This is a genomic window from Prosthecobacter sp. GW821-HT29F12 (genome assembly GCF_058803405.1).
Genome location: NZ_CM179517.1, coordinates 3,213,929 through 3,329,271, shown reverse-complemented (window position 1 = coordinate 3,329,271; position 115,343 = coordinate 3,213,929). Strand labels below are relative to the sequence as shown.

General features: G+C 60.0%; 72 protein-coding genes (2 of these 72 running past the window's edge). 27 read left to right on the top strand and 45 right to left on the bottom strand.

Annotated features, from left to right (window positions below; all coding sequences use genetic code 11):
• The 5 genes from AC3RLQ_RS13725 to AC3RLQ_RS13705 form a co-directional block, all read right to left on the bottom strand.
• Positions 1–602, bottom strand: the 5' portion of a protein-coding gene (locus AC3RLQ_RS13725) for a DNA-methyltransferase (protein WP_493037957.1). 205 nt of this gene lie to the left of the window's left edge; the window shows 602 of its 807 coding nt (coding positions 1–602); the start codon lies at positions 600–602; its stop codon lies beyond the left edge, outside the window.
• 38 nt (positions 603–640) lie between these two features.
• Complete coding sequence (gene ilvB, locus AC3RLQ_RS13720; protein ID WP_493037955.1) at positions 641–2,368, bottom strand: biosynthetic-type acetolactate synthase large subunit; 1,728 nt, start codon at positions 2,366–2,368, stop codon at positions 641–643.
• A 200-nt stretch (positions 2,369–2,568) separates the two neighbouring features.
• Entirely contained in the window at positions 2,569–4,047 is a 1,479-nt protein-coding gene (locus tag AC3RLQ_RS13715) for a SulP family inorganic anion transporter (protein WP_493037953.1), read from the bottom strand.
• Positions 4,048–4,763: 716 nt separating this feature from the next.
• Positions 4,764–5,009 (bottom strand): hypothetical protein, encoded by a 246-nt coding sequence (locus AC3RLQ_RS13710; RefSeq protein WP_493037951.1) that lies wholly within the window; start codon positions 5,007–5,009, stop codon positions 4,764–4,766.
• Positions 5,010–5,096: 87 nt separating this feature from the next.
• The gene (locus AC3RLQ_RS13705; RefSeq protein WP_493037950.1) at positions 5,097–6,374 is read right to left on the bottom strand and encodes a PQQ-binding-like beta-propeller repeat protein; all 1,278 of its coding nucleotides are present in this window, start codon (positions 6,372–6,374) and stop codon (positions 5,097–5,099) included.
• A gap of 105 nt (positions 6,375–6,479) precedes the next feature.
• Here AC3RLQ_RS13705 and AC3RLQ_RS13700 point away from each other — a divergent pair, with 105 nt between their 5' ends.
• Together AC3RLQ_RS13700 and AC3RLQ_RS13695 are read left to right on the top strand one after the other, a co-directional pair.
• Positions 6,480–6,701, top strand: coding sequence for a hypothetical protein (locus tag AC3RLQ_RS13700; RefSeq protein ID WP_493037948.1), 222 nt, complete (start codon positions 6,480–6,482; stop codon positions 6,699–6,701).
• Between the two features lie 220 nt (positions 6,702–6,921).
• A complete protein-coding gene (locus AC3RLQ_RS13695; protein WP_493037946.1) occupies positions 6,922–7,401 on the top strand; it encodes a hypothetical protein in 480 nt (159 codons plus the stop codon).
• A 155-nt stretch (positions 7,402–7,556) separates the two neighbouring features.
• Here AC3RLQ_RS13695 and AC3RLQ_RS13690 read toward each other — a convergent pair whose 3' ends face one another.
• Together AC3RLQ_RS13690 and AC3RLQ_RS13685 are read right to left on the bottom strand one after the other, a co-directional pair.
• Positions 7,557–9,599: a carbon starvation CstA family protein gene (locus tag AC3RLQ_RS13690; RefSeq protein WP_493037944.1), complete on the bottom strand. Its 2,043-nt coding sequence runs from the start codon at positions 9,597–9,599 to the stop codon at positions 7,557–7,559.
• Between the two features lie 111 nt (positions 9,600–9,710).
• The gene (locus tag AC3RLQ_RS13685; RefSeq protein WP_493037942.1) at positions 9,711–10,637 is read right to left on the bottom strand and encodes a ThuA domain-containing protein; all 927 of its coding nucleotides are present in this window, start codon (positions 10,635–10,637) and stop codon (positions 9,711–9,713) included.
• 131 nt (positions 10,638–10,768) lie between these two features.
• Between AC3RLQ_RS13685 and AC3RLQ_RS13680 the strand changes: the two genes are divergently transcribed.
• Together AC3RLQ_RS13680 and AC3RLQ_RS13675 are read left to right on the top strand one after the other, a co-directional pair.
• Entirely contained in the window at positions 10,769–11,242 is a 474-nt protein-coding gene (locus tag AC3RLQ_RS13680; protein WP_493037940.1) for a peptidoglycan endopeptidase, read from the top strand.
• Positions 11,239–11,709 (top strand): RNA pyrophosphohydrolase, encoded by a 471-nt coding sequence (locus AC3RLQ_RS13675; protein ID WP_493037938.1) that lies wholly within the window; start codon positions 11,239–11,241, stop codon positions 11,707–11,709. The genes AC3RLQ_RS13680 and AC3RLQ_RS13675 overlap by 4 nt, the downstream gene beginning before the upstream one ends.
• Positions 11,710–11,714: 5 nt before the next feature.
• On the opposite strand, the gene AC3RLQ_RS13670 is transcribed toward AC3RLQ_RS13675, so the two are convergent.
• The 3 genes from AC3RLQ_RS13670 to AC3RLQ_RS13660 form a co-directional block, all read right to left on the bottom strand.
• Positions 11,715–12,122 (bottom strand): hypothetical protein, encoded by a 408-nt coding sequence (locus tag AC3RLQ_RS13670; RefSeq protein WP_493037936.1) that lies wholly within the window; start codon positions 12,120–12,122, stop codon positions 11,715–11,717.
• A 440-nt stretch (positions 12,123–12,562) separates the two neighbouring features.
• On the bottom strand, positions 12,563–13,669 hold the full coding sequence (gene recA / locus AC3RLQ_RS13665) for a recombinase RecA (protein WP_493037934.1): 1,107 nt from the start codon (positions 13,667–13,669) through the stop codon (positions 12,563–12,565).
• A 134-nt stretch (positions 13,670–13,803) separates the two neighbouring features.
• Complete coding sequence (locus tag AC3RLQ_RS13660) at positions 13,804–14,799, bottom strand: type II secretion system F family protein (protein ID WP_493037932.1); 996 nt, start codon at positions 14,797–14,799, stop codon at positions 13,804–13,806.
• 135 nt (positions 14,800–14,934) lie between these two features.
• Here AC3RLQ_RS13660 and ribD point away from each other — a divergent pair, with 135 nt between their 5' ends.
• Positions 14,935–15,999, top strand: coding sequence for a bifunctional diaminohydroxyphosphoribosylaminopyrimidine deaminase/5-amino-6-(5-phosphoribosylamino)uracil reductase RibD (gene ribD / locus AC3RLQ_RS13655; protein WP_493037930.1), 1,065 nt, complete (start codon positions 14,935–14,937; stop codon positions 15,997–15,999).
• Positions 16,000–16,092: 93 nt separating this feature from the next.
• Entirely contained in the window at positions 16,093–16,644 is a 552-nt protein-coding gene (locus tag AC3RLQ_RS13650; protein WP_493037928.1) for a D-glycero-alpha-D-manno-heptose-1,7-bisphosphate 7-phosphatase, read from the top strand.
• A 17-nt stretch (positions 16,645–16,661) separates the two neighbouring features.
• Here the strand turns inward: AC3RLQ_RS13650 and AC3RLQ_RS13645 are convergent, their stop codons facing one another.
• Positions 16,662–18,083, bottom strand: a complete 1,422-nt coding sequence (locus tag AC3RLQ_RS13645; RefSeq protein ID WP_493037926.1) for an N-acetylmuramoyl-L-alanine amidase family protein — start codon at positions 18,081–18,083, stop codon at positions 16,662–16,664.
• A gap of 213 nt (positions 18,084–18,296) precedes the next feature.
• Here AC3RLQ_RS13645 and gpmI point away from each other — a divergent pair, with 213 nt between their 5' ends.
• Both gpmI and AC3RLQ_RS13635 read left to right on the top strand, forming a co-directional pair.
• Entirely contained in the window at positions 18,297–19,847 is a 1,551-nt protein-coding gene (gpmI, locus tag AC3RLQ_RS13640) for a 2,3-bisphosphoglycerate-independent phosphoglycerate mutase (RefSeq protein WP_493037924.1), read from the top strand.
• A gap of 10 nt (positions 19,848–19,857) precedes the next feature.
• Positions 19,858–20,196 carry a low molecular weight protein tyrosine phosphatase family protein gene (locus tag AC3RLQ_RS13635; RefSeq protein ID WP_493037922.1) on the top strand — a complete coding sequence of 113 codons (339 nt, stop codon included), beginning with the start codon at positions 19,858–19,860 and terminating at the stop codon, positions 20,194–20,196.
• Between the two features lie 98 nt (positions 20,197–20,294).
• Here the strand turns inward: AC3RLQ_RS13635 and AC3RLQ_RS13630 are convergent, their stop codons facing one another.
• From AC3RLQ_RS13630 to AC3RLQ_RS13605, 6 genes are all read right to left on the bottom strand, one after another.
• The gene (locus AC3RLQ_RS13630; protein WP_493037920.1) at positions 20,295–22,886 is read right to left on the bottom strand and encodes a VWA domain-containing protein; all 2,592 of its coding nucleotides are present in this window, start codon (positions 22,884–22,886) and stop codon (positions 20,295–20,297) included.
• 88 nt (positions 22,887–22,974) lie between these two features.
• Entirely contained in the window at positions 22,975–24,111 is a 1,137-nt protein-coding gene (locus tag AC3RLQ_RS13625) for an aminotransferase class V-fold PLP-dependent enzyme (RefSeq protein WP_493037918.1), read from the bottom strand.
• Positions 24,112–24,566: 455 nt separating this feature from the next.
• Positions 24,567–25,487, bottom strand: coding sequence for an alpha/beta hydrolase (locus AC3RLQ_RS13620; protein ID WP_493037916.1), 921 nt, complete (start codon positions 25,485–25,487; stop codon positions 24,567–24,569).
• Positions 25,488–25,547: 60 nt separating this feature from the next.
• On the bottom strand, positions 25,548–25,760 hold the full coding sequence (locus AC3RLQ_RS13615; RefSeq protein ID WP_493037914.1) for a hypothetical protein: 213 nt from the start codon (positions 25,758–25,760) through the stop codon (positions 25,548–25,550).
• 46 nt (positions 25,761–25,806) lie between these two features.
• Positions 25,807–29,322 carry a PVC-type heme-binding CxxCH protein gene (locus AC3RLQ_RS13610; protein WP_493037912.1) on the bottom strand — a complete coding sequence of 1,172 codons (3,516 nt, stop codon included), beginning with the start codon at positions 29,320–29,322 and terminating at the stop codon, positions 25,807–25,809.
• 69 nt (positions 29,323–29,391) lie between these two features.
• The gene (locus AC3RLQ_RS13605) at positions 29,392–30,066 is read right to left on the bottom strand and encodes an RNA polymerase sigma factor (protein ID WP_493037910.1); all 675 of its coding nucleotides are present in this window, start codon (positions 30,064–30,066) and stop codon (positions 29,392–29,394) included.
• A gap of 98 nt (positions 30,067–30,164) precedes the next feature.
• Between AC3RLQ_RS13605 and AC3RLQ_RS13600 the strand changes: the two genes are divergently transcribed.
• Positions 30,165–30,692 carry a DUF5069 domain-containing protein gene (locus tag AC3RLQ_RS13600; RefSeq protein ID WP_493037908.1) on the top strand — a complete coding sequence of 176 codons (528 nt, stop codon included), beginning with the start codon at positions 30,165–30,167 and terminating at the stop codon, positions 30,690–30,692.
• A 407-nt stretch (positions 30,693–31,099) separates the two neighbouring features.
• Here AC3RLQ_RS13600 and msrB read toward each other — a convergent pair whose 3' ends face one another.
• The 3 genes from msrB to AC3RLQ_RS13585 all read right to left on the bottom strand — a co-directional run bounded on the left by msrB (position 31,100) and on the right by AC3RLQ_RS13585 (position 34,990).
• On the bottom strand, positions 31,100–31,693 hold the full coding sequence (msrB, locus tag AC3RLQ_RS13595; protein WP_487680703.1) for a peptide-methionine (R)-S-oxide reductase MsrB: 594 nt from the start codon (positions 31,691–31,693) through the stop codon (positions 31,100–31,102).
• A gap of 63 nt (positions 31,694–31,756) precedes the next feature.
• Positions 31,757–34,276 (bottom strand): SUMF1/EgtB/PvdO family nonheme iron enzyme, encoded by a 2,520-nt coding sequence (locus AC3RLQ_RS13590; RefSeq protein WP_493037905.1) that lies wholly within the window; start codon positions 34,274–34,276, stop codon positions 31,757–31,759.
• Between the two features lie 33 nt (positions 34,277–34,309).
• Positions 34,310–34,990: an RNA polymerase sigma factor gene (locus AC3RLQ_RS13585; protein ID WP_422316843.1), complete on the bottom strand. Its 681-nt coding sequence runs from the start codon at positions 34,988–34,990 to the stop codon at positions 34,310–34,312.
• 256 nt (positions 34,991–35,246) lie between these two features.
• Here AC3RLQ_RS13585 and zwf point away from each other — a divergent pair, with 256 nt between their 5' ends.
• The 5 genes from zwf to AC3RLQ_RS13560 all read left to right on the top strand — a co-directional run bounded on the left by zwf (position 35,247) and on the right by AC3RLQ_RS13560 (position 39,906).
• Positions 35,247–36,788 (top strand): glucose-6-phosphate dehydrogenase, encoded by a 1,542-nt coding sequence (gene zwf / locus AC3RLQ_RS13580; protein WP_493037903.1) that lies wholly within the window; start codon positions 35,247–35,249, stop codon positions 36,786–36,788.
• 39 nt (positions 36,789–36,827) lie between these two features.
• Positions 36,828–37,043, top strand: coding sequence for an addiction module protein (locus AC3RLQ_RS13575; RefSeq protein ID WP_461525688.1), 216 nt, complete (start codon positions 36,828–36,830; stop codon positions 37,041–37,043).
• Positions 37,043–37,345, top strand: coding sequence for a type II toxin-antitoxin system RelE/ParE family toxin (locus AC3RLQ_RS13570; RefSeq protein WP_461525689.1), 303 nt, complete (start codon positions 37,043–37,045; stop codon positions 37,343–37,345). Before AC3RLQ_RS13575 ends, AC3RLQ_RS13570 begins: the two co-directional genes overlap by 1 nt.
• A 12-nt stretch (positions 37,346–37,357) precedes the next feature.
• The gene (locus AC3RLQ_RS13565; protein ID WP_493037900.1) at positions 37,358–38,368 is read left to right on the top strand and encodes a glucose-6-phosphate dehydrogenase assembly protein OpcA; all 1,011 of its coding nucleotides are present in this window, start codon (positions 37,358–37,360) and stop codon (positions 38,366–38,368) included.
• 608 nt (positions 38,369–38,976) lie between these two features.
• Positions 38,977–39,906: a UbiA family prenyltransferase gene (locus tag AC3RLQ_RS13560; RefSeq protein ID WP_493037899.1), complete on the top strand. Its 930-nt coding sequence runs from the start codon at positions 38,977–38,979 to the stop codon at positions 39,904–39,906.
• Positions 39,907–40,194: 288 nt separating this feature from the next.
• On the opposite strand, the gene AC3RLQ_RS13555 is transcribed toward AC3RLQ_RS13560, so the two are convergent.
• The 5 genes from AC3RLQ_RS13555 to AC3RLQ_RS13535 form a co-directional block, all read right to left on the bottom strand.
• On the bottom strand, positions 40,195–40,953 hold the full coding sequence (locus AC3RLQ_RS13555) for a tetratricopeptide repeat protein (RefSeq protein ID WP_493037897.1): 759 nt from the start codon (positions 40,951–40,953) through the stop codon (positions 40,195–40,197).
• A gap of 15 nt (positions 40,954–40,968) precedes the next feature.
• A complete protein-coding gene (locus AC3RLQ_RS13550) occupies positions 40,969–42,960 on the bottom strand; it encodes an ABC transporter ATP-binding protein (protein WP_493037895.1) in 1,992 nt (663 codons plus the stop codon).
• A gap of 94 nt (positions 42,961–43,054) precedes the next feature.
• Entirely contained in the window at positions 43,055–43,519 is a 465-nt protein-coding gene (locus tag AC3RLQ_RS13545; protein WP_493037893.1) for a response regulator, read from the bottom strand.
• A 925-nt stretch (positions 43,520–44,444) separates the two neighbouring features.
• A complete protein-coding gene (locus AC3RLQ_RS13540; RefSeq protein WP_493037891.1) occupies positions 44,445–45,131 on the bottom strand; it encodes a response regulator in 687 nt (228 codons plus the stop codon).
• Positions 45,128–46,555 (bottom strand): sensor histidine kinase, encoded by a 1,428-nt coding sequence (locus tag AC3RLQ_RS13535; protein ID WP_493037889.1) that lies wholly within the window; start codon positions 46,553–46,555, stop codon positions 45,128–45,130. The genes AC3RLQ_RS13540 and AC3RLQ_RS13535 overlap by 4 nt, the downstream gene beginning before the upstream one ends.
• Before the next feature lie 323 nt (positions 46,556–46,878).
• Here AC3RLQ_RS13535 and AC3RLQ_RS13530 point away from each other — a divergent pair, with 323 nt between their 5' ends.
• Together AC3RLQ_RS13530 and AC3RLQ_RS13525 are read left to right on the top strand one after the other, a co-directional pair.
• Positions 46,879–48,033 (top strand): 3-dehydroquinate synthase, encoded by a 1,155-nt coding sequence (locus AC3RLQ_RS13530; RefSeq protein WP_487680720.1) that lies wholly within the window; start codon positions 46,879–46,881, stop codon positions 48,031–48,033.
• A gap of 515 nt (positions 48,034–48,548) precedes the next feature.
• Positions 48,549–48,815 carry a hypothetical protein gene (locus AC3RLQ_RS13525; RefSeq protein WP_493037887.1) on the top strand — a complete coding sequence of 89 codons (267 nt, stop codon included), beginning with the start codon at positions 48,549–48,551 and terminating at the stop codon, positions 48,813–48,815.
• A 94-nt stretch (positions 48,816–48,909) separates the two neighbouring features.
• On the opposite strand, the gene AC3RLQ_RS13520 is transcribed toward AC3RLQ_RS13525, so the two are convergent.
• The 4 genes from AC3RLQ_RS13520 to AC3RLQ_RS13505 form a co-directional block, all read right to left on the bottom strand.
• Positions 48,910–51,177, bottom strand: coding sequence for a hypothetical protein (locus AC3RLQ_RS13520; protein WP_493037885.1), 2,268 nt, complete (start codon positions 51,175–51,177; stop codon positions 48,910–48,912).
• A 178-nt stretch (positions 51,178–51,355) separates the two neighbouring features.
• Positions 51,356–53,347 carry a YfjI family protein gene (locus tag AC3RLQ_RS13515; RefSeq protein WP_493037883.1) on the bottom strand — a complete coding sequence of 664 codons (1,992 nt, stop codon included), beginning with the start codon at positions 53,345–53,347 and terminating at the stop codon, positions 51,356–51,358.
• A 6-nt stretch (positions 53,348–53,353) separates the two neighbouring features.
• Positions 53,354–53,620: a helix-turn-helix domain-containing protein gene (locus AC3RLQ_RS13510; RefSeq protein WP_493037881.1), complete on the bottom strand. Its 267-nt coding sequence runs from the start codon at positions 53,618–53,620 to the stop codon at positions 53,354–53,356.
• Positions 53,621–54,062: 442 nt separating this feature from the next.
• A complete protein-coding gene (locus AC3RLQ_RS13505; RefSeq protein ID WP_493037879.1) occupies positions 54,063–55,817 on the bottom strand; it encodes an SMP-30/gluconolactonase/LRE family protein in 1,755 nt (584 codons plus the stop codon).
• A 259-nt stretch (positions 55,818–56,076) separates the two neighbouring features.
• On the opposite strand from AC3RLQ_RS13505, the gene AC3RLQ_RS13500 reads away from it, so the two are divergent.
• Together AC3RLQ_RS13500 and AC3RLQ_RS13495 are read left to right on the top strand one after the other, a co-directional pair.
• On the top strand, positions 56,077–56,763 hold the full coding sequence (locus AC3RLQ_RS13500) for a lipoate--protein ligase family protein (RefSeq protein WP_493037877.1): 687 nt from the start codon (positions 56,077–56,079) through the stop codon (positions 56,761–56,763).
• Positions 56,760–57,110 carry a gamma-glutamylcyclotransferase family protein gene (locus AC3RLQ_RS13495; RefSeq protein ID WP_493037875.1) on the top strand — a complete coding sequence of 117 codons (351 nt, stop codon included), beginning with the start codon at positions 56,760–56,762 and terminating at the stop codon, positions 57,108–57,110. Before AC3RLQ_RS13500 ends, AC3RLQ_RS13495 begins: the two co-directional genes overlap by 4 nt.
• Positions 57,111–58,107: 997 nt before the next feature.
• On the opposite strand, the gene rpoD is transcribed toward AC3RLQ_RS13495, so the two are convergent.
• On the bottom strand, positions 58,108–59,967 hold the full coding sequence (gene rpoD / locus AC3RLQ_RS13490; RefSeq protein WP_493037873.1) for an RNA polymerase sigma factor RpoD: 1,860 nt from the start codon (positions 59,965–59,967) through the stop codon (positions 58,108–58,110).
• Positions 59,968–60,002: 35 nt separating this feature from the next.
• On the bottom strand, positions 60,003–61,844 hold the full coding sequence (dnaG, locus tag AC3RLQ_RS13485; protein WP_493037871.1) for a DNA primase: 1,842 nt from the start codon (positions 61,842–61,844) through the stop codon (positions 60,003–60,005).
• Between the two features lie 319 nt (positions 61,845–62,163).
• Here dnaG and AC3RLQ_RS13480 point away from each other — a divergent pair, with 319 nt between their 5' ends.
• The gene (locus AC3RLQ_RS13480; protein ID WP_493037869.1) at positions 62,164–92,076 is read left to right on the top strand and encodes an autotransporter-associated beta strand repeat-containing protein; all 29,913 of its coding nucleotides are present in this window, start codon (positions 62,164–62,166) and stop codon (positions 92,074–92,076) included.
• A 244-nt stretch (positions 92,077–92,320) separates the two neighbouring features.
• Here the strand turns inward: AC3RLQ_RS13480 and AC3RLQ_RS13475 are convergent, their stop codons facing one another.
• From AC3RLQ_RS13475 to AC3RLQ_RS13465, 3 genes are read right to left on the bottom strand one after another with little or no spacing between them, the layout of a single operon-like run.
• A complete protein-coding gene (locus AC3RLQ_RS13475) occupies positions 92,321–92,995 on the bottom strand; it encodes a response regulator transcription factor (protein ID WP_493037867.1) in 675 nt (224 codons plus the stop codon).
• A gap of 38 nt (positions 92,996–93,033) precedes the next feature.
• Entirely contained in the window at positions 93,034–94,416 is a 1,383-nt protein-coding gene (locus AC3RLQ_RS13470; protein WP_493037865.1) for a sensor histidine kinase, read from the bottom strand.
• Positions 94,413–95,372 carry an ABC transporter substrate-binding protein gene (locus AC3RLQ_RS13465; RefSeq protein ID WP_493037863.1) on the bottom strand — a complete coding sequence of 320 codons (960 nt, stop codon included), beginning with the start codon at positions 95,370–95,372 and terminating at the stop codon, positions 94,413–94,415. The genes AC3RLQ_RS13470 and AC3RLQ_RS13465 overlap by 4 nt, the downstream gene beginning before the upstream one ends.
• Before the next feature lie 115 nt (positions 95,373–95,487).
• On the opposite strand from AC3RLQ_RS13465, the gene AC3RLQ_RS13460 reads away from it, so the two are divergent.
• From AC3RLQ_RS13460 to AC3RLQ_RS13450, 3 genes are all read left to right on the top strand, one after another.
• Complete coding sequence (locus tag AC3RLQ_RS13460) at positions 95,488–96,912, top strand: Gfo/Idh/MocA family protein (RefSeq protein ID WP_493037861.1); 1,425 nt, start codon at positions 95,488–95,490, stop codon at positions 96,910–96,912.
• 24 nt (positions 96,913–96,936) lie between these two features.
• Complete coding sequence (locus tag AC3RLQ_RS13455) at positions 96,937–98,400, top strand: hypothetical protein (protein ID WP_493037859.1); 1,464 nt, start codon at positions 96,937–96,939, stop codon at positions 98,398–98,400.
• A gap of 69 nt (positions 98,401–98,469) precedes the next feature.
• Positions 98,470–101,313 (top strand): PVC-type heme-binding CxxCH protein, encoded by a 2,844-nt coding sequence (locus AC3RLQ_RS13450; protein WP_493037857.1) that lies wholly within the window; start codon positions 98,470–98,472, stop codon positions 101,311–101,313.
• Between the two features lie 5 nt (positions 101,314–101,318).
• Here the strand turns inward: AC3RLQ_RS13450 and AC3RLQ_RS13445 are convergent, their stop codons facing one another.
• From AC3RLQ_RS13445 to AC3RLQ_RS13430, 4 genes are all read right to left on the bottom strand, one after another.
• On the bottom strand, positions 101,319–102,203 hold the full coding sequence (locus AC3RLQ_RS13445; protein ID WP_493037855.1) for a polyphosphate kinase 2 family protein: 885 nt from the start codon (positions 102,201–102,203) through the stop codon (positions 101,319–101,321).
• A 214-nt stretch (positions 102,204–102,417) separates the two neighbouring features.
• A complete protein-coding gene (gene rpsU / locus AC3RLQ_RS13440) occupies positions 102,418–102,654 on the bottom strand; it encodes a 30S ribosomal protein S21 (protein ID WP_422319846.1) in 237 nt (78 codons plus the stop codon).
• A gap of 75 nt (positions 102,655–102,729) precedes the next feature.
• Positions 102,730–104,001, bottom strand: a complete 1,272-nt coding sequence (locus AC3RLQ_RS13435; protein WP_422319845.1) for an adenylosuccinate synthase — start codon at positions 103,999–104,001, stop codon at positions 102,730–102,732.
• Positions 104,002–104,146: 145 nt separating this feature from the next.
• Positions 104,147–104,644 carry an FHA domain-containing protein gene (locus AC3RLQ_RS13430; protein ID WP_493037852.1) on the bottom strand — a complete coding sequence of 166 codons (498 nt, stop codon included), beginning with the start codon at positions 104,642–104,644 and terminating at the stop codon, positions 104,147–104,149.
• 120 nt (positions 104,645–104,764) lie between these two features.
• Here AC3RLQ_RS13430 and AC3RLQ_RS13425 point away from each other — a divergent pair, with 120 nt between their 5' ends.
• Genes AC3RLQ_RS13425 through AC3RLQ_RS13415 form a run of 3 tightly spaced genes read left to right on the top strand, consistent with a single transcriptional unit; the run spans position 104,765 to position 106,954 of the window.
• The gene (locus AC3RLQ_RS13425) at positions 104,765–105,211 is read left to right on the top strand and encodes a hypothetical protein (protein ID WP_422319843.1); all 447 of its coding nucleotides are present in this window, start codon (positions 104,765–104,767) and stop codon (positions 105,209–105,211) included.
• Positions 105,212–105,269: 58 nt separating this feature from the next.
• Positions 105,270–106,484 (top strand): acyltransferase family protein, encoded by a 1,215-nt coding sequence (locus tag AC3RLQ_RS13420; RefSeq protein ID WP_493037850.1) that lies wholly within the window; start codon positions 105,270–105,272, stop codon positions 106,482–106,484.
• Positions 106,481–106,954 (top strand): hypothetical protein, encoded by a 474-nt coding sequence (locus tag AC3RLQ_RS13415; protein WP_493037848.1) that lies wholly within the window; start codon positions 106,481–106,483, stop codon positions 106,952–106,954. The genes AC3RLQ_RS13420 and AC3RLQ_RS13415 overlap by 4 nt, the downstream gene beginning before the upstream one ends.
• Here the strand turns inward: AC3RLQ_RS13415 and AC3RLQ_RS13410 are convergent.
• Positions 106,893–108,164 carry a protoporphyrinogen/coproporphyrinogen oxidase gene (locus AC3RLQ_RS13410; protein WP_493037846.1) on the bottom strand — a complete coding sequence of 424 codons (1,272 nt, stop codon included), beginning with the start codon at positions 108,162–108,164 and terminating at the stop codon, positions 106,893–106,895. The genes AC3RLQ_RS13415 and AC3RLQ_RS13410 overlap by 62 nt on opposite strands.
• Positions 108,165–108,243: 79 nt before the next feature.
• On the opposite strand from AC3RLQ_RS13410, the gene rfbD reads away from it, so the two are divergent.
• Both rfbD and AC3RLQ_RS13400 read left to right on the top strand, forming a co-directional pair.
• Positions 108,244–109,128: a dTDP-4-dehydrorhamnose reductase gene (gene rfbD, locus AC3RLQ_RS13405; protein WP_493037844.1), complete on the top strand. Its 885-nt coding sequence runs from the start codon at positions 108,244–108,246 to the stop codon at positions 109,126–109,128.
• The gene (locus tag AC3RLQ_RS13400) at positions 109,125–109,865 is read left to right on the top strand and encodes an RluA family pseudouridine synthase (protein ID WP_493037842.1); all 741 of its coding nucleotides are present in this window, start codon (positions 109,125–109,127) and stop codon (positions 109,863–109,865) included. Before rfbD ends, AC3RLQ_RS13400 begins: the two co-directional genes overlap by 4 nt.
• Here AC3RLQ_RS13400 and cimA read toward each other — a convergent pair.
• The 6 genes from cimA to AC3RLQ_RS13370 form a co-directional block, all read right to left on the bottom strand.
• Complete coding sequence (gene cimA / locus AC3RLQ_RS13395) at positions 109,862–111,424, bottom strand: citramalate synthase (protein WP_493037840.1); 1,563 nt, start codon at positions 111,422–111,424, stop codon at positions 109,862–109,864. The genes AC3RLQ_RS13400 and cimA overlap by 4 nt on opposite strands.
• A gap of 311 nt (positions 111,425–111,735) precedes the next feature.
• Positions 111,736–112,254, bottom strand: a complete 519-nt coding sequence (locus AC3RLQ_RS13390; protein ID WP_493037838.1) for a hypothetical protein — start codon at positions 112,252–112,254, stop codon at positions 111,736–111,738.
• 45 nt (positions 112,255–112,299) lie between these two features.
• The gene (locus AC3RLQ_RS13385; RefSeq protein ID WP_422319835.1) at positions 112,300–112,944 is read right to left on the bottom strand and encodes a sigma-70 family RNA polymerase sigma factor; all 645 of its coding nucleotides are present in this window, start codon (positions 112,942–112,944) and stop codon (positions 112,300–112,302) included.
• A gap of 64 nt (positions 112,945–113,008) precedes the next feature.
• On the bottom strand, positions 113,009–113,611 hold the full coding sequence (locus AC3RLQ_RS13380; protein WP_422319834.1) for a hypothetical protein: 603 nt from the start codon (positions 113,609–113,611) through the stop codon (positions 113,009–113,011).
• Positions 113,612–113,655: 44 nt separating this feature from the next.
• On the bottom strand, positions 113,656–114,843 hold the full coding sequence (locus AC3RLQ_RS13375; protein ID WP_493037835.1) for a molybdopterin molybdotransferase MoeA: 1,188 nt from the start codon (positions 114,841–114,843) through the stop codon (positions 113,656–113,658).
• A protein-coding gene (locus tag AC3RLQ_RS13370; RefSeq protein WP_493037833.1) for a hypothetical protein crosses the window boundary here: on the bottom strand, positions 114,840–115,343 show its 3' portion. It continues 102 nt past the right edge of the window; 504 of the gene's 606 nt are visible here — the last part of the coding sequence; its start codon lies beyond the right edge, outside the window; the stop codon is at positions 114,840–114,842. Before AC3RLQ_RS13370 ends, AC3RLQ_RS13375 begins: the two co-directional genes overlap by 4 nt.

The following is a 115,343-nucleotide window of genomic DNA, read 5'->3' as shown; positions in this document are numbered from 1 at the left end:
AGGTTGAGCGGCTTCTGCGAAGGGTGGCCGCACTTTTCTTTGGAGATGCCTTTGAGGCTGGGCACGCGGAGAATGTTCGTGGCGTACTTGCCGCTTTCGAGGTGGGCGCGGCGGGCGTCTTTGTCCTTGTAGCGCTTGTCGCGGAGGTAGAGCTCGATGGTGGCGGCATCATACGGGATGCGCACGGCGTCCTTGTTGAACTTCACGTCATCGCTTTTCCTTAGCACGAGGATCATCTCGTACTGCGGGGTGAAGCTGTCGCGGCGCTCGTCATAGCCCACCGCACGATCCCAGATGATGAGATCGTGAAACTGGTGCTGCTGACTGAGTCGGGACATGAGGTGGAGGAAGGTGTGCTCGCGTTTGCCTAGCTGGCCGAAGATGAAGGCGAGGCCGTCGTCGCGCAGGACGCGCATGGATTCCGCCACCCACTCATCGCACCAGGCGAGGTAGTCGGCGGCAGTTTTCCATTGCGTGTCCCAGGCTTCATTTTCGAGAACGTTGAAGTAAGGCGGATCAGCGATGATGGCTTGGGCGACGGACGCAGGGAGCTTTTTGAGTTCCGTGAGGGCGTCGCCGTGGATGATGCGGTTGGATTTCATCGAGCCTTCGCCGCACTCTGGCGAGTGCGCTTACGTGATTAGGTCGAACCGGTGGGCTTTTCCATGCGCTGTTTCGGCGCTTCGGTGATCATGTCTTCCAGTGCGGCACCGGCGGGGATCATCGGGAAGACGTTCTCCGTTTTGATGCACTCGGCTTCGATGATGCAGGGGCCGTCATTGTAGTCGAGGGCCTGCTGCAGGACGCGCTCCACATCAGCAGGGCGGCGGATGTGCCAGCCTTTGATGCCGTAGGCTTCGCCGAGTTTGACGAAGTCCGGGTTGCCGATGAGATCGACGCCGCTCTCGCGGTTCTCAAAGAAGAGCTCCTGCCACTGACGGACCATGCCGAGGTAGCTGTTGTTCAGGATGAGGATCTTGATGGGCAGCTTGTGGATGGCGGCGGTGGCCAGTTCAAACAGGGTCATCTGGAAGCCGCCGTCACCGGAGATGGAGACGACCAGCTTGTCCGGGCAGGCGAGCTGCGCACCGATGGCTGCAGGGAAGCCGAAGCCCATGGTGCCGGCACCGCCGGAGCTGAGCCAGTGGTAGCTTTCGTCGTTCTTGTAGAACTGCGCCGCCCACATCTGGTGCTGACCGACGTCCGTGGAGATGATGGCCTTGCCCTTGGTGAGGGTGTAGAGTTCATCAATGACCTGCTGCATGCGGAGGCCGCCCTGCTTCTTGTAAGAGAGGGGGAACTTCTTCTTGTAACCGTCCAGTGTGGCCAGCCAGTCTTCGGTGGGCAGTTTTTCGACCAAGGGAAGGAGATCGCTCAGCGCGGCCTTGGCATCGCCCTTGATGGCGACGTCCACCTTGATCATCTTGTGGAACTCCGCCGCATCGATGTCGATGTGGATGAGCTTGGCGTTGCGGCCAAACATGTTCGGCTTGCCGATGATGCGGTCATCGAAACGGGAGCCGACATTGAAGATGAGGTCGGCTTCGACGATGGCCTTGTTCGCATAAGCGGTGCCGTGCATGCCCAGCATGCCGAGGGACAGCGGGTGCGTTTCCGGGAAGACGCCTTTGCCCAGCAGGGTGGTGGTGACCGGGCAGCCGAGGGTTTCAGCCAGCATCAGCAGTTCCTTGTCGGCACGGGCGATCATGGCGCCCTGACCGGCGAGGATCACGGGGCGCTTGGCACCTGCGATCAGGCGGGCGGCTTCTTGAATTTTAGCCTGATCAATCTTGAAGTTGTCTTCGGGATGGTAACCGGGCAGGTCCATCGGCTCGTCAAACGTGCCGGTGAAGGGGCCCTGGCTGAAGTCCTTCGGGATGTCGATCAGAACCGGACCCGGGCGGCCCGTGGTGGCGATGTGGTAGGCCTCCTTGGCGATGCGGGGCAGCGAATTGGAGCTCTTGATCAGGTAGTTGTGCTTAACGACCGGGCACGTGATGTTGAAGATGTCGGCCTCCTGGAAGGCGTCCTTGCCCAGCATCCAGCTGACGGTCTGACCGCAGAGGACGATCATCGGAACGCTGTCCATCTGCGCGGTCATGAGGCCGGTGATGGTGTTGCCAGCGCCAGGGCCGGAGGTGACGAGAACGACGGCCGGCTTGCCGGTGGCGCGGGCGTAACCGTCAGCCATGTGAACGGCACCCTGTTCATGGCGGACGAGGACGAACTTCATGTCCGTCTTCACGGTCTGCAGCGCGTCAAAGATCGGGATGGCTGCGCCACCGGAGTAGCCGAAGACATACTCGATGCCGAGATCTGCGAGGGTTTTGATGAGCGCCTGCGCGCCGTCCATTTTTTGCTGGCTCATGATGGTTTGGGTGAAAATTGCGATTTAGAGGGTGAAAATGCGATTGAATTGGAAAAAGGCAATTCAAAGTTTGTGCTTTCGAAGCTAAAATGAGCTGTTTATTGCTCTGATTGTTTCAAAAACGTTCATTTTTAGCACAAAAGACCGATTGTTGAGTGCTTCGGGTTGTGAAAATCGCGCTTTTTGGCCGAAGGATCGAATCAATGGGAGAGCGATTCTTCCAGAGGGTCCGGCTTGTCATGGATGGCCAGACGCTCCACGAGGGTGGCGCTGGCTTCGTTGAGGCCGAGGACTTCCACCTCCTTGCCCTCGCGGCGGAATTTGAGCACCACTTTGTCCAGGGCGGAGACGGCGGTGAGGTCCCAGCAGTGGGCGTGGCTGACATCGATGATGATTCTGGTCAGGCCTTCCTCTTTGAAATCGAACTCGCGCACGAAGGCATCCGCCGAGGCAAAGAAGAGCTGCCCGGTGATGGTGTAGGTGCGGCAAGCGCCTTCTCGGGTGCTGCTCACGCGCAGGAGCTGCCCCACCTTCCGCGCAAAGAACAGGGCGCTGAGGAGCACGCCCACCCCCACGCCGAGGGCGAGATTGTGCGTGTACACCACGACAACGACGGTGGAAAGCATGACGATGCTGGAGCTGCGCGGGTGCCGCCGCATGTTCTTGAAGGAGGCCCAGGAGAAGGTGCCGATGGAGACCATGATCATCACCGCCACCAGCGCGGGCATGGGGATCTGCTTCACCCAGGGGCCCAGCACCACCAGCAGGATGAGGAGAAACACGCCGGCAACGAAGGTGGAGAGTCGCCCACGACCACCGGAACGAACATTGATGCCGGACTGGCCGATCATGGCGCAGCCTGCCATGCCGCCGAAGAGCCCGGCGGCGATGTTGGCCAGGCCCTGGCCTTTGCACTCGCGGTTTTTGTCGCTGGTCGTGTCGGTCAGTTCATCCACGATCTGCGCGGTTAGGAGGGACTCCAGCAGCCCCACGGCGGCCAGGCCCACGGAGTAGGGCAGGACGATCCACAGCGTCTCCAGCGTCCATGGCACCTGCGGCCAGAGGAAGACGGGCAGCGCATCTGGCAGAGAGCCGAGATCACCCACGCGGCGCACGTCGAGCTTCAGCAGGATGGCGAGGATCGTCATCACAATGATGGCCACCAGCGGTGAGGGCACCGCTTTGGTAAACCGTGGCAGCAGGTAGATGATGGCCAGCGAACCGGCGACCATGCCATACATCAGCAGGCCCGCCCCTTTGAATTCCGGGAGCTGGGCCATGAAGATGAGAATGGCCAGCGCATTGACGAAACCGGTCATCACGGACTTTGAGACAAAGCGCATCACATCTCCGACGCGCGCCAGGCCTGCGATGATCTGGATCACGCCCGTGAGCAGCGTGGCCACCAGAAGGTATTGCAGCCCGTGCTCTTTAACGAGGGTGATCATGAGCAAGGCCATGGCACCCGTGGCGGCGGAGATCATGGCGGGTCTGCCCCCAAAGATGGCCGTGACCACCGCGATGCAAAACGAGGCGTACAGCCCCACCTTGGGATCCACCCCCGCGATGATGGAGAACGCGATGGCTTCCGGGATGAGGGCGAGAGCGACGACAAGCCCGGCGAGCAGGTCGCCACGGACGTTGGAGAACCATTGATGAGAGAGGGATTTGGAAATCATGAGCGAAGACGAGAAGGGGAAAACCGACAGAGAATCACGGAAGAAGCGAGGCTCCCCACGGCCCGTGTGCCGAGGGACAAGCAGCGTGCAGCACCGCCCGTGGGGCTGATGCCAGAGAGAGTGAATGAAACGCGAAAGCGCTAATCCGCAGGGCACGCAAGCCCGCCGGAACGCAAGGTGCCGCATCAGCGCGCTCTACGGCGGCGTCAGTTTGCGGAGGGGTGGGGAAATGGATTGTACGAGCTTCAGGGTGCCGACACTCGGGAGATGAAACCGAGGCGCAAGCCGCGATTCGGGCTTCAGATCGTCTGCGAATGGATGGTGGCTAGAAAGTGTCTTCGTAAATAGAAGAATGTACCCTGGAGGAAAGATGCGGGGGGCTGTGGCAGGTCGTGAGGTGGGAGTTTTTGGAAAGGGGGAGAGTGAAGAGGAAAGCAGCCCGCGCTGGGACGAAGGAATCTACGGACGCGCACAACGCGTCCCTACCAGCCCTGAGGGGGCGGCTCACGCAAAGGGATGGTAGGGAACCGCTGCTGCGGGTCCGAGATTTCGGGTCTGTCGCGTCGCAGGCACTCAAAAAGGTTCGCCGTCCTTGGTGCGGTGAACATCAGGCTTTTTTTCCGATGGCATGGGACTTCGTTTGATTTGCAAAAGCACTGGCTAGTACAAGACACAAAGCCATGCCGGATGCAGCAGGCGAGACGCCTGTGATTCCCTCACCACCACTCCCAACTCACTCCGAGTGCTGCGGCGATTCCCAGAAGCAAAAGGCTGTGCCAGAACCAGCGGTTGAAGAGCCTGTCCCACCACCGGCGGGACTCGGCTTCCATCGGCGATTCTCCCACGCGTGAGTTTTCCGCCATTCTCTCCGAGCCCAGACGTAGCACCCCAAACAACCCCAATAAGCTGTCCACAACACGGACTGTAAAGACGATGACGTGGCCGATGAGTTCTTCGAGCATGCGGCAGGAAGATGGCCTGGGGCCGACGAGGCTCCAGTATAACACGCAGGCCTTTTTCCTCCCGCCAGGGGTATCCCCCCATCCGGCTTATTTCTTCACCCGGTACAGATTCCCCTCGGTGCGGATCAAGAGATCCGAACCGATCACGGCATACGAGGCGAGGCTGCGTTCGCCGAGGTCGTTTGTGGCGAGGATGCTGAAGGTCTTGCCGGGTTTGACGACGATGCCGAGGCCTTTTTCGTCCTGGAGGTAGAGCTTGCCGTCGGCGGCGAGGAGGGAGGCGGAGATGGGGCCGGTGCAGCGTTCGGAGTAGTGGATGGCGCCGGTCTTGGCGTCGGCGCAGGTGAGGATGCCGTTGTCGGCCACGAAATAGAGTTCATCGCCGATGACGGCCATGCTGGGATTGTGCGGGGCGGCTTTGTCGATGGTCCAGCCGAGGTGGGTGGCGGTGACGTCGCCCTTGGAGGAGGCATCTACTTTGATGGCGTAGAGCACGGGTTTGTCGTAGCCGCTGGAGAGGTAGATCATGCCATGCGCGTAAATCGGGCGCGGGACGACGGAGTACCCCTGATCGTAGTTGAAGTGCCAGATTTCGGTGCCGTCCTTGGGATTGAGCGCGTTGACCACGCCGCTGCCGGGTGTGATGAGCTGCTTCTGGCCGGCCACGTCGATGAGGAGCGGGGTGCAGAAGGAGAATTTCTTTTTGGCTTCGGACTGGCGGGCGAAGGTCCAGCGCATTTTGCCGGTGGTTTTGTCGAGCGCGATGACCTTGGGCTCTGTCTCGGCATCGGCATTGAAGATGAGGAGGTCTTCGAAGAGGACTGGGCTGCTGCCGTTGCCGTGCACGGGTGAGTAGGCGAACTCCTGCGTGCTCCAGAGCGTCTTGCCGGTGGCGGCGTCCAGGCAGGCGGTGCCGAGGTGGCCGAAGTGGATGTAGAGCTTGCCGTCTTCAAAGACCGGCGTCGGGCTGGCGTGGCTGTTTTTGCGATGGGCGCGTGGGGACTTGGCCTGGAAGAGCTCCACGTCCCACACGGGCTTGCCGTTGCTGGCGTCCAGCGAGATGACGCGCAGAGAGCGGTCGGCGGTGGCCTCTTCCTTGCCGCTGAGAGAGACTGCCGAAGTGAGGAAGATGCGGGTGCCCGCGACCACGGGCGAGGACCAGCCAATGCCTGCGACGGGTGCGATCCACGCGATATGCGAGGTGGGGCTCCAGGTGAGCGGCAGGTTCTTGGCGTCTGAGTGGCCCTGCGCGGCGGCTCCGCGGAACTCAGGCCAGCCGGGGGCGGTCGGTGCGGTTGGGGCGGCGGATGAAGTGACAGCCAGCGCAAGACCAGCGGCGGAGAGGAGGGCGTTTTTGGAAATCATGTGGCGCTTCATACGAAGGCTGGAGCGCGTGACGATCAAAAAAAGACGCGGTTTGAGGCTTCGGTGACGCTTGACCTAGATCTCCTGAGCCTAAACAATGACACCATGCAAGTCACGCTCACCGGGCCCATTGAAGCCTTCATTCAGCGCCAAGTGGCTCAGGGTTATAAGGACGTCGATGAAGTCGCGCGTCAGGCGTTTTTGCGCTGGATGAGTGAAGAGTCTGAGGCACCGCCCCACGTTCAAACGCGACTTGATGAAGCGGCGGCAGGGCGTTTCATACCTGGGGATCGATCCAATATCCAACGCATCATCGCCGCCGCCTGATGTCGTTGAGATACGATGAGAGCGAGTATGTGCCAGCCGCTGGAACGCACGCTGCCGAACGGCATCAGTGCCCAGCCGCAGGCTGCCCCGAAGGGGTGAGCTCTAGCGAATCAATGCCTGCGGTAAGCCTGGGCGCTACACCGCTTTCGCGGGCTCTTAATGCTTGCGTTGATGAGCTGAAGCATGATTTTGTGGTTAACAAACCGTCGAGCCCAACGCCATGAGTCGTGTCGCCGTAATCGTTGCCGCAGCATTGCTGGTCTTCGCATGCCAGACCATGGCGGAGCCACCGACAACCACGCAGATCACCGAGGTCACAAAGCTGCTGGATGGACTGTCATCACCGTCAGCGCTGCTTCGTGCGTTTGAGGCTGTCAGGAAGGGAGATCTGTCGGATGTCAGGCGGAAAGCTGCCATGAAACTCTTGGACACAGCAAGAGAGCGCATCCCGAAGCTGCTCCCTTTGATTGTTGAGGGGGCCAGCATCCTTGACTATCCCGGGCTATTGGGGGTGGGTGACACACACTACGCGGACAATCGTGGCAGGTATCCGGGCGCGGGAGACAAGGTTTACCGTCTTGTCATTGGTGTTGCAGTTCTGTCTGAAGAGTATAGCCCTTCGTACATGCTTTATGTGGACTTTGATCAGAAGGGCCAGATTTTGAAAGTGTTGCGGCCCAAGTCGATGGTGACGCTCTGACGAAGGGCGTTCGGCGGTTCGCGAAAGCGGTGGCTGCGGTCGTTCCTCCCTTCGCAACCGTACTTCAGGAGGGCTGACGCGCGGTGTGAAGACGGTGTGTGTGCGATGGCGCTGGGTGGACGGGCTGACAGCCCGTCTCACGTGGCGTGGTTTGATCACACCCCCTCCGGCAGCGCCACGTACGGCTCTTCGTTGAGCACGACTTTCTTGGAGCCGCTGAGGAGCTTGATCCATTCGGCGAGGCAGCCGAAGAAGATGATGGCGACGGCGAGGAGGAAGAAGGCGGTGACGGCGGTGTCGACGTTGAAATTGAACTGCTGGGCTGCCCAGGTTTTCATTTCGACGGGAGTGCCACCCTTGGCGAGTTTGTCGCCATACATTTTTGCACCGGCGATGAAGCCCATGCGCGGGTCTTTGTCGAAGAGCTTGATGTAGCCGGCGGCGAAGGTGGCGCTCATGAGGAAGACCAGGGGGATCACCGTGACGAGGAGGTAGCGGGCTTTGCCCATCTTGATGAGGATGGTGGTGCCGAGGCAGAAGGCGATGACGGCAAGGAGTTGATTCGCGATGCCGAAGAGAGGCCAGAGGGTGTTGATGCCGCCGAGGGGATCGACGACGCCCTGATAGAGGAAGTAACCCCAGGCTGCGACGAGCAGGGCGCTGGCGAAGACGTTGGCGGGGAGGCTACGGGTGTTGCCCAGCGGTTTCCAGATGCCGCCGAGGAAGTCTTGCAGGATGAAGCGGCCCACGCGCGTGCCGGCGTCGATGGTGGTCAGAATGAACAGCGCCTCAAACATGATGGCGAAGTGATACCAGAAGGACATCCACGCCGGGCCAAAGGCGCGGGCGAACATCTGCGCCATGCCAACGGCAAAGGTGGGGGCTCCACCGACGCGGCCAAACATGGTCTTTTCGCCAATGTCGGCGGCCAGTTTCTCCATGCCTGCGACGGTGACGGGGAATCCCGCATTGGAGATGACGCCAACGACTTCGGTGGGCGCCATGGTTTTGTTGATGCCGGCATTGATGGCGAAGTATTCGCCGGGTTGCAGCGCGCAGGCGGCCACGAGGGCCATGAGGGCGACGAGCATTTCGGTGATCATCGCGCCGTAAGCCACACTGCGGATGTCGGCTTCATTGTCGAGAAGCTTCGGAGTGGTGCCGGAGGAGATGAGGGCGTGGAAGCCGGAGATGGCGCCGCAGGCGATGGTGATGAAGACAAACGGGAACACGCTGCCGAGGAAGACGAGGCCGGTACCGTCCACGAACTTGGTGAGCTTGGGCATCTGCAAATCAGGAGCCACCCAGATGACCACCACGGCCAGCACGGCCACGGTGCCGATCTTCATGAAGGTGCTCAGGTAGTCGCGCGGGGCGAGGAGCATCCACACGGGGAGCACGGAGGCGGCGAAGCCGTAGATCATGATGGACCACGCGATGGTCTCGCCCTTGTAGTCGAAGAAGTGTTCGATGCCCCAGGCCTTGAGATTGCTGCCCGCCCACACGCTGACCAGCAGGCCGACGATGCCGAAGATGGTGATGTTGCGCACGCTGACGCCAAAGATGGTGTGACCAAAGCCCATGATGAAGGCCAGCGGGATGGTCATGACGATGGTGAACAGGCCCCAAGGGCTTTCTGCGAGTGCCTTTACGACCACGAGGCCGAGCACGGCGAGCAGGATGGTCATGATGGCGAGGACGGAGACCATGGCCACGAAACCGACCACGGGGTTGACTTCTTCCTTGAGCATCTGGCCCACGGATTTGCCGCCACGGCGGATGGAGGCAAACATGACGATGGCATCATGCACACCGCCGCCAAGGGTGGCACCGATCAAGATCCAGAGCATGCCGGGCAGGTAACCAAACTGGGCTGCGAGCACGGGGCCGACGAGAGGGCCCGGACCGGCGATGGCGGCGAAGTGGTGGCCGAAGACGACCCACTTGTTGGTCGGAACGAAGTCCTTGCCGTCCTTGTGCGTCACCGAGGGCGGGGCGCGGTGTTTGTCGAGCACGAGCACCTTGGTGATGAGCCACTTGCTGTAAAAGCGATAGGCGACCGCGAATGAACACAAGCCCGCCACGACGAGCCACAGGGCATTGATGGTTTCACCTTTGTGCAGCGCGGAGAATGCGACGGAGCCTGCTCCGAGAAGGGAGATGGCGATCCAGATGAGGACTTGGAGGGGCTTGGGCATGGTCTGTGAAAGTTGTCCAGTTGCGCTGCAACTGGATTTGGACAGGGAATTTAAGGGAGGAAAGACGGACTACAACGGTCTCAGAAAGGCTCCAGTTGCGGCGCAACTGGACTACTTTTTGGCAGGCTTTGGCGGCGGTGGGGCGACGTAGGGAGGATTGGTCATCGCGCCGGGAGCGGTTTCTTTGAGGTTTGGTGGGACGTCGGCCTGGACATCGCCCAGCGCCCACTTCACGCCGCCGATGAGGATTTCCTGGAAGGTGGGATTGGTCCAGACGTCTTCGCGGTGGCCCATGGCGGTGTACCAGACTCGGCCGGCACCTTCTTTGCGTGCCCAGGTGCTGGGGTAGGCGGGGCGCTCGTATTCTTTGCCTTCCATGGCAGGGGCGTCGATGACGCTGAGCACGTGGATGTCGGAATTGAAGTCCTTGAGCGAGTACCACTCCTCCATGAAGCCGTAGGTCGCGCCGACTTTTTCGAAGCCGGGGAACTTGGGGTCGGTGACGGTGTTCTTGGCATCCTGCTGCTTGCCGTGCTTGATGAACTCGGCGCCGAGGAAGTGAACGTAGGCGTCCGCTTTTTCGCCGTGGTTCAGGTAACGTTCAGGGCCTTTCTGCGATTCGTTGTCGGTGTGGAAGGTGTCGCTGGCGGAATGCGTGCCGATGAAGCCCTTGCCGCTTTTGACGTAGTCGAAGAGGGCTTGTTTGCCTTCTTTGGTCATGGGCGGCTGCTTGTCGGTGCCTTCGCTGCAGAGATCACCGGTGGTGTAGAAGAACACAGCATCAAACTGGGCCAGGTAGTCCTTGCTGAATTTGGAGCCGTCCTTGGAGAATTCGAACTCCCAGCCGTTCTTGGCACCGAGCTCCAGCAGCATCTTTTCGGCATAGCTGGGCTGGCCGTTTTTCCAGGAGATGACGCTGTGCTCAAAGCCGCTGGACTTGGAGAAGAAGAGAATCTTGTGCTTGGGGGCGGGCGCGGAAAAGGCCACGACGCAGGCGGCGGCGGCCAGCATCAAGGGAGCGGCGAGTTTTTTGATCATGAGGGGCGGATTCTGGCGGGTTTTTGAAAACAAGGCAAGGCAGTGTTGCACGCCTTGTCATTTCCACCGGGCCGAATACGATGGCACGACTGATGCGCTTTCTTTTACTTTTGCTACCTCTGCCACTTTGTGTGCTTCTCTGCCAGTGCGGCTCCAGCGCGGGATCGCGCTGGGAATACAAGTATGCCCCGGGAAAGACGGCCGTCATCATCGGCGGCAGGGCCGTGCCACCGGCCAACGCGCCTGCGGCCGTGCTGCGGGCGATCTCTGCCGGCAATCACATCTGCACCAAGCCCTACCGCCGTGGTGGCGGGCACAGGCACTTTGAAGACAGCGCGTATGACTGCTCCGGCACGACTTCGTATGTGCTGCATGCCGCAGGCAAGCTCAATGCACCCACGGTGTCCGGGGCCTTCCGCAGTTATGGAAGCAGCGGACACGGCAAGTGGATCACCGTCTATGCGCGCAAAGGGCACGTCTTTCTGGAAGTGGCCGGACTGCGGCTGGACACAGGCTACAGTGATGCGGACAGCGACGGCCCCCGCTGGAGCAGCCGCTCACGGCCCACAAAAGGCTACACCATGCGCCATCCTTCCGGCCTATGATTCCCGTCGAAGCCATCGTTTACCGTCCGAACGTCGCCGCGATTTTGCAGCGGGAGAACGGCGACATCTTTGTGGCGGAGCGCATCAACATCAAAGGCGCCTGGCAGTTTCCCCAGGGCGGCATTGATGAGGGGGAGGATGCGGAGACGGCGCTGTTTCGTGAACTGGAGGAGGAGATCGGCGTGAAGCGCGAACTGCTGCAGATCATCCAACGACGGGACGGCTACCGCTATGCTTTTGCCAAGGGGAGGCTGAAGTACGGCATCTACGGCGGTCAGGAGCAGGCCTACTTTTTGTGCCGCTTCAACGGCGCAGACACCGATTTCAATCTGGATGCCACGCATCGCGAGTTCGCGGGGTTCAAGTGGATCAAGCCGTCGGAGTTTCAGATGGACTGGGTGCCCAAGTTTAAACGCCGGGTCTATCGGCAGGTGATGATGGACTTCTTTGGCATCGAGCTGGCCTGAGGGCTTCAATTCAACCCGAAGCGCCGCAGACCGCTCAGGGGCGGAACGAACCAAGGCATCATGGACCGGTGCATGGGGGCGGGGGTGATGTCGTCCGCTGCCTGCACCACCAGAAGGGAGACTTTGAAGCCGTAGGAGCCGTCCGTGCGCCGCTGCGGAGTGCTGGCGACCACGAGGCATTTGAGCATGACCCACTTCGAGTCTGATGTGGTCATGGCGAGCATCGCGGGCGTCAGGGCGGAGCGCTGGATGCGTACCTGGACTTCGGCTCCCAGATCAAAACGCTGGCGTGACCAGAACACGAGGCCGCAGGAAGTGATTTCGCTGAGCTCGACGACAGTCTGCCCGCCCCCGCCGACCGAGTGATTCGGGTTCGCGGAGGTTTCCTGCTGTTGCTGGCCGTGCTTAGCCATACGATTCGCGGAACGACCGCAAAAAGAGGCGCACGGGGCGGGAAAAGTCAAACGACGATGGCCGCGAACGCGGGGGGGGCTTGCACGCCCGCGCCGGAGCAAGTTTATACCACGAGCCAGTGAAAACGGGGCTGAACAGGTTTGTGCACGGGTAGCGCGGTGCTCCGGTCGTAGGTTGGATGTGTTTGGCGTCGCAACCGCTTCTTCGCTTCACAACTCCCTCCGCCAAACCGTCCGACCACGAGGGTGCTCGCACACCCCGATGTTTGCGGAACGCTGATGGACGGGCGGGCTGTCGCCACACCCATCCTACGAATGGCGGGCATGCAAGCATTGGCTGCCCGATTTGCCTTGAAGGCTCCAACTCAAAACAAAGTCTCTTTTCAGAGCCGAACTTTCATCGGCTCCGAAATAGACCCGTTTTTCAATGAATGGTGGTATTATTCGTCGTCAGGTGCGGAGGCGCCTTTGGCGGCAGAGCCTTTCTCTGAGCCGGCGGATTTTTCGGCCTGCTTGGCCTTCACGGCGGCTTCGATCTCGGCATAAACGGTCGCATCGTTGCGGAGGACTTCCTTGGCAGCATCGCGGCCTTGGGCGAGCTGGGTGCCTTTGTAGCTGATCCATGAGCCACGCTTTTGCAGGATTTCGTAATCCATTGCGAGATCGAGCAGTGAGCCGACATTGGAGATGCCCTCATTGTACATGATGTCGAACTCGGCCTCGGTGTAGGGAGGGGCCAGCTTGTTCTTCACTACTTTGACCTTGGTGCGGTTGCCGGTGACGGTGCCGTCGGTGGTCTTGATGGCGCCGATGCGGCGGATGTCCACGCGCACGCTGGCGTAGAATTTGAGGGCCTTGCCGCCAGGGGTGGTTTCGGGGTTGCCGAACATGACGCCGATCTTTTCACGAATCTGGTTGGTGAAGATGCAGCAGGTGCGCGCCTTGGCGATGATGGCGGTCAGTTTGCGCAGGGCGGCGCTCATGAGGCGGGCCTGAGCGCCGACGGTGGAGTCGCCGATTTCGCCTTCGAGTTCCTGACGGGTGACGAGCGCGGCCACGGAGTCGATGACGATGACGTCGAGCGCGTTGGAGCGGACGAGGGTTTCGCAGATGCGCAGGGCTTCTTCACCGGAGCTGGGCTGTGAGACGAGCAGTTCGTCCATCTTGACGCCAAGGCGGCGGGCGTAGGCGGGATCGAGGGCATGCTCCACGTCAATGAAGGCTGCAAGACCGCCGGTCTTCTGGGCCTGGGCGATGACCGTGAGGGTGAGGGTGGTTTTACCGGAGGATTCAGGGCCGTAGATTTCCACCACGCGACCACGGGGGAAGCCGCCGGTGCCGAGCGCCTGATCGATGAGCAGATTGCCGGTGGGGATGACGGTGATGTCCGACTTCACGCCTTCGCCGCCCATGCGGAGGATGGCACCTTCACCGTAGTCTTTTTGGATCTGCTGGATGGCCAGGTCGAGATTGCGACCGCGTGCTTCGGCAAGCTTGTCGGGTTTGGCTGCGGAAGTTTCGGAAGTTTCTTTGGGTGCTCTGGCCATAATCGTGGGTGTTCAGTGTGTAATAAAAAGCTGTTCGGGCGAACAGAAAGCGCATTTAAAGCAGGCCGTAAAGCACTTTTCGTCCTTAAGCAGCGAATATTGTCGCCCAAAGGTGCCAAAAGCGGTGATCCGCCTCAAAGGTTGTCGAGCTGCTGCTGCATGCCGCCGTAAAAGCCGCTCATCATGGTGATGATGCGGTAGGCCACATACATGACGACGAATGCATAGGCGATCTTCGGCAGCCACTGCGCGGCACGCTGCACGGCATCTCCGGCTTCGATGGTCTCCGCAGCGGCCCAGCGGTTCATCTCGTGGTCCAGGGTTCCGGCTTCTTCCGCCGTGGCGATGCCATGTACAAAGACCATGGGGAAGCCATGCACGTCCGCCATGGCCCCGGCGATCGTTTCTCCTGCGGCGATGCGCTGGGCGGCATCCTTCGCGGCATGGCGCAGCAGGCCGCTGTGGGAGGCGCTGCCCGCGAGCTGCATGGACTCCGTCATCCGCATGGAGGCCAGCAGGCAGGCGTGGAACACTTGAGAAAAACGTGCCAGCGCCCAGTGCCGGCGCGCACTACCGATCAGCGGGATGTACCCGAGCCCGCGATCCACCGCCGCCGATTCCGCGCCCAGCCGCGAGAGCCAGCGCCAGATCAGGAAGAGGGACAGCAGTATCAGCCAAAGGATGGCCAGCGGCATGAAGACGCCCCCCAGCGAGTAGGGTTTGTCCTCCATCGTGGATGTGACCATGGTCGGCAGCTCTGGCAGCACGATGCCCAGATGCGCGAGGATCAGAGGATAAATCATCGCCCCGATGGCCTGCTTCACCGCCATGTTCCAAGCTTCGAAGTAGCGCGACAGATGGCTGAAGGCATCCCCCAGGCGTCCGCTGCGCTCTCCGGCGTCGATCAGGGCAAACTCCAGGGCGTCTGAAAATGCACCGCAATGCTCGGTGATGGAGGCCGCGACGCTCTTGCCCTCTTTCAGGCCGAGTTGCAGGCCCTGCAGCCAGGTACGGCGCGCATGGGAAGGCTGCTGCTTGAGCAGCAGTTCGAGAGAGCGGTCCAGATGAAAGTTGGCCCCCACCAGCTTGGCCAGTTCGCGATACAGCAGGGCTTTTTCGGAGAGTTTCATCGGCGGTGTCAAACTAACGCCAGCGCGTCCGTGACAGCGAGTACAAAAAGCTTCAAGACCCCCGGGACGGTTCCCATTGTGTGACACTCTTATTGCTTCTCAGGTTCGTTTCATCGCCTATCATGCGGACCCTTCATGCCGCCGCCCATCGCTCATAAAGAAACGCCCGACCAGCACTGGATGCACCTCGCCCTCGACCAGGCCCAGCTTGGCGTCGGTCTCACCAGCCCCAATCCGCCCGTGGGTGCCGTCATTGTCGCACAGGAAAAAGTCATCGGTCGCGGCTACCACCACAAGGCGGGAGAGCCGCATGCCGAGGTGGAGGCCATCCGCGATGCGCAAAAATTAAACCCCAAGCTGCTGCGCGGTTCCACGATCTACGTCACACTCGAACCCTGCTGCACGCAGGGCAAAACACCGCCCTGCACCGAAGCGATCAAGGCCGCAGGCATCAAGCGCGTGGTCTTCGGTGCGCATGATCCCAATCCCAGCCATCGCGAGCAGTCCCGCAGCATCTTCATGCTTGCGGGCATCGAGGTCACCGCTGGAGTGCTCGATGAAGAGTGCCGGGCGATCATCCGCCCCTTTGCCAAATGGATCACCACCGGCATCCCTTACGTCATTGCCAAGGCCGGGCAGAGCCTGGATGGCCGCATCACTCGTCCAGCGGGGGAGAGCTCACTGATCACCAACGATGCCGCCCGCGCCCACGGCCGCAGACTGCGCATGCGGGTGGACGCCATCCTTGTGGGTGCTGAGACCATCCGCAAAGACAACCCCCAGCTCACGCTGCGAGATGGCAGCGCCGGCAGCGGCAAGCTGCAGCCCTGGCGCGTCGTTCTCACCCGCAGCGGAGACATTCCCCAGCACTCCCAGATTTTTACGGATGAGTTCAAGGACCGCACGGTCATCATGCATGGCAAGGATCTGCCTGAAGCACTTGCCATTCTGGGGAAACACGGCGTGCTTTCCGTCCTCATCGAGGGCGGTGGCATCATTCTTGGCAATGCCTTCCGCGATCAGCTGGTCGATGAGGTCTACTGGTATATTGCTCCGCGTCTTTGCGGTGGTGGCCGTCCCTCCATCGCTGGTCCTGCTTTGCCCGCCTCCATTGAGCTGAAAGACGTCACCGTCCGCCCCATGGGGGACAACGTCTGCTTCCACGGCTTCCCGGTGTGGCCGGGAGAGATGCAGGAATAAAAAGCCGGCTGCTGCTCATTGCGGCTGCTGCTCATTGCGGCTGCAGCAAAGAGCAGTTTCCTTGTCCGTGCAGTGCGGCTATGCGTGCGGCTCATGCCCACTCTTCCGCCTCTTCGTCCCGCTGTTTTTTTTGACCGCGATGGTGTCGTCAATGTCTCCCCGGGGGACGGCTATGTGCTGCGCTGGGAGGACTTTCACTTTGCACCGGGCATCATCGAGGCGCTGGCGCTCTGCCATGAACGCGGCTATGCGACGATTCTGGTGACGAGCCAGCAGGGCGTGGGCAAAGGGCTGATGACTCAGGAGACTCTCGACGATCTGCATGCGCACATGCAAAGCGAACTGGCCCCGCATGATGCTTCACTGGATGGCATCTATGCCTGCACACATCTGGCGGGCACCTGCACCTGCCGCAAGCCGAGCGCGGAGATGATTTTCCGCGCGCGTGATGAGCACGGAATCGATCTGAGCCGCAGCTGGCTGGTGGGTGATCATGACCGCGACATTCAAATGGCCATCAATGCAGGTGTGCCACGCACGGTTCGCATTTTGAGCCATCATGAACCCAAGGTGAAGGCGGATTTCACACTGGCGGAGACGACGGAGTTGACCGCGCTGCTGCGGAAAAAGCTGCCACTGGTCTGAAGGATTACCCTTCCGGCTCAGCGCTTGACCATGGCTGATTCGAGCGCCTTGCGGTAGTTCAGCACGGCGTCGCCGATGGCGGCTGAGACCTGCTGGCGATACGTGTCCGAGGCGACGAGCTGGCATTCGGCGCCGTTGGTGACGAAGCCGCCTTCAAACAAGATGCCGGGGCGTTTGCAGCCGGTGAGCACACTCCACTGCGCACGCTTGATGCCGCGATCGACGAACTTGAAGCGGCTGATGACGCTGGCATGAACAGCGGTGGCGAGGGCGATGTTGGCGGAATCCTGCTTGTTGCCGGTGACGCCGTTGACGTTGTAACCGCCTCCGCGGCTGATCGTGGCGGCGGCGCTCTGCGGCGTGAGCGCCCAGGTTTCGATGCCGGTGGCGGCAGCGCCGCCGGAGTTGAAGTGGAAGCTGAGGAAGATGCTCTTTGGTGTCTGGTTGGCGATGGCCACGCGCCCGCCGAGGGTGATGAAGGTGTCGTTGGCGCGTGTCAGGATCACCTTGAAGCCGCGCTGCATCAGGGCCGCGCGCACGGACATGGCCATCTTCAGGGCGAAGTCTTTTTCGTAGCCGTAAATGCCACGCGCTCCGGCGTCATGGCCGCCATGGCCGGCATCGACCACGACGGTGTCGAAGAACTCGGCGTTCTGGATGTGGCTGGGGTAGAGCACGGGGTCGATCAGCTTGCACAGATCGAGGCGTGAGAAGAGCACCTTGCCGTTGTACTCCATCACCGGAAAGCTGAGGATGAACTTGATGTTGTTGATCAGCATCTCCTGCGAGCCGATCTGCGCCTTGAGGATGAGCTTTGACGAGCCGAGCCAGAAGTGTGTGCCCTGCGTCCGGAAGGTGGTAAAGCCATAGACGGGGTTGTAGAAATTCCGGATGCTCTCCGCCGTCACGTAGTCACGCCCGCCGATCTTCACGATCTCCCAGCCACCATTGGCGGGAAGGACTTCGACGGCTTTGGACTTCTCCGAGCTGGAGGGCTTGTCGTCATCGTCTTCTTTGAACTCGCCCTTCATCGGGGCTTCGTTGTCCTTGGAGGCGGATGATTTCGTGACGTCCTTGATTGGCTCTTCCTTGGGCTTGGGAGTCTCTGTTTTCGCAACGGTCTTGGCAGGAGCGGTTTTTTTGCCGATCTCCACCTTCTTGCCGCCGGTCGTGGTGATGATGACGCGTGGCGGTTTGCTGCTCGTAGACTTCTTGGTGGCCGTTTTTTCCGGCTCTGGCTTCGGCTTGGCCGCCGGTTTTTTCTCCGGCTCAGGAGCTGGAGGGGGCGTTTCGGTCTTGCCGCCGCCGCCGAAGAGCTTCTTGAAAAAGCCCGGCTTCGCATCTTCTGCATGGGCCACGTCGAACGAGGCCGATGCAAGTGCAAGAGCGAGGGTGGCGACGAGGGCCTTGGGGAGTTGGGAGTGCGGTCCGGAAGTCATGAATGGAATGACGGCTATAACGGAGAAAGGCGGGCCTTTATACCCTGAGACGGGGCGGAGCGCAAACGATCTGACGAGCCGGGCCGGGGGTGGTTAGGATTTGCCAAGAAATGCTTAAGATGGTCAAAAGGGTGCTTTCAGCCTTGGCTGGCCCCCGCCACCGCGACCCCGCCCTTGACGGAGCCGCCGCTTTGACCCATTGACCCAGTAGCTATGACCAAAAAACCTGTTGTTCTGATTATCCGTGACGGCTGGGGCATCAACCCCGGCGGCAAAGCCCAAGCCGTAGCCAATGGCGATGCCACCCTGCTGGCCCGCACCCCCTTCCACGACCACCTTTACTCCACCTACCCGATGGGCACCGTCAGCGCCAGCGGCGAGGACGTGGGCCTGCCTGACGGCCAGATGGGCAACAGCGAAGTGGGGCACCTGAATCTCGGCGCAGGCCGTGTGGTCTATCAGGACCTCACCCGCATCAACAAATGCATCCGCGATGGCGAACTGGCCTCGATGCCGGTGCTCGTGGAGGCCTTTGAAAAAGCCAAGGGCAAGCGTCTTCACTTCCTCGGCCTGATCAGTGATGGCGGCGTGCATTCGCATCAGGACCATCTGGCCGCCCTGTGCAATGCCGCCAAGGCTGCAGGCGTGAGCGATCTCATGGTCCATGCCATCACTGATGGCCGCGACACCTCCCCGACGGGTGGTGCTGCTTATATGGCCAAGCTCGAAAAAGACCTGGCTCCGAGCGGAGCTAAAATCGCCACGGTCATTGGCCGCTACTACGCCATGGACCGTGACAAGCGCTGGGAGCGCAACAAGCTCGCCTGGGATGCCATCGTCTTGGGCCGTGGCGAAGTCCGCACGGATCTGCCCAGCGCTGCCGTGCAGGCCGCGTATCCGAAAGACCCGCGCGGGGATGAATTCATGCAGCCCATGATTTTCTCCAACGCCAATGAGCAGCGCATCCGCGATGGCGATGTTATCCTGTGGTTCAACTTCCGCGCCGACCGCGCCCGTCAGCTCAGCGAGGCTTTCCTGAAAGCGGACTTCAACGGCTTCGACCGCGAAGTCACTCCGAAGACTGGTTATTACACCCTCACCGAATACGACGCCACTTACACCGACCTCGGTGCCCGCGTGATCTTTGCTCCTGAGAGCCTGAGCAACAACCTCGGCCAGGTGGTGGCCGCTGCCGGCCTGACCCAGCTTCGTGCTGCGGAGACGGAGAAGTACCCGCATGTGACCTTCTTCTTCAACAGCGGTGTCGAAGAGCCGAATCCCGGTGAAGACCGCTACCTCGCGATCAGCCCGAAGGAAGTGCCCACCTACGACAAGAAGCCGCAGATGAGCGCGCCGGATCTCACGTTTGAAGTGATGCGCCGTCTGGAAAGCTACGACCTCGTCATCATGAACTACGCCAACCCCGACATGGTGGGCCATACCGGCGTCGTCGAAGCAGGCGTCCACGCCTGTGAGACCATCGATCTCGGCGTGCGCCTCATCGTGCAGAAGGTCCTCGAACTCGGTGGCAAGCTCTTCATCACCGCCGACCACGGCAACTGTGAGCTCATGCGCAATCCGGATGGATCACCCAACACCGCGCACACGACGAATCTCGTGCACGGCATCTACGTCGCCGCCGATGCGAACAGCTACACCGTCGCCAACGGCAAGCTCGCCGACATCGCCCCAACGCTGCTCGACATGCTCGGCGTGAAGCCCTCGGCTGAGATGACCGGGAAGAGCCTGCTGGTGAAGAAGTGATGTTTGAATCATGCGCCTTCTCTTCCTCTGCTCCCGCAACCAATGGCGCAGCCCGACGGCGGAGAAGGTGTATCAAAACGATCCGCGTGTGGAAGTGCGCAGCGCTGGTACCAGCGCTTCCGCACGCTGTCGTGTCTCTGAAAAGCTGCTGAGGTGGGCGGATCGTGTGATGGTGATGGAGCACACGCACAAACAGCGGCTGCGGGAGCAGTTTCCTGAGATCGTGCGTGATTTGCACATCGATGTGCTCGACATCCCGGATGATTACACATTCATGAACCCGGAGCTGGTGGCGTTGATTCGGGAGCGGGTGGAGCTGCTGCTGGAGGAAAGTACTCGTGAGCTTTAGCTCACTCTGGGAAACTCCGCGCCTTCCAGAGTGAGCTAAAGCTCACGAGTACTTTGCAGGCGCTTGGACTCATCTCGCGGAGCGAGATGGCTGCTGTATCACGCCGCCTTCCTCTGCGGCAAGAGCTGCCACAAACTCACCACGTGTTCCCAGCGACGGATGGCGATGTCGATGAGGAAGATCGTCAGCAGGGCGAGAAGAAGAGAAGGCCAGAGTTCCTCATACTGCACGGCCTTGGTCGTTTCGAGATTGGGCAGGCGTTTGGTGTCGGTGAGGTAATCGCCGCCGGTGATGCGCGCGGCTTCCTTCAGCAGTTCCTCGTTCACGGTGCCGAGGCTGGCTTCGGTGGAGGGATTGTGAATGAGGCCGGTGGTGACCATCTCGGCACCTACTTGAGCGCGGATGAGATACACGCCGGCCTGCGTGGGTTTGAAGTCTGTGACATACGTGCCCGGCGCATCCTGTCGCAGCGTCAGTTTTTGCACGGCTTTCAGAGGTGCACCCAGAGCATCTGCCGCCACGTGAAACACCTCGGCGGCGACGGTGGCGTTGTTCGCGCGGGTGCCGGCGTCGGCGAGGAGATCGACACTGATGCGTGCGTCATCGCCTTCCATGCGTGCGGAGAGATCCATGAGGCGACCCTGTGGGGCGCGGGCGGTTTCACGCAGCACCTGGGACCAGAAGCGGCCGTAGCCGCTCCAGCGTGCGATCCACAGCGAGGCCCAGCGGCTCTTCGCATCCGAGGTGAAGGCGGTGGCCTTGCCGAGACCGAAGCGCCAGTGCGCGAGCAGGGGATCTCCTGTTTCAGTGACGAGCGGCACCTGCGCCGAAGTGCGGCGTGTGGTTTTCACGTAACCGAGCAGCTCGGGCGAATCCCACTTTTCAAAGCCGGCGAGGATGGGATCTTTTTCCTTCAGCTCAGGCGTGAAGGGCTCCTCACGGATCATGCGGCCGGTGTGCATGAGGGTGTCCTGCGTGAAGATGCGGGTGATGCTGCTTGCATCCATCGTCGAATACGACTGCCCGCCGCCGCTGGAGGCGATGGCCTGCAGCAGAGCCACGTGCGAGCCTTCGCCGATGGCGACGGTGGAAATCGTCAGGCCTTCGCCACGGCACTGCGTGGCAAGTTGTTCGTAGCCGGAGCCTGCGGTCTGGCCATCGGTGAGGATGATCATGTGCTTCACGCGGGCCTTCGTGCGCAGCAGAGCTTCGCGCCCGAGCTGAAAGGCTGGCAGCAGATTGGTGCCGCCACCTGAGGCGATGGCGGCGATCTGACCGGACACGGCATTCGTGGAGGTCAGCCGCGTCATCGGCGCGACGACGTGGGCCTCCGAGTCAAAGGCCCACACGCCGAGGGAGTCGTTGTGGCCGAGCACTTCCGCCGTGGCGATGGCGGCGCTCTTGGCCATCTCGAGTTTTTCTCCGGCCATGGAACCTGAGCGATCCAGCACGATGGCGACGGCGGCGCTTTGCTTTTCTTCTTCGTCGGGGGCCTTGAGCCGCACGGGCAGCGCTTCTTCAATGGGGGTGCGATAGTACCCACCCACGCCGAAGGAACCCGGACCGCCGAGCATGATGAGGCCGCCGCCGAGTTTATCGACGTAATCGCGCAGCGCATTCATGAGCGGCTCGCCAAGCTGGTGCGCAGGAACGTCGGACAGGATGACGCCATCGTAGCCGCCGAGCATTTCAAACGTGATCGCGAGATTGCCCGGCTGACGCATGTCCAGCTCGATGCCTTCCTTTTCCATGGCCTGCATGAGGTAGCGGCCTTCGGCGGCGTCGGATTCGATGTAGAGCAGTCGCAGACGTCCGCGCACATCCACGATGGCGAGGGCGCTGTCATTGCCGGGCAGCGTGTCGCCAGCGATCCCTTCCAGCACTGCGCGGTATTGGAAGGTGTTGCGCGTGGATGGGGTGCGATTGAAGACGACCTCCTGCGTGGCTCCGGGTTTGAGCGTAACGGGGCGCTTTTCCACTTCGATGCCGTTTTCGTAGAGCTTCAGGGTGCCGGTGTCTGCGATGGTGCTCTCAAAGGCCGCCCTCAAACTCAGGCTGGCTCCTTCAAACAGGCGTGTGCGATTCGGCGTGAGCGACAGCAGGCGTGCATCTGGGCGATTCGGGCCCGCCACGGGCAGCGCGTGCAGTTTGATGCCGGAGACAGCCGCTTCACGTGCCGCATCCAGCAGGCTGCCGCGCGTTTCATGGCCATCGCCAATGATGAGGACGTTGCGGCTGGCACCGGGTGGAAACAGAGCTTCCGCGTACTCCACGGCGGCGGCGTAATGGCTGTCGCCACCGTTTTCTTTTTGCCATGCGGCCTGCATGGCGGGCGTGCTGCCTGCGGGCAGGAGCTCGGGCTGCGAGCCGAGTTGCACGACAAAGGAATCAATCCCGCTGCCGAGTCCCGAACGAATGCGGGCGGCTTCGGCGAGGGATTTGCTCAAACCTTCTTCGCCCATGCTCTGGCTGGCATCCACGATGATGCCGAGCGCCTTGCGCCCCGTCTGCTTCACGCGCGCCGGTCCGGCGAGCGCGGCGATGGCGAGCATCACGCCGATGGCGCGGGTGACCAGCAGCAGGCGTTTCCGCAGTCCGGTCATGGGATGCGATGAGCGCGATTCGATCCACAGCAGCAGAGCGACTGCGGGCAGGATGAGCAGAAGGAGTTTTGGCGATTCCCAGTCCAAGGTCTCGGAGGATAGGCTTGCTGACTGTCAGGGCAAGGGGTGTCCGGAAAAAAGGCGGGACGCCTCGATCCGTTGTCAGGCCGGAGGCCTAACCTCCGATGGCAGAGCGCAGCGTAGTCAGCAGTTTTTCGATGTCCTCGGCGGTGGTGTAGCCATGCACGGCGATGCGGATGCGGCCCACCTGATGCATGACGTGGATGTTTTGCGCGAGCAGGGCCTCATTGATGGCGGCGGTGTTTTCGTGTTTGAAAGCCACGATGCCGCTGGAGCAGCCGGGCTGCGCGGCGCTGAGTGCGGTGAGGCCCAGCTCCTTCAATCCGGCATGCACACGGGCGACGAGCGGATCGGCATGGGCGATGATCTTGTCCATGCCCACGGCTTCAAGATAGCGCAGCGAGGCATTCAGGGCATACAGTGCGGCAAAGCTGGGCATGCCGACGGAGAAGCTCAGTGCGCCGGGCTTGATGCGGGCGCTTTCAAAACGATCGGCATCAAAGGCGTTCGCGATGTGGTACCAGCCACCGGCAGTGGTGGTGAGCCGCGCGGCGGATTTTTTTGGAATGCCGATGACGCCCCCGCCATGGATGCCGAGGGTCCATTTGTGCGTGCTGGAAATCATGATGTCTGCGTCCTGGCAATCAAGCGCGACGCGGCCCAGCGCCTGAGTCACATCTACGGAGATGACCGCCTGAGGCGCGAGCTTGCGGATCATGTCGCGCAGCGGGGCGAAGGGGATGCGGTGGCCGTTGTAGAAGCTCACGAGGCTGACCTGCACGAGGGCGGTGCGATCATTGAGCAGCGCGGCGAGATCGGTGAGGTCCAAGGCGCCTTCACGATTTTTCCAAAGGCGTGTGACGGGGCGTGAAGCCTCCGGCGCGGTGAGCCAGGGAGTGGCACCAGCCGGGAAATCGAGATCGGTGACGATGACTTCGTCCTTCGGTGTCAGTTGCAGCGCGTTGGCGAGGAGGTTGTAGGCTTCCGAACTGCAGGAGCAGAAGGAGACTTCATCTGTGCTGAGGCCGAGGTGCCGGGCGGTGATCTCGCGGCAGTCTTCCACACGTGGGAAATGGAAATCGCGCCCGCGCATGCCGAGCGACTTGTGGTGCATGTACTCGGCCACGGCTTCATTCACACAGAGAGGCGGGATGCTCTCGGCGGCGGTGTTGAGGTAATGAATGCCTTTGAGGCTGGGGAAATCGGCGGCGCGGGAAGATTCAGTGAGCATGCAGGGAAGAAACGTCGCTCGCGCCGTTTTTTTCGCGTGGGGAGAGGCTGAATTCACTGAACTGTCCGGGACAGCCGAAGACCGATGTGGATGGCTTTCAGCTCCGTGGCATTGGAAAGGCACATGGCACCTTCGTCTCATGCCCGGCTTCTTTGAAAGCAGGTCTGGCATTTCTGCTGCGGCAGACAGGTTCTCACGCAGGCGAACTACGCGGCGTTCCGGCCGTAGGTCGGTCGTGTTTGGCGTGCAGGACTTTCCGATGCTCTGTCACATCCTCCGCCAAACCGCCCGACTGCGAGGACGTGCGTACGCCACGGGGCCGACAATGCGCTGATAGACGGGCGGGCTTCGCCACGACCGTCCTACGACACCCGCGGCTGCCTGGCCTATTTCCATCCGAAGAAAATGTTCTGCGGCAAACCGAACCTCTCTGTTCATTATTGGCTTCTCATTTCTCACTTCTCCTGCTTCAGAGCGGGCGCGTTTTCGGGCAGCTTGATCGAGGGCTCTCCGCCGAGGTAGCCGAGGGAGGTGAGGAACTCGTCCATCTTCTTCGCGGTGACTTGAATCCAGGGCTCCTTGTTGAAAAAGCCATGCGGCATGTCCGCTGCGGACCACATCTCGGCGCGCACGCCCAGTGAGGCGGCCTTCTTCACATACTCATCGCCACCTTCCTTGAGCTTGTCGGCGGTGCCAAAGAAGAGAATGGCGGGCGGGGTATCCTTGCTGACGAAGCTGTTGGGGGTGATGGCCTCCGCCATTTCCAGCGTCATCGGGCCTTCGCCGGTGGCGCGCTGCTTGAAGAGCGTGGCGATGTTCATGGCCGGATTGAACAGCACCATGGCATTTGGTTTGGCGGAGATGCTCTTGTCATCCGACTCCGCATCATAGGCCGAAACCAGCGCCGTGCAGGCAGCTAGGTGTCCGCCCGCAGAGCCGCCGCCCGCGATGACCTTGGTGGGATCGATGCCAAGCTCCGTGGCATGCCCCCGCACCCAGCGGATGGCGCTCTTGGCATCTTCCACCGCTTTGTCCGGCGTCGTCTTGTGGACATTGAGAATGCGGTAATCCGCGCTGATGGCGACGATGCCTCGGCTGGCCAGGTATTCCGCCTGCGGCACGAATTGCAGATATGACCCGCTCTTCCAGCCCCCGCCAAAGAAAAACACCGCGCAAGGCCGGAGTACTGCGGCCTGCACCTCGCCCTTCGGCGAGAACACATGGAGCTTCAGCTCGCCCTGCGGCGTGGTTTTATAGACGATCTCCTTCGTCGCGACTTCGACATCGGTCAGCTTGATCAAGGGCTTGTTCTTGCCGCCCTTTTGGGCATGCAGCGGCAGGGCGATGGCGAGGAGGACGGGAAGGAGCAGGCGCATGGTGGGGCTGAAACGCTGACGGAGGAGCAAAGTTTCAGCGTGATAGCGGTGCAACAGTCTTCATGCATGACGCGCACGCAATTCTTCGAGAGGTACACGCCGGCCAGGGTGATCCAGCGCCTCGCCGAGCAGAGCTTCGAGAACTTTGGAAGCACGACGTCCAAAGGTGGTTTGAACGGCTGCTTCAACGGCTGAATCGATGTTTGCGAAACTGCCTTGAGCAATTTGTTCACGAAGCAGTGCTTCAGCAGGAGCTGTGAGGGTGATCGTCATGAGGGAAGATGATGGGCGAAACCGTGGCGTGAAAAGAGGTATTCGCCTACTTCAGCGTCTGCAGCCACGCCACGAGATCAGCGAGCCCCTGCGGGCCGATGGCACCTGCGAGGCCGGGAGGCATGAGGGAGAGTTTCAGCTCTTCCTTTTTGGCGATGCTGGATTTCTTGACGGGCGTGGCGGCTCCGCCGGCGATGCGCAGGGTGAGTTCGGCATCGGTTTCACTGATGGGATAGCCGGTGATGGTCTGGCCTTCCTTGGTGGTGACAGTCTGACCGACGAAGCTGTGCTCGATGGCGGCGCTGGGGTAGAGGATGGCGGTGAAGAGGCCTTCGGCGGAGAGCTTGGCACCGATCTGCGAGAGGTCGGGGCCGAAGTCGATGAACTGGCCTTTGACGCGGTGGCAGGCAATGCACCCGGCCTGCATGAACATCTGCGGGCCCTTGGCGGCATCGCCCTTAAGCTTCACGAGTTCGGGCAGCTTGGGGAAGTTTTCCAAACCCTGTGCGGCGGGCAAGGGGAGTGCTTGGGCGGCCTCGTTTCGTACTCCGACATCGGTGCTGCGGCTGAGTGCCAGTGCGGCCTGGTCTTTGAATTCGGCGGGCAGTTTGCCTTCGCTCTGCCACTTGAGAATGGCGCGTCCGCCTTCGCCGCTGAGGGAGAGAGCGTCGATGATGACGTGGCGGACGTCCGCGCGTTTCTCGGGCCAGAAGGCTTGGTTCAGCACGGCTACGGAGGCGCGGTCACTCACACGACCCAGCGCTGCGATGAGGGCTTTGGCGGAGGCGGCATCGGCGGTCTTGAGGAAACGCAGCGCGCCATCGCGATTCGCGGCGATGAGGCGTGCGGCGTTGACGGACTCGGGCGCATTGGGATTCGCGACAATGTAATCGAGCAGTTCCTTCTCGAAGCCGGTGAGGTTCAGGCGCTCGACGAGGGAGATGAACTCCGGTTTGCCGATGACGGGTTTGAGGAGGGAGTCGAGGTGGGCTTTGGCCTCGGGATTGGAGGTGATGGCGTTGCGGTCGAGGAGTGCGGTGGAAGCGAGGGCCGTTTCGGCGTCGGCTTTGAGGAAGATGGTCAGCGCGGCTTTGGCGACTTCCGCGGGATATTTGGTTTGCAGAAGTTGGAGAGCGCGAAGGCAGCGCTGAGGTTGCTTGCGGAAATGCGCTGCTTGGGAGTCGCTGCTGCTCACGAGCTGGTCCGCAATAAAACCGGGGATGCTGCGATCACGATGACGCAGGATGAGTTCAGCAGAGATTTCATCATCATCCTGTTTTCCTGAGTCACCAATCAGGGCAGTCCTTGATTCTTCACGTCCTTCATTGCTGAGCCCTAGCGCTTCGACAATCCACTTATCGTATTTCCGGGACTGGGAGGCAATCCTTGCCCAAAGGTCCCGTGCATCCGTGCTTTGGTCAAACCGAAGCGCAATCGCCGCTTCTCGGCGAACCGCAGGCGAAGCGTCCTCCACGACCTTCGCGATCACCTCACGCAACATCTCGGGATGCGCTTGCTGCAGCAGACGGCGAGCGATGCGGATGGCGGTGATGCGGATGTTGGGATCGGTGTCGGCGAGGGCTTGGGTGAGGCACTCGGGAAGGGTCAGGTCGTGCGGGTTGGGTTTGTCGGAACCGGGATTAATGCGCTCCCACTCATGAGCTGTGAGCAGCCACAGGGCACGGGCGCGATGCTGTGGGACGGATTTGCTGTCGCGGAAGAGCTTGTGAAGCTCGGGCTCAGCTTCGGAGCCGATTTCTTCGAGCTTCTTCCACGCCAGATACCGCTGATCTTCATTCGATGACTTCAAGGCAGCCACGGCTCCTTCAACGCTATCCAGCTTGAAACTCGGCACCTGATACTTCTCCGCCGCTTTCGTCGTCACGCGGAACAAGCGGCCGCGCGTCACATCGCCCATGCCATGGCCACCGACGCCGGGATCGTACCAATCAGCCACGATGAGGGAGCCATCGGGCGCAACAGCCACATCGCTGGGGCGGAACCATTTGTCTTTGGTGCCTTCGAGGATGTTCACGATTTCGGCTTTGTAGCCGGCACCGTCGGGCTGGGTGATGTAGGCGCGGACGATGTTCGGGCCGGCATCGCAGTGGAGGGGCTGGCCGTGGAAGATGCTGGGGAGTAGATCGCCTTCATAGACCTGCATGCCGGTGGGGCTGCCGGCGCCGGTTTGCAGCAGGTTGGGGATGACTCCGGGATCGTTCTGGTGCCAGTGGCGCAGGGGGATTTCGCTTTCCCAGTTGAGGCGCGGGGTCTGCCATCCGGCGCCGGTCATTTCGTCGGAGTAGCCGTAGTTGCCGAACTCCATGACGTAGTTGATGCGCACGCCTTTGTTGCCGTCGTCGTCGTTGTCGGACTGCCACATCGTGCCGTAGCTGTCCACGGCGACTTCCCAGTTGTTGCGGAAGTTCCAGGCGAGGACTTCGACGTTGCTGCCATCGAGTTCGCAGCGGAAGACCATGCCTTGCTGATAGGGGCGGTTGTTCTGATTGGTGCATTTGACGCCGTGGATGTCGGTGATGAGCTTGCCGTCTTTGTCGCAGAGCTGTTTGCCGGCGTTGCCGAAATTGAAGTAGAGGCGGCCATCGGGGCCGAAGTGGAAGGCGTGGATGCCGTGGTCATGCTGCGCGCCGCCGATCTTGGTGAACATGAGTTCCTTGCGATCGGCCTTGTCGTCGCCGTTGTCGTCGATGAGCCAGAAGACCTCGTCGCCGCAGGAGATGAGGGCTTTGTTGCCGAGGACGCAGATGCCGTGGGCGCTGTCCACATCATGGCCTTGGTGGAAGACGGTGGACTTGTCGGCCTTGGCGTCGCCGTCGGTATCTTCGAGGATGAGGATGCGGTCGCCCTCGGCACGTTCGCCGAGGTGCTTGCGGTAGTTCACCACTTCGCAGACCCAGACGCGGCCACGTGCGTCGATGTCGATGCTGGAAGGGCTTTCCATCATGGGCTCGCTGGCAAAAAGCTGCACCTGCAGTTCGGGATGCACGGTGAGCGAATCGACGGCATCTGCCGGATCATGGGAGCTGCTGTCGCTGGCGGTGATGGGCCCGGGATTCTCGGTGTAGACGCGGAACTCCACGCTGGCGCTGCCCTGCTTGGTGCCGCCTTCATCGAGTGCGCCCCGGGCTTTGAAGCGTTTCGTGCCAGCGGGAAGATTGAAGGCGATGATGCTGTTGGCATGCGTGCCGATGCCGTACTCGATGGCTTTGTCGGCACTGCGCAGTTCGGTGCCACCGGCGCTGCTGTTCACCCGCACGTTGTTCCAGCCGGTCTGTGCTGATTTCCATTCGATCTCGGTGAGCTTCTTCTCGCTGCCATCCGCCAGGATGAGGCGTGGCTCGGCCCAGTCCGCCCAGTCGGCAGTGAAACCATTGCCGCCATCCGTGACGACGAGGAAGAGCTCCTTCGCGCCCTCAAGCGAGACATCGATGTCCACGCTGTGGTTCGGCGTGGCGCTGGTGATGAGCCTGGAGTTGAACAGCGGCTTGGGGGCGGCAAGCAGCAGCGTGGGGGCGAGAAGAGCGAGCAGAAGGAGTTTCATGCGAAGACGGAGAGTACGCCTGAGCCTGTGGGAAACTTCAATCCTCAAAAATTAGCTGGCTGGAAATCCTCAGTCCACATCCTCACCCAAATACGCCGCGAGGTGTTTGCGCAGTTCCGTCCTAGCTCGGAAGAGGAGGCTCTTCACGGCGGGGAGGGACATTTTCAAGACGGCGCAGATGTCCTCGTATGGCAGGTCCTGATGACGGCGCATGACGACGGCGATGCGCTGCTTCTCAGGCAGTGAGGCGATGGCTTTGTCCAGCGCCTGCTCCAGCTCGGTCTGCTGGGTGATGTGGTCGGCGCCCGGGGTGCTGTGATCGGTGAAATACTTCGGCGGATCGTCCTCGTTCTCCTGCTCCATGCTCACCTCCTTGCGGCGGGAGCGGCGGCGGGTTTCATTGAAGACGAGGTTGCGCGTGATGGTGAAGAGCCAGGTGGTGAACTTGGCGGTGACTTCGTAGCGCGGGGCGCTGCGCCAGACGCGGATGAAGACCTGCTGCGCGATGTCGTGCGCGTCCTCGATGTTGTTCAGCATGCGGGCGCAGGTGCCGACGACGGCGTTTTGATGCAGCTCCACAAGCTGCTCAAAGGCCTTCACATCGCCCTCCTTGACGCGCAGCATGAGACGGACGCTTTCCTGGTCGGAAGACTCCCCGGCATCGTCGGCTGCTGCCGGCGGTGAATGGGGGAGGGCGTTCCGTTCCGGTTCGGGCATGAGGTAGGCTGGCAGTGTGGCTGCCATGCTAGCGAGGGTCATGCGCAATGTAAACCACGGGAGGTGCGGATTGGTTGCGCGAATATTTGACGGTCAAAGCACCGTCGTTATGCGTAGCTATTCTTATGAGCGACTTAACCTGGGACACATCTTTCCGCGAACTCTTCGAGCGCTGCTCCAAACTGCACCTTGGGGGAGACACCCGTGCGGTCAGCTGGTTCACGGAGGCGGACAAGACCTTTTTGGACGACATCGGCTACACGACCCAGGAGTTTTTCGACTTTGTCGATGATCACTGCCGGTATGGCGCGGAAGGCCCCACCCTGGAGACAAGCCTGCTGGTGGCGGCGGTGCGCAGGGATTACTTCCGCGTGGTGCAGAAGAGCGAGCGCACCGGGAAAACCGTGCCGCCGAGCGCCCTTCCGCCCAAGCCGGCGGCGGTGGACGGCATTCCGTGGCTGCCGCGTTTGATCGTGAAGGCACGCGCCAAGCTGCGCGGAGAGATGGACCCGGACACGATGTACGGCTGCGGCGGAGACCGTGCGTTCTTTGAGCAGCACCGGCTGCATCCCGCTGATTTTTTACGCGTGACGTGGGCGGCAGGGGACGATGACCAGAAGATCATCGACTTTGTGAAGACGGGGAAGATGTGAGGATGGCCGGGCAGAGGTGCCTCGATTTCCGCCTTCGTTTGCCATCGTCTTGGGCTTGATGCCGGTGAGTGGCTCCGGCCGTAGGTCGGCCGTGTTTGGCGTCGAGGACTTGCCGATGTTTCATCTCACGCTTCGCCAAACCGCCCGACTCCGAGAACGTTCGCAGGCCGGTGTGTTTGCCGTACGCTGATGGACGGGCGGGCTGTCGCCACACCCATCCTACGATGAGGCAGGCGCTCCGGCCGTAGGTCGGTCGTGTTTGGCGTCGAAAGCGTGGCATGCTCCACCGCCCTCTCCGCCAAACCGCCCGACTCCGAGGGTGTTCGTTCGCCATGGAGCCTGCCGTGCGCTGATGGACGGGCGGGCTTCACCACGACCGTCCTACAAGAGGCGCGGCGGGCTCCCGCTTACTTTTTCTCCACGCCGCCTTCTTTGGCGACTTCGTCTTTCTTCTGCTGCACGGCGGTGGAGCTGACTTCAAGAAGCTTGGGGGCTTCGCCGCCTTTGGGGACGAACTTCAAGGCGACGCCGTTGATGCAGAAGCGGCGGTCGGTGGGGGTTTTGAAGCCTTCGCCTTCGAAGACGTGGCCGAGGTGGGCGTCACAGCGTTTGCACACGGTTTCGATGCGGTGCATGCCGTGGCTGTTGTCCACTTTTTCGAGGACGCCTTTGGCCTTGGAGGAATCATAGAAGGAAGGCCAGCCGCAGCCGGAGTGGAATTTTTCCTTGGAGGTGAAGAGCTCCGCGCCGCAGCACACGCAGTAGTAGGTGCCTTCGCCCTGCTTCTCGAATTCTTCATAGGCCGCACCATTGGGGCGTTCGGTGCCGCGCATGCGGGTCACTTGGAACTGCTCGGGGGTGAGCATTTTTTGCCAGTCATTTTCAGACTTCACGATTTCGGGTTTGGGCATGGTTTTGGAGTCGGTTTTTGGTTTGTCCTCGGCCTGGGCGATGCAGAAGGCGGCGGCAAGGGCGGAAAGAAGAGCGAGGCGAAGTTTCATGGCGTTGGTGTGCTGATACGTGGGAGATGAGGCGAAGATTGCTTATTCCCACAAAGTTGTGGCTCAATCTTCGTCCTCACGCGCCAGCTGGCCGATGTTCCAGAGCAGCAGGCGGAAGCCGGCGTCGGGATGGCGGTCTGTGGCGGTGGCGTGCCGGCGGAAGGAGGCGAGCAGTTCCTGGCGCTCTGACGTGGTGTAGGCGCCGCCGCGCAGGACGCCCTGATCGGGCATGGTGTTCCATGAATCCGAGACCCATTCCCAGAGGTTGCCGGAAAGGTCATGCAGGCCACGGCCATCTGCACGGAAGGAGCCCACGGGCGCGAGCCCCGCAAAGCCGTCGTCGTATTTGGGGATGGCAATCCTGCCCGTCTTGTCGGCGCTTTTGTCGAGGAAGTTGCCGGATTTGGCGGGTGGCGGCCAGATGAAGCCCCAGGGGTAGATGCCTTCGATGCGCAGGCTGCGTTCGGAGGGATTGTTGCCGATCTCACGCGAGAGATAGGCGGCCATGCTCCATTCATCATCGCTGGGCAGGCGGTATTCCTGATCCGGTTCGAGCAATCCCTGCGCGCGCTCGCGATCCGTCAGCCAGCGGCAGAACTGCTCGGCCTCAGAACGGTTCACCATGCTGACGGGCAGGTCGGGTTCGGCATCCAGCACGCGGCCGTCCACCGGAGGCTGATTGGTCGCCTTGGCGAATTCGGCGAAGTCTTTGCGGCGCGTTTCAATGGTGGCCAGCATGGCTTTGCCGAGGGGCACGAATTTGATGCCGAGGCTGTTCTGCCAGGGCTTGCCAAACACCACCGAGCCGGTGGCCTTCAGGCGCAGATTGAAGCTGATGCTCTGACCTTCCTTGAGCTTGCCTGCGGCCACTTCCGGTTTGTAACCGGGCAGGCTGATCTCGTAGCTGAAGCTGTCTGCGCGCACCTTCGGCAGGGCGAGCGGGGTGCGGCCCATGAGGCGTTCGCCGTCGAAGACTTCCGCGCCCGAAGGTGTGCTGGCGATGTTCAGGCTGCCGAACTTCACACCCACAATTTCACAGCGGATGGCGCTGTGGCCGGGCTTCGGTTTGGAGGCGCCGGGTGTTTGTGGAATGCCCGCCGGACGCCAGGTGTACTCGTGGTCAGAATCCAGGTGTCCGCTCTTGCGATCGTAGGCGGTCATCCATGAGCAAAAGGCGTCAGCTTCCTCCTTCGGGATCACGGCGGCGTACAGGGTGCTTTTGTCCGGCATCGTGACGGGGGTGACCTCGTACTCGGCGGCACCGTAGGTGGCATCGAGGAACTTGCGGAAGAGGTCTGCATTCAGCGGCAGGTCCGCGACGTGGCGGTCCTGCTTGTACGTGAACCACTGGTTCTCCCGGTTCTGCCAGACTTTGGTGGGAGTGGGTGTTTGCGGGCGCGCGGGCAGCACCGGCAGGGGTTTCACCGGCACGGGGATTTCATAGCTCCATTCACGCTGGTGCTTCGCCATGACCAGACCGCTGGCCACGAGGAAGGAGGTCAGGGTGGTGATGATGGCGGCACGGCTGAAACGGCGAACGAAGCTCTCCGGTTTGATGTCGCCGACGTGCTGCAAGGCTTCGGCAAAATCCGAGGCGGTGGCAAAGCGGCGGCTCAGGTCGGCTTCACAGGCCTGGCAGATCACGCGGTTGAGGTCGATCCAGAAGGGCCACTCCTCGTCGGAGAGATTGTCCGGCACCTCGGGGAATTCCATGCGGTCTTTGCCGCTGCTCATTTCATAGAGCACCTTGCCCAGGCTGTAGATGTCCGCCTGCGGTGTGCCGGGGCCTTCCGGTGGCACGAAGCCTTCGGTGCCTACAAAGGTGCGCTCCCCAAAGGCGGCCACGAGGCCGATGTCCGCCAGTTTGCAGACGCCGCCGACGAAGATGATGTTGGAGGGCTTGATGTCACGGTGCGTGAGCCCGTGGTTGTGCATGTAGTGCAGCGCATCGGCCATGTACACGCCCGCATCCCGGCAGAAGAAGGGATCCAGCCGGCCGTGGCGCTTCATGTCCGTGGTCAGCGTGCGCGGCACGTAGGTCTTCACGTCGCTGATGTGCGCGCCGTCCTCGGCATCGTCCGCCAGCTCCATCACGCAGTAGTAAAAGCCGCGCGGTTCATTCCAGCCGACGTGCAGGATGTGCACGAGGCAGGGGTGCCCGCGTGAAATGGGCTCGAACTGCTGGATGCCCTGAAACTCGCGGTGGAAGGTGCGGGTGAGTTCAAAGTCCTCACGCCAGACGATCTTCACGGCACGCAGCGCGCCCGTGACGCTCTGCGCCAGCCAGACTTCGCCATAGGCTCCGGAGCCGATGCGCTTGAGCAGCGTGTAGTCGGGAATGACGATGTCATCCCGGTGCGAAGGCGGGCCGTTTTTATCGCGGCTTTTGACCTTGTCCCGGGCCGTCGGCACCGCGATGGGCGGGGCGGGCAGTTGCAGCTCGAAGGAATCCGCCTCGAGTGCGGCCTCATCCAGGACGGGGGCGTAGGCGTCTTCATCCACGCTCTCGTGGGGAGGCGTATGCTCGGCGGGCAGGTCGGCTGGATCGCTCATGGAGCTGGCGTGGGAGGAGGGTGGCTGCATGAATCGTTCAAGCCAGCGCCCGGAAGTCTCCCACTAAAGCATCGTATTCTCAAGCCCCTGCACTTCTTTCTTCACCAGCGCACCGACCCGGTGCTTGGCCAGATAGACCTGTGCGGCATTGATTCCGAGGGCTTCAGAGGTCTTCTTCACCCCCCAGCCCTTCATCACGTAGCAGTCGAAAATTTGAAACTGACGGGGCGAAACCTTGGCTTTGACGCGTTCCAGCGCGGCGGCGGTGATGTTGTCACGCCACTCGCGGTCCCAGATGTTTTCCAGCAGGTTGTCCTTGTCCTGGGAGAGGCGGTCGATGACCTGACCACTGGTGTCCTCGGTGTCGGCATTGCCCTGATCGGCCAGGGAGGGCTGGCGCTTGCGGGCGCGGAACACGTCCAGAATACGCCAGCGCGTCATCTGCAGCAGCCAGGCCTTGAAGGAGCCTGCACGCGGATCGTACTGGCCCTTCTGCACCTGGCGGGCGATGGCAATGATGGTCTCCTGTACCACATCAAAGGCTTCTTCACGGGTGAGGCCCGCCTTGGTGCCGACGCTGAAAATGAGGCGCCAGTAAGTCTGGTAAAACTCGTTCCACGTTTTCTGATCCTCCCAATTGTTCAGACGCTCGATCAGGCTTTTGCGGGTTTTCTCCCACAAGCCCTTGTCTTTTTTTACGTCTTCCGGAATCGGAATGTCTGGCTCAGGTGCCGGTTTGCTCATTGCCCGGTGACTGTCAACGGATGAGCCCTGCTGTCAAACCTTTGAAACTCAGAGAGCATAGAGAAAATCAGCGAAAGAGACGCCTAATTTGAGCGGGGTCCCCCCTCATGATGCCTCCAAGCGAATTCATGGCATCCATGAAGTCATTTCATCGACCCGGACTCGTTGCGGCGGCATCGTTTGTTGCCATCAGAGGGCGGCGGGTTAGTCTGGCAGTCCTGCGCCGCGTTTGTGGCGTAGTCCTTGCTTTAAAGCCATGCCCGAACTGGAAAATCCCTTTCAAGAGACTCTGCTCTCCCGCCACCGCGCGGAACCCTGCTCCGTGGTCATCTTTGGTGCCACCGGTGATCTCACTCACCGCAAGCTGATTCCCGCCATCTATAACATCGCCGCTGCTGGTGACCTGCCCCCGCAGTTCAAGGTGGTGGGCTTCGCCCGGCGTGACAAAACGGACGAGGTCTTCCGCAAAGAACTCGAAGAGGGCAACCGCCAGAACAGCCGTCAGGGCCACAACGATGAACTGTGGAAGAGCTTCTCCCAGTGCATTCACTATCACCGCAGCGAGTTCGAAGACCTCGAAGGCTACAAGTCTCTGGCGAAACTGCTCGACCAGTTTGACGCGGAACGCGGCACGCCGGCAAACCGCCTCTTCTACCTGGCCTCCGCACCCGAGGCCTTCAAACCCATCCTGGAAATGATCCGGGCCGCCGGGCTTAATGAGGGCGTCAAAGGCAAATGGGCGCGCGTGGTCTGTGAGAAGCCCTTTGGCAAAGACCTCGCCACAGCGCAGGGGCTGAACTCGGTGGTCGCCGCCACTTTTGCGGAAAAGGACACCTACCGCATCGACCACTACCTCGGCAAAGAAACCGCGCAGAACATCATGGTGCTGCGCTTTGCCAACTCCATCTTCGAGCCGAACTGGAACAGCCGTTACATCGATCACGTGCAGATCACCTGCGCGGAGAATCTCGGCATGGAAGGCGGCCGTGGCGGCTACTACGACACCGCAGGCGCGCTGCGTGACATGGTGCAGAACCATCTGCTGCAGCTCGTCTCCCTCGTGGCCATGGAGCCGCCGACCGATCTCAGCGCGGACAGTGTGCGTGATGAAAAGGTGAAGGTCATCCGCGCCCTGCGTCCGCTGGTCGGGCCTGAGGAAGTGGGCAAACACGTGATCCGTGCCCAGTACACCGCAGGCAGCGTGGATGGCACGCCGCGCGTGGGCTACCGGCAGGAGGACCGCGTGAATCCTGAATCCCAGACCGAGCCGTATGTGGCGCTGCGTCTCATGATCGACACCTGGCGCTGGCAGGGCGTGCCATTTTATATTCGTGTGGGCAAGCAGCTGCCGAAGAAGGCCACGGAGATCAGCGTGCATTTCAAAAAGCCGCCGCAGATTCCCTTCGCCACCTCCACGATGCTCAAGAACAGCGAGAACACCCTCGTCATCCGCATTCAGCCGGACGAAGGCATCGCGCTGCGCATTCTTTGCAAGCAGCCGGGACAGGCCATGAGCATCCAGCAGGTGAAGATGGACTTCCGCTATTCATCAAGCTTCGGCAAAGCCAGCCCCGAGGCCTACGAGCGTCTGCTGCTCGATGCCATGGCCGGCGACGCCACCTTGTTCGCCCGCCGCGATGAAGTCGAGAACGCCTGGAAGTTCATCGATGAAATCGAGAAGGCCTGGCACAAGTCCGACACACCGCCGCCCATGCACGAATACCCCGCAGGAAGCTGGGGACCGAAAGAGGCCGATGACCTGCTGCGTGCGGATGGCCGTGAGTGGCGGCTGCTCTAATGTCTTGTTATTTCGGAATCTTTGACCCACATTTGACCTATGACCACCCTGCTTCCTCTCGATCAAATGAGCCGTGGTGAAAAGCTGCGGGCACTCATGGACTTGGAGAACGATCTGTTTCCCGTCACAGACGACAAGTCGCCGCCTTCGTGGCATCTTGAACTGCTGGAGGAAACGGAACGGAGGCTGGCTGCTGGTGAAGAGCAGTTTGTCTCCCTGGAGGAGGTCAAACGCCGTCTGGCCGGCCTGAAGTAATGCGCGTTATTCTTTCTGAAAGCGCCCTTGGCGATTTGATTGCAGGGCGGCAGTTTTATGAAGACCAAGACGAGGACTGGCTCGGTGATTACTTTGAGAAGTCCATGCTCAAGGAACTCGAAACTCTCGAAAGCATTGCTGGCATTCACCGTCTGGTGCATGGCCGGCATCGGTTCATTTGCGGCACTTTTCCTTACGCCATTTATTATCGCATGGAACCCAACGGCGACGCCGCAGTCCTGCGTATCTTAGACTGCCGTCGTGATCCGCGCTGGATCAAACGGGCGCTCAAAAAAACCTGACTCTCCACCACCATGCCTCTCTCCACCATTAACGACTCCGACCTCGACCGCCTTGGTCTCGAAACGCCCATCGGGCGCATTGATCGTGCGCTGAAGCAACTGTGGGAAGGGGACGAGGCCAAGACCCGTGCCTCGCTCATCAATCTGGCGATCTACACCGAAGATGGCTGCCAGCTTGTGGCGGACAACGAACTGCTCGACCACGTGGCCGCCCAGCATGCGTGCCGGGCGCTGCTCATCCTCGCGCTGCCGGAGGCCCAGCCGCCGCGCGCACGGGCCTGGATTCAGGCGCTGTGCCGTCCGTATCAGGGCAAGCAGATCGTCTGCAGCGAGCAGATCAGTTTTGTGCTGGAAGGCGGAGATGCCGCGCAGGTGCAAAACATCGTCTTCGCGCATCTCGACTCCGATCTGCCGCTCGTCGTCTGGTGGCAGGCGGATCTGTCCAAGAACTTTGAAGAGCGACTCTACAGCCGCATCGACACCCTGATCATCGACAGCGCGCGCTGGGAGGATCCTGCAAAGCAGTTTGATGCGCTGCTGGCCGCCATGAACGCGGAAAGCGGCGACTTTGATGTGCGCGATCTCGCGTGGACGCGCTCGCACTTCATGCGCACCGCCCTGGCCGCCTGCTTTCAGGACGCCACCGCATGCAATAACCTCTCCAAGCTGCAGACTATTCGCATCACGCATCTCAAGGGGCAGCGCACCACCGCGCTGCTGCTCGCCGCATGGATCAACCAGCGGTTGCATGCTTCCCTGAGCGTGGAGCTGATCGAAAAAGACAGCGGCCCCGCCCTGCAGGGGCTCGTGCTGGAAGGTGAGGGGGTGCGTGGCGAAGTGCGGCGTGACTGCGACTCCTGCTTTGTGCGCGTCAGCGCCATCTGCGGAGAGCACACGCGTGAAGACCTGCTTCCCGCCGATGTGGACAGCGATGCGGAGCTTGTCACCGAACTGCTCTCCCGCTTTCACGGCAGCACGCTGTACTCCTCCATGCTGCCGTTTGTGCGCAGCATGTTGAAATAACGAACCGCACTCCGCACAGCCAGCCACGCTTTCCGGCCGCAGGTTGGGTGTGTTTGGCGTGTGGTGATTTCGCAATCACGCGCAGGCCTCTTCGCTAAACCGCCCGACTGCGAGGGTGTTCATACGCAGTGGTATTTGCCGTACGCTGATGGACGGGCGGGCTTCGCCACGACCGTCCTACGGCAAGGCGCGGCGCTCTGGACGTAGGTCGGCCGTGTTTGGCGAATGAAGCTCTCCGATGCATCAGCGAGCTCTCCGCCAAACCGCCCGACTGCGAGGGTGTTCGTACGCCGTGGTGTTTGCCGTGCGCTGATAGACGGGCGGGCTTCGCCACGACCGTCCTACGGCAAGGCGCGGCGCTCTGGACGTAGGTCGGCCGTGTTTGGCGAATGAAGCTCTCCGATGCATCAGCGAGCTCTTCGCCAAACCGCCCGACTGCGAGGGTGTTCATACGCCATGGTGCATGCAACACGCTGAGGGACACACGGGCTGTCGCCACACCCATCCTACGAACTGCGCAGAATGCTCTCACGAAGACAACCCTGCCACAAACTCGCTCTGTGAAATAACCGTTCGACACCGGCCTTGGGTGTCGGAAGACTGGCGGCATGCGCCCCTGGCTTCATCTCGCCCGTATCTCCAATCTCCCGACTGCATGGACCAACGTCATTGCAGCATGGCTCCTTGCTGGAGGCGCGCTCCTGGATGTGCGTCTTGCGTGGATTCTGCTTGCGGCTTCGCTGATCTACACGGGCGGCATGATTTTGAATGATGCGGCCGATGTGGAATTCGACCGCGAGCACCGCAAGGAGCGGCCCATTCCCAGCGGGCAGGTGGCCGTGCGCACGGCGTGGATCGTGGGTATTCTGATGCTCTTTGTGGGGGGCGTCATTGCGCTGGGCTATGGGGCCAATCCGCAGATCACCGGGCTGCTGCTGGGAGCCATTGTGTTTTACGATCTCTTTCACAAGCAGTGGGCAGGGTCCGTCATCGTCATGGGGGCCTGCCGGCTGCTGTTGTACCTTGTGGCAGCCTCGGCGGTGGCACCGTTTCAATTTGCCAGCCAGAAGGGTGCCTTGTCCTTCTTCGGGGCCGAATGGCGCTACGAGACAGCCTTTCTTCCGGCGGGCCCTCTGCTGGTGCTGCCGTTTGCCCTGGCCATCGGGTGCTACATTGTCGGCATCACCATGGCGGCGCGGCTGGAGCACAAAAACGAGGACCTGCCCGTGCCGGCTTCCTTGATGGCTTTCGCCCTGCTCTACACACCGGCCATCGTCTGCGCCATGCGGTTTTCTGCGGCGGGTGGCAGCCCGGTGCAGGTGGGGGTTCTGGGCGTGTTTGCCCTGCTGGTGGCCTTTGCCACGCACACCATGCGCAAAGGCGGCCCTGCGATTGGCAAAGCCGTGGGCTGGCTGCTCGCGGGCATCGTCGTCGTGGATGCGCTCGCGATTGCGAATGTCTCGCCGCTGCTGGCGCTGGGCTTTGTGGTGCTCACACCGCTGCTGCGTCTCTGGCAGCGCTGGGTGGCGGCGACGTAGGAGGGGCATGGCAGAGGCCGCACGAGTTCTTGAAACATCTTGTGGCCACAAAGCAAAACCCCTCTCCCCCTCGATGATAGTGCAACGCCCAAATGTTCCTTGGGGGAGAGGCTGGGTGAGGGGAAGTCCCAAGTTGGCGATGGCTGGGTGTCGCCCCCTCACCCCACCCCTCTCCCCGAAGAAAAATCAGCGTTTTTTGTCGAGTGTCAGGGGCGGGGAGAGGGAGAATCTGTTTGGCCGCCTTGACTCTATAAGGCCACGTCATGCTTTGAAATGCCCTGAGACACATCACGGCGCTGTCTCCCCCATCTTCTTGATCACCTGCCTGAGCTGCTTCTGCGTCTCGGCGTCATCGGGCGCGAGTTTCAGCGCGGCTTCGAAGGCTTTTTTGGCGTCTTCGTTTCTGCCGAGTTCGGCGTACAGCAGCCCCAGGTTGTAGAGGGCGTTGAGGCTGCCGGGATCGAGCGCGAGGGCTTTGAGGTAGGATTTGAGGGCTTCGTCTTTTCGGCCCACCTGATCCTGCAGATTGCCGAGATTGAGGTGCAGCATGGAGCTCTCAGGGTCCATGTGCAGGGCTTCCGTCAGCGCGGCCTCGGCTTCCTTGAGCTTCTTGGAGCCTGCCAGGAAGGAGGCGTAGCTGTTCAGCGTGTAGGTGCGCTCCTTGGCGTTTTCCGGGCCTTTTTGCAGGTGCAGCAGAAGCTGGAAATCCACGTCCTCCAGATCTTCCGGCGGCTTGCCTCCCCACTCGACGAGCATGCTCATGCGGTGCACGCGCGCCTTGAGCCGCTTCATCTCGATTTCAAGGCGTGTCTGCGTGGAGAGCTCAAACGCTTTCTCGTAGGCTTTCTCGGCCATGTCGTAGCGCTCCTCCTGCATGAAGTCGTCCCCCAGCGTCACGTATTGGCCGATGACCTTGCGCGACTGATAGCGGTCCCACTGATCCTGGATGGAAGGGATGAAAAACGCCAGGAGCATGACCGAGGCACTGCTCAAAGTGACAAGGTAGGGCCACGCTTTTTTCGTCAGAGAGACTGGGTGTTCGTGCATGGCGTTGAACCTCTTTTAAACATCGGCTTCTTCGTCTTCGGATTCAACCTCTTCCTCCTCGGTTTCCTCTTCAGCCTCCTCTTCTTCGGATTCTTCCTCATCTTCCACCGCATGGGCAAAAGCGGCAAACCAGCCGCCGGCTGCGATCAAGGCTTCAGGCGTGCCCTGCTCAAGGATGCCGCCATCCCCAAGCACATACACAAGGTCGGCATCACGCACCATGCTGAAGCGATGGGCGATGATGATGATCGTGCAGGTGCTCCGCAGCTGGTGAATCGCGTGTTTGACCTCCGCCTCGGTATTGTAGTCGAGGTTGGCGGTGGCTTCGTCGAGTACAAGGATTTTCGGACGGCTCAGCAGCACGCGGGCGATCTGCACGCGCTGGCGCTCGCCCACGCTCAGGCCCATGCCGTTCTGGCCGATCTGCGTTTGCAGTCCCTTCGGCAGACGCTCCACCAAATTTTTCAAGCCCGCCTGCTCCACGACAGTCATCACCTCGGCGTCCGTTGCGTCCGGTTTCTTGTAGCGCAGGTTGTAGGCGAGCGTGCCGCGAAAGATCGCCCCGTCTGCCGCCACCATGCCGATGTGGCCGCGCACGCTGGAGGAGTCGAGTTTGCTCACATCCTGGCCGTCGATGAGGATCTCGCCTTTCTGCGGTTCATAGAGCTTCAGCAGCAGATCCACCGCCGTGGTTTTACCCGCGCCGCTGCCACCCACGATGGCGGTGATTTTTCCCGGCTCGAACGTCATCGAGAGCGAGTTCAGCACCTGATGATCTTCGACGTAGGCAAAGCTCACGTCCTTGAACTCCACGCGGCCATTTTCAATGAGCAGCGGTTTGCCGGGTTTTTCGCCGCTCTTGTTTTCCAGCAGACGGAACGCGCGTGAGATGGAGGCGATGTGCTGCTGCGTGTTCACCCACAGGCTGCACAGCTCGTCGATGGGTGAATACAAGCGGTCGAGGTAAGCGACGAACATGACCACATCTCCGGGCGTGAGCTTGTGGATGAGCGCCAGATAGCCGCCGCAGCCGAGCACCATGGCCGTGGCCAGATGGCTGAGCACGCCCTCCCAGAAGCCGAAGTTGTTCGAGAGCCTGGTGCGCTGCACGTAGTTGTCATACGCACTGCTGGAGATGCGGCGGTATTCCTGCACTTCGCGTGCCTCCGCGCCGCTGAGCTTCACGGTCTTGATGCCTTCGAGCGCGGTGTTGATGCGTGCGCTCACGTCCTCCCAGCGCTCGTAATAGGTGTTGAGCCCGGTCTCGAGTTTCTGGGAGGAGCGCCAGGCGATGATCAGGTAAACGGGAATCAAGGACACCGAGATGAAGGCCAGCGTGGTGTTCTGATAGAACATGATGGCCATGATGCCGAAGAGGCTGATGAACTCCGGCAGGATCTGCTGCGAAAACGCGCCCACAATCGCGCTCACCTCCTCGCTTTGATCGATCTGCTTGGCGATGGCGGCGGGTGCGCGCTTCCCAAAGAAGCCCAGCGGCAGCCGCAGCACATGCGCGAAGGCGCCCTGGATGAACTCCTGCTCGATGTCGCAGTCGAGCTGCGCCTTCTTGTTCTCGGCATACAGCCACAGGATGTAGCTGAGCACATTGATGCCCAGCATCAGCAGCACTGCGTACAGCAGCGTATGAATGGCCTCGCCGGGGGTGCGCTCGGCCACGTGTGCGGGGCTGTGCGGTTTTTTCTCGTGCGTCTTCTTGGTGGGCGGCGGCAGCGGGTGGGGGCTTGCGTGCGCGGCCTGGATTTTTTGGCGGAGGAAATCTTCCAGCGGGCTGTCGCCGGTTTCCAGTTCCTCGCCCGCCTCCACCTTGGCCTTGTCGTTGGCGTGTTTGACGAAGAGCCCCGCGATGTCGTTGATCGCCTCGCGGTAGATCAGCGGCTCCACCAGTCCTGCACCCGTGCTCAGCAGCGTGATGAACGCCACCATCAGCAGCCTGCCGCGATGGGGCGCGACCAGCTTGTAGAGGTGGCTCAGGACATCCTTCTTCATTGACCCGGAGAAACAACGAAGCGCCGCCCGTTTCCGCAACCTGTTTTATGAAGCTGGAGCAGCGCGGGTGCGAAATACGGGCAGGTGACGCGCATCAGAGCGCAACGGTGGCGTTCACCCAGTGCAGCGGGGGCAGGCCGTTGACGGCAGGCAGGCGGTGGGCTGGCTCCGGCCTGAAGCTGTGATGGCCGGCCAGGATCTGGCGCACGGCTTCCAGCTTGGTGGCGGCGCTGCTGCTGCTCGAGACACAGCCGTGGGCTCCGGCCCGCAGGACGCGGCAGGGCTCCAGCTCTGCGTCGTTGCCGGTGACAATGAGAAACTTCAGGCCCGCATGCAGCACCAGCAGATCCTTCACCAGCTCCAGGACACGATGCCCCGGCAGGCTCAGGCTGATGACCACCAGATCCGGCTGCTGCTGGGTGACGGCGGCAAAGGAGCAGGAGGCGCAGGTCACGGCTGCCGCCAGGGTGAGGTCTGGCTGGGTTTCCAGCGCGGCGCGAAAGTCCGCCGAGCTGTCTGGGTTGTTATCCACGATGACGATTCGATCCGGGTTTCTCATTTCAGGCTGGGGTTGGTTCTTGAACGCCGGAAACTCACGATTCTGACATGGGCCAGCCATCAAAGAATTGGAACAAAACCTTCGCTTTGAGTTTCTGGTGCAGCGGCGGATTTTGTCCCGAAGCCGTCTGCGAGTATTCAGTCACCTCATCCAGGAGAAGGGAGGCATCATCAAAATGCTGATGAACATCCGAAAAACTCGAATGAGTGTGGTTGCTGCCTGAAGCCCAGCTCTGACAGTGGAAGTACGACGACGATTTCATGGTTGCTGAATGCCGGTTGGGTTGATGAACAACCCACCATGCGGGCGTTCAGACATTCGGGTATCATCGCTGGTGCCGTTTGCGCTTAGGCCATGGGCCTACCGCTCTGGCCGTAGGTCGGCCGTGTTTGGCGTCGAGCGTGCTTCATCTTCCACCGCCGCCTCCGCCAAACCGTCCGACTGCGAGGACGTTCGTACGCCATGAAGTCTTGCCATACGCTGGTGGACGGGCGGGCTGTCGCCACGACCGTCCTACGATCCGCGCAGCGCGCTGGCCGTAGGTCGGCCATGTTTGGCGTCGAGAGTGATTCATCTTCCACCGCACCTCCGCCAAACCGCCCGGCTGCGAGGACGTTCGTACGCCATGAAGTCTTGCCATACGCTGGTGCACGGGCGGGCTGTCGCCACGACCGTCCTACGATCCGCGCAGCGCTCCGGCCGTAGGTCGGTCGTGTTTGGCGTCGAGGGCGTTTCATCTTCCACCGCTGTCTTCGCCAAACCGCCCGACTGCGAGGACGTTCCTACGCCCCACCATATGCCGTGCGCGTCTTGCCACGCGCTGCGAGGACATTGCTACGTCGGGGGGGGGCCACACGCTGATGGACGGGCGGGCTTCGCCACGACCGTCCTACGAACGCTGCGCTTCTTCTGCAACTGCGCCGCATCACTTCAGCACATCCCGCTGCGTCTCCACCCAGCGCACGGCCTGCCGGATCATTTCCGCACTCGTGACAAAGCCCATCTTCTCCTTGATGTGATCCCGATGAACGGAAACGGTCTTCGGACTCAAGTGAAGCTGCGCGGCGATTTCCTTCGCGGTCTGGCCCTGGCCGAAAAGCTCGAACACCTGAAACTCGCGGTCGCTCAGTTTGGTCAGCGGGGATTCCGTGGATCCACGCGGACGCGGTGTGGCAAAGGAGGCGGCGAGGTGCGCGGCCAGCCGCTCGCTCACATAGACGCCGCCATCCAGCACCTTGTGGATGGCATCCAGCAGCGCATTGCCGGGGCTGTCCTTGCCCACGTAGCCGCTGGCTCCGGCGCGCAGGGCGCGTGCGGCGCAGAGCATTTCATCATGCATGGAGCTGACGATGATCTTCAGCCCGGGGTGCAGGGTCGCGAGATCTTTGATGAGCTCCAGGCCGCCACGGCCCGGCATGTTGAGATCCGTGATGAGCAGGTCCGGCTTCTCCTGAGCCACCAGGGCGAGGGCTTCAGATTCATTCGTCGCCGTGCCGCAGATTTCAAAGCTGGGATAGGCCTGCAGCATGAAACGATAGCCATTGATCACGGCCGGATGATCGTCCACGAGCACGAGGCGGTAGGTTTTTTCGAGGGTGTCTGTGGTTGTCATGGGGTGTTGGGAATGTGCACGGCGATGCGTGTGCCTCCTGCGGGCGGAGCGCCGTGCTCCATCCTGCCGCCCATCATTTCAGTGCGATGCTGCATGATGCGAAAGCCGATGCCGCCGCTTTTTAAAGGCACCTCCGGCAGGCCGCAGCCGTCGTCGTCGATCTCCAGCACAATGAATCCCTCACGGCTCTCCAGCCCGATGCGGATCTCTCCGGCATCCGCATGCTTCAGGGCGTTGTTCACCCCTTCCTGGGCGATCCTGTAGAGATTGCAGGCCGTCGCTTCGCTGATCTCCAGGATGTGATCCGGGCACTCAAACACGCACCGCACGCCGGAGCTGCGCGTGGTGATGTCTGCCAGCGCCTGCAGCGCGTGCTCCAGACCCTGCTCCCACAGGGGCACCGGGGCCAGGCCATGGGAAAGGCCGCGCACCTCCGCCAGAGCTTCACGCAGGCTCTGGCTGGCATGCTGCGCGTGCTCTGCAAAGGCGGGGGCTTTGGCCAGCAGTTCGTCATGCAGGCCGTTGATGGACATGAGCACGGCGGTGAGCTGCTGACCGATGCCGTCATGCAGCTCATGCCCGATGCGCCGGCGCTCGTTCTCTGCGGAATCAATCACCGCGCGCTCCAGCACGGTGCGTTCCTGTTCGCGGTCTGCCAGTTGCTGGGTCATTTTTCGGAATGCCTGGGAGAGCTCATGCACTTCATCGCCCCCTTTCACGGGATCGATGCTGATGGTGCGGCCCTCGCCAAACTCGCGGACAGAGCGCGCCAGCCGCTCCAGCCGGGTGGCCACGCCGAAGTGCAGGATGGCCCAGAGACCGAGGCACATGAGGGCGATCACGGCGGCGGACCACTCCACCCGCTGGCGCGCATCCTGGTGCGCATGCAGCACGGCATTGGCACGGTCATACACCAGCAGGAGCCAGTGCCGGGTCTGCGCAGGGATCTCGATGGGAAAGGCCGCCAGCACGATGAAGTCCCCCTCCGCCAGAGTGGCGGACTCCATGATCTTGCCGGTGCCCTTGCTGGCCCGCTGCCACGCGGTGGCGGCAGGGGTTTCTGCGGCGGAGAGCCCCTCCCACTGCGGGGATGAGCTGGCCAGCACGCGGCCTTTTTCATCCACCACGGCGGCCATGCGCAGCCAGGGCTCATGGGTCCAGTCGGTGAGGCTTTCACTCAGGGCCTTGATCTCCTTCTGCACCAGATGCTGCCGGGCCAGCTGGGTCAGCCGGGCGCCGGTGGCCTCGGCCTGCGTGGTCACATCGCTGAAATTGCGCGCCAGGTCATTGGCCAGGTCCAGCTCATAGTCCAGCCACGTCGCCAGCATGCCCAGCAGCAGCAGCAGCGCTGGGATCAGGAAGCGAAGTGGCGGCGGAAAAGACACTGCGGTGATCGGTTTTTTCTCTCCTGCATCTACGGACACGGATGGACTGAACAGCGGTGCAGCTTCCATCACGTGAAGCCATTCGCGGGGGTGTCCTGACGGTGCGGCGGATTGGAATGGGTGGGTTTCATGGCCGCCGAAAGGTTGAATCCGAGGGGGTGTCCTTCTCAATCACCCCAGCAGGCTATTTCCACGGGTGCCCGGACAGGAGGGACTTTCGCGGACCGAAGGCAGGAGGCCGGGGCAAAAACGCTGCATCCATTGCGAAATCAGGACTCCTGGCTAGAAACCCCCTTTCTCAGACGTTTGCCCTTTCCCTTTGACCTCAAGCGTGGTCGGAGCCAAAGAACCGCCCCCCTTTGATGTTAGAGAAAAAAATCAGGCTAGAGCACACCCACCGAATCTTGTTCACGAGAGAAGTCTTCGCGCCTCGGAACCACACCATTCGTGACCTCCTTCACCTCGACCAGCCGCACAAGCTCCCCCGGGTGCTCGTGTTTGTGGACGAAGCCGTCGCCACGGCCAACCGCGATCTGCTCGACGACATCATGGCCTACGGCCAGGTGCATGCGGACACCTTCACCATGGTGGATGATCCCATCGTCATCCCCGGCGGCGAGCCCTGCAAAAACGACTTCCGCCTGGTGGAATGCTGCTGGGACGCCATCAATGAAGCCGCGCTGGACCGCCACAGCTACGTCTTCGTCATCGGCGGCGGCGCCGCGCTGGACCTCGTCTGCTTTGCCGCCTCCACGGCGCATCGCGGCATCCGCCATGTGCGCTTTCCCACCACCACCCTGAGCCAGGGAGACGGCGGCGTGGGCGTGAAGAACGGCGTGAACTACTTCGGCAAAAAGAACTGGGTGGGCAGCTTCGCCGTCCCGTTTGCCGTGGTGAACGACTTCGCCTTCCTGGAACTGCTGCCCGCACGCGGCCGCCGCAACGGCATCATCGAGGCCATCAAGGTCGCGCTCATTCGCGACCGCGCCTTCTTTGAGCAGATCGAGGCCATGGCCGGAGATCTCGCCGCGCTGAAGCAGGAGGCGCTGGAGCAGGTGATCCAGCGCAGCGCCGAGCTGCACGTGGAGCACATCGCCACCGGCGGCGATCCCTTCGAACTCGGCTCCGCCCGCCCGCTGGACTTCGGCCACTGGGCCGCGCACAAGCTGGAGCAGATCTCCAAATTCACCGTGGCCCATGGCGAAGCCGTGGCCATCGGCATGGCCGTGGACCTCGTCTACTCCCGCATGCAGGGCATCCTGAGCGAAGAGACCTGCGAGCGCGTGCTGAAGCTCATCGAGAGCATCGGCTTCGCCACCTCCTCCCCCCACCTCATGACCCCCGGCCGCTCCGGCGAACCCGCCATCCTCGAAGGCCTCGAAGAATTCCGCGAACACCTCGGCGGCGAACTCACCGTCACCCTCGTCCCCGAAATCGGCACCAAGGTGGAAGTCCACGAGATGAACCGCGTGAAGATCCTGAACGCCGTGGTGGAGCTGCAGAAGCGGGCTGCCTAAAAGTACGACAGACACTCCTGTCTGTCGGTCAGCGCCCACGCCACGTGCCAAAGTGTCCGCATTACTGCCAGCCATTCGCACGTGGAAGCGAGCTGCGTGATCGTGTTGTAACGCCCAAAGAGCGCTGCCCTCCGGCCGTAGGTCGGTCGTGTTTGGCGAAAAAGAACACCCTTCAACACGCAAAAACCTCTCCGCCAAACCGCCCGACTGCGAGGACGTTCGTACACCACGGAGCCAGCAATACACTGACAGACGGGCGGGCTGTCGCCACGGCCGTCCTACGATCCGCGCAGCGCGCTGGCCGTAACTCGGCCGTGTTTGGCGTCGAAGGCTTTCGATGCCCGAGGTTGCTCTCCGCCAAACCGCCCGACTGCGAGGACGTTCGTACGCCATGGAGCCAGCCGTACGCTGACAGACGGGCGGGCTGTCGCCACACCCATCCTACGGTCCGTGTGCAGAATCATACAGGGTAAAGCGTGGCTGCGTGTTCGTGATTTGATGATATGATCCTCAGCATGCAGTACGCCGTTTATGCGGACTTGTCTCGCCGACTTACCGAGCGCGAACGATCCACCCTCTTTGAGGCCCTTGACGCCAACGTACCTGGCAGCGGTTGTGTAGGACTTCAAAAGAGCCGAAATGACGAAGTGTATTTTGTGCTGGAGGCTCTTTCCGAAGCGGCAGCAAGCGCTCAGGCCGCGCACTGCATGAACCTGATTCTTAAAAAGGCCCTGGTTGAAGTTGAGTATGCACTCACCCTGCAGAAGATGCATTCCGCATGAACTGCCAAAACCGCCGAAACCGGGTATTGGCAGTTTCGGCGGTTTTGGCGGTGCTTTTTAAAAGGGGGAGCTTTTTTCGCGTGGAAGCACAAAGCTATTCTTCGTCCTCACGTATACCGTCGAATATTCCAGGTTTGGATTCTTTGGATTGATGCTCACTCACATCGAACCGCAACATCGCCAAGAGGCGTTTGGCATGATCAGGGGCTGAATCATTCGGAGTGACGCACAGAATGATTGGTGCCTTCGCTGATACTGGCATGCCAACAACAATAATAACCATGCTATCAAATCCGTAATCTTTACAGCGGCGGATGCATCTGGCTCTCACGACATCTTTAGAAGCTTGGGGATTTTGAGCGCATACCAATGCAATCGCCGTTTTGGTTTCTGAGCAGCCGATCACAGAAAATCCAAACTGAGAGCGCCGTTCTCGGATTTTCTTGAACTGCCAATGAATCTTTCCAAGCAATTCCTCCCGCTCTGGTCGATCAAACTCCATGAACTGAAGAGAGGCAGTCATCCAGTTTTTTGGTTTCCATTTTTCCAAAAGGCACAGGAAGCGCTCTGTATGGGAACCAAGAACAATACGAGGTTTGGACCCTCGGTCAGCCAATCCCTGCAAACGACGATAATATTGATCCAACTCGTCAGTGTAGGTCCCAATTTGTACGTGTTCGTTTTCTTTTAGAGTGTTTTTTCCCCGGAAGAAAAGACCATGAATAATATAATACATCATGTAATCCAATTCGTCTGACGCTTCCACATTTCGGATCAAGTTTGTGTCGCATCGACGAATTAGGTAATGCAGAAAGACGGCAGGTTTGTCTAAAATATCTACAATCACTCTCAGATCATTAAGTGACACGGACCAGCATCGTTCTGTATTATTAACAAGGCCAATATCAGATAAGCTCCAAATGCTGGAAGAAACAGTGCTGACAAGATCTAGAGTGACATTAATCCGAAACACCCATTGAAAATCTTCGGCTTTCAGAGTGGTTTGTTTTGAATTGCTGCCTTGCACAAGCATTTCGCCTCTCTCCGTGAGCTCAGTCACAAGCCTTTCGGCTTGATTCAAGCCTTTGGCTACTGTCTTTTTGATATCAGTTTTAACCCTCATCGGCCCGCCACGTTTGGCAGCCGGTGTGATGCCACCTGCTTTACATTCTACGACAAGGAGAACATCTCCCAGGCTAATAATAACATCCGCCTCGGCTTGTCCTCCTGTTTTGAGTGGGTAGAATGCTTTCGTTACAATGCTCGACTTCGGAAAAACTATTTGAAACAACCGGGCTGTTTCTTCCTCCAAATATGTGTCTCTTGCCGGCCGAATAGTGTTCTCCCAATAGCTTGGGTTTACGTCACGAAGAGCGTGTGACAAAAAATCATATGCATTTCTTGCGATTTTAAAAAAATTAAAGGCGTAGAATTTTCCCCGGTTTTCAATAAAAGGCTTTTTGTCTGTCAGTGTTTCATTGAGAGGCCAAAATCGAAATCGATCTTCTTTTCCTGCAAACATTGTGTTGTCGCCAAAATGGCAACCGTGAGATATTAGGATAAGTTTTTCTTCGTCGCTGTGGGCATCTGCTAGGAAGCAGTCGGGGGAGCCGAATTCATCAAAAGAGATCTTTGCTTTCTCAATTTGTTCGTGGTGATTTCTCAGAAATTGCCGAAATTCGTCACTCAAATCAGCATCACTTTTCCATTCATCACGCCAAGGCCCGAAAATATTCCTGTAAGGAGCAACTTTCAGATCTGAATCCTGATTGACCCGCTCTTCAATAATGCTTTCAAGACGTTTTGTGAACTGGGAGTAATCGGTGAAGGAAAATCCTGTGAATTTTCGAAATGCATTATCGTGAGGTGTCAGTATATCATGCCAGGTTTGTTCTAGATGTTGCCAATAACCATCGCCCCGAACGTTAAGCTTTTGCAGTCGGAACGAAGTTGACAGTTCAGCGAGGGGATCGTCTTCTTGCGCTGGCATCTTTTTGCATGCTGTGTAGAACACAGTCGAATGGAGACGGATCGTTGCGAGTAGATCGATTGCATTTTGAACATCATCTGCAGACGGAGACGTATTGGGAGAAGAATCGGGCAAGGCCGTGGCAATGCTGCATAGGTATTCAAGATTGACCTCGCTTTTTTTTACATCTTCTTTTTCTGTAATCTTACCGCCAGGGGAAAATAGAATATAGGTTGCGACTCTACCCAGGAGATCCAATCTATTCTTGGTGGTCAGCAACTCGCATATTTTTTCTATTGCGTGCCGAACCTTTAATTCAGCCTCAGCTGAGATGGCTTCCCAATCAGGCCTGATATGATTGATGTCGTCAGTGGATTCTTGTTTTTCACTCATATACGTCATTCCGCGACATTCTGACGAAATGCGCAACTAAAACTGGCTAAAGGAAGGGGCGGTTTGGATGCAGAACGCTTATAGTGTCTTCACACCCTCAAAAAACATCTCCCCCTTTTAAAAAGCACCGCCAAAACCGCCGAAACCGCCAGAACTGGGTTTTGGCAGTTTCGGCAGTTCATCCCGCCTTCGACAATGCGTTCCGGGCCTGTGGGTTAAGATGGTAGTTCGTGGTAGGGCGGCCGCCGAAAGAACTGGAAGGCTGCACGGTGGCGATGAGCCAGCGGTGCTCGGCCAGCAGCTCGCAGGCGGACTCGGCCTCTTCAGGGCGTGCCAGGCCTGCCCATCCCTTCCGCCGCACATCCCTTGCCTTAAACTCCACCGGCAGCCCCGCCGTCCCATCGCACAATTTCTTGAGCAGCGTATGCACGGCGGTGCTCTCGGCCACGGCGCCGGAGGCGAAGACGCGGGCGGCGTGGGATTCCAGGTAGCGGGCCCAGGAGAGGGCGCGCTGCAGGGCGGAGAGGCTGACGTCTCCGCTGGGGTCCTCCGCTGCGTGGATGAGAAGGGCGAGCGCGGGCACCAGCTTGCGGTACTTGCCCAGGTGCGCCTCCATGGCGGGTGCCAGCGTGCCGCTGCGCAGGCGGTGCTCCAGATCGTGCCGCCAGGTGCCAAAGAGCTCCTGCGCCTCGGGCGCAAAGCGGTAGGTGGGGATGCCATCGCGCCCGGTCTTGAGGCCCTTTTGCGTGAGCTGTGCGGTGGTGATGTTTTCAAAGGCGTGAAACACATCCGTGGCCTCCCACTCGGCTTCGCCGTTCAGCGGGCGGTCGATGTCTTCCCAGTGCTTGCTGACGTCCGGCCACACCATGAGCGAGAAGCGCTGCAGGAAGCCATCGGCACCTGCGGTGTGGCCATTGGCCGCACGCACATGGCTGGCAATGACGCCGGGCTGGATGCTGCCCAGCACGCTGAGGGCGCAGGATTCCACGTGCCTGCGACCACGACCGATGCGGTCGAAGGTGAAGCCCTCCTTGCCGCTCCAGGCCTGCAGCAGAAAGGCGCGCAGGGACTGGTTGCCATCCTTTTCCAAAAGGGCGAGCAGGCCCGCGAGCTCATCGTTGTACAGCAGGGTGCCGGTGGGATTGTCCCGCAGGACTTCGCCCAGGGCCTCGATGCTGGCGTCATTGACGATGAAGCGGCGCAGCGGCGTGGCCTCTCCCTCCGCCGGGCCGATGAGCTGCGCGTAGTCAAAGGGCTCGCCATTCTTCGCGGCCTTGCGTGCCTCGGCCTCCAGCGCGCCACGTTTGATCTTCGCGGCGATCTCCGCCGTCTGGCGCTCCAGCTCGCGGCAGTCGTACTCTTTGCAGGCGATGCGCTCCAGCTCCTTCAGCGGGCGCATGGCGGCCTGCATGGCGGGGCTTTTCATCAGCGATGGACTGCCGATGAGCATGGCCCACAGGTGGGGGAACTCCGTGTAGCCTTCGTCCTGCGTCTTGGGCTGGATGCAGAAGCGCCGGCCCGCCACGCTGGAGAGCGCGGCCATGGCGGCCACGGCGGGGAATTCCGGCGGGCACTGCATGCGCTCCGCGATGTCGCTGATCCACGCGCGGAAGGGTTCGGGCAGCCATGCGGTGTCAAAGGGCAGCACCGGTAGCAGCGCCGCGCCCAGGGGCAGCGGACGCGGGGCATCCTCTCCTGTGGAGTAAGCGATGCGTTCCATCTTTTTCAACTTCTCGCGCAGTGCCGCCGTCATCTGCTGCGGGCTCATGTCCGCCTGCCCGGCCATCTCCCCCACGCTGGCGATGAGGCGGCGCTCATACGCGTAGGCGATCTGCCGCGCATGCCACTCCGCCATTTCCAGCCTGAAGATGGAGTGCCTGCCGAGCAGCAGCACCATGGCGGAGCGCACGCCCTCCATCATGGGGCCGCCCATGCGGCGCAGCCGCACCGCCACGCTGTCCGCGCTGATGGTTTCGCCACGGTCGTGCATTTCCAGCAGGGTGTCCCACAGGCAGCGCCGCTCCGGGTCCACAAACGCGTCCGCGTGCGGCAGGATGCGCCGCAGCGCAGGCAGCCACTCCTCATTGCCCTCCAGCAGCACGGCGAGGAGCTGCTCCTCGGAGTCCAGTGCCGCCGCCATGGCTCCCGTCAGTTCAGCAGGTGCATGCATGGTGGTTCAGGCCTGGGGTTGAGGGTTGTGAGTGCGGGTGGTTTGCGCCTGTGCCGTGGGCTGCACGTGAAAGAGCTGCCGCAGCGTGGCCTCCACCTCCGCCAGGTCATAGCGGACGGACTTGCCGATCCGGTAATGCCCCAGCACGCCTGCGCGGGTGAGCTGATCGATTCTGCGGACGCAGAGGCCACAGTGGGCGGCGAGTTGTTTGCGGGTGATCTTCCCGGCCGGAAGGCTGGAAGCGGTGGTGTGTGTCGGTGATGAATGATTCATGCCTCTGTATGAGGCTTGGGTCCGGATTTCAGAAGTCAACGTAAAAAGTGACAGGATGTCAAATTATAGGCTAGCATGGAATAGAGCGTGGTATAATATGGTCTAATGGTAGGAAGACGCTCTGGTCGTAGGTCGGTCGTGTTTGGCGTCGAGGGTCGCCCAAGCTCCACCGCATGCTTCGCCAAACCGCCCGACTCTGGGGGTGTTCGCAGGCCGGTGTGTTTGCCGTACGCTGATGGACGGGCGGGCTTACGCCACGACCGTCCTACGATGGGCGCGGCACGCTGGCCGTAGGTCGGTCGTGTTTGGCGTCGAGGGTCGCCCATGCTCCATCGCGCGCTTCGCCAAACCGCCCGACTCTGGGGTGTTCGCAGGCCGGTGTGTTTGCCGTGCGCTGATGGACGGGCGGGCTTACGCCACACCCATCCTACGGTCTGCTCTCCTACAGCCTCGGCTTCTCCGGCTTGATCGGGGCGTCGGCTGAGCGCACGCCTTTCACCTGCGTTTTGCGTTTGAAGACCTTGTCGCCGTTGCAGGCGTAGAGTTCGTCGAAGTTCGCGCCGCCGAAGACCACGTTGGCCAGCCACTTGCGCTGCGGCTTGGCGATGATGCCGTTCACGCGTCCGGCCTGATCGCAGAACTGAATGCCTGCGTGCGTGGCGACGTAGAGGCGGCCCTTGGTGTCCAGCGTCATGCCGTCGGCGCCGCTTTCCATCAGGCCGTCCGGGATGCGCAGGTGGTGGTAGGGCTGCTTGGCGCTGAGGGTGCCATCGGGCTCGATGTGGTAGCTCCAGATGAACTGGCCGCGCATGTCGGCCACCAGCAGCAGGCTCTGGTCCGGCGTCAGGCGCAGGCCATTGGGGAAGGCGATGCCGCCTTTGTCATTCGTGTCCACGACGCTCTTCTCGCCGTTCGGTTTGATGAGCCACACCTGCTTGTGCGGAGGATCGGTGACGTAGAGATTGCCGTTCAGGCCGACGCAGAGGTCGTTCGAGTCGATGCCCTCGGCGATCACGCTCATCTTGCCGGCTTCATCGTAGGCCACGATCTGCTTGTTGCCGCTGGCGCAGGCAAACAGGCGGCCGTCGGGGCCAAACATGAGGCCGTTGGCCTTGCCGGTGTTTTCAGCAAAGACGGAGACCTTGCCATCCAGCCCCACCTTGTGGATGCGGCTGTTCGGGATGTCGGTGAAGAAGACCTCGCCCTTCGCATTCACCGCCGGGCCTTCGGTGAAGCCGTAGCCTTCTCCCACGAGCTGCCATTCGCTACCAGCTCCGAGCACTTCCATCACGGGTGCTTTCGAGCCCACGCCTTTCGTCACGGTCTTGGGCCAGTCCTTCCACAGCCAGCGCATGGCATCGGGGAAAATGGCGGTGGCATGCTTGCCATTGTGACCGCCGTCTCCCCACACGTGGTTGGATTCATAGCCCGCGAACTCCAGCGCGGAGAGCATCTCCTGGTTGGCGAGGAACCAGTTTCCGCCGGTGCCGTTCGCATCGTTGCTGCCGTCTTGCAGGAAGATACGCAGCGCCTTGGGCTCGGCCTTGCGAATCATCACCGGGTAGTCGTTGCCGCCGCGCTGGTCCACGTAAGTGCCGATGCTGCTGAACACGCGGCTGAAGGCCTCGGGCCGTTCCCACGCGGCGGTGAAGGCGGCGATGGCGCCGCTGCTGCTGCCGCCGATGCTGCGGTCGTTGCCATTGTGGGAGAGGCGGATCGGGCGGCCATCCGGCAGCACGATCTTCTCCACCTCGGGCAGCAGTTCTTCGAGGATGAAGCGCGCGTAGTTCTCGCCCAGGCCGTCGTATTCCACGCTGCGGTTGAAGCGGTCGAGCTGCGTGGCGGGATCTGCCGCAGGCACGCGGCCATGCATCACGAAGACACCGATGAGCACCGGGATCTCCTTTTTCGCGATGAGATTGTCGAAGACGACGGGCGCGAGATTTTGAATGCCGTCCTGGTTCACATGCACGCAGGCGGGTGTGTCGGGCGTGTATTGCTTCGGCACGTACACCCAGTAGTCGCGCACGGTGCCGGGGAAGATCTTGCTGCTCTTGAATTCGAATTTCAGCACATCGCCCTTCGGCACGCCTTCCTGGGGTTTGGAGTCCGGGCCGGGCTGGTAGTCGTCCGCCGCAGGGGACAGAACGGTGAAAAGCAGGGAAAAGGAGAGCAGGAGCAGGCGGGTTGGGCGCATGAGGCGGAGTGTGAAGTGTGTCTGGCGACATGCCACTGCGAAGTTGAAGGGACATTCGTCTTTGCCGCAGAGGAGCAGAGAGGCAGAGGGAGCAGAGAATGGATTCAATCTCTGCCACCTCTGCTCCTTTGCCTCTCTGCGGCAAACTGAGGGGCCTCATGACTTTATAACCGGAAAGGAGTTCTCATCCCCAATGCTGTTCTTGGATATTCGTGCTCATTCGCGTTGGAGAATTTAGAAGTTGCCGCATGGTAAAAGGGTGGAACCCGCAAACCCTCTCTTCGATCAACTCATCCTGCACCTCGACGCGCCGCCGCATGACGGCCCCTGGAACATGGCTGCGGACCAGGCCTGGCTGGAGCAGAGCGAGGTGCCGGTGCTGCGCGTGTACCGCTGGGATCAGCCCACGGTGACGATCGGCTACGCGCAGAATCTGGCCAAGCTGGCCGGGACCCTGCCGCCGTGGCCCGTGGTGCGGCGCTGGACGGGCGGCGGCGTGGTGCTGCATGAGAATGATTTCACGTATTCCTTCATCGTGCCGGCGGTGCATCCCTGGTCCCAGACCAATCCGCTGGACAGCTACCGCCTGATCCATGAGTCCCTGGCTAAAGCGCTGGACGATGGCAGCCGCCTCGCCGGACCGGAAGATTTGATCGAGAACCCGTTCTGTTTTGTGGCCCCCGCCATGCACGATGTGGTGCGCGACAAGGTGAAAGTCGCCGGGGCAGGGCAGCGGCGTGGCAAGCTGGGGCTGTTGCACCAGGGCAGCGTGCAGCAGGTGCTGCTCACCGAGGACTTCTGGCCGCGCTGGGCGGCGCAACTGGCCAAAAACGTGCTGGTGAGAGAGCAGATGACCGATGCCATGCTCGAACGTGCGAATGAACTGACGCAGATGCGTTACAGCCGGGGCTCCTGGCTGAATGAACGGGAGGATGCGCTGCCATGACTTTGGTGTTTGTTTACGGCACGCTGAAGCGCGGCGGGGAAAACCACCGATGGATCGAGGCGCAACGGTTCGTGACGAAAGCCCGCACGGCTCCGCTTTATCGCATGTTTGATCTGGGAGGCTATCCCGGCATGGTTCGCGCAGCTGATGGCGTCTGCATCGAAGGCGAAGTCTGGAGCGTGGACGAGGCAGGGCTCGCCCAACTGGATGTGCTGGAGGACACCGAAGGCGGTGAGTATGAGCGCGTGAATGTGCAGCTTGACGGCGAGCAGGCGTCTCTGGTTGTCGAAGGCTATGTTTACCTGCGAAGCATTCAGGGGAAACGAGATCTGGGGACTTGCTGGTGAGAGGTAGATCGGCCGTGTTTGGCGTCGAAGGCTTTTCGATGTCCGAGGGCGCTCTCCGCCAAACCGCCCGACTGCGAGGGTGTTCGTACGCCGTGGTGTTTGCCGTGCGCTGATAGACGGGCGGGCTTCGCCACGACCGTCCTACGGCAAGGCGCGGCGCGCTGGCCGTAGGTCGGCCGTGTTTGGCGTCGAAGGCTTTTCGATGTCCGAGGGCGCTCTCCGCCAAACCGCCCGACTGCGAGGGTGTTCGGATGCCGTGGTTTTTGCCGTACGCTGATAGACGGGCGGGCTTCGCCACGACCGTCCTACGGCAAGGCGCGGCGCTCTGGACGTAGGTCGGCCGTGTTTGGCGAAGGAGGCTTTTCGATGTCCGAGGACGCTCTCCGCCAAACCGCCCGACTGCGAGGGTGTTCGGATGAGGTGGTGTTTGCCGTACGCTGATAGACGGGCGGGCTTCGCCACGACCGTCCTACGATGGATAGGCGCGGCACGCTGGCCGTAGGTCGGCCGTGTTTGGCGAATGAGGCTCTCCGATGTCCGAGGACGCTCTCCGCCAAACCGCCCGACTGCGAGGACGCTCGTACGCCGTGGTGTTTGCCGTGCGCCGATAGACGGGCGGGCTTCGCCACGACCGTCCTACGATGGATGGGCGCGGCACGCTGGCCGTAGGTCGGCCGTGTTTGGCGAATGAGGCTCTCCGATGTCCGTGGACGCCCTCCGCCAAACCGCCCGACTGCGAGGACGTTCGTACGCCGTGGTGTTTGCCGTGCGCCGATAGACGGGCGGGCTTCGCCACGACCGTCCTACGGCAAGGCGCGGCGCGCTGGCCGTAGGTCGGCCGTGTTTGGCGAATGAGGCTCTCCGATGTCCGTGGACGCTCTCCGCCAAACCGCCCGACTGCGAGGGTGTTCGTACACCGTGGTGTTTGCCGTGCGCCGATAGACGGGCGGGCTTCGCCACGACCGTCCTACGATGGATGGGCGCGGCACGCTGCCGATCACCCCGCACCAAAGAACCCGCCCAGCTTCCGGATGCGTGTGGGGTGGCGCAGCTTGCGCAGGGCTTTGGCTTCGATCTGGCGGATGCGCTCGCGGGTGACTTGGAACTGCTTGCCGACTTCTTCGAGGGTGCGTCCGGCGCCGTCGCCGAGGCCGAAGCGCTGCTCCAGCACTTCGCGCTCACGCGGATTGAGGGTGTCGAGCACGTCCCGCAGTTTGTCGCGCAGCAGGTGCATGGCGGTGAGTTCCATCGGATTGCTCGCCTCCTTGTCCTCGATGAAGTCGCCGAATTCGGTGTCGCCTTCGCTTTCGCCCACCTTGGCCTGCATGGAGACGGGCTGCTGGGAGAGACGCAGCACGGCGTTCACGCGGTCCACGGGCAGGTGGATTTCCTCGGCGATTTCTTCCGGTGTCGGATCGCGGCCAAGCTCCTGCAGCAGCTGCTTGTGCACGCGCATGAGCTTGTTGATCGTCTCGATCATGTGCACCGGAATGCGGATGGTGCGGGCCTGATCGGCGATGCTGCGGGTGATGGCCTGACGGATCCACCAGGTGGCGTAGGTGCTGAACTTGTAGCCGCGCTGGTACTCAAATTTCTCCACCGCACGCATGAGGCCCATGTTGCCCTCCTGGATGAGGTCGAGGAAGGACAGGCCGCGGTTGGTGTATTTTTTGGCGATGGAAATGACCAGGCGCAGGTTCGCCTCGATCATCTCGGTCTTGGCCCGGGTGGAGCCGGCCACGTGCTTGAGCGTGTCGGTGATGAGGGTGCGGTAATCCGCCGCCGTCATCCAGGACTCCTGCTCAAAGGCGCTGATGGCCTGCTGTGTGGCCTCGTTGTCGGGCTGCTCCTTGAGAGCACGCTCCAGGCTGCCGAGATCGGTCAGGCGCTGTTGCAGCAGGGTCACGAAGTCCTCGGTGATCTTGGATTTGAAGTAAAACTTCTCACAGACACGGAAGAACGCGGCGCGCAGGGTTTCAAACTCCTCCTGGCAGGCGGCGCGTTTGCGCGGGCCGGCATCCGTAAGGGTGGCGAAAGCCTTGCTGGTCTTTTCATGCGTCTCGCGCGCCTGGTCGAGCAGCGGCTTCAGCTTCTTAAAGTAAGCATCGCGTTCATCCGCCTTGCGGTCGCTGACGAGGCGGTCAAAGCGCTCCACGCCGTTGCACAGCGCTTCAGCAAACTGCAGGTAGGCCTGGCCGATGAAGCCGATGGTGTGCAGGCACTGGCGCATGCTCAGATCGGCCTTTTCGATGCGCTTGGAAATGTTGATCTCCTGCTCGCGGGTGAGCAGGGGCACCTGGCCCATCTGGCGCAGGTACATGCGCACCGGATCGTCAAACACATCCAGCTTGGCTGAAGCCGCGTCACGTTCTGCGGTGATGCGCTCACGGGCGGCGTTGTGTCGGGCTGCCACGCCATCGACATCGTCGGTGATCTTGATTTCCATCGCACGCAGGCGCGTGATGAGGGCATCCATCAGGTCCGGGGTGACGAATCCGGAGGGCAGGGCCTCATTGATGTCGTCCCAGGTCAGATGATCATGCTCACGAGCCGTGCGAATCAGATCGCGAAGGCGCGCCTGAACGTCTGGAGAGTGGATGTCGTCGTGCGTGGTGTTGGCAAAGTGCGTGATGCCCCCGATCTGGCCACCTTTGGGCGGACGTCCCCGGCGGCGTTTGAGCAGCTGGCCGTCAGGTCCCACCTGGGCTGCGGGCTGCTCTTTGGGCGGATGGATGCGCGGTCTGCCACGGCCACGTTTCTGCGGGCTGGCTTCGTCCTCGACAGCAGCAGGTTCGCCTGCCTTGCCGGCGGCGTTGCGAGAATGGGATCCGTTAAGTGGTTTTTTGGAGACGGCCATACTTACCTCGGTGGGGGTCCGGGACCTGCGTCAAGTCAGGGGGAGAAACTATTCGGGGTGGGTTTCGTACGGTCAAGGCATTCTTTGCGCTTAGCGATGAGTTCTATCTGCTGCTGTTGCAGGCGTTCGACCTCCTCTTCCGGCAGGTCACGCTGGCGTAATTTGGACTCAATGCTCTGGATGAGATTCTTCATCCGCACGAGTTCCAGCGTGTACAGCGCGCTTTTCGCATCTTCAAGTCCGCCCGGCAGGCGTGGGCGTGCCTGCAGCTGGGCAAAGGCCGCCTCCTGCTGGCGCTCCAGCCCCGCCATGAAGGCAAGCTGGGAGGACTCCTCCAGCGGATCATGGCGGCTGTGCACCAGCATGGCCAGCATTTCGGTGCCGGGCACCTCGCGCAGCAGGTCTTCGCAGTCGGCCTCCCGCAGCCAGTACATGATCTCGGCATCGGCCAGAGCCATCTGGCAGAGTGCCAGAGCCGTCTTGTGCTGGGAGGCGAGCAGTTTCTTCGCCTCATCCACCACATTCACGGGGGCGGTTCCGCCAGACTGGCCGCCCTTGGCTTCCTTCGCGGCGCGATTGACCATCGCGCTGAGCTGCTCCCCGGAAATTTCGAGCAAATTGGCCACTTTGTTCACGGCGGTGATGCGCTGGGCCACGCCGGTGAAGATGCTGATGGCCGAGGCCACCTGCTCGGCCATGCGCACGCGCTCCACCATGCTGTCGGATTTGGCGCTGGCTCGCAGGCGGCGGATCTGGTACTCCAGGAAGTCCGTGGCATTTCCCAGCACGGCCTGCAGCGCCTCGGTGCCTTGTTTGCGCAGCAGGGAGTCGGGGTCTTCTCCCTGGGGCAGGGAGGCCACTTTCACCGTCAGCCCGATGGGGGAAAGAATTTGGAAAGCGCGCTCAGCCGCCTTGTAGCCCGCGTTGTCGGAGTCATAGCAGAGCACGACTTCATTGCAGACGCGTTTAAGCAATTTGGCGTGGAGCTCCGTAAAGGCGGTGCCTTGCCCTGCCACCACATTTTGGAAACCTGCTTCATAGACCATGATCATGTCGATCTGGCCTTCACACACGATGGCTTCGCCTGCTTTGGAGATGGCGCGCTTGGAGCGGTCAAAGCCGAACAGCACCTTGCTCTTGCTGAAGAGAGAGGTTTCGGGGGAATTGAGGTATTTGGCGGTTTTGGCCTCAGGATCGAGAACGCGCCCGCTGAAGGCGATCACATCCCCATGATCGTTGCGGATGGGAAACATGAGCCGGTCACGGAAGCGCGGGTAGGTGCCACGGCGGCCGGAGTCCTCATCGCTCTGCACAAAGAGGCCGGCCTCCACGAGCACGCTTTCGGGGATCTTGGCCTTGGCGGCCCATTCACGGAAAAAAGCGCCGTTGGGCGGGGCGTAGCCCATCTGCCAGTTCTTCGCCACCTCGGCGGTGATTCCTCGTGATTTGAGGTAGTCGCGTGCTGGCGCGGCGATTTTGTGCTTCATCAGCAGCTGGTGGAACCATTCGGAAATCTCACGGTGCGCGCGCAGCAGCAGGCTGCGGTGCTTGGCCTCCGCCTCCGCATTGGCATCCCACACCTCTTCTTCGATACGGATCCCAGCGGCGTCCGCCAGGCGTTTGACCGCCTCGACGAATGACAAGCCGTCGTGCTCCATGACAAAACGGATCGAGGTGCCGCCGGCACCGCAGCCGAAGCAGTGGTAGGTGTTGCGCGAGGGGCTGACATTGAAGGAGGGCGTGCGCTCATTGTGAAACGGGCAGAGGCCGAGGAAATTCGTGCCCGCCTTGCGCAGCTTCACGGAACGGCCCACCAGCGCCACGATGTCCGTGGCGGCAATCACTTGCTGGATGGTTTCTTCTGGGATGCGTGACATTTCAGGTCAGAGAAGGTGTTGAGGGGGGGCGTGGCCGCAACTGGTGAGCGACTGCAGATGCAAATAATAGAGGCCGAGGAGCCGGTGGCAGCCCTAGGCGGCATGTCAGCAAAGCGGGGTGTCTTTATTCGCAGTAAAGAAAATCAGAATCAAAAAGTCCCCGGAAATTTACTAACGAACAAGCCATTCCCCGATGGCTCTGAATGAGAGGGTTAGCTCAAAGTAAGCAATAAGTTCAGAAAATAACGGCTTAATTCGAAATGCGAATTAAGCCCGCCTCAATTTGTCTCCCGCAGCCCTCAGTCTATCCAACCACCAGATGAAGAAATCCAGCGTTCTCTTGGACACCTTGCGTCGTCATTTCACGCAGCCAATCGCCACCGCCCTTGCGGTATTTTTTCCTTTCTGGGCCCTTCAGGTTCAAGGGGCCACTTTATACTACAACGGCTCTGACGGACAGTGGAACACCACGGCAACCAACTGGTCCTATGACAGCAGTCTGTCAGACACCGCGAACTGGCTCAATGGTGAGGTGGCCATCTTTGGGGGTGTCCCCGGAACCATCACCGTGGGCGGGCCGATCACTGCGGGCGGTCTGGTCTTTGGCAGCGATGGCAACGTCATCACCGGTGGCACGCTGACCCTGAGCACCGTCGCTGGAGTGAGCTCTTCCGTCATCAATGTGGCCTCCTTCAAGGGGGCCCAAATTGATTCCGTCATCGCAGGATCTTCAGGGCTGACGAAGACGGGCAATGGCACGCTCAGGCTCGGCAGCAATGCGAACACCTTCACCGGGGATGTGGTCATCAACGGCGGTGCTGTCGTCATCACAAATCAGGCTCAGCTTGGAGCGGGCACCACCATCATTTCCGTCAATGGCTTGGCGAACACAGGCAATCCCGGGTACAGCGGCGGCAGTCTTGTTTTGCAGGGCGGGCTTGCAGGAATGACGATCAATCGTGACATCAGTTTGTCAGGCCGTGGCCCAGGGGCCGTCAACAGCAGCGGTGCTCTCATCAGCGTGGGCAACAACACGATCGCCGGAAATTTGGTCATTGGCGGCACGGCTTCCCAGGGGAACGTCATTTCGGCCTATGGCATCACGACGATTTCAGGGGATGTCCAGCTTGGCAACGGCAGCACGCAGACGTTCTTTGGCAACGGCAACTTCATCATCTCAGGTCAGGTGACCAGCTTTGAAGTCGCCAATGACCGGTTTTCCAAAACAGGCAATTCTTATGGAACCACGATGTGGCTGCAAAATGCGAACAACAATTTTGCCCAGTCCCTCCGCATTGATTCCGGCACCGTGCGTGTGTCCACCAACGGCGCTCTGGGGGTGAACCCCAGCACCCAGTCGGTCGATCTCAACAACGGCATTCTGGAAGTCCGCACTGACACACCCGGAGTGGGGAACGCGGATTTTTCGAAAAGAAAAATATTCAACCGTGACTTTACCAACACGGGCATCTTTGTCAGCCGTGATGTCAATGGCAGCGCCATCAACCAGACAGTGACGTTTGGGGAAACGCGGGCCACGGGGACGAATGTCAATTTCCGCATCACGGGCCGGGACGGGTTCAATGTCACCCTGCTGGGTTTGAACAATTCCCCGGCGGGTGTCATGGGAACGGGCGGCGCAAGCAACAGCCTGATTGAAAACAATTCGAACGGCCTCCTCACCCTCGCGACTTCCAGCCTTTGGAATCAGACGGATACAACGGCGCGTACCCTGACCCTTCAGGGCAATGCCGACACCTTGCTGACCGGCAACCTTACCGCCACCGGCGCTGCGCACGTGGTCACCAAGTCAGGAACTGGCACGCTCACCATCCAGGGCACTTCCAGCAATTTCCTGGGCAGCTTCAACATCAATTCCGGCACCGTGGCGATCAATTCTTTCGGTGCGATCAACAGCGGTGCAAGCGGAGCTCTTCAGCTCAGCAGCGGTGCTTTGAACTACCTGGGCGCCGCTGGCACGGGTGCAGGTGAAACCGTCACCAAGGCCATCAACCTGACCAGCACGACGGGATCGGGAATCATCCTGGCCAATCAGACGGGCAGCAGCCCTTCGGCGCTGGTCATTGCGAACAACATTGCGGCCACCGGCGCGGGAATCAAAAATCTCTATCTGGGCGGGGAAAGCACCCTGCAAAACGAGATTCAGGGTGTGATTCAGGACAACACCACCACCAACAAGACATCGCTGGTCAAGATCGGCTCCGGCACATGGCTCTATGATCCATCGGCCTCCAACTATGTGACTGCGGGTGCGGCGGGTGTCACCACCACCGGCGGTGGCGCGGCGCAGAGCAACAGCTTCACCGTTTCCAATGCCTCCAGTCTGGTCGTGGGACAAACGGTCACGGGAACCAACATCCCGGGCGGCTCGATCATCACCGCGATCAATGGCAACACCATCACGATCAACACCACCATCGGCACCGCTGTTCCCAATGCCACGGCACTGACGTTTGGCACGGTGAACAATTTCACCGGCACCGTGACGGTCGCGGGCGGAACTCTCCAAATCAAGGCAACGGCTGGCAGCGGCAATGGTTCCAATGTCATCGACAATGGTTCGGCGCTCATTTTCAACGCAGATCCATTGAACACCAATCAGGTGGCGGGCGGCACCTTTGAGTATCTGGGCTTCAGTGGCGGTGCGCTGACGGAATCACTCGGCGCTTTGACCATGACTGCGGGTGCTGGCACCATCAAGATCACTTCGGGCGGCGGTGCCACGGGTCTGATTTTCTCTTCGCTGGCCACACCTGCTATCGGTACGGGTTTGAACATTATCGGCGATGGCACGGTGACGCTCACGGGAGTTGCGACGAGCACCGCCACGACCCTGACCGGGAATGGTCATGTTTATTTTAACGGCGCTGACTTCGCCCGTTCCAATGGCGGGGTGCTGGTGGCACCCGTTTATGACACGGATGCAGGCTTCGTGACGGCAGGGGCTGCACTCACGGCTGCCAGTCACAATTTGGTATCCAGCGACACGAGCTCGGGGGCGCTTACCATCAGTTCGTTGAAAATACTCGGCAGCCAGACCGTGGACCAGACGGGACTGCTGACGATCAACCTGGGTGCCAACACTTCAGGCGGTATTTTGCAGACGGGTGGCTCGGGCACGATCAGCGGCACAGGCGTGACTACGGGTGGCAATCAGGACCTCGTCGTTCGCGTTGATGGCCTCACAGACTCCCTTCTGATTTCGGCACCCATCACGTCCACAACGACGGGTGGCCTCACGAAGAACGGAGCAGGCACTTTGATTCTCAGCGGAGCGAATGCCGAGACGGGTACGGTCACCGTCAATGAGGGGACTTTGCAGCTCTCAGGCACTGGTTTGATCGGTGCAACCAACGTCAACCTGATGATCCGCCAAGGAGCCACTTTTGATCTCAATGGAGTGAACGTCGGCACAGCCGCATCTGGAACGAATTCAGTCAACGCGTTCAATGGCGCGGGCATCATCACCAACAGTGCTGCGAGTGGGACGGCCACTCTCCGGTTCAGCAATAACAACACCGGCGGTGTCTTCACGGGCCTGATTCAGGATGGCGCCACGGCGACAGTTGCACTGGTGAAGGCTGGATCATCAAGCACCGTGGCACTCACCGGCGCCAGCACCTTTACAGGGCCGGTGACCATCCTCAGCGGAAATCTGGACATTCCGAACATCGCCGACATCGGAGTGGCCAGTGGCATCGGCAAAGGGGATGCGACCAGCGACGCGACCAACGCAGCCAGCCTCATTCTCAATGGCGGCGCCCTGCGTTATGTGGGGACCAACTCCGGCGGTGCGGTCACCGCAACCCAGACCCCCTCCGTCAGCATCAATCGCCTGTTCACCCTGGCCGGCAACGGCACCATCGCCTCCTTTGGCAGCTATGGGAATCTGTCTGCCGGGCGTAACAACAACAATGCGGCGCTCATTTTTAACAACACCGCTGATCTGGCTTTCAGCGGGACCGGTGCGCGCACCCTCACCCTTGACGGTGACTCGCAGGGAGATAACGAAATCGACATCCATCTGATCGACAATCCCAATGGCGGCGCGCTTTCGATGACCAAAAACGGTGGAGGGTTGTGGATTCTCAACCCATCAACCCCGAACATTTATACGGGTACGACCACCATCAATAGCGGGGCTCTGCAGGCGGTTGACGGTGCCGGCCTTTCATCCGGCAGCAATCTTCTGCTCAATGGGGGTGTGTATCAGACTTCCGGCACATTCAACCGGGCCATGGGCACGGGCGCCGGGGAGTTTCGGTTTGCCGCCTACGGTAATGGAGGTTTCTCATCCGGCACTTCCAAGCTGACGGTGGATTTTGGCTCCTTGGGCACACCCGTGTGGGGATCGACCACCAATTTCCTCGGCGCGGGTGCGTTGATTCTCAACAACGCCACCTCCGTTGCGGACGTCGAGATCAAAGGCAATTTTGACCTCGCAGCAGGCATCAGCAAGTCCATCAATGTGACGACGACTGCTGGAAGTGCCACCGTCAATCTGACCAGCGGCACCACGGACGGACTGACCATCGGCCAGGCATTTACTGGCAACTCCAACATTCCCACCGGGCTTTATATCGCAGCCATCAACAGCTCGACTCAGTTCACCCTGAGTTCGGGCACGGGGGTCGTCGCCGCCGCCGCTGTTCCAACAACAGTGACGGGAGAAGGCTGGCGTCAGATTCAGGTGGATGACAATGGCAGCACCAATCTTGATTTTGCCACTGTCTCGGGTGCGATCGGCGGGACGGGCGGCCTTGGCAAGATCGGCAGCGCCGGTCTTATTCTGGGGAATGCCAACACCTACAGCGGCAGGACAGTCATCCGTCAGGATGCAGTGTATGTGACGTCCATTGGTGCCAACGGGGTGACTTCTTCCAGTTTCGGCACAAACGTCGGTGGTGGCATTTTGGAACTGGGCAATCCCGGTTCAAACACCACCGTCAGCCTGATGTATGTCGGTGCGGGAGAAACCACCACGCGCGAGATCGACCTCACCGGCACCACGGGAACCCGGCGCATCGATTCCAGCGGCACCGGGGCGCTGATTCTCACCGATGTGCGAAACAGCACAGGGACCTCGGTGAACACCATCGGTGGTGACAAGACCTTGGAAATTCGCGGCACGAACACGGACGCCAACATGATCACCTCCGTGCTCACTGACAATGCGCAAGGGCTGGGCACGCCTGCCTTTGGGGGCGTGGGTGCCTTGCGCGTGCTCAAGGCCGACGGCGGTGTCTGGATCTTGAACGCCGCCAACACCTATACAGGTGGCACCCGGGTTGACGGCGGTCTTCTCGGCATTGGCACCACCGATTCTCTCGGGGCAGCCGGCCCCACCGGTTTGACCTCCGCTGCGGTGAACAACTCCTCCACGATCACACTGGCGACTGGAACCACGGCCGGTTTGGTCGTGGGCATGAACATCAATGGAACTGGCATTGCCTACGGTGACACCATCGCCAGCATCACCAGTGCCACGACCTTCACGATTTCTGCCGCCCGCACCATCCCCGTGAATGCCCAGTTGGTCTTTGGCGGACTTTTGATGTCGAACGCCGGGATCTTTGCCACCGATCCGGCAGGATTGACGATCTCTCAGCCTGTGATCTTTAACAATAATTCGACGGCCGTTTTCGCCGGTGCAAATCCCATCACCATCAATGGCGATGTGATCAAAAACTCCGGCGGCAATGACAACACCCTGAGCAACAATCTTGAAGGCGGCGCGCTGCTTACCATCAACGGCAATTACCTCAACTTCCAAAACGCGGCTGGCACGCGGCAGTTTAACATCCGCGGCTATGGTTCGACGGTGTGGAACGGGGACATCAAGGACAACGCCCTGCTTTCGACGTCTCTCACACGTCTTGACATTCGCATGGCCAACGAAGCCTCCTTCACCATTGGCAGCGCCACCACCTTGACGGGGGGCATTCTGCTTGGCCAGGGCACGCTTGTTATCGGCAATGTCAAAGCGCTCGGAACTGCGGCCAATGCCCTGATTCTTGATGGCGGTGTATTGACATCAGCGTTTGATCTGACCGGAGTCAACAAGCTGGTAAACGCCGTGACCATTGCCGGTGACCCGGCTGTCATCAATGGCACGCAAAGCATCGAGTTTGGCTCATCAGTGACCAACAACGGCGCCAACCGGGTTTTGCAGAATGATCTTGATGCCGGGTCTGGGGCTGTGCTCACCCTTTCGGGAGGAGTCAATCTTTCAGAATCAAGCACCAGCCGCACCATGGTCATTGCCGGCTCCGGGACGACCAACATCACAAGCGCCATTGTCAACGGCAGCACCGCCACCGCCTCGGCGGTTCTGTTTCAGGGCAACGCTTTGAATCTCTCCGGCACCAACACCTTTGGTGGAGCCCTGACAATCAATCGCGGCACCGTCACCATCAGCGGCACAGGCGGGAGCATCAACTCAGCCTCAGGCATCACGCTCAATGCCGGCGGTACACTGGCGCTGGACAACAGCGGCGGAAACAACGCCGGCGGCCGTGTGAACGGGCGCGCATTCACCTTCAATGGCGGCGCATTGAGCCTGGTCGGCAACAACACCTCTGAATCGATCGGTGTTGCCACCGTGAACAGCATCATGGGAACCATCAGCATGTCCGGCACGGGCAGCAACACGCTGACCTTTGCCACCGCCAATTTTGCGAACTCCGGCTCGGCGTGGGACTTGTCTGGAATCAGCGGATTGGGATCAACCAACAAAGTGAAGATCACCACTTACCAGCAAAGTAACGTCACATATGCCAACGCCATCCTGCCACGCATCATTATTACGGACGACTTCGCCGCTTATGACAGCACCAACGGTGTGGTGGCTTTCACTGCTTACAACAACACCAACAATCTGAATGGTGCGGCCAACGGCGACACGATGAACGTGACCAGTTCGGCCAATGTGTCGTTGTCGCGCACGTTAAATGCTCTGAAGATCAACGGCAGCGGCCTGTCCATCACCAGCACCGGCAACCGTGTGCTCACTTTGACCACGGGGTCTCTCATCAGCACCGGCGGTGACAACACGCTGGCTGTCTCACAGGTGAACCTGGGCGGCAGCGGCGGCTTTTTCCAGGTGCAGGCCGGCACCACACTGCATGTGACCTCCGCTTTGATCAACGGCCAGCTCAGCAAGGTGGGAGCTGGTACTTTGAGCCTTGAAAGCACCAGCTACTACAACAGCACCACCAATGTCATGGGTGGCACCCTGCAGCTCAACGCCGGGCTCAATGCCATCTTCCCGGCAGTCAACAGTCTTAATATCGGCATCGGTGCCACCGTGGATCTCAACGGCAGCTCTCAATATATCGGCAATCTGACTGGTGGCGGGAACATGCCCAACACGGCTGGAACGCTGACCAACACCTCTTTGACCACCAGCACCTTTGTGACCAACGGCGGTGGCACCTTCGGGGGGATCATTTCTGGCGGCATCAACCTGGGCCGCGTCGCAGGTGGCACCCTCACGCTGGAGACGGCGCAGAGCTACACCGGCACCACCTCGCTTTTGGGCGGCACCACCACGCTTGAAAATGATGGCTCGCTCCTCACCACCTCGGCCATTGAAATCAATGGAGCCACCCTGGTCGCCACCAGCAACAGCAGCCTGCAGACGCAGAACAATGACCGCATTGGCGACGGCATCTCCATCACACTTCGGGGGGGCAACATTCAGATCAACGGCCGGGTCAACACGATGGCCACTGAAAAATTGGGCGACATCATTTTGGCGCAGGGCGCCAACAGCATTCAGGCCGCGACCGGCGGCACCGGCACTGCCGGTGCCTTCTCTGCCATGGATCTGACCATTGCCAGCCTGACGCGTTCCGCGGGTTCGACCGTGAATTTCCTGAACTCCACCGCGCTCGGCAGCATTGGCAACGTCCCGCGCATCGTCTTCACGTCTGCGCCCACCACCTATGGTGATGGCGTTCTGGGAGCCTGGGCCATTTCGAACTCCAACGACTACGCCGCCTACAACACCACCAATGGTGTGGGCACGGTGGGGAACGGCGGCTTTGCCGGTTATTCGGCCGTGTTTGGCAGCGGCAACATCACCGACCTTGGAACTTACTCGGTGACTCCGCTGACCACCACCCTCTCTGGCACCACCACCGCCAGCATGCTTCGATTGACCGGCAATTTCACCAACAACATTGCTTTCACCAGCGGCAGCGATGTCCTGAACCTCGAACTCGGTGGCATCTTGCGCACCAACAACGCCTTTGACACCAGCTTTGGCACCACGGCCATCCGGGGTGTGATCACCGCCGGTGGCACGGAAACGAGCGGGACTCGGGAGCTCATTGTTTATAACACCAGCACCTCCAATCCATCGTTTACCAATCCCAATTCTGCCGGTGGCATTGTTGCTGGTTCTCCCGTGGTGATCATGAATTCAACGATTGGCATCCAGCCAGGCATGACCCTGGCCAATGCCAATTTCGCCCCCGGAACCACAGTCCTTTCCGTGGACAGCCTGACGCAGATCACCCTGAGCACCAATGCCACGGCGAATGCGCAAAACCAAACTTTCACCGCGGGTTCGTTTGTCAGCGGCACCACCGCATTGGGATCGGCTCAGATCACGATGAACTCCACCACAGGCATCGCTCCGGGCATGACCCTTACCGGCACCGGCATCCCTGCGGGGACTTATGTCGTGTCGGTGGACAGTCCCACTCAGGTCACACTCAGCCAGGTGGCCACGGCCGCCGGCAGTGCGCTTACTTTCAGCGTCGGCATGAGCAACCTGATCATCAATTCAGTCATCGCAGACAATGGCGCTGGCAACAAAGTGACTTTCGTGAAGTCCGGCACTGGTATTGTCAACCTGTCTGCCAACAACACCTACACGGGCGGTACGGTCGTGGATCAGGGCACGCTCAATTTGATCGGCAGCGGGGTGGTTCTCCCTGCGGGTGGTCTGACCATCAACAACGCGGTGGTCACCATGCTTACAAACGTTGGGCAGATCGATGCATCCAATGATGTCACTTTGGTTGGCAGTTCCACCCTCACACTGGCTGGCGGCCTGGGGCTGAACAACACGCTCAAGAGCATCACATTCAACAACAATGGCGGCTCTGGCACACCCACCATCACGAATCAGACCAACAGCATCCTGACGCTCACTTCCTCCGCGCCGATCACTGTCACCAGCAACAATGCCTCCACGGTTGCTACGATCAACGGCGGCTTCCTGGCCCTTGGCAGCGGAAACAACACCTTCAGCATCCAGGCACCTACACTGAACGGTCAGGCTTATACACAGCTCACTGCTTCACTGAGCATCTCCTCGGCCATCACTGGCACAGGGGCCAAAATCATTAAAACCGACAACGGCCTGCTCCAGCTCAGCGGTCAGAGCACCTTTGACGGCGGAATGCTGGTGCAGGGCGGCGGGATCCTGCTCTCGGCCAGCAGCACCTCCACCGTTCCGAATTCGCTTCTCTCCGGTCCGCTGGGGGTGGGCGCTGTGGCGTTTGCAGACGGCACCACCCTTCTGGTGGACAACAACAGCCGTGCGGTGGCCAATGCCATGAGCTTTGCTGGCAGCCCAATCTTCAACAACACCGGCACCAACTTGCCCACGCTCACCTTGAACGGTGCTCTAAGCTTTGACACCCTGCCCACCACCGGCGTTGTGATCAATATTCCCACGCCCTTTCTCAATGTGGTGCTCGGCGGACCCATTGCCAACATTGGCTCGGTCACTGCCATCGGTGGAACGGGTGCCAACACCGTCAGCAAGACAGGTCTGGGCAACATCACCGGGATTAATCTCAACGGCATCAACACCGCCGCTACGATCGACATCGGTGCATTGAACACCAGCACCTCCTTCTCACTTTTGGTCGATGGGGATGGAACCGGTTGGTTCGAGACGATTAATCTCGGTGGCATCACCTGGGAGTCCACAGTCACAGGCACTGCCTTGTCGCTTACCATCGGACGCGCGGGCACCAGCGATTACTACCCGCTGGCTGTCAACAAGGTGGTTGCGCCGAGCAGCTTTACCTCATCCTTGCTGGGCAACGGTCTGACCGTGACCAACAACAACAATTACGGCCTGCTTCTGGCTGACAACATCGCCTTCAACACGGTCTCCTCCAATCAGGGCCCCACTTTCAATGTGGTGAATGGCAGCACTTCACTGCAGCTTGATGGATTGACCCTCAGCGGCGTGCTATCAGGTGGTCCGACGGGTGCTTCGGCGGTGGTTCTCACCAAATCAGGCGGCGGTGTGCTGTCCTTGACCAATACGGGCAACACCTTTGGCGGTGGCGGGTCCTTCATCGACATCACAGCCGGGTTGATTGCCGCATCCTCCGACGCCGCATTGGGCAATGCAGGCAACATCATCCGTCTCAGCGGCAACAATCTTGGCTATGGTTTCCGTGCCACCGGCACCTTTGCCAGCTCCCGCACTTTCAACCTCAATTCCGCCGCAGGTGAAATTGAAGTGACACAGGGCAACACGCTGACGCTGAACAACGCTTTCACCTTTGCATCTGCCAACAATGCCTTGAGGAAGTATGACCTCGGCACCCTTGAGCTGACATCCCCTGAGACCGGCTGGAACGGGGTCATGTTTGTTCAGCAGGGCGTGCTGAGAATTTCCAATGGAAACCAGCTGGGCAATGCATCGTCCACCACCAGTTCGACGGCGACCACGGGTGCCTCCGGTCAGAGCGTCCTCACGCCGACCGGTGGCACAGCCAATTATGGGGTGGGCCAGCTGGTGTTCGGAACGGGAATTGCCGCAGACACATTCATCACCGCCGTCAGTGGCACGACGATCACTCTCAGCGCCAATACGACTGGGGCGAATCCTACCATCACAACCTCCGCAGGTGGTATCTTGATGTCAAACGTCGGTTCTGCCCTCGAGCTGACCGGCGGAGCGACGGTTGCAGATGGCATTTTCATCAATGCCTCCAACAATGCGACCAACAATGGCATCAACGGTGGTGGAGCCATCCGCAGCACATCAGGGACCAACACCGTGTCTGGTCTCATCACCATCGCGACATCCACGGCAGACGGCCAGATGCGTGCCGTGACCCTGGCGGCGGATGCGGGTGCCACGTTGAACATTACCGGCGGTGTGCTGGGCCAGGTGGGAACGGCTGGCTCCAGCCGGCATGCCTGGGTCGGGATCGGCGGTGAAGGCACCACCAACATCACCACCACAGGCTTCACCAACACGGGAACGCTGGGCATCTACCAGCTTAACAAGTTCGGAACAGGAACGCTGAACATTCAGGTGGCAAACGCCTTTTCTGGCAGGGATGTCATGGTCAAGCAAGGCACCTTGTCCTTGAACGGTACAGGCACCTTCGGCACGCTGGGCTCCGGCCAGGGGTCCGCTCGCACGATCTATGTGCATGACGTTGGAACCCTGGTGCTCGACAATTCCGGCACCAACGTCAGCAACCGTCTTGGAAATGCAGCGCTGAATTTCCAAGGCTCCGATTTCAGACTCATCGGCAGCAGCTCCGCCACCACGACAGAAACGACCACGGGTGCCATGAGCATCAATGCTGGCGCGCTGGTCTTCACGCTGGATGCCGGTGCAGGCCAGCAGCTGAACTTCACCACCGCTGCGGTGACGCGCAATGTCGGCTCCACGCTGCTCATCCGTGCGGACGGTTTTGGCAATGCGGCAGGCGCCAATGTGGCCACCATTCAGGGCAGCACCGCCACCTACACCTTCACGGGCCAGCTGGGAGCCACCGGCACGACCAACAAATCGATCTTGGGCTGGGCCATCGGAGACACCAGCATCACTGGAGCGGGCATTGGATTCGTCACGGCAGACTCCGCCGCTGCAGGCGCCAATGCTGGAACCAACCGGCTGCGTCTTCTGAGTGGTTCCGAACAGGTCACCAGTCTCTCGACTGCTGGTACCAATGTGAACCTGACCAGTGCCGCAAATTTGGCGGCCTCTCTTTCCATCAACTCCCTGCAAATTGGCAGTGGTGGCGGCATCACCCTCTCAGGCGGCGCCGTTCTGACCTTGGAAAGCGGTGCGCTGCTGGTGCAGGCCGGCAACAGCGGAATCTCCGGCACGGGAACTCTCACTGCAGCCAGCAATCGGGAACTGATTGTTTACACGGTTGGAGATCTGACCTTGGGCGTCGCTATCACCGGAACCAGCGGAGGCCTCACCAAGTCGGGCGAGGGCACCCTGACGCTTGCCGCTGGCAATACCTTTACCGGCACGGTCACGGTCAACCAGGGCACGCTGAAGCTTGATGGCACGGATTTCAGCCTGACTTCAAACCAGACGATGCAGCTTCTTGGAGGCAATCTTGACCTCAACGGCACGGTGCAGAACATCAACAATCTCCAGGCCCAGACTGGATCCTTGGCCGTCAATGACGGATTTGCAGCCAATACAGCCGGTTATGTCATCAATACTTCGGCCTCCCAGGCCACCTTGGCGCTGACCACGGCCAATGTGAGTTTCCGTGGTGCCATTGGGAATGGCAATGTGCTGCAGAGCAACATTGCTGTGGTGCGGTCCGGTGCTGCTGGTTCTTCTGTTGATTGGAATCTCTATGGCGACAACACCTACACCGGTGCCACCCTTCTCAACGGCGGACGCACTCAGCTTATTGATGGTGGAAGGTGGAGCGGAACGTCCTCCATTGAAATTTCCAACTCCACTTTGCTGGTCACCACCGGCAATATCACCGTTGAGTCGGTGAGCCTCACAGACCGCATCAATGACGCGGCTAAAATCACTCTGAACGGAGCCATGTTCCAATGGCGCAGCCGAGCCTCGCTCTACAGCACGGAACAACTCGGGGAAGTAACCCTCGGATATGGCAGCAGCATCATTGATTTCGCGGAACCTGGCTCGAATGTGAACCAGTCGGACGTCACCTTCGCCAAGTTTACGCAGGCGGTCGGACAGCATGGCACGGTGAGGTTCTTGAACATCGACGGCAATATTTCCGCCCTGCAGCGCCTCTTCATCTCCAATCTCAATGGCGTTGCCACCACCAACATCGGTGACGGCCTCTCCAATAACATCATCGGCGGATGGGCCACCTTTGAGCGTGAGTTTGCAACCTATACCCCAAGTCAGGGGGTTGGTGGTCTGACCAACAATGGCTATGCAGGCTACTCGCCCAGCACCATTTTCACCGGCACAGCCACGGACAATGTGCGCATCCTGCTGCCAGTTGCAGGATCGACCACGACCCTGACGGCAGACGTCACTCTCAACAGCCTGAACCTTCAGGCCAACACAGGGGCCACTGCCGGCAGCGTGCTGGATCTGGGCGGCAAGACCCTGACGCTGGCCAGCGGCGGTTTGATCGCCTCACCTGTCGCCACCACAGCCTCTGCCAACAGTATCAACATCATCAATGGTTCCTTGACCGCCGGAACCACTTCCAGTCCGGCCGATCTCTACCTCCATGCCCTGAGCTGGCTCAATAATCAGGCGGACAACACCGGCAATGCGGACGTCACCATCTCTGCAAACATCGTCAACAATGCGGCAGGTGGCGCGGTGGCGCTTGTGATTGATGGGAATCAGGGCCGCGGGACTATCAACGCCACCAATGATGTGTTCATCACCGGTTCGAACACCTACACGGGTGGCACCTGGGTGAACTCAGGGCGAATCGTCCTGAACAATGCCTTGGCGGATGGAGTCACGACTTTTGCCGTGCCTGGGAATCTGACCGTATCGGGTGGCTACAGCAGCAATCCGGCGGCTTACACGGACCGCAACACGCAGGTCATTCTGGGGGCTGCCAATCAAATGGCACACACTGGCATCCTGACCATCCAGGGCGGTGCTACATTCGACACAAACAACTTCAATCAGACTGTTGGCGGCGTGGTGTTTAACAACAACGGTGGCAACTCGCCGGTCCTGAACGTTGGCACAGGTGCCTTCACCTTGAATGGCAATTTGAGCGCAACCTCCCAAAACCTCGGGGCGGTTTCACAGCTCGGCGTGGTAATGACCGCCAACACCACCAGTGGCAACGCCACGGTGACAGTCACAAGCACGGCAGGACTGGTTGTTGGTACGCCGGTCATCGGGCTTGGCGTGCCAGCCGGTGCAACGATCGCCTCGATTGTCAACGGGACACAGTTCACCCTCTCTGTGAATGCCAATGCCACCGCCACCACCAACCAGCTGGTGTTCTTCGGACTCGGTGCCGTCGATCTCAACGGAGCGGTTCGCACTTTCGATATCAGTCCTGTGCAGTGGAATGGCGAGGTTCTTTCCCCAACTCTGGCCACCTTGGATATCAGCTCTCCCTTGACGGGAACGGGAGCATCCGGCATCAACAAAACAGGCGCTGGCAATCTGACGTTCAAAGTTGCCAATACATACGCCGGAGCCACGACGATTACGGCCGGCAAGATCACCTACGGCCTCAACGATGCGCTGCCCACCCTGACTGCCCTGACTGTGCTTGCAGGCAGCACCTTGGACATGAACGGTTTCAATGGCGCAGTTGGCTCTCTGGCCAGTGAAAGTGCTGTTGCAGGCGGCACAGTCACCAACACGGCTTCAGGCACTAATTCGACATTCACGGCAGGAGGCGACAATTCCAGCACGACCTTTGGTGGTACGATCACCAACAGCTCCAACTCCACCCTGAACTTCACCAAAGCAGGAACCGGCACTCTGACATTGACGGGTGCCAACACCTATACGGGCCGCACCTGGATCAAAAACGGCGCGCTGAGTGTCAGCACCATCAACAACGTTTCTGGTGGTTCGAGCAGCAGCAGTCTGGGCGCGCAGACCACGGCGGCGAACGGCACATTGTCTCTCGGTTCAGGCGCGGACACTGGCACACTGATTTACACAGGGGCCGGTGAAACGACCGACCGAATTATCAATCTCGCAGGCACCACCGGTGGCGGAGTCATTGAGAATGATGGCACTGGTGCACTGACATTTACCGGCAACACCACCTCCACGGTTTCCGGGGCCAAGTCGCTGACCTTCACGGGCTCGTCCACAGGCATATTTACCTTCACCGGTTCCATTGGGGACACGGATGGCTTCGTTCAGCGCGGTCCGGTGTCGTTGGTCAAGGATGGTGCATCCTCCATGCTGTACCTTTCGGGTGGCAATGCTTATACGGGCAGCACCATCATCAACACCGGAGTCATTCAAATCGCGAGTGCCAGCCCCATCTCCATCATTCCAGATCGTTCTGGCGTGGTGCTGGCGAACACCGCCGGGGTCGCTCTGGATCTGAACGGCAACAGCGAAACGCTGGGATCTCTTTCCGGCGGTGGCAGCAACGGCGGTAATGTCCTGCTGACGGGCACCGGCGCTCTCACCCTGGGCTTGGACAACGCCGACGCGGTCTTCTCAGGCGCCATTACTGGAGGCAGCACAGGTGGTCTTACCAAGCTGGGCAGCGGAACGCAAACTCTGGCGGGCACCACTGACTTCACCGGGGATGTGCTCATCCGCACCTACGGCGGACAGTCGGGCGGTGGGTTGATTCTTTCCGGCGGTGCGGCGCTTGCCAGCTCCGCCAATGTTCGAAATGCGGGCTGGAACACGGTTTTCGGCGTGAATTCGAACCAAACCATCACTTCACTGACCAGCACCCGCAACACCATCCTCGCTCTTGGCAGCGGGGCCACGCTGACCACGACTTACACCAATGGCACCCCCACCATCATCAGTGGTCTGGCGGATTCCGACAACACTTTCCGCGTCATTAAACTGGATTCGAGCACTGCGGGACTGGCTGCCGGCATGCTGATCTCCGGCAGCACCGGCATGACCAACGCAACCGGCATCATCCTGCAGATCATCGATGGCAACAACGTGCTCATTAATGAGCTCCCCGGTGCGACCGTCACCAACATTCCTACTCTGACAATCACTCCCACCAGCGTGCTGAGCAGTGCCATGACAGGGCTCGGGGGCTTTACCAAAAATGGTGCAGGCGACCTTTTCCTGACCGGACTCAGCACCTATTCTGGTGCAACCACGATCAATGCAGGAACGGTCTGGGCGGGCGGCGGCATCTGGGACGGTGCCAGGTATGCCTTCCAAGATGTCTTGAGCGACAACTCTCAGATCGTCTTTGCAAATTCGGGCACTCAGAAGCTGAACTTTGCAGTCAATGCCACCAATCTTACGCCGTTTGAGCGTGTGGGTTCTCTCAGTGGCGGCAACGGCACCAGCACCACCATCAACCTCAGTGCTCTCACCACTGGAGGTTTTGGTGCCGGAACTATCGGCACCAGCATCGGTGCGCTGGCCATCGGCGGGGACAACAGCACCTCCACATACAACGGTCAGATCTTTGGTGCTGGCGGCACCTGGCTCATCAAGGAAGGTTCAGGCACCTTTACTTGGACCAATCCGGTTTCGGATGGCGCTACGTTTGATGGAACCCTCCTGGTTAACCAGGGCGGATTTAACACTTCTGGGGCGTTTGGTCTCGACGCTGCGCAAACCTTGTTCCTCGAAAACAATGGGGGCGTATTCACCTCAGGAGTCACGGTCAATGATACCATCGCCATTCTCCAAGGTGGTGGCAAAGGTGCCTCTCGTGTCTTCCCCAGTGGCAACGTCGGTGGCCTTTATGCAAATTACATCAATGGCGTGGATGGCTTGATCGTGCTCCAGACGGCAGGCATCAGGCTCATCACCAGCACCTCCACCAGCTCCGTTTTCGGGGGCGTCATTTCAGGTGCAGGGGACTTCCAGAAGGACGGTTCATCAACATTGGAGATTCGTGGTGCCAACACCTACACCGGACAGACCATCTCCAACGGCGGCATTCTGCGCATGGGCATCTATAGTGCTTCGGCTGGTGTTGGTGCTCCAGGAACAGGCGGAAACGGCACACTGGCGCTGGGCAGCAGCATTCGCAGCGTCAGTGGCATCTTGGATGTGAACGGCACCTCACAAACCGTCTCCCGTTTTGCTGCCTCATCCACCGGTGGCACCATTCAGCTCGTCAACGGTTCGCTGACGCTCATGGATCAAAACACTCAGACCATCGGGACAGTGTTCACCGGCAATCTCAACAGTGTGATCAACGTCAATTCCACCGTCGCAGGACAAACCTTGTCTTTGACGGGTAGCAGCACGGGCTTTGGTGGCACCATCAATGTGGGAACTAACGCGGCCCTGACTCTCAATGCTGCAAGTGGTGCTTTCAACAGCACGGGGATTAATGGCGCCCGTATCAATCTCAACGGCACCGGCACTCAGCTCACCGTCACATTGGCTGACACCATCGGGTCGCTCGCCGGCACAGGCAATGCGGTGCTTACACTCGGGCTGACCCTCCGCGAAGCTCGCAGCGGTGCGGTCTCCGCCACTGGATTCTCTGGGGCTACAAGCGGCGCAGGTGCACTGGTTCTGAGCAACTTCGGCGGCTTGACACTCTCTGGCAACCTCGCTCACACCGGAGGCATCACGCTCTCGTCGAATTCGACCATCATTCTCAACTATGGTGCAGGAAACAACATCCTGCCATCGGTCGGGGCGCTGACTTTGAACGGCGGCACCATTCGCATCATCAGCACGGGAACTGGAATCCTGGAGTCCGTTGCTTCCACGACCCTCAATGCAGGGGCATCATCCGTTGAATCATTGATCCATTTCAATGCTGAGACCGAGTATAGCCAGCTTTCTGGCTTCGCAGGCATCAATCTGGGAGCCATCACGCGTGCGGCGGGTGGTACCCTGACCGTGGGCACAAGCGCTGCTGCGACAAGTACTGTCAATGGCGCCAGTGGCATCCTCGGCGGTTGGGCCACGTTTGGCGGTGGCACCTGGGCAGTTTCAAACGGAGCGGGTGCTGCCATTTCCGGACTCACCAGCTATTCCACGGACACCTTCGGCACGAATCTCAATACGGACATCACCGCCGCAGGCGCGGTGGCAGGTGCCGGCACGGCGAGCGTTCGTTTTAGCGGAGCAAATGATGCTGACATTACCGGAACGATGGCTCTTGAAACGGGCGGCATTCTTGTCAGCAGCAGCGTGGGCGCACATACCTCCACCATTTCGGCCAGCCTCACCTCCGGCGCCGGCAATGAACTGATCATCAATCAATACAATGTCTTTGGTGATTTGGTGCTCTCCAACGTGGACGGCACTGCCAACACCATCCTCACCACCACCGGTGGCGGGCGTACCTTGCTCACGAACAACATGACCGGCACGGGCGCCACCAACATTGGCTACGGCTACCTCCAGCTTGGCGACAGCACCGCTGGTGGCAGCGCTGCGGGCATGGTGGGCAGCGGAGCCATCCTGAACAATGGCACCCTCGGCTTCAACCGCAGCAACTCGCTGACCATTGCCGCTGTCATCTCAGGCGCGGGCAACCTTGAGCAGCTTGGTTCCGGCACCACCATCATCACCGGCACCAATACCTTCCAAGGCCGGGTGACCGTCAGAGGAGGAATTCTGGAAATCCAAAACAACGCCGGACTTGGGGCTGCTGCCACGGCTGTCACCAACCGATGGGCAAACCTCACTTCGGTGAATGCGGGCGGCACGCTCAAAATCAATGTCGCTGCGGGCGGCACGATCACCGAACTCTTGAATCTCGATGGGGGCACGCTGGCCATCAGCAGCGGAGCAGCGCAGACGCTGTCCGCTCCTTTGGTGTTGAGAAGTGCCAGCACCATCAGTCTCAACTCCGCCTTCAATCATGTGCTCAGCGGGCAGATCATTTCGGCACCTGGAACCGGTCTTACCGTCAACAGCACCATCGTGGGAGGCACCTTGCTGCTGACCAATGCGGCCAACCAGCTGAACGGCACTCTCACCATCGGCGCCAACGCCACCGTTCAATTTGGCAACAACTCTGCTGGGGGCATCGGCAGCCGTTCGGATATCGTCAACAACGGCACTCTGATCACGAACACCAACGACGGCCACCTGGTGCTGGGCAGCAATATCTCCGGCACTGGCAATTTCATCCAGTCTCGTAACACGGTATATCTGACCGCGGACAACACCTACACCGGCACGACCACTGTGGGGCTGCAGTCCGTCAATGCAGGCGTCTCTCTGCGCATCGGCAATGATACTTACACCGGATCTCTCGGCACGGGCGATGTGATTCTGCAGTCCACGACAAGTGGCTCAACCGACCTGCGCTGGCACCTGATTGCAGACACGATTGTGGCCAACAACATCACGCTCAATCCCAACACCGATGGCACCACGGCCCGCAATGCCACTTTGCTGCGCCAAGGGCTGGGCAACATCACCTTGACCGGGAATCTGACCATTGGCTCCACCACGGGAGCTCCCAACACCCAGGTCGCCATTCTTCAATCTGAAGGGGGCGGCGTTCTTTTCATCAACAGCACCCTCGTCAACGCTGACAGCACTCATCTGCTGAACATCGTTAACAACGGCGTCGTGGTGTTTGGCGGCAGCGCCAGCAACACCTACAACGGGGTGCTTTCTGGCAACAACGTGTGGGTCTTCCAAAATTCGGGAGTCACCACCCTCGCCGGTGTCAATACATTCAATAGCGGCAGCACCTACATTGACAAAGGCACGGTCGTCCTCGCCAATGGCGCGGCCATGCACGATGACAATGACACTCACGTTCTGAACGGTGCTACACTGAGCATTGCCAATACGGAAACCATTGGCCAGCTCTACATGCAGCGTGGTGCCATCACTCTCATTGGTGCTGGTCAGACGCTGACCGTCGACGACGGCGGGACTCAGTTGATCGCGGGCTCATTCCAAGGTTCGGGCAATCTGACTCTTGGTGGTGGCAACTTCATGGCCATGTATGGCACCAATACCAACACTGGTGCGTTGCTGCTCGGCAGGCTTTCTGACAACAGCAGCGGTGGAATCCAGACCGCCAACCTCGCCAATGCCATCGGCTCCTTCAGCTCGGTCACACTCGGTGCCGGCACCGGTGCCGGTTCCATTGACTATGTCGGAGCGGGGGAAACCTATGCTGGAAACATCATTCTGGCCGGTACTGCTGCGACCATTACCAGCACTGGAAGCAACCGTATCACCGCCAATGGCAGCGGAGCGCTCATTCTCAGCGGCAGCATTACTGCGACCGCCACCAACACCCTTCAACTTACCGGTCAGACTGGTGGTTACTTCAACCCAATCACCAACCAGATCACGGGTGTCATTTCTCAGGGGGCCAATGTCCTTTCCATCGCCATGGGCAATGTGACTGACGATGACCGCTACGGCATCTCGGGCCGCTGGGCTCTGACCAACGCCGGCAATGATTTTAGCGGAAGCATCACAGTCAATGTCGGCATGCTTGAACTGCAGGGGGATCTTGGCGACGGCTCGGAAAACACCAGCGTCATGGGCAACACCAATGTGGCTCGCAGCATCACTCTCGGCAGCAACAACTTCAATGGCCGCCGCTACGATCAGTATGGGAACGGCGACCAGATTGGTGATGGCGGCTTCGGCCAGGGCACCAACACGATCGCACCCAACAGTGCTGACGTGGGCACCATCATTTTCAATGACCCCAATGCTGGAGTCGCCACCTTTGCCAGCAACATCACCTGGGCACTGGTCACTGCCGCAACCGGGAACACCACGGGTGGCCAGTTGATCAACAACGGAGTGAAGCAGATCATCATCAACGGTGCACTCACCTCTGGAACCACGGGCACGCATAACTGGCTGCTTGATGGCTCCAACACCCTGACCAACACCATTGCTGGTATCATCAGCAATCCTACCACCAGCCAGGCTACGGCGGTGATCAAAGAGGGGGCTGGCACCTGGCGCCTCAGTGGCGCAAACACCTTCACCGGAACTCTCATCATCAACAATGGCACTCTTGAACTCGCCGGTGGTGCGGCAATTCTGGACACTGTCGGTGTGGCTCTCAATGGAGATGGCGGCGACGGCATCTACTCCGGCACCGCGAAGTTGAGAATCATCAACTCCGAAACCATTGCCACCCTGACGGGCGATGTGCTGACTGAGGCTGAAATAGTTTCCGGCCAGACTCTCTCCATCACAGGGGCCAGCAGCACCATGAACGGCTTCTTCTCGGGTGAAGGGAACCTCACTCGCACGGTGTCATCCTCCACTGCTGCGACTTTGACAAGCAGCGCACGCAACACTTACACGGGCATCACCACCATCGGTGCCACCGGTGGTGCCACTGCCAGCGCAGGCATGACCATCTACTATCTTGCCGACGGCGGGATCGCGAGCGGCGTCGGCGCTTCAAGCAATGCCGCAGGAAATCTCGTCTTCGTGAGCAACACTGCGGCAAATCAAGGCGGTATTCTCACCTGGCAGGGCCTGACGAATCAAAGCACCGATCGTCTCTTCACCATGGGACTCGGCGCTCTGGCTGCTCGTATCAATGCTTCCGGCACTCTGATTGGCACCACGGCACCGACCCTCACCTTCAGCAACACAGGCTCCATCGCATTCACCGGCAACGGCGCGCGCACACTCACCTTGGGTGGGACGACGATCAGCGACAATACCTTCAGCCTCAAGATCACCGATCAAGGCGGAGCCACCTCCCTTGCGAAAGTCGACGGCGGCATGTGGGTCATTGATCCCAGCGCGGGGAACACCTACACGGGTGGTACGACAATTACCGCCGGCACGCTGGCCATCCGCGCTGGCAATGCATTGGGAACCGGCACCATCACGGTCAACGGTGCTTCAGGCAATGGCTTGGAAATCCGCAGCGGCATCACCCTCGCCAATGCCTTCACCAACTCCACCGCAGATGGTGGTCTTGGAGTCACCAGTGGCAGCAGCATCATGAGTGGTCTGATCACGTTGTCCGCTCAGCTGCGCCTTTCCGTGGATGCCGGCGCTTCGTTGGAATTCAACAATGCAACCTCCTCGCTCACCGGCGCTGGTACCTTGCTCTTCTTTGGCAAAGGCACTCTCATCCTCTCCGGTTCGAACGGTGCCGGTTGGACGGGGCAGACAGTGGTCCGCGACGGCATACTCCAGCTTGAATACGGAACGAACAACAACAGCAAGCTGGCAGATGGCGCTGCATTGACGCTGGGCACCATCACCGCTCTGACAACAGTAGGTGTGGATGCCAACGTTGCCGGCCAGACCAAGATCCTCGGCACCTCCGGCGGCACCATCAATCTGAGCGGTGGCAGCCATGTCGAAGTGGTGAGTGCCACCACGATCGCTCCTGGCTCAAACGCGGTCACCCGCACCAGCGGCACTTCTGTTCTCCGCATGAATGCCATCACGCGCAATGTCGGCGGCACGATCGACTTCGGTGCTGCGGGCATCGCGCAGGTGGACACGACCAACACGAACGGCATTCTTGGTGGCTACGCTACTGTGGGCAAGACCGATTGGGCGATGAACTCCACCAACGGTGGCGACGGTCCGGTCACCGCATACACTGCCTACAGCGTGAACACGTACGCGGCCACGAACAACGTGGACGTGACTAATTTCTCAATCACAGGCACGGCTGCCAACACTCTGCGATTCAACACAGCCGGTGGCGGCACCCTTAATCTCGGTGGAGGAGTGCTGGCCATGACGGGCGGTGGCCTTCTCATCACCCCCAACGTGAACGCGGGGGATGTCATCATCAGCAACGGCTTCATTCAGAATGCTGCGACGACGGCCGGTCTTGAGACTCTGATCATCCTGCAAAACAGCGCGAGGGCGCTCCAAATTGATGCCGTCATTCAGAACAATACAGGTGCACAGATTCTGACCAAATCAGGCACGGGCAAGGTTTACCTCAATGCCCTCAACACCTACAGCGGTGCTCTCAACCTGAATGAAGGGGAAATCCAGGTGGGCGGCACGGCGGCCGCGCCGACCGTTGCCACCAACGCTTTCCTTGGCGGCTACGGCGTCTCGCCTCAGGGCAACGTCATCAACATGGGGGCCGGGTCGGTGCTTCGCTTCCTCACCACCAATACAGCTGTCTACAACACGGGCACCATCACCGGGGATGGCACGATCATTCTCGACACCGGCAATTCAGGGGTGGTGCTCTTCGACGACGACAACAGCAACTTCTATGGCGACATCGTCGTCAACGGCGGCACGATCCAGATCAACGGGAACAATAATGCACTGGGCAATGTGCGCGGCATCACCACCATCGGTGGTTCAGGCATTCTGCAGTTCAATGACAGCCGTAACACCGGCGAATACATCACTTACAATGATGGTGCCACCGTGACGACCCTTGCAGCTGCAGCGGGCACCTTGAGCGGCAAGCAGACCATGAACAACACGACGGCGGCCGGTCTCACATTCAATATCCCGGTGGCAGCCAATACTGGCAGTGTCGGTCTGAACATCTCTGGCATTGTTTATGCGCAAAATGGTTTCACCAAGACCGGCTCCGGCATCATGCAGATCAGCGCCAACAACTTCTCTGACGTTTATGATGGGTACACCGGCATCAACAAGGGCGCGACTCTCCTCGGTCAGATCATGGTCAACGAGGGCATCCTCTATGTCGGTGGTACGCGTGCGCTGGGGGCTTTTGGGGTTGGCAATGAAACCGTCGTCGCTGCCGGAGCCTCGGTGGATCTGCGTGGTCAGGCGCTCAATCTCGGAGATGACAGCGATCCTTTCCGTGAAATCTTCAAAATCTCCGGCACGGGCTTCAATGGCACGGGCGCTCTGCGCAATTCCTCCGGCACAGGGCAGATTTCCTTCCTGACCCTCGATGACAACGCCACCATCAACAGCGGCGGCACAGTCAATGCGTCAGCCTTCGTGATCGGCACGTATGACACCAATCTTAGCAACGCCAACGGCCTGACTGGGGCGTTTACCCGCAATCGCCCGGTCATCGCAGGCAACAACAAGATCCTCACCATCATCGGAGGTCGCAATGGCACGGACAACATGGTGTTTGCAGACGCAAGCTTCTCCAGTGCGCTCGACAGTCTGGTGATCCGTGGCAGCAGCGTGCGCTTCAGGCATGAAGTGTCCGCTTCGGTTACGGACAACGGTATTCAAAGTTCGGACATCACCAACGGCATCGAAATCGGCTATGGTGGCCAGATTCAGGCGGATGCAACAAACGCAGCACTCGGCCTTGGAGCAAACACGGGTGCGCGTCTGCTCTTTGAAAACCAGTTCAACACCCACAACACGGTGGACATCACCATGAATGGCGTGATCGCCGCTGCCAACAGTGGCTACAATTACCTTCAGCTTGATTTCTTCACCATTCAGGACGGCTCCACCTTTTTGGATGGGAAACTCAATCTGACAGGAACCGCTGATCGGAACATCATCATCTCCGACTCCATTGGCAACTACACCGTCGCCGAGCAGGGCAATACAACGGAATCGCCTGCATCCAAGCTGGTGATTGGCGGGGTGATCCAGGGGCTGGGTGGTTTTACAAAAATCGGGTTCGGCGAGCTGCGTCTGACCGCCAACAATACGTTCACCGGAGATTTGAACGTGCTGCGTTACGGCTACGCCGCCGTGCCTTGGGAAAGCCATACATATGCGATCAACGGCGTGAACTACCCCACTCAGGGATTGGCTGAAGGCTGGGCGGAGTGGGGCCTTACACTCAATGGCATCAACGGCGTGCTTTCGGGTGTGACCACCATCAACCTCCAGCGCCGGGGCATGATCACCCTGGACAATACCAACCGTCTCGATGCGACCTCTGGTGCTACCGGCGGCAACAACAATGACCGCATCAATGACAGCGCCATCACCAATATGAGCAATGGCTGGCTGCGTCTCAACGGTGGCACGGTCAACAACACGGAAACGCTGGGCACGGTCAATGTTCAGTCAGGCACCAACATTGTGGACTTTTATCCCACGGATGGCGCAGGCACCAACATGACGCTCACCATCAACAACCTGAACCGCTCTGCCGGCTCAGTCGTGCGGTTCGTTGATCTGGATGCCACCTCCACCTTCGGCACTGGGGCGGCAGGGGACAGTGTCCGCGTGGCCGTGGGTGCTCTTGGCACCACACTGGTGGGGAACAACACCATCGCCACGGACAAGCAGATCGCCATCGGCATTCTCGGGGGCGTCATTCCACTCGGACTGGACACGGACTTCCGCATCCTGGGCTTCAACAATGCCAACGTCAGTGATCTTTGGAACCAGCAGCGCAACCTGCAATATCTGGGTGGCAGCAACTTCATGACGTATGAGGGCGGCTACCTTCGTCCGCTCGATGACTCGGAATACTTCACGGCCTCCGGCGGACTCCTGGGCAACAGCACCGCTCTGGGTTTGAACCAGAATGTGAGCCTCAATGATCTGGCCACCGTGATGAAAGAAAGCACCGCGATCAACGCTCTGCGCTTCGGTCCAGTCTTTGACAACAATGGTTCCGGCGGCGCAGTGAACAACACCACCGCATTGACGAGCTACACGAACCATCACGCGGTTCTGCTTTATGTGGACGGCACCCTGACCATCTCTTCCGGCATGGTCAGCAGCGCCACTTTTGCAGTGGGCAACACAGCGGATGCTGCCACTTACATTCTGGGCGGTAATCTCGATTTCGGCAGTCGTGAAGCCATCTTCAATGCTCAAAATGGCTATTATCTCACCACCTCGGGAGCCATTGGCACGGGCACACTGCATGTCCGGTCGAACATCATGGGCACAGGAGGTTTGCTCAAGACCGGCTTCGCTCAGCTGGTTTTGGCTGGCAACAACACTTATACCGGCATCACCAGTATCAGTGAGGGGGATCTGCAGGTCACCAATGGTCGCACCGGACTCGGTGCGGGGGGCGATGGCAACGGCGTTGTCATCACAGGCAGCGGCAATCTCAGCTCCACTGCGGGTGTCCAGATCGGCACCGCAACCGCGCGTGAGGACATTTATATTGGCGTGCTTTCAGGAGATCAGCAGATCCTCCGCAATTTCAGCCGCACCTTGAACTATTTTGGCAACATCACCATCGACAACGTGGATCTTGCTGGCCAGACGATTTTCACGCCGCGCATCCGCCTCGATGGCAACAGCAACACCATCATCAACGGCAACATCGTGGGAGGCAACACTGCCATCAGCAATGACATCACGCAGATCGACTCCCGCATTGTCCAGTTCGACACTTCGGGTGAACTGATGCAGGCATTCATCTTCCGCGGCACCTTCGGAGACAAGGCTGATGGCAGCGGAAACGCCATTCCTATCGCCGATGTGATCTCCACTCTGCCGACCCTGGCGGGCGTTCGCACCAACGAGAATGAAGTGCTGCGTGTCAACCTTGCCGCAGGCAACGACCAGACGAGCTTCATCTTCGAGAAGCAGTACAATGCTGCCGGGCGTCTCTCCCTCCTTCGTGGAGACATGTTGATCAACTACGACCCCAATGCTGCGGGCAATGATGGCAGCGGATTCTGGACGAACACCGCCATCAGCCGCATACCGAATGCAGATTCGAACACCACCTCTTTTGCCATCAATGGCAGCACAACGATGCAGGGGTTTGTGATGGGGAATACTTCCAACTTGTTCAGCTCTCTCTTCCTGACCCGGGCCGGTCAGTCCTTCAACATGGCCGCCTGGTCCATGGTTGGCACGGGAGCCAAATACGTGGGCGGTTTGAATGAAAATGGCACGGTGACTTTCGGCACTGGCACAGGCACGCTTGTGACAGGCAGCATTGTGGCCAATCTTCAGGCGCAGAGCGGTGGCACCGTGGTCATCAATCAGGTGATCACAGGCAACACCGGCAGCACCACCGCGCCAAACTTTGGCTTCCTCAAACAAGGTCGCGGAACAGTCATCCTGCAGAACACTGGGCTTGCATCTGCTTCGGATGCCAACTTCGTCCTTGCAGGCGGCACCTTGGTTCTTAACCACAGCGGCACCACGGTGCAGGCACTGGTGGCCAGCCTGAATGCGCGGTTTGACGGCGGCACTGTGATCGCACTGGCCAGCAGTGATGCCAACACAACCACCGCCTTCGCCACCAACAATGCCGCCATCCGGGTGCTGGATTTCACCCTCGGAGGCAATGAAATCGTGGCGCGCACCACCAATGCAGGCACGGCCCGCAACATGACCATCAACATGGGCAATGCCAATGCCAACAACACCACCAGCAATTTCACCCGTGCTCTGGGAGCCACTGCCAACCTTGTCGAGGACAACGCGGCAGGCGGCACCGCTCAGATCACCCTCGACTTCAATGTCAGTTCCACTGCGGCAGCCAAGGACGCCATCATTGCCTGGCTGACCTATGGCTCTCAGCTGCGCACTGCCACAGACTTCGCCATGGTGGCCAGCGCCAGTGGCAATGACGTGGGTTCCTTTGGCACGATTCGTGTCGCGAGCGACTACAACAATGATGTGTCCAGCTGGTCTGCGAACGGCAACATCTCCGAAAACGGTGGTGCTGGCTTCAGCGGCACGCGCGGTTCTGCACTGACCATCAGCACCCTGCGTTTTGACACCAGCGCAGACGGCGTCATTGATCTCGGCAGCAGTGTTTTGACGATTGCCGGCACCGGTATCGCCTCCTCAGGCGGTGCCATCCTGGTGAGCAGCAACGTTGGAGCGGCAAACAAGACCATCAATGGCAGTGCTGGCGCGGCCCTCACGACAACGGGCGGACGTTCCGAGCTTATTTTCCACCAGTTCGGCACCGGCAATCTGAACGTGAACGTGCCTATCACAGGTGCGATCAATGTGACGATCACAGGCCCTAGCACGGTGGACGCCGCCACCATCGGCACCTCCGGTGTCGTGGTGTTCAACGGCGCGAACACCTACACCGGAAAGACCTTCATCAATGGTGCAATTCTCTCCATCAGCGATGTGTCCCAGCTCGGTGTCAATCCTGGCGCGGCCACCGTGGACCAGATCACATTTGGCGGCGGCACATTGCGCTATACCGGCACTGGATATGCTGATCTTGGCAACCGCGGTGTGACTGCAACCGGCGCTGGTGGCACCATTGACGTGGTCGATGGCGCAGCCGAGTTGCGTGTCAGAACCCTGGCTTCCACCGCTCTGTATCGCGGTGACATCGTCAAAGTCGGCGCTGGAACACTGACGCTGGAAGGCACGCTGAACACTGGAAACAATGCCAATTTCCAGGGATTGCTCGATATCCGCGAAGGCACGCTGCGGCTGAACGGGGACAATACCACGGCCACAACCTCTCAGGTTTCCACGATTCTCGGCACCAACAACTCCTTTGCGGATGGCACGATCCTCCGCAGCGGAACGAACCTGGCCATCCAGATGGGAGCGATGAACGGTGCCGTGGACTGGAATCTTGAAGAATGGATCACCTTCAAGGGCAACAATTACGTGACGGTCGGCAGTCTGGATCCGAGTGTCGCCACACCAGCGGGCTTTGCCAACCCGGCCGTTCGCACCGTGAATCTCAACGGCTTTATCACGATCGAGGGCACCACCACCTTTGACGTCCTCAGCGGGCAGACCATGCGCTTCAGCAATGGTGCAGGCTTCCTCACCGGAAACGGTGACATCATCAAGGACGGCATCGGCCAGATGGAGTTCCGCAACAACAGTCCCGACTGGACCGGCAACCTGATCGTGAAGCAGGGCACTGTCTATGGCATGTATCAGGCGGATGTCTTTGGCACCGGCTATTTGACGGGTAAGACGATCACTTTGGGGTCTGCTGACCGCCAGGGGACGGCGCGACTGGTGATCTCGAACCAGGATGTGGTTCAGAATTACATCATTGAAATCAATCATAACATCAATGTTGTTTACAACCCCACCCAGACGAAACAGCTCTCGGTCGAAACCGTCGGCAACGGCGATCTGATCAACATCAATGGAGACATCACGTTGAACGACAGCCTCCTCGTTTACATGAACGACGGCGCCGAGAACGGTGGCAGCCAGAACTACATCAACTTCAACGGCCGCCTTCTCGATGGCACCACCACCAGCGGCAACATCACCTTCTATGGTGACGACGCTGGCGGTGCCAACGACAACACTAGCGGTAGAACCTACAACTACGCCGTGCTCAAGGCCGACAACAGCGGATGGACAGGTGATGTCCGTATCAGCGCCAACACCGGCTACGACCAGGATCAGACCACCATTCTTCGCCTGGAAAACACCAAGGCGCTTACCGCTGCCAACGATGTGGACATGGGATACAACTCCATCCTGCAGACCGGCGGCGGCGCCCGCACCATCGGCTCTCTGAGCACCAATGGCGGCGTCGGCCCCTACATCGGCGACACTGGCGCGATGGGTGGCAGCACCAATGGCAGCACCGAAATCATTGAAAACGCCGCCGCCACCGAAGGCACGCTGACCATTACTCAAAGCACACCGGCCTCCACGGAAGTGTTGTGGGACGCCAAATTCCGTGACGGCACTATGAACAGCCAGTTCTTTGCTCCAGGTGCCAGCCCTACGGCCTCCGCTGCATTGAATGTGGTCAAAGCAGGCGATGGCTGGGCCACGATGACCTTGGACAACGACTACACTGGCACGACGACGATAGCCGCCGGCATCCTGCAGGTGGGGCGCAATAGTGTGGGGGATACGGGAGCCGTTAATGCTGCTGGATTCTCATCCGCTGCTGGCACCACTGTCGCTGGGACCGGCCAGATTCAAGGTGCCGCGACCATTCTTGGCCATCTTAGCCCTGGCGACGAAGCCGGGGCATCCATGGGGACGCTGACCTTTGTCTCCTCGGCCACCTTCGGCGCCACCTCGGACATCACTCTCCAAGCCCAACGTTCCAGCTACACGGCCATGAATACGGTCGGTTACGATACTGCGGGCTACAGCACATGGATCAATGGCATCACCACCGATCCGACTTACAGTCATCTCCTCAATGACCCGGTCACCGGCGCTCAGCACGATCAGATCCTTGTTGGCGGTGCATTGACCATTGTTACAGGCTCCAAAATTACCCTCGTTAACAACGGCTACAATGCCACCGCAGGGGATGTGTTCAAACTCCTCGACTGGAACGGCGCTAACCTGACCTACAATGTCGGCGGGGTCCTCTACAACGGCAGCTACTTGCGCACCGGTGCGGAGACTGGCACCGATCTTGATCTGTTTGAACTCGGGTCCGGCTTCCGGTGGGACGTGAGCCTGTTTGATACGCAGGGCATCATCGTTGTAGTTGTGCCTGAGCCTGGCCGCCTGCTGCTGCTTATGCTTGGCCTGCTGAGCCTGTGCATGCGCCGCCGCCGTCGTTTCCTTTAATAGTGGTCGGCCATTCGTCCTGATGCTGGCTGGCTGAAATGATGCCAGCCAGCTGCAAGGGGCAGCTGGCAGCGTTTAAAAGGAATCCGTCATGCCATTAAAGGCCATGGCTGAGTCAGAGATACGGGCATGCCAGCTCTGCCATGAATCAACAGCAAGGTAAGCTACTTTAGAATTGGAGACTGGCAGCGCTCAAAGAACTGCAAAACCAGCAGTCCAACTGTCACCGGGAACTCGCTTGCGCTCAGTTCGCTTTCTGCCCTTCCGCCCATCGAATGGCGAAATAAGCCAGTTCGCCCGTCTCATTCATCCCCAGTTTTGCACGAATGTTCATTTTGTGAACATCCACGGTTTTGGTGCTGATTCGCAGCGCCTCAGCGATCTGACCTGTGTTCTTCCCTTGGCCGATCAGCACGAAGACTTCAAACTCACGGTCGCTCAGCTCTGAGATGGAATCCTTGGATTCGGCGGCATTGCCGGAGGAAAAAGCTTTCAGGATTTCCTCGGACATTTCCTCGCTGACTGCTATGCCGCCGCTCGCCACACGGTGCAGGGCTTGTTCCAGCACCTTTTGCGGGGCGCTCTTCATCACATAGCCGCGTGCCCCTGCCTTGAGGGCGCGTTGCGCGTAAAGCTTCTCATCATGCATGGAAATGGCAATCATGGGCAGCTTCGGGCGCAGCAGGCGGAGATCCTTGATGAGTTCAAGCCCTGAGCGGTCTGGCAGAGAAATGTCCACGACGAGTACATCCGGTGTGTCCTCGTCCACTTTGCGCACCGCTTCAGAGGCGTCTCCGGCCATCCAGGCAAAAGCCAGATCCGCGGCATTTTCAATGAAGAGCCGCCATCCCTCACGCATCATGGTGTGGTCATCCACGATGGCAATTCGTATGGCGGCTTGTGTGGGATTGGTTTTCATGGGTGCGAGGTTTTCGTGGGCAACCGCCCGTTTTTGCATCATGGATTCTTTAGCGGGATCCGCACAATGGCAATCGAGAAATCCCGTTCGCCTTTTTCAATGGTTCTCTCCAGTGTTGCAGAGAGTGTGCGCAGCCGCTGGCCCATGAGATGCAGGCCCATGCCGTGCCCGTCCAATGCGGTGCGTTCTATAAATGGAGTTCCATCATGAATCACGCTCAACACCACATTGGCATCTTCCATTCTTACGGTGATGGTGATGACATCCGGCTTGGAATGCTTGCAGGCGTTGATGACCAGTTCCTGCGCAATGCGGAAGAGCAGTTCCTGGGAGCTCCCGGTGAGTGATGGGCTCAAATCGGAATAGTCGAGCGAGCACCGCACCATGTATGACTTCTCGGCAAACCCCAGCACATTCTCCAGCGCATCTTTCAATCCGTGATTCTCGATGCCCACAGGAGCAAGCCCCCACGCCATGCTGCGCGCGATCACAGTCGATTCTGAGAGCTCTTCAGCCACCTGCCCGGCGAGGGTGGCTATCTTGCCATCTTTTTCATGGATCATCCCTTGCACGACTCCTGCTTTCATTTTGATCGCTGAGAGTCTTTGGCAGAGATCATCATGCAAGTCTCTGCCGATCTTCCTGCGCTCCTGTTCTGCGGCTTCGAGCACCATGTTTTCCGCCGTCCTGAGCTTGGTCACCGCCCCGGCAAATTCCACGGAGATCATGGAGAGCTCATCATGCCCTTCCAATGTCATCGGGAGGCCGTTCGTGGAGCTGGCGGCTCGCAAAATTTCCACCACTCGGCGCACCCTGCGCGTGATGAGTTCGTCCAGGGCGAACCAGAGCAGCAGGCATGATGCAAGGAGCACCCCGGCCTGCCGCAAAGACTCCTGCCAGGCTTCCTCATTTACCTCGACCAGCGCCATTGTGGCATCGTAGCGGATCAAGATCGCAGCGCGGCTGTTGGATTCGTACGTTTCAAAGAAAGGCACCATCACCACCAGGCTGGTTTTTTCAGCGTTCCATTCAAATGTAGGCGCCATCGTGTCCAGCACAGAAGCGTGCCGCTGCCATTCTGCTGCCAGCGGTGTTTTCAGGACGTCCATCCGCTTCCATTGCATGTGGGTCGAACAGCTGACGATCCCCTCCTTGTTGCATACAAGGCCCAGATCCACGTCGGCAGAAAGGGACACGTAGGCCATCTCGAGTTCGGCGGCACGCTCCTGCTGCTTGCGGGACAGGTGCTGCAGCAGGCCGGCCAGGCGGCTGCCTGTTTCAGTAGCCTCCTGCTCCAGGCGTACGAGCCGGCGGTCTTTCAGCCAATGCTGATTTCTCCAGTTATTGAGCAGAATCATCAGAAGACCAAACGACAACACACTCAGTGTGATGCGGCTTTGGATGGAGTGAAACAGTTTCAAGGAAGCGCCTCCTTCGTAAAGCTGTCATCGATCCATGCACCGCCCGCCGGCTTGGACAAGATGATGCCGGCGCGGATCATCTGATCCTCCATTTGCAGCGCCAGTTGCGGGAGCTGTTTAAGCTTTTCCACATTTTCAGTTTTGTTCAGCCGTCGCAGACGCCCGAGGCATGATGAAAGCTCGGCAGCGTCCAGATTTTCACGTCGCAGGACGGCATCCATTCCCAGGAAGGGTTTGCCTGCCCATATCGTCTCCGCCATTTTTTCCTGAACTTGAAGCAAAGACACCAGCTCTTCACGGGAGGAGCTGCAGGCCCGCTCAGACGCCACCAGCAGATATATGATGGGCACCTTGAGCTGGGTTGAGTCATAAAGGCTGTGAGTGCCGTTGTGAGTCAGCTTGGTCAGCCACGGATCCGTGACTACCACTGCCTCCACCTGCCCGGCCTGCATGGCTGGTTCCATCTCTGACTGAAACATGGGCACCATTTCGACTTCTGTCATCGTCATGCCCACGCTTTCCAGCGCATTCGCCAGAAGGTAGGAGCCGGCGCTGCGCTCTACTCCTACTCGCTTGCCTTTGAGGTCCTGCAGCCGTTGGATTTGAGAGCGCGCCAGAACCGCATCCGCTCCTGCAGACTGGCTCAGCACCTTGAGCACCTTCAGCTTTTGCCCCGCCTCCCGCATTCGCAGTGCGCTGTCCAAGGTCACCACTGCCACATCTGCGGCACCACTGCCAAATGCCCGGACTACGGCGGATGACCAGGTAATCTCAATGATTTGAAAGCGATTCGGTGGCAGGACTTGCAGGTCGCCCGCCACCAGCAGGGGCTCGGCAGCCGGCCACACACCAGGGACGATTCGAAGGCGACTTTTTTTCTCGTGATGCGGGAGAAATGCGGCCGCAAGCAGCAGAATGGCCAGCAAAAGGGGCAGGAAGCGTTGCAGCAATGCCATGGGTTCTTTCATCCTGACAGGATGCAACAACCAGACGCATCATGTCCACTTTTGCTTGCACCAGAGTTCTTCATTTCTTTCTGGCCACGGCGAGAGCCTCCGCTAAACTGAATGCATGGCTAAAGATATTCCCACCGTCTCGCGTCGTCATTTTCTGACTGCCAGCGCCGCCGCGCTAGGTTTTCCCACCATCATTCCCGCCACGGCTCTTGGAAAAGGCGGACGCCCCGCGCCTTCGGAGCGCATCACCGTCGGTGCCATTGGCTGGGGGACGATTGCAGGTGACTGGACGCCCTCCTTCCTCAACAACGCCAAGTGCCAGGTCATCGCCGTGGCTGATCCCATGAAGGAGTACGGCCACTACGGCTACGATGGCAAAAGGACCGGTGGGCGTGAAGCCGGCAAAAAGATCATCGACGCGCATTACTCCCAGTCGGCAAACAAACCGGTCAAGGCCTGTGCCGCCTATTCGGACTTTCGCGAAATGATGGAGAAGGAAGACCTCGATGCCGTGCAGGTTTCCACTCCAGACCACTGGCATGCCTACCTGGCCATCTATGCCGCGCGCAAAGGCAAACATATCTACGGCCAGAAACCGCTGGCCCTCAACATCGCCGAAGGCCGCCGCATGAGCGATGAAGTCGCCAAGGCTGGTGTCACCTGGCAGACAGGCAGCCAGCAGCGCAGTGATCAATACTTCCGTCTCGCCTGCGAGATGACGCAAAATGGCCGCATCGGCAAACTCAAGCGCGTGCGCGTCGGCCTGCCCGGAGGCCACACCAACTGGAATGGCATGGCGGACCAGATCAATCCAGCACCGCTGCCGCCCGACTTCGATTATGAGATGTGGCTTGGCCCTGCCGAGCACATGGACTACCGCCCCGCCTTGCTGCCGCTCAACTGGCGCCACAACTTCAATTTCTCCGGCGGCATGATCACAGACTTCGGTGCGCATCACATCGATATCGCCCAGTGGGGCATGGGCACTCAGCTCAGCGGCCCCGTCGAGCTGCGCAATGTCTCCGGCACCATGGACAAGGCGGCGCTGTACAACACGGCCTCCGAGTTTGCCTTTGAGTGCGTGTATGAAAACGGCCTTGTCATGCAAGTGGCCAGTCCGACGCACAAGATCATGCCTGAAGTGGAGGCCGCGCTGGCCACGCCCAGCGCCAAGAAGCCCTTCGATCACGTCGGCGTCTTGTTTGAAGGTGATGACGGCAAATGGATCTACGTCAACCGAGGCAAGATCACCGCCAGCAGCCCGGACATCCTGCGCGAGAAGACCCGGCCTGAGGAAATTCACCTCTATGAAAGCAAGGACCACACGGACAACTTTCTCTCCTGCATCTACGATGGCAAACCGACGGCGACTCCCATCGAAGTCTCACACCGCAGCATCACCATCGCGCACCTCGCAAACATTGCCCTGCGCAGCGGCAGCACAGGCTTGAAGTGGGATCCGAAAACGGAAACCATCGCAGACAATGCCGCCGCTTCCAGTCTGCTCTCCAAGGAATGGCGCAAGCCGTGGGTGCTTTGATTCAGCGTCTTCTAACACCATCGCATGCCAAAAAATTCCCTGACATCGCACTGGTGCAGCGTCCTCCTGACGATCTTCGTGGTACTTGGGAGCGTCGCTCCCATTGGAATGCGGGCGCAGGATACGATCAAGATCGGCCCGCTCCAGCCCTTGCAGACACTGCCCTCTCTGGGGCCGGCAGTTCCGGTCGCGCCGCAGATGAAAGGCCCGCTGCCCCAGCCTGCCCCTCAGGCAGGAGTTCCGGCAGCAGCTCCGGCAGCAGCTCCGGCAGCCACTTCACCCGAGGCTCCACCGCCAGCAGTCCCGTCTGCCGCCGCGCCGCCGCCATTGCCCGCCAGCAGCACAGTCACCATCACAGCGCCGATTGCCCAGGCGTATCTCTACATCGAGCCCTACCAGACGCGCTTTGAAGTGCTCTTTGATGCGGCCACCGTGCTGGCCTGGCTGGCACCTGAGGCTGCACTGCCGGCGGCGCTCCCGGCCGACCAGCAGAAGCAAATTGTCGACACCATGGCATCGCGTGCCTCGGACTGGTGCTCGTTAAGCGTCGGCGATCAGGCGCTGCAAGTGCCGATGCCCTTGGTGGCGGTGATCAAGGGCTTGCCCGGGAATACTCTGCCCTTGAAAGAGGGGGAAGAAGTGGCCCTGAATCAGGCGCTCGTCGGATTCATGTGGGAGTTTGCCACACCTCCGGGGCCGGATGAAATGAATGTCACTTGGAAAGGCTGGATCAAAGGCACCACCAAGCTGCCGGTGCGTGTCTTCTTTGGCCCCTTGAGCGAGACCGGGGAAATACATTCCACGATCAAAACATTCCGCTGGCGCAATCAGGGCCGCATGCCCCGCCCGGCTCCGCTTGTGGCCGTGCCGCAGATTCCATTGCCGCAGCCATTTCGCCTGCCGCTGGGCGGCATTCTCTGGCTTGTTGGCGGCCTTGCGTTTTACATCTACCTCAAGGTCAAAGATCACAAGCTTCCGGGGGGCAGTCTGCCCTATTTTTTCGTCTGGCTGCTGGGTGGGGTGCTCATGAGCCAGTTGCTCGTACTTCCCATACATACAGGGCCTGCCGCTCAGGCCATTACCCAGGTTGCGGAGGCGCAGAAGATTGTCTCTCCGCTGTTGCGCAATGTCTATCGGGCTTTCGATCATCACGCCGAGTCGGATGTGTATGACGTTCTGGCCCGCAGTGTGGATGGCGAGTTGCTGCGCAAACTTTATCTCGAAACCATCCAGGCCCTCACGCTGGACGGGCGTGAAGGCACCCGTGTCACCATTGCCGAATTCTCCGCCACGGTGGACAAAGTGGAGGCCAATCCCAAGGGCGCAGGCTTCATCGCGGATTGCAACTGGATGGCCCGTGGCATCGTCGGCCACTGGGGCCACAGCCACCCCCGCGTCAATATTTACAATGCACGCGTCACCATCATCCCGGTGAAAGATGAATGGAAGCTCACCGGCCTCGAAGTTCAGGAAGTTCGGCGGCTGTAGGCGGGGAATTTGGTGATAAGCCAGTCTGTCTGCAATGAGACGCCTCCTTGGCTACGTATGACTCCCATCATGCGCCAGTTGCTTCTCCTCCTTGCCATCCCCGTTTTCGCCGCCGATCTCCCTCCGGATAAAGGCAGCGCCATCCCCGAAAGTGGCAAACGCCCCGGTGTCGTCACCGGCAAGGCGTCGCTCCCTTTGCCGAAGCACGATCTTCCTGACGGCTACACCCTCGAAGTCGCCGCTGCCTCCCCGCTCGTCACCCATCCCATCATGGGCTGTCTCGATGACAAGGGACGTCTCTTTGTCGGTGATGCTGTTGGCGTGAACTGGAACAAGGCGCAGCTTGAAGCGAATCCGCCCAACCGCGTCCTCTTGCTCGAAGACACCGACAAGGACGGCAGCTTCGACAAGAGCACCGTCTTCGCTGACAAGATGACCTTTCCCCAAGGCGCCTGCTGGTTGAACGGCAGCCTTTACGTCGGCTCACCACCCGGCATCTGGAAGCTGACCGACACTGACAATGATGGCGTCGCCGACCAGCGCGAAATGATCGTCGGCGGCTTCGACTATACCGGCAACGCCGCCGACATCCACGGTCCCTTCCTGCATCCCAATGGCCGACTCTACTGGTGCCATGGTCGCAAAGGCCACAAGGTCGCGCAGAAGGACGGCACGCTGGTGGATGAATCACTCGCCTGCGGCATCTGGAGCTGCAAGCCGGATGGCAGCGACGTCGCCTGGCACTCCCTCGGCTGCGGTGACAATCCTGTCGAAGTCGATTTCACTCGTGACGGCGACATCATCGGCGTGCAGAACCTCTACTACACCCAGCCACGTGGCGACACCATCATCCACTGGCTCTACGGCGGCATCTATGAGCGCAGCGATCAGCTCAAAGCCATCGCTCATCTGCCGCGCACCCTCGAAACCATGCCCGTCATGTACAACTTCGGCCACGTCGCCGTTAGCGGCTGCTGCTTCTGGAAGAACTATCCGGCCAAGAACCAGGGCGCTCAGCAGTTCATGGTCACCCACTTCAACACCCAGCGCCTCGTCCGCATGGAGCTCACCCCCAGTGGCAGCACCTACAAGGCCGTCGAAAACGAATTCCTCCGCCTCCACAATCCCGACATCCACCTCACCGATGTCATGGAAGACCCGCGCGACGGCTCACTCCTCCTCATCGACACCGGCGGCTGGTTCCGCATCGGCTGCCCCTCCAGCCTCATGGCGAAGTCCGATCTGCTCGGCGCGGTGTATCGCATCAAACCGAAGAAGCCGCAGCTCGCCATCCAGAGCACGAATGACTCTGTCCGCAAAGCCGATCTCCAATCGCAAATCGCAGCGCTGAAGTCGAATGATGAGCACGCACGGCGTCAGGCGTTGGAGTGGACTGCGAAAAATCGGCCGCAGGAAGGTGAGGTTTTAGGCGTGCTGGGACAGTTGCTAGACCAGGAGCTCGATCCTTCATCTGAGCACCTTTTAATTTATGCGCTTCGTCAAATGAAGCCCCCCTTTCACAGTGGTCCTGCCTCGGACCGATATGTGAGCCGTTGGCTGTTGGTTGAATTGGCCCGGCATGGTTCCGACAAGAGTTTTGCCAGCATTATCGAGAGCTCGCTTCCTCGCCTCGTTCCTGAAATGTCACCCCCGCTGGCTGATGCAATCCGGAGATCGCTCGAAGTGATGCCAGATGGCGACCAAATAGCAGCTGCGGCTTTCACAGAATGGCTGAAAGCATCCGACATCACACGAGGAAGAGTGGCATTTATCAAACAGGTCATTTCCGGGCACCTCGCGAAACCATCCGCGCAGTCGCTCATGACTGCCATGCTCGGACATGGCTTGGTGGATGTCCGCATGGCGGCTTTGAGCATCCTCGCTGCTCAGACCAGTGGCATCACCAACGATGCCTGGCTTCCAGCGCTCGACAAACTCCTCGCCGAATCCCCCACACCACAGGTCTTCGACGCCATCAAGAAGCTCAAGTCCCCGCACTTCGACGCCGCGCTCCAAACCATCGCCAACGACACCAAGCGTCCGCTTGCCATTCGTCTCAAGGCCCTCGACTCCGCCAAGTCCGTCAAGCTCACCGGCGAAACATTCACGATGGTCAAAGGCGTGCTCGCTGATGCCGCCTCATCCTCCGCCGCAAAGATTCAGGCCGCAGGCATGATCGCCAGCGCACCTTTGGCGAAGCCACAGCTTCTCGAACTCGCACCGCTGTTTGCCACGCTGGGACCGGTTGAGCTCAAATCGCTGCTCGGCATCGTGCGCAAATCGAAAGACCCTGAAGTCGGCAGCACACTCGCGCGTGAAATCGCGAAAAACCCTGTCATCGCCAGTCAGCAGGAAAGCGTTTACCGCACCGCGTTTAGCGATCTGCCGCCTGAGATTTTTGAAACCATCATCCTGCCAGCTTGCAACGCTGCCGTCGCCGCCTCCGAAGCCAAGAAGCGCCAGCTCGGCCCGTTGGCTGACAAGGTCATCGCCAGTGGCAATGCCGTGAATGGTAAAAAGAACTTCGAGATGGGGAAGGGCACCTGCATCGCCTGCCACAAAATCGGCTCCGCCGGTCGCCCCATCGGTCCCGATCTCTCCCACATCGGCGCCATCCGCACCGAGCGTGATCTGCTCGAAAGCATTCTCTTTCCCAGCAACACGCTCGCCCGCGACTACGAAGCGCACGTCATCGAAACCAGTGACGGTCAGCAGACTTTAGGTGTGATCAAATCCCACACCGCCGAAGGCCTGCTCGTCATCGACATTGCCGGCCAGGAAAAGACTATTGCGCATCAGACCATCGCGGGAGACACCACCCTGATCACCAGCCTCATGCCGCAGGGCCTCGATCAAACCATGCCCGAAGTCGATCTCCTCGACCTCGTTGCCTGGCTGCGAAGCCTGAAGTAATCACACTACTCCGCCAGCAGCATCTGCTTCGCCGCCTGCAGGTGCTTCGTCTGTTCCGGCGGCAGTTCGGGATACTTCAGTTTCATGCTCTTCATCTCGGCCAGGATCGCGGCGCTGACGATGAGGCGCATGTTCTTCTTGTCATCCGCGGGGATGACATACCAGGGGCAGTCTTCAGTGGCGGTGACGCGGATGGCATCTTCATAGGCCTCCATGTATTCCTTCCAGTGGCCGCGCTCGCCCACGTCGCCTTCTTCAAATTTCCAGTTCTTGCTGGGCGTGTTGATGCGGTCGAGGAAGCGCTTCTTCTGCTCATCCTTGGACACGTTGAGGAAGAATTTGAGGATCAAGATGCCGTTGCGGTGGCAGTAGGCCTCGTAGTTGCGGATGTCTTTGAGCCGGTCCGCGAAAAGCTTGTCAATGTTCTTCGTCGTTTGCGCGGGCAGGCGCTGCACCTTGGTCACAATCTCAGGATGCACCCGGCAGACGAGCACCTCCTCATAGTAGCTGCGGTTGAAGATGCCGATACGACCGCGTGGCGGCATGACGCGTGAGGTGCGCCACATGAAGTCATGGTCCAGTTCGTCCGCCGTGGGTCGTTTGAAGGCATGCACCTCCACGCCCTGTGTGTTCACACCGCTCATCACATGCTTGATCGTGCTGTCCTTGCCAGCGGCGTCCATCGCCTGAAACACCAGCAGCAATGCCTGGCGGTCCTGCGCATACATCTTCTGCTGCAGGTCGTCGATCTCAGTGCGGAACTCGGCGATGAGGGATTCATAGTGCGCATCGTCCTTGTACAGATCCTTCACTTTCGTCTTCGCCTTCTTGATGCGAAACGGTTTGCCATCGGGCACGCGGAAATCATCGAGGTCGAGTTTGAGTTTCATGAGGTCAGAAAAGTAGATGGCAGGAATTAACAGCAATGCACCCGGATGAACAGAAGTAACTATGAGGCTGAGGGAATCCTCATGTCGTCTTGACGTTATTACCTCCGGTTTGATCGCCGCGGCCGTGGCCCCTTCAAGATGTCCGAGCAATGCGGGCACAAAAAAAGGGCGGGGATGAACCCGCCCTTTAAATTGATCTTTTCCCTGAGCCGAATTACGCGGCGGTGACAGGAGCCTCGGGAGCGCCGGGGGCCTTTGGCAGGGTGAAGCGATAACGGATCTTGCCACGCTTGGCGGAAGCACGGGCTTTGCGCTTGGTGCGTTCTTTGGGAGTCTCATGCGCACGCAGGCGGCGGACTTCTTCGAGGATGCCGTCCATTTCGAGGCGGGTCTTGAGACGTTTGAGAGCGCGGTCAACGGGCTCGCCTTTACGGATCTGAATTTCGGTCATAAACGGGTCTGGGTGGTTTGGGAAAAGGGCAGGGAAAGTAGGGGAATGAGGCCGGGCGTCAACTGGAATGTGACCTCAAGCGACGAGAGTCTGCTCGCGGTCCGGGCCGATGCCGACGAGGCTGACGCGAGCTCCGGTGAGCTCTTCGAGGCGTTTGAGGTAGGCTTTGGCCAGCGGAGGGAGGTCGGCGAAGTTTCGGATGCCGCTGAGGTCCTGCTTCCAGCCCTGGTGGGTTTCATAGACAGGAACGCAGGCGGCCAGGTCGGCGGCGGTGCTCGGCGGGTAGTGGATGGTCTTGCCGCGGAGTGTGTAGGCGGTGCAGATCTGGATGGTGTCCAGACCGTCCAGGCCGTCGAGGTTGGTGATGGCGAGTTCGTCCGCCCCGTTGATCATGACAGCGTAGCGCACGAGGACGGAGTCCAGCCAGCCGCAGCGGCGGGCGCGGCCGGTGGTGGCCCCGAATTCACGGCCCATGTTGTGCAGCATGTCGCCAATGGCGTCATTTTCAGTGACGAAGGGGCCGCTGCCGACGCGGGTGGTGTAGGCTTTGCCCACGGCCACGACTTTGTCGATCATGCGTGGCGGGACGCCGGAGCCCGTGCAGGCGCCGCCAGAGGTGGTGTTCGAGGAGGTGACGAAGGGATAGGTTCCGTGGTCGATGTCGAGGTAGGTGCCCTGGGCTCCTTCAAAGAGCAGATTTTTGCCAGCTTTGATCGCCTCGTGGAGATAGACCGTGGTGTTGGTGATGTGCGGGGCCAGCGTTTTGGCGGCTTCGAGCATTTCTTTTACGGTTTCTTCGACGGGGACGAGTTCGACTCCGAGTTCCGCGAAGGTGGCATTGTGACGGGCGAGGCGGTCGCGGAGTTCCTCTTCGAAGATCTCCGGCTGTGTCATCAAGATGGTGCGCAGGCCGTCGCGTTCGACTTTGTCAGCATAGGCGGGGCCGATGCCGCGACCAGTGGTGCCGATCTTTTTGTCGCCACGCTTGGCCTCACGTGCCTTGTCCAGGCCGCGGTGGTAGGGCATCACCAGGTGGGCGGTTTCACTGATGAGGAGATTTTCCGGGGTGATGGTGACACCCTGGCCGCGCAGCTTGGCCATTTCGGCGAGCAGGCCGGTGGGGTCCATGACGACGCCGTTGCCGATGACGCAGATCTTATCTTTCCAGAGAATGCCGGAAGGGATCAGGTGCAGAATGTACTTGGTGCCGTTGCTGATGACAGTGTGGCCGGCGTTGTTGCCACCGGCGGCGCGGACGACGACGTCCGTGTTCTCAGTGAGGTAATCAACGATTTTACCTTTTCCTTCGTCGCCCCACTGGGCACCGACAATGATTGTATTAGACATGGATTCTTTTCTTGGGATGGCGGCATGGGGAAGCCGCAAAGGGGTTGTTTTTCATGACGCGCAGACCGTACCATGGCAGCCGGAAGGACCGCTGGAGTGCTCCGTACGGGAGCCAGGTTCGCAAGCGCGTGCTATTTTGGCAGTCTCAGGCTCCCATTTGATTGGCGAAATAAATGGCGGCACCGCAGGCCAGTATGCCAGCTACTCCGAGCAGGGTCACCAGAGCTCCGCCGGGATTTTTTTGCTTCACCTTCGGGCCAAAGCCGGTGCGCAGACGACCATTGTAGGGGAGGCTGCCATAGCCGCTGGAGGGAGTGGAAACTGTGGCGGTCGGGGCGGAATAGGCCTCTTCTTCACCATCGCCCAGGAAAACGCAGTTCACGTTGCCGAGCTGAAATGCACCTCCTGGGGTAAGATTGACGGTTTCGACGCGGGATCCGCCGATTTTGGTTCCATTGGTGGAACCAAGGTCGGTGAGCGTCCAGCTGCTGCCGTCGAAGGTGAACTCACCATGATGACTGGACACAGAATCGTCAGCGATGATGAGCTGGTTGTCATCAGCACGTCCCACGGACATGCGTTCGGCGTCGAGTTCGAGGGCACCAGAGGCACCGTTAGGAGTGGTGAATTGAATACGTGGCATAACAGTGCAGTTCTAGCAGGCCGGGGCTGGGGTGGCAAGAGGGATTCACGGCAGGTCGCTGCGAGCTTGCGCGGGCGGGCGTTCTTGCTAGGAAGGCTGGCAACCATCCCTGCCACCCTCGTGACCCAAATTTTTGAAATCCTCGGTAAATTCGACACTGAAAGCGACTGCCACAAGCTGCTCTACGCTCCCCACCCGCTGCCGCTGAAATATCGCGAAGGTCGGGTGTACAAGATCGAGTTCGAAGGGGATGAGGCGGCGCTGAAGGCTTTTGTGGACAAGGTTTTGATCGATTCCATCAGCCAGGAGGCCCGCATCGGCGGCCAGCCGGCGTTTGAAAAAGCCGCCTTTGTGCTCGAATACGGAATGAAAGGTGCGGCGCTGGATCTGGAAAAAGAAATGATCCTCAATTATTACCGCAGCATCCAGAATCCGGGTTTTGAGATCAAAAAGCTCACCCTGCGGACCCGCATTTATGTCTTTGGAGAAGGTGCGGAGCCGGCTCAGTTCGTGCGTGACATTGTCAATCCTGCCATCCATACGCACGAGGTTCTCAAGGCTGCCTGAGCATAACCTTCACGGCTTTCGATAGCAGGCCTGCGTGAGTGGCGTTTGTGGTTGCTCCATGAACCCGACCACTTCCAACCAACGTCTTCTGTCCCTCGATGCTTTTCGAGGGTTCATCATGCTGCTGATGGCCTCCGGGGGCTTTGGCATAGCGCAGATGGCGGCGGCGCATCCAGGCTCCGTCTGGGAGTTCATCAAACCGCAGTTCGCGCATCAGGACTGGCAGGGCTGCTCCTTGTGGGATCTGATCCAGCCGAGCTTCATGTTCATGGTGGGCATGGCGGTGCCGTTTTCGTATGCAAAGAGGCGTGAGCACGGGCAGTCATTCTTTGGCATGGCCTGGCATGCGCTCTCACGCTCCATCCTGCTGGTGGCGCTGGGGGTGATGCTGGCCACGCGTTCCGCAGACAAGCACACGGTGTTTCTCTTTACCAATGTGCTGGCGCAGATCGGCCTCGGCTATTTCGTGCTCTTTCTCCTGTCTCGCATGGGTTGGGAATACATCTTGTCCGGCATCATTCTGATCCTGGCGGGTTACACCTGGTTCTTCGTCAATCATCCACTGCCGACGTCGCAGGAACTCGCCGCCATCGCGGGCATGAAGGACTCGGCGCATGGAATCCTGCCAGGTTTTGCCGGGCATTGGAACATCCACACCAATGCCGCTGCCGCCTTTGACCGCTGGTGGCTCAATCTCCTGCCGCAGGCAAAGCCCTACCAGTATACCAATGGGGGCTATCAAACGCTCAACTTCATCCCCGCGCTTGCCACGATGCTCGGTGGCGCTCTCACCGGTGGCTTCCTGATGAACAGCCGGAAAACGGACAAGGGCAGGTGCGCCACACTGCTGATCACAGGCATCCTGCTGGTGGTGGCAGGCACGGCGCTTGATTTCAAAATCCTGCCCGTGGTGGGTGCGCAGCTCGATCAATACACGCTGCTGCCAGTGGTGAAGCGCATCTGGACGCCCTCCTGGGCGATACTGAGCGGGGGCTGGGTGCTCATCCTGCTTTCGATCTTTTACTGGCTGGTGGAGATCCTCGGCATGCGGCGGCTGGTTTTCCCACTGGTGGTCGTGGGCATGAACAGCATCGTGATTTATCTTCTGCACAGCCTGTGTGCGGGGTGGATCACCGAGAATCTTCACAAGCACCTGCCGGAGACGGCTTTCCCGGCGTACTGGACGCCGGTCATCGAACGTTGCGGAGTGCTTTTTGTGCTTTGGCTGATCTGCTGGTGGCTGTATAAACAGAAGGCTTTTATTAAACTGTGATCCCCCGATTTCTCCTCCTCGCCGTCTTCACCTGTCTCGTCGCCTGCCAGCACAAGCAGGCCGCAACCACACCTGAATCGAACTCAGAGGAGCAGGAGCGTTATCACAAGGTCGGGCTCATCATGCTGCCAGACCTGCAGCACGCCAGTGCCTGGGAGAAACTCATTCACGTGGACATGGGGGTGCCCGCGAGCAAGATCGACGTGCAGGCTGGGCCGGGCTTCACCACCGTGACCATTCGAGACCTCAAGAACCGGGCGGATGTCGAAGGCGTTGCGCAGGAATTGCGTGCGATTGCAGAGAAGAAGCCCGAGAAGTTTGGCGTGACGAAGGTGGAGGTGCGGCTCAACAGCGCCCCGGCCACGATCAACCCGTTTACGCTGCCTACGGAGTCCGCTCCGGCCACGCCTAATCCGAGCTCGGTTCTCCCAACGCTTTCATTACCGCCGTTCCGCATCGACGGCCGCTGAGAAGTGCGCCGTTGATGGAGACCTGCTCACACCAGTCGCCGCAGCGGTAGAGGCCGGGCTGGATCACACTGGCAAGCGGGCCTTCACCGAGGCGCAGCTGCCGGCTCTCCGGCTGCGCATGACGAATCTGGTAAGTGCGGAGGTGCCGCCATTTGGAGACGACGGCCTCTCCGAACCAGCTGCGCATTTGCTCGCGTACGACCTGCTCCAATTCGGTGCTGGATGGAGCGCCAATGATGGACGCGGAAATGAGATGCCGTCCCGGGGGCGCATAGTGCGGTGAGACGCGAGAGAGCGCGAGGATGCTGTTGACCGGACCGCGGCCATCCCCATCCAGATGAAGGATGGCATCGCCCGGCGGCAGATCATCCGTGGCAAAATACATGCAGGTGGTGGAGCGGCTGGGGAGGAGGGTGGTGTTTTCCACAGGAGGTAACAGCCGATGAGCCACCTCTTCGCTGACCGCGACAATCACATGGTCTGCATGCAGCACTTCGCCGGTGTCCAGAGTGACCTCTCCGGCCCGCACGGCGGCCACCGGAGCATTCAGGCGCAGGCTTCCCGGTGGCAGAGCCAGGGCGAGCTGATTCGGGATCGCCTGCATACCACGTGCTGGCACCGCGCTGCCCGCCCGGTCAAACATGGCAAATAAAAACAGCATCATGCGTGCGCTGGTGCGCAGATCCTTTTCCAGAAAGACCCCGCCAAAAAACGGGCGGAAGAAGCGGTCAATCATGTTTTCAGAGAAGCCAAAGTCGCGCAGGTAGTCTTCTGTTTCCATTTCTGGGAGCTCGGCCGGGGGGGCGCGCAGGCCGAAGACCTCCTTGCGCAGCAGCAGCGTGGTCCATTTGTCACGCAGGGAGACAATGGATTCGTTAAAGTTTTTCAGGGCTGTGAGCGGATGCGCCAGGGGGTCTGCCAAGCGGTGGAAACGATTTTTGACGAAGACATCCGCCCCGCGGTAGATTGGTCGCAGGTCGAGAGCCTCGTAGTCCAGCACTCGCCTGGCCTCAGGATAGGCCGGCAGGAAGATCTGAAAGCCGCGGTCGAGCTGGAAGCCATCCACCACATCCGTGCGCACCCGGCCGCCAACAGCATTGGAGGCCTCCAAAATGGTGAAGGGGCGACCTGCCGCCGCCAGCACTCGGGCACAGGCCAGCCCCGCAAGGCCGGCGCCGATAATTACTATTTTGGGCTGTGCTTCACTCATTCATCCTTAATCAGTCCTGCACTCACCTTGGACATACCTTTTGGCTTTGCAAGCACGGGAGGCATGGCAAGCATGGGGCATGCCAGCCCCCCGCATCCTCATTCTCGGCGCCACCGGTGGCTTGGGCCGCGCCTTGCACCGCCACTTTGACGCCCGTTTTGAAACGCTGTCATGGGGTCGTGCAGATCTAAATTTGGAGCGGCCAGACACCATAAGTAATGCTTTGGCATCACAGAAATTCGATGTGCTGCTCAATGCCGCTGGCATGACCAGTCCAGATGTTTGTGAAGTCGAACCGGAGCGCGCATTTCTGGCCAATGCGGTGGCACCGCAGATCCTTGCTGAATGCTGTGAGCTACGTGGAGCACGCATGATCCATTTCAGCACTGACTACGTGTTCAGCGGGAAGGATCGCGACCTGTGGTGTGAAACAGATGAGACGGTCCCGGCAAACATTTACGGGCGCACCAAGCTGGCCGGAGAGCAGGCGGTGCTGAAGGCATCTCCGGGCGCTCTCGTGGCACGCGTTTCGTGGCTGTTTGGTCCCCACAAACCCAGCCATCCTGACAGCATCATCCAGCGTGCTTTACAGACTGATGACCTGAGTGCTGTGGCAGATAAGATCTCGGTGCCGACGAGCAACGCCGACATCTGCGGCTGGATCGAACAATTGATTGTCCGGCATCCGACAACCAGCGGCGCGCTGCATCTGTGCAACAGCGGCGTCGCTTCATGGCATTCCTGGGCTGAGGCCGCGCTCACGATTGCCGCCCGGCTGGAGGTGCCGGTCAAAACGACAATCGTAAAGCCCATCGAGCTGGCCAGCCTGACGCAGCTCAAGGCACCACGGCCTCTGATGACCGTGATGAGCAATGCGAAATTGAAAAGCCTGCTGGGCGGTGAGATTCGCAACTGGTTCGATGCGATGGAAGAGTATTTGGTGCAGAAGTATCAGCCCCAATGACTCCCGCCTCTGCCATGACCCGCTGCGACATCCTTCATGAGGATCGTTTCCTCATTGTGGTGAACAAGCCACATGGCGTGCTCTCGCACCCGAACCCGAAGGCGGGCAAACCGCATATGGCGGCGTTTGAAGGCAGCTATGATCATGACCGGCGCTGTTTCAAAACAGCGGCTGGAATGGTGTGGCTGCTGCATCGTCTCGATCAGGACACCTCGGGTGTCTTGCTGGGGGCGAAGGATGAAAAAACAGCCGCTGCATGCCGTGCGGCTTTTGAAGCGGAGCTGGTGCGAAAAAAATACCTCGCCCTATGCAGTGGCAGTGCTGCCAAGCCTGAGGGTGTGTGGCTGGATCATCTCATCACAGCTCACGCCAAGCACCAGGTGCGCACGACGGTGCGCCATGGAGCGCGTCCGAATGCAGAGGCGAAATACCGGGTGCTGGAGGCGAATGCGCTCAATCGCGTGGTCCTGCTCGAAGTCGAGCTGATCACCGGCAAGACACATCAGATCCGCGTGCAGGCGGCTTCAAGGCAGCTTCCACTGGTGGGGGATGATGTGTACGGCTCCTTTGATCTGAACCGCAAGCTGCGCAAAGCCATTCTGGCCAAACGGCTCTTCCTGCATGCGCACGAACTGAGTCTGAAGCATCCCGCATCAGGTCAGCAGCTCACAGTCAAAGCACCGCTGCCGCCAGATCTGCTGGCGGTTCTGGAGGCAGCGGGCATGAAGGCGGTTTAAGCGCGCTTGAGCAGGAAGTATTCGATGCCATCAACGAGAGCCTTCCAGCTCGCGTCGATGATGTTGCAGCTCACTCCGACGGTGCCCCAGGTGGCGATGCCATCCGTGCTGGTGATGAGCACACGGGTCTTCGCCGCTGTGCCGGTACCGCCGTCGATGATGCGCACCTTGTAGTCTGCCAGGCGCATGTCCTTGAGCGCCGGGAAGAAGGGCAGGAGGGCTTTGCGCAGTGCATTGTCGAGAGCATTCACCGGGCCGTCGCCTTCATCCACGGTGTAAACACGGCTCTCACCGACTTCGAGTTTGATGGTGGCTTCACAGGTTTCAAAACCATGCTCCCCGCCATGAAAGCGGTGCGTGGAGTGATACTCGATCAGGTTAAACACCGGCTGGTGCTGGCCGAGTTGCTTGCGGATGAGCATCTCGAAGGAGGCTTCGGCGGCTTCGAATTCGTAGCCTTCGCTTTCGAGACGCTTCACCTCGGTAAGGATGGTCTGAACCCGGGCATCGCCCTTGGCGAATTTGAAGCCCATGCCTTCGGCCTTCACCAGCACGTTGGACTGGCCAGACATGTCTGAGATGGTGATGATGCGCTGGTTGCCGACGAGCGTGGGATCCACGTGCTCGTAGGTGCGGGCCAGCTTCTGCACGGCATGCACATGCAGGCCGCCTTTGTGTGTGAACGCAGCCACGCCCACATAGGGCGCGCGGATGTCATGCGGCACGTTGGCGAGTTCATCCACGAAGTTGGCGAGCTCGCGCAAACGGGTGAGGTCGATGCCGAGATCAATGCCCATCTTGATCTGCAGATTGGGCATGATGGTGGTGAGGTTGCAGTTCCCCACGCGCTCACCGTAGCCATTGATGGTGCCCTGCACCTGGCAGGCACCGGCGCGCACGGCTGCGAGGGCGTTGGCCACGCCGACACCGCCGTCGTTGTGCGTGTGGATGCCAACGGGGCGCCCCAGATGGGCGATAACTTTACGGGTCGTGTCCTCAACGAACTCTGGCAGCGCACCGCCGTTGGTTTCACAGAGCACGATGAGATCTGCTCCGGCATCCTGGGCGGCCTTGATGGTTTTGAGCGAGTATTCCGGGTCCTCCTTGAAGCTGTCGAAGAAATGCTCCGCATCATAGAGCACTTCGCGGCCATGCTTTTTCAAGTAGGCCACCGTGTCAGAGATCATGGCAAGGTTCTCTTCCAGGCTGACCTGGAAAACTTCGGTGACGTGCAGGGCCCAAGTCTTGCCGACGATGGTCACGGCAGGTGTTTTGGCATCGAGCAGCATTTTGACCTGTGGATCGTCCTCGACCTTCATTTTGCCACGGCGCGTCATGCCAAAGGCGGTGATCTTCGCGGTCTTCCAGTGGCGCTTGGAGGCCTCTTCGAAAAAGGCGGCGTCTTTGGGATTGGAGCCGGGCCAGCCGCCTTCGATGTAGTGCACGCCGAATTCGTCGAGCTTTTCCGCGACGCGGATCTTGTCGAGCGTGCTGAAGGAGATGCCGGTGCCCTGCGTGCCGTCACGCAAGGTGGTGTCATAGATGGTAACTGGAGACATGTGGGGAGGGGAAATGAAGAGATGAAAGGTGGGTGCAATCAGAAAACAGGCCGGGGTGGCGGTTGCCATGAAGTCCGGGACGCCGAATGCCGGGGGCGCTTTAAGCGCAGGCATGCATGAAAACGGACTCTCCCGGCGGCGTCAGGCGCGGATGAGTCCGAAACTAATTCGGGTGGTTAGGCGAATGTCAGGGCGGTTTCCCATGAGCAGCGCGAGTTTTACGCCGGGGCAGCCCTGCTGGCAAAGGGAAGTTTTCACCTGCCAGGGGCCCTTGACCCGCCTGAGGCCTGAATGTGCGGGAGCTGGGCTTATTATTTGCCCAGCATGCCCTCGAGGCCTGACTGGATGGCAGGCTTGGCGTTGCGCAGTGAGGGCTGCTCCCAGCCATTCGCGGGCAATACCTTGCCTTCGAGAGCGGGGCGCACCTCAAGATGTCTGCGGATCAGCATGTCGGCCATGGTGGCATCGTCATGTTCAGCCATGCGTGCCAGGGGAAGGTCGCTGAGGTCCAGCTTGGGAATAAAAGGCTTCTCAGGAACGACGGGGGCTGCAGTGACTTCCACGCCGGTGTTGCCAGTCGGATGCGAAAGCAGCCAGAGACTCATGGCGCAAACGGAAACCGCCGCCGCCACCATGCCCCATTTGGGCACCAGAAGATTGCTCCACCAGGTGGTGGCCCGCTCCCAGAACAATTCCAAGGACGACTGCTGCAGCATTTCAGCGCGCTGTCTCTGATGAAACTGCTGGAGAAACTTTTCGGTGAACCCTTCCTCAGGTTGTTCGAACCGCTTCAATCGAATCAACCGCTGGATGTCTTCAAACTCATTCATGGCGTGCTGTGGATTGTTGTTTCTTTTCGTGGATGAGGGGCGTTATCACTTAACGAAGTCCTCAAGATAAGTTTGCAGCAGGCGATGTGCATAAAACAAACGTGATCTGACAGTCCCTTCCGAGACTCCAAGTATCTTGCTGATTTCGGCATGCTGGAGACCTTGGACGTCGTACAAAGTCACCACCGTGCGGTGGTCTTCTGACAGCTTCATCATGGCTGCGTTCAACCTTTTTTGCAGCTCATGGATGTTGACCTCGCGCAGCGTGCCCGAGTTGGCCGTGGTGACGCGAATGAATTCGGGGTCGTTCTCGATGCCCGTATCTACATCGTCAAGACTGACTTTGTGATGCCTTCCGCGCTTCTTAAGAAAGTTCAAAGTCATGTTCACCGCGATGGAATAGATCCACGTGTAAAATGAAGACTTGCCCATGAAACGCTTGATGGAGCGGTAGGCTTTGGCAAACACATCCTGCAGCAAGTCGGCGGTGTCCTCGCGGTTCGAGGTCATGTTATAAATCAAACCATAGAGCTTGGGCGTGTACTTTCGCACCAGGTCATCAAAGGCACGCGTGTCACCCGCCTGAGCTTTATCCACCAGGATGCGATCCTCAGCAGAACTGCTGTTGGGCGCGGGCGGGTTCAGCGAAGCGATGGGGGTCGCTGCGGCGCTGAGTGATGATTCTTCCATTAAAGTAAGAGAAACACTCGTTGACTCAAGAGACAAGCATTTCTTATGGGCGCATAAATATCAATTATTTTTGAACGCTCCACAGGTGATCGACACAGATCTGCGACCACGTTTCAAGCTGGTCGCGCATGGCATGCAGCTCCGCCAGAGTGTGGAAGCGCAAGTCCTGGATGGCGTCTTCATTGGACTTCACATCGTCGCTGCTGAGGTCAAAGAAGTGCACCACTCCGAGGTGCACGCTGCCGACTTCCGTCGCGTCGTCATTGATCAGGCCGATGACCTTCTGCGTGTGCGTGCCGCCGATCACCAACTCCTCGGCCATCTCACGTTCGACGCCGTTGTAATACATCGTTTCTCCGAGGCCATCCTGTGCGGTGTCCACCGGATTGATGTGTCCGCCGATGCCGATGGAGCGCTTCGCCACGAGGCGCTTCTCTCCCGAACTGCCGCCGCGTGTGTAGCTCAGATAGCGGCCTTCGTGATGAAAGATGGCATAGGGGATGAGCTGCTTGTGGGAGGGGTCTTTTTCAGCCGCCGGGCGTTCCATGAAGTGATTGGCTCCCGGGGCCAGCATCGCGTGCAAGTAGCGCGTGGCATCGGCTTGGAAGCCTTGAAAACTGCCGAGTTGATCGAAGAGCTGACGGGTGATGACGAGAACGTGTTCCATGTGAAGACCGGCAGAATGGATGGCGGTGCGGGGTGCGCAACCAATCAATCCAGCAACCACACATCGGCGGCGTCTCTCGCCTGCAAATTTTGTCCGGCCTCCAGCCGCAGCAGAGCATTCGAACGGCTCAGGGACAGCAGGGCATGACTCTGCTGCAGGCCGAAGGGCATGAACTGACCTTGGGTGAGTGTGCCGCGCAGATAGTGGGGCCGGTCGCCAGGATTGGAGAGTGCGGTGCCTGTGGTGGCGGGTATGATGCGTGGCTTGAGATGGGAATCCGCTGCTCCCATCATTTTCAGCAGAGCCGGACGCACAAACAGCAGGTAGGTCACGAAGGAAGACACCGGATTTCCGGGCAGGCCGAAGACATAGGTGTGTGCGTCTTGGGCAAAGAGAAACGGCTTGCCCGGCTTCACCTTCACGCGCCAGAGGTCGGGCTCGATGCCGAGCGCTTTGAGCGCGGGCTTGATCTGATCATGATCGCCGACGGAAACACCGCCGCTGATCAATACGACATCATGGGCCTGCATCAGTTCCCGCAGTGTCTCGGTGGTGCTTTGCAGATCATCCCGGCAGTGGGCCTGGGTGCTGGTGCGAATGCCCAGCTGCGCCAGCATACCACGAAGCATGAGTCCGTTGGTGTTGTAAATCTGTCCAGCCTTCAGCGGGCCGGAGCCGGGTGTTACCAGTTCATCGCCCGTGCTCAGCACCGCCACACGCGGGAGAGCATGCACGGAGATTTGATCAAGCCCCTGAGAGGCCAGCAAGGCCATGCGTCCGGGGGTGATCTGCTCTCCCGCTCGCAGCACGAACTGGCCCTGGCAAAGGTCGACTCCAGCGCGCCGGATGTTTTCTCCTGCGGTGACAGGATCGGTGCAAATGATGGCATCCCCTTCACGCCGCACATCTTCCTGCATGATCACGGCATCGGCTCCGGCGGGAACTGGTGCGCCGGTGAAAATGCGAATGGCGCAGCCGCTTTGGAGACGCAGTCCGTCATCCAGTCCGGCTGCCTGTTCGCCCGTCACCTGCAGTGGCTGCGCGGTCGTGCTCTCGGCGGCGACAATGGCATAGCCGTCCATCGCGGATTGATCAAAGGCCGGAATCGGTACTGTGGCCGTCGCATCCTGCGCGGCATAACGATCCAGCGCATTCATTAATGTCGCTTGTTCGGCCGGCAGCGGCTTCACCGCCGCCAGCACACGTGCGAGTGCCTCGCTTTCGGAGATCATCGGATCACAGGCGGCAGTTTGCTCAGATTCGCCTCAGGCTCTTTTTCGGGCGGTGGGGCAGGGGCCAGCGGGGCCTGCCGCAGTGGCGGCGGCGCAGCCTGTGCTGGAGCCGGAGATGGTACGAATGCTGGCTGGACTGGTGCCATCGGCTGAAATGGGGCATCCAGCGGCGGGATCACATCGGCCTGCATCACCGGAGCCAAAGGCACGATGGCACCCGATGCCGTGATCGTGGTGGGCGGTGGCGGTGCATCGCGCTTGACTTGATAAACCACAAGATCGCGCAGCTGTGGCGTGCCCTGCGTGATGTCCGCCGTGATGTAGTTGCCCTTGCGTTCAGGTGTCACCCTGAGCTTTGCATCCGTGCCGTTGATGCCCTGGGAGATGATCTCGGTACCCGCCGGAATGTCCACCCGGTGCTCGCAATTGATGAGCACGTAGTTCTGCTCCGGGTTTACCAGTTCGATCACGCCAATCACCTTGGCCTCGCCGACTCGCTT

Coding starts and splice junctions, on each gene's coding strand:
- AC3RLQ_RS13700 (WP_493037948.1), top strand. CDS start 6,480: ATGCAAGTCACGCTCACCGGGCCCATTGAAGCCTTCATTCAGCGCCAA.
- ribD (WP_493037930.1), top strand. CDS start 14,935: ATGCCGCCGCCCATCGCTCATAAAGAAACGCCCGACCAGCACTGGATG.
- AC3RLQ_RS13410 (WP_493037846.1), bottom strand. CDS start 108,164: ATGAGTGAAGCACAGCCCAAAATAGTAATTATCGGCGCCGGCCTTGCG.
- AC3RLQ_RS13625 (WP_493037918.1), bottom strand. CDS start 24,111: ATGCTCACTGAATCTTCCCGCGCCGCCGATTTCCCCAGCCTCAAAGGC.
- AC3RLQ_RS13515 (WP_493037883.1), bottom strand. CDS start 53,347: ATGCATGCACCTGCTGAACTGACGGGAGCCATGGCGGCGGCACTGGAC.
- AC3RLQ_RS13545 (WP_493037893.1), bottom strand. CDS start 43,519: ATGAGAAACCCGGATCGAATCGTCATCGTGGATAACAACCCAGACAGC.
- AC3RLQ_RS13400 (WP_493037842.1), top strand. CDS start 109,125: ATGACTCCCGCCTCTGCCATGACCCGCTGCGACATCCTTCATGAGGAT.
- rfbD (WP_493037844.1), top strand. CDS start 108,244: ATGCCAGCCCCCCGCATCCTCATTCTCGGCGCCACCGGTGGCTTGGGC.
- AC3RLQ_RS13480 (WP_493037869.1), top strand. CDS start 62,164: ATGAAGAAATCCAGCGTTCTCTTGGACACCTTGCGTCGTCATTTCACG.
- rpsU (WP_422319846.1), bottom strand. CDS start 102,654: ATGACCGAAATTCAGATCCGTAAAGGCGAGCCCGTTGACCGCGCTCTC.
- AC3RLQ_RS13620 (WP_493037916.1), bottom strand. CDS start 25,487: ATGCGCCTGCTCCTTCCCGTCCTCCTCGCCATCGCCCTGCCGCTGCAT.
- AC3RLQ_RS13510 (WP_493037881.1), bottom strand. CDS start 53,620: ATGAATCATTCATCACCGACACACACCACCGCTTCCAGCCTTCCGGCC.
- AC3RLQ_RS13635 (WP_493037922.1), top strand. CDS start 19,858: ATGCGCCTTCTCTTCCTCTGCTCCCGCAACCAATGGCGCAGCCCGACG.
- AC3RLQ_RS13645 (WP_493037926.1), bottom strand. CDS start 18,083: ATGACTTCCGGACCGCACTCCCAACTCCCCAAGGCCCTCGTCGCCACC.
- AC3RLQ_RS13695 (WP_493037946.1), top strand. CDS start 6,922: ATGAGTCGTGTCGCCGTAATCGTTGCCGCAGCATTGCTGGTCTTCGCA.
- AC3RLQ_RS13540 (WP_493037891.1), bottom strand. CDS start 45,131: ATGACAACCACAGACACCCTCGAAAAAACCTACCGCCTCGTGCTCGTG.
- rpoD (WP_493037873.1), bottom strand. CDS start 59,967: ATGGCCGTCTCCAAAAAACCACTTAACGGATCCCATTCTCGCAACGCC.
- AC3RLQ_RS13675 (WP_493037938.1), top strand. CDS start 11,239: ATGATTCCCGTCGAAGCCATCGTTTACCGTCCGAACGTCGCCGCGATT.
- AC3RLQ_RS13565 (WP_493037900.1), top strand. CDS start 37,358: ATGCCTCTCTCCACCATTAACGACTCCGACCTCGACCGCCTTGGTCTC.
- recA (WP_493037934.1), bottom strand. CDS start 13,669: ATGGCCAGAGCACCCAAAGAAACTTCCGAAACTTCCGCAGCCAAACCC.
- AC3RLQ_RS13660 (WP_493037932.1), bottom strand. CDS start 14,799: ATGAAACTCTCCGAAAAAGCCCTGCTGTATCGCGAACTGGCCAAGCTG.
- AC3RLQ_RS13715 (WP_493037953.1), bottom strand. CDS start 4,047: ATGATTTCCAAATCCCTCTCTCATCAATGGTTCTCCAACGTCCGTGGC.
- AC3RLQ_RS13585 (WP_422316843.1), bottom strand. CDS start 34,990: ATGAGCAAACCGGCACCTGAGCCAGACATTCCGATTCCGGAAGACGTA.
- ilvB (WP_493037955.1), bottom strand. CDS start 2,368: ATGAGCCAGCAAAAAATGGACGGCGCGCAGGCGCTCATCAAAACCCTC.
- AC3RLQ_RS13495 (WP_493037875.1), top strand. CDS start 56,760: ATGACTTTGGTGTTTGTTTACGGCACGCTGAAGCGCGGCGGGGAAAAC.
- AC3RLQ_RS13650 (WP_493037928.1), top strand. CDS start 16,093: ATGCCCACTCTTCCGCCTCTTCGTCCCGCTGTTTTTTTTGACCGCGAT.
- AC3RLQ_RS13385 (WP_422319835.1), bottom strand. CDS start 112,944: ATGGAAGAATCATCACTCAGCGCCGCAGCGACCCCCATCGCTTCGCTG.
- AC3RLQ_RS13600 (WP_493037908.1), top strand. CDS start 30,165: ATGAGCGACTTAACCTGGGACACATCTTTCCGCGAACTCTTCGAGCGC.
- AC3RLQ_RS13605 (WP_493037910.1), bottom strand. CDS start 30,066: ATGGCAGCCACACTGCCAGCCTACCTCATGCCCGAACCGGAACGGAAC.
- gpmI (WP_493037924.1), top strand. CDS start 18,297: ATGACCAAAAAACCTGTTGTTCTGATTATCCGTGACGGCTGGGGCATC.
- AC3RLQ_RS13475 (WP_493037867.1), bottom strand. CDS start 92,995: ATGAAAACCAATCCCACACAAGCCGCCATACGAATTGCCATCGTGGAT.
- AC3RLQ_RS13610 (WP_493037912.1), bottom strand. CDS start 29,322: ATGAAACTCCTTCTGCTCGCTCTTCTCGCCCCCACGCTGCTGCTTGCC.
- AC3RLQ_RS13505 (WP_493037879.1), bottom strand. CDS start 55,817: ATGCGCCCAACCCGCCTGCTCCTGCTCTCCTTTTCCCTGCTTTTCACC.
- AC3RLQ_RS13450 (WP_493037857.1), top strand. CDS start 98,470: ATGCGCCAGTTGCTTCTCCTCCTTGCCATCCCCGTTTTCGCCGCCGAT.
- cimA (WP_493037840.1), bottom strand. CDS start 111,424: ATGTCTCCAGTTACCATCTATGACACCACCTTGCGTGACGGCACGCAG.
- AC3RLQ_RS13465 (WP_493037863.1), bottom strand. CDS start 95,372: ATGGCATTGCTGCAACGCTTCCTGCCCCTTTTGCTGGCCATTCTGCTG.
- AC3RLQ_RS13380 (WP_422319834.1), bottom strand. CDS start 113,611: ATGGAACACGTTCTCGTCATCACCCGTCAGCTCTTCGATCAACTCGGC.
- AC3RLQ_RS13615 (WP_493037914.1), bottom strand. CDS start 25,760: ATGACGATCACCCTCACAGCTCCTGCTGAAGCACTGCTTCGTGAACAA.
- msrB (WP_487680703.1), bottom strand. CDS start 31,693: ATGAAACTTCGCCTCGCTCTTCTTTCCGCCCTTGCCGCCGCCTTCTGC.
- AC3RLQ_RS13445 (WP_493037855.1), bottom strand. CDS start 102,203: ATGAAACTCAAACTCGACCTCGATGATTTCCGCGTGCCCGATGGCAAA.
- AC3RLQ_RS13460 (WP_493037861.1), top strand. CDS start 95,488: ATGGCTAAAGATATTCCCACCGTCTCGCGTCGTCATTTTCTGACTGCC.
- AC3RLQ_RS13430 (WP_493037852.1), bottom strand. CDS start 104,644: ATGCCACGTATTCAATTCACCACTCCTAACGGTGCCTCTGGTGCCCTC.
- AC3RLQ_RS13530 (WP_487680720.1), top strand. CDS start 46,879: ATGTTAGAGAAAAAAATCAGGCTAGAGCACACCCACCGAATCTTGTTC.
- AC3RLQ_RS13520 (WP_493037885.1), bottom strand. CDS start 51,177: ATGAGTGAAAAACAAGAATCCACTGACGACATCAATCATATCAGGCCT.
- AC3RLQ_RS13550 (WP_493037895.1), bottom strand. CDS start 42,960: ATGAAGAAGGATGTCCTGAGCCACCTCTACAAGCTGGTCGCGCCCCAT.
- AC3RLQ_RS13575 (WP_461525688.1), top strand. CDS start 36,828: ATGACCACCCTGCTTCCTCTCGATCAAATGAGCCGTGGTGAAAAGCTG.
- AC3RLQ_RS13685 (WP_493037942.1), bottom strand. CDS start 10,637: ATGATCAAAAAACTCGCCGCTCCCTTGATGCTGGCCGCCGCCGCCTGC.
- dnaG (WP_493037871.1), bottom strand. CDS start 61,844: ATGTCACGCATCCCAGAAGAAACCATCCAGCAAGTGATTGCCGCCACG.
- AC3RLQ_RS13435 (WP_422319845.1), bottom strand. CDS start 104,001: ATGTCTAATACAATCATTGTCGGTGCCCAGTGGGGCGACGAAGGAAAA.
- AC3RLQ_RS13670 (WP_493037936.1), bottom strand. CDS start 12,122: ATGGCTAAGCACGGCCAGCAACAGCAGGAAACCTCCGCGAACCCGAAT.
- AC3RLQ_RS13690 (WP_493037944.1), bottom strand. CDS start 9,599: ATGCCCAAGCCCCTCCAAGTCCTCATCTGGATCGCCATCTCCCTTCTC.
- AC3RLQ_RS13710 (WP_493037951.1), bottom strand. CDS start 5,009: ATGCTCGAAGAACTCATCGGCCACGTCATCGTCTTTACAGTCCGTGTT.
- AC3RLQ_RS13375 (WP_493037835.1), bottom strand. CDS start 114,843: ATGATCTCCGAAAGCGAGGCACTCGCACGTGTGCTGGCGGCGGTGAAG.
- AC3RLQ_RS13590 (WP_493037905.1), bottom strand. CDS start 34,276: ATGCAGCCACCCTCCTCCCACGCCAGCTCCATGAGCGATCCAGCCGAC.
- AC3RLQ_RS13555 (WP_493037897.1), bottom strand. CDS start 40,953: ATGCACGAACACCCAGTCTCTCTGACGAAAAAAGCGTGGCCCTACCTT.
- AC3RLQ_RS13560 (WP_493037899.1), top strand. CDS start 38,977: ATGCGCCCCTGGCTTCATCTCGCCCGTATCTCCAATCTCCCGACTGCA.
- AC3RLQ_RS13705 (WP_493037950.1), bottom strand. CDS start 6,374: ATGATTTCCAAAAACGCCCTCCTCTCCGCCGCTGGTCTTGCGCTGGCT.
- AC3RLQ_RS13570 (WP_461525689.1), top strand. CDS start 37,043: ATGCGCGTTATTCTTTCTGAAAGCGCCCTTGGCGATTTGATTGCAGGG.
- AC3RLQ_RS13455 (WP_493037859.1), top strand. CDS start 96,937: ATGCCAAAAAATTCCCTGACATCGCACTGGTGCAGCGTCCTCCTGACG.
- AC3RLQ_RS13420 (WP_493037850.1), top strand. CDS start 105,270: ATGAACCCGACCACTTCCAACCAACGTCTTCTGTCCCTCGATGCTTTT.
- zwf (WP_493037903.1), top strand. CDS start 35,247: ATGCCCGAACTGGAAAATCCCTTTCAAGAGACTCTGCTCTCCCGCCAC.
- AC3RLQ_RS13525 (WP_493037887.1), top strand. CDS start 48,549: ATGCAGTACGCCGTTTATGCGGACTTGTCTCGCCGACTTACCGAGCGC.
- AC3RLQ_RS13390 (WP_493037838.1), bottom strand. CDS start 112,254: ATGAATGAGTTTGAAGACATCCAGCGGTTGATTCGATTGAAGCGGTTC.